The sequence below is a fragment of the Pseudomonas sp. URMO17WK12:I12 genome (assembly GCF_000514395.1).
Lineage (GTDB): Bacteria > Pseudomonadota > Gammaproteobacteria > Pseudomonadales > Pseudomonadaceae > Aquipseudomonas > Aquipseudomonas mucoides.
The window spans coordinates 283,724-374,400 of record NZ_KI911392.1; the positions used below are offsets into that span (position 1 = coordinate 283,724).

Sequence of the window (90,677 nt, forward strand, 5' to 3'; positions counted from 1 at the left end):
GTTGGGCTGATGACACAATGCGCCTACCTGATGAAGCTATAGAAAAGTGCATGAGCACTGCTTTGCCAGATGATTGTCACTTTTTAAAACGTTGTGTTCATCTGGTATCGGCACATGAGCAGCGTGCCAGCTTTCCCTTGGACTCTATTCGGCGTAGACCCAAAAACTCAGCGGGCCAACGGGATGATACACAGGCATCCAGTTATCGAAGTGGAACCGAAGAATTTTTGTACCCCGGTGTGCACTCCGATGTAGGTGGTGGTTACTCACCTGGTAATCAGGGTAAGGCCCTACCGGGTACAGATTATTTGGTATCGCAGATTCCGCTTCATCATCTTTACGCGGAAGCTTTTAAGGCAGGCGCACCTTTGCAAGTGCCCGAATCGGCACATCAACCCGACGTTCATGAAATCTGGCGTGTAATGGCCCCTGATACGGAAATTGAATTCAACGTTTCAGATGAGCTGATCAAGCGCTTCAACGCATGGCAATCTCAAGTCAAAGTCGGCACCCTCGAAGAAATGATCAAACGAGAGCAGGCCCTACTTACAGGCTGGCGCATCGACCGTTATGCCGGCGGTCTGGCGCAGCGTGGTTTCTTTGCGAACGTCGACAAAGACATGCCCGTGGCTCAACAGGATGCATGGAAGGCGATCTATGCACGCCGCTCAGCTGAGTCCGCGGCCGCAGCCCAAGGGCAACCATTGCCGACGTATTCCGAGGCGCAAGAAAAAGAATATCAATTGAATGTTCAGGTTGTCGGAGGTCAGGAAAAGGTCGACAACATTCGTCTGGAAAAAGCCTTCGATCCACCCCTCGACCAAGTACAGCTATTGGGCGCTGCTGCCGAATTTCGCCATGACTACCTCAAGGAATGGGGGATTTTGGATGACTGGAAAACTGGCAGTACGATCATTGATATGTTGGTTGGAGGCACGGTCTACGCAATCAACGAGGAAGATGAGGCCGAGGAGTACAACTACCTGTACGACAATGGCACGGCGCGATACAAGGAGATGTTCAGCGCACCAAACAAAGTACGGCAGGGCCAGGAAGACCTGGTTGCACTGTTCGATGATCAGGTTCACGACTCTCGTGCATGGTTTATGAACACGTCCGGCATTGGTCCCCGCGAACCTTTCACAGATTACTTCCGCATACGTCTGGTGCATTTCGATAACGAGTCCAACAAGCAACTGTCTTTGGTTGCCACAGCAGGGCGTGTCATCGGCATAGGCATTGCGGTGGCCAGTATTGGCTTGAGCATCAAAAAGCGTGATCCGCGAATGTTGTTGGCGCTCCCTCTAATGAACGTGGCGCGTCCTGTTCTTACCGGGAAAGTTGGTTTGCCTGAGATCAGCGCGTTCGATCCGATCACCGGTATTGCAATTCCTATGCTCGATAATCTGGATTCTCTGCGGACCTTCACCAAGGCGCCGGGTGACTTGGTGGCCAAAGTCGCAGCCTTGCCACCGCTGAAGCCATTGACTGCAGCCACCGCTAACACCCCGGCGCTGCAGAAAATTCTGGTAGCCCATCAGGCGCTTGAAGCAGTGGAAGCTGCTCGCAAGAAGGACGCTGGTGCTTTGGCCAGTATGGTGGCCAAAGCGGCTAACGATGAGGACAAGCCCGGTGGCTGGCTCGACTTGGTGGCCGATCAGGCCAGTAACTTGAAATCGTCTGAAAAGAACGTGTAACTGCAAAACGATAAAAAGGGCGACTCTGAAATGAGCCGCCCATTTTTTCGTGCGCTACGGGTGAAAAGGGGACGGATTTATTTATGATGATGCGGTCTCCAATAAATAAATCCGTCCCCTTTTCCTTTTGCTAGTTTGTTATTGTATTTTGCTCAGGTTGCCATGAAATGAAGATTTTAAAGTTCAGTTTAGTTATTTTGTTTGCGTTGCTATCATCCATCGTCAAAGCAGAAGGTACGATGATTGCGAACGTGCTTCAAGCCGATTTTTCAAAAGATCCAGAAATACGACTGCTTGTCAGGGTTTTAGATGTAGGTTTCGGATCAGATTCGCCATCTATGGCAGTTCGTAACCAATGCCTGGAGAGGGTGAAGTCGTCTGATCGTCCCGGCCCGGACCCATGTTTCTCGATAGAGATAACTGAGAACAAGAAACAGCGGGCAATTATCCGACAAGCGCTAATCAATGATCCTCAGCGCGCAACCGATCCTATCTATCTGGAGATTGTTTACCGTTCGGAAATTAGTGCGAACGATCCCACAAATCACCATGGGCGATCTGCGTTGCTGAGAATCGAAGAAAACGGCTTCTACAATTGGAACAATGAGACTAAGCAGGCGTTAGCGGACGTGGTATGGCCATCCTCTCCCGATGGAGTGCTTAATGTGGTGCTTGCCGATGCCGATGCGCTGCTCAACTCCGTGTATCGGGATCGTATGACTCGCTTAAACGAAAGCGCACAGAAAGGGTTGAGAGATACTCAGAGAGCCTGGATGAAATTTCGGGATGCGGAATGCCTAATGGACGCGAAGTCGTATACAACGATATTCGGTGAGTTTCCTGATACATGTTTAATACGCGCAACGATAGAGCGAACCCGCCAACTGGCCATGGCGCCGGACAAGAATAAGCGTTGAGACATGAGTCTAAAAGCTAGTAGGTTTATGGGGTTTGATAAGTATGAAACGGTTATTTTTTACCTTTTTGGTGTTACTCCCTTTCGCCGCCCACAGCGAAGTCACCACCCAGACCGTCTGCTTCGAATTATCACAATCCAGCCCAGTAAAGTTCGAATTCCGTACCTTCTACGACCATTCCAGCAAGTGGTCGGGTGGCTTCGTCAAGTACGCCAAGTCGAACGTCCCCATTTCCCTTGTGTTGACGGATTCTCAGAGTGAAATACTCGACCCAGAGGCGCCTTGGCAGCACACCATGATCTGGTCTGAAGTCGTGGACGGTAAGGTAGCGGGAACCTATGAAGAGGTGACGCAAGGGGCGCAGATCGTCTCGATGCTGTACACGAAGAAGTCCAGTGGCAAGGAGTACAGCTTCATGATTAACACCAGTATCGACTCTTCTTTGGAAACTGGATGTAAGTGGGAATAGGGCGAGCACATGCGATACAAGTATCTAGCCCTATCATTGCTCGGCCTGCTGGGGGCGGCACCAGTGTTTGCTGAAGTAATTACATTCAGCCCAACAAAAAACGTCGCAGCGACGCTCGTGTTGGAAGGTCCTATGCTAACAGTCACCGTTAAAAACGAGGCCCATAACGATTCCCGAACAATCGATTTTCAAGCTGAAAACGACCTGCATATGCAGATCAACGATTTCAATTTCGACGGTGTGAAGGATTTCGCGGTCTCGCAAATCGATGACGGAATGGGCACTTTCGATTACTACAGGATTTTTATTTACCACCAAAAATCCAGCACCTTTGAGGAGTTGCAGCCCGATTGCGGCGATGGTTTCGTCAATCTTCGAATAGAGAGCAAACGTAAAGCGTTGATCAGTACTTACTGGGAAATGAATGTTCCAAAGCAATGCGTGACGCGCTTTTAGAAGCGTAGAGCCGGTACGAATCAAGGATTGAGCACGGGGAGAAATTTCGTTTTGAATAGACTGTTTTTATTACTCGTGAGTTGGATGCCAATGACAGCCATGGCATCGGGTCTTTGCGATCCTGGGAACGACTCCAAATACTTCCTTTCACAATGGTCGGATGGCGGCGAAAGTCTCGAAGACATACTTTCGAGCTCCGATGGGAAAGAGTTCTCTGTTGATCCGGGTCACGTCGTGTATCGCGGCGATCTCAATGGCGATGGCGTCGAAGATTTCATCTTCAACTCCCGTGTAGGTATCGGTTCGTCCATGGACAGCACATTCGCCTTTCTGATTCAGTGCCGAGGCTACCTGAAGCATGCGGGTGGTGATTACTTTGCCGGGGTCAAGGTGTTGGATGACTCTCCCAAGGACGGCGGCGATTTCAAGGAGATCGAGATCTACTCCTACATCAGAAACTCCAGCGACCAGATTCGATACAAGGATGACAAAGCAATGACCCGTCCGCATCGGTGGCGTTTCAATCCTCAGACACAACGCTATGAGGGGCAATCCGAGTAAGCCACTGAAAAGGGGACGGATTTATTTATGATATGCGGTCTCCAATAAATAAATCCGTCCCCTTTTCCTTTTATATATGGTGAGCAATCTGCTAGTTGCTTGATTCGTCTGACCCTAGATCGTGCCAGGCAAATCGCGGTTGCTCCGCCATCAAAGTAGCTGAAATAAACTTAAAAACAGTATGTTCCATAATCAAGGATTGAAGAAAGTGAAACGCATTATTTTAGGGTTAAACAGCGTGCTAATCGCGTTAGTGCTACTGCCGGTTTCAGCCGCATTAGCCCAAGACGACTGCAGTGAAATCAGATCTAGCTCGCAGATTGCCCCCTGTTCCGAGGCTGCAAAGAATTCCGCCGATTCTCAGTTGAATACGAGTTATCACCAACTGATGGCAAGGCTTGAATCTCAATATTCAGTTAACCCGAAATTAGGGGCGGAGTATTCGACGCAGGTAAAGGAATCCCAGCGTGCGTGGATCAAATTACGGGATACGAATTGCACCGTAGAGGCGTTCGAGATTGATTCAGCCAAGCCTGCTCATGTGGCGGTTGTGAACAATTGCATTGCAAAAATGAGTCGGGAGCGTTCGACTTATTTGGACGGGATTGCGCCTGAGACTGTGGGCCGTTCAGGCGGTGGGCGCGGGGGAAGTGCTTCGTGTCCATCCTCGGACTTCGCGCAGTTTCTGCCAGCATTTTCCGCCAATGCCGAGTCCCAGAAGCGCCTAACCGCACTGGCGGTGAAAATATTGGTGTTGAAACGTACCTCAGATCCAGGTCGATTTGAACCGCAAATCACTGCGGAAACAGGCTCCAGTTTGGCGTTTCCGTTGATGGCCGCGATGGAAGGCACAACTGAAGGGGTTGAGATCGAAACAGTCGATGACACTCATATGAACGTTGTGGATAAACGGGCCGGTAACAGCAACATCAAGATTTTTAACTTTGCTAAAAAGTCGTGCTGGTCGCTGGTGGGGATTGAGGATTGGTCGATCAGCGAGAAGGAGCTTGTCGCATCCGGTAGACCCGGAATGAGCCGTGTCGAGAACGTCTGTTATCAACGTGCTGAGGGCTTGGGTGGGTTAGGGTTTCTTGAGCAATACCGCCTCACTAAGGAGTTGATTGAAGCGTCCTTGGAAAACTATGTTTGTGCTGCCGAGTCGGGGGATCCACAGGCGAGTTTGTCGGCGGCAAGATTGAGTCTTTCGCAGATGGCTCCTCAGCTAGAAACCAGCAAGGTTGAGGCGTTGTTTAAAGCGGCAGCGACGACACTGCCAGACGGGGCGCTGGGTTATGCCACTTATTACTGTAACGGTAACTCCACCGACTATGACGGCCCTTGCTTGCATCCCGAGCAGGCGGAGAGGGAAGTTTTTCGTGCGGTTTCCATGGGTTCCACAGATGCGATGAACTATTTGGGTTTTTCTTTTGAGAGTGGCCAGTTGGGAACGAAAGATATGTCCCGGGCGTTGGCCTGTTATCAGCTGTCAGCCGACAAAGGTAGCCCGCAGGGTAGTGACAGCGTGAAGCGTTTGCTTTCGCAAGGCTCAGACGTAACGGCCAGCCACTGCCTGTGAATTTCGCTGCGCAGCTATAAACATTGAAGAAGGGGCGTTCAGCTGGTCGATCGACAACAAAAAGGGAACAGATCTCTTACTTGTCCCCTTGTTTCGAAAGCTAACGCATGTGGCAGGAGAAGATATTGAGGAGAGTTACCAACCTCCAAAAATTGAAGTTGATGGTCAGGAATCGTAATGATGATGAAGCTTTTTTGGTTACTTACTTTTCTTTTGCTCGGCGCATGCGGTGATGCCGGTCGCGAAAGAGGAACCACAAGCACTGTCGTAGAAAACCGTATCGAGAATGGCACTGCGCTTGTCAGCCAGGAGATCCCTGATTTTTCTGATCAGGAACCCATTGTTTCTCTGCGCGCAGGTGGAGACGAATGGGATTTGAGTGACTTCACGCCGCGAGCTCTAATCCTTCCAGGCATCGTTGACCTTGGCCAAATCAATGATCCTTGGGTAATGCTGTTTCCTCGGATTTCGCTCGTTCAAGTCAGGATTCTCGCTGGCCCAGAGTCACCTGTGAAGCACGTAAACATGGCAGTGGTGTTCTCAAATAACCCGGTTCCCGTCTATTTTGAAACGGATACACGAGGATATTCGCCCGCGTATTACGTGCAAACGGGCATTGGTGCAAAGGTCTACTTGGTCTGGGATGAGCTGATCGTTCCCGAGGGTGCGGACGATTATGAAAAAAGCCGAAATAAAGGGTTTCCATAGATGTTACGTGATGGGAATCCCTCCCAGGCCTTGATGCATTGGCTTTCGAAGTTGGCGAATTAGATAAAAGGGGATGAGTTCAATGAATAAACTCATCCCCTCATTTTCCGCTACACCTTCGCCCGATGCTCCGCCGGATTCGGCGTATCAATATGATCCAGCGCTCGCTCCACCAACAACCGAACCCCATCCGACATTCTGCTGATCGCTAGGGCTACGGAGCGCAGCGTACCTTCCACATCGTCGGCCAGGTTGGCGGCGATGGCGCTGATGGACAGCAGGTCTTCCGAGGCGTTGGCCAGGAGGGCTTCGGTGTCGATGTCGGGGGAGACGCTGAAGAGGTTGCCTTTGCGAGGCTTGGGTTTCTCGCTGGGCGGTGGGGCGAAATGGTGGTTGAGGGCGCGTTCGGCGGCTTCGTGGAGTTTCTTCGAATCGAGGGATTCGTAGGGGGATGTGTCTTCGTGTTCTGGTGGATTCGGTGTTGGCTTGATCAAAGGTGTATATCCCGTAATTAAGGAGCCGACACCGTTTCGCTTGCACTTCGAAAGAGGTGGCAGCTGTGCATAGGTGTGCAAGACCGAGCGGGATTCCCGGCAGACCCGAAGGTCTCCCATACACAACTGCCATAACGGTTCGCGAGCATAGGAAAATGCTCGATGAATTGCCATAACCATTGTGTATCCCGCCGGACTTGCACGTCCGTGTCACCGATTTTGCGGCGACCAACAAAGACTATCGGCCGAGCGCAAAGCTGCCTAGTTCACGAACAACCCCACGTGTTGAAGGAAACTTCCGATAGCGTCGAGCGTAGAAACACCAAATCTTCCACGCTTTTAAACACAGGCGTTTCGTCAATGACTTGGTAGTCATCGGCGTCAAAAAGCGCATCATCTTCTTCTAACGCAGTGCGATGCTGTCGTTATCGTCCGAAGCCGCTACACTGCGCCGGCCGTTCACTTTTCTCTTGAGGCTGTGCGCATGAAATTTCGTTTTCTTCTGTGGATGCTGGGTTTGTTGATGGGTAAGGCCTGTCGGACTAATCCTGCGTTTCAGCAGCAGTTGGGTGACAAGGAGCTTGTATTCCAATTACAGACCCAGGACGGGAAGGTGGCGCGGCATTTCTTTGTGAAGGACCAGCGGATTACCAGCAAATCGGGCGTGTATGCCGAGCCGGCGTTTGCGATTGCGTTCAAGGATGCGGCGTATGGCTTTGCCACGATGCAGGCGAAGAACAAGCAGTTGGCGTTTATGACGGGGATTCAGGACAAGTCGATTCAGATCAAAGGGAATCCGGCGTTGGTGATCTGGTTTCAGGGGTTGACCAAGTATTTGAAGCCGCGGAAGAAGCCTGCTGCTGCCCGCTCATTAAAATAGCCTCCGGTTTTTTTTGGCTCCATAAGCCGATATTTAGGCTTGTAAAGACACTAGCGCTGTCATTTTTGACAGGTGCTGGCTGTGATGCGCTCATGTTTCACTGATATCGGTGTCCTTTGGGCAGCTTTGTTCATTGAAAATGGAGTGCAAACATGAGCCAGATACAAAATATTCAAGCCCCGGGAACCCTCGATCCGGGATTCGCGGTGAACGGGAAGGCTAAGCTGCCATTTCTAGATATTACCGGCATCAAACCTGCCGCAGTTCTCGCTCTTGACGATAAGAAGTTACTGGTTGCTATCGGTGCTTTTTCATCACAAGCCATATCAGCCACATTGGTGCGCTTGACTGAGGATGGAGAGTTAGACCAAGCGTTCGGTGTCGTTGAGTTGCCTTCACGAGACGGCGCAGTCTTTCATCCGGAGTTTCTTTTTGGTCTGGAGGTTGGCGGATGGCTAGTGGTCGGGTGGCTGCGGAGTCAATCGGGTGGAGAAAGCATTAGTAAATTGGCCGTCATTCGACAAAACGAAAACGGTGAAACCGACAATACCTACGGCGATGGTGGGATGAGCATCATCAGCGTAGACGAACTATTAAGTCATCCAGGCGAAGACTCAATGGTTAGGTTGCGCAAAGCTGACGAGCAGCAAGGCATCTCCTCTAAACCAATTTTTTTAAACTTATCGGCAGCTGTTCACAAGGGCAAGATCGTCCTGGGTAGCGAAGTTTTTTTCAGTTCAGTCAAGTGGAGAGGCATTGTTTTTCGCCTTGATACGTTCGGCAAGCTGGATTTTAGTTTCAATGGGTCCGGCTTTACCTATGTCGATTTGCCGGATTTGACCGAACATGCAACCGACGTGCACGGTGTAGCGATTCAGGCGGACAGTAAGGTTCTGGTTTGCGGCAATTACCCTGATGGCAACCTACAACATGCGTATGTAATGCGTTATGACCAGTGGGGTGGCTGTGATAAAGAATTTGGACCTGGAAAGAACGGAATAGTCGTTATTCACGGGAGTGCCACTGTGCCAATGGTACTTAATTCGATCACCCCGCAGTCCGACGGAAATGGGATATTGGCAGTGGGAGCCAATTCGGATTACGGAAAAGTGGATGGTGAACCGTTTATTATTGTTCTGAATAACGATGGCAATTTTCGAGCGGACTTCAACAATGGAAACCCATTGTTTTTCAACGATCTGAAACGAGTTGCCTGGAACAAATGCTTATCGCAGCCGGACAATAAAATTGTAGTGTTAGGGGCCGGCCTCTCATCTGATTCGCAGAAAAGAACGGATTACGTTGCCCGCATTTTGCCAAGCGGTCAGAGCGATTTAGGGTTCGCAAATGGCGGTTTGATCACCATTGACGAGAAGAGCTATGGCCGGGGGATTGCCCTACGGACGGACGGAAGAATTATCGTGACCTATTCCGACTCCGACTACGCCAACACAGAGGGTACGGTGGCGTGTTATTTCAGTTAATGGTAACTGCCAGTGGTTGAAATCTTCGCGAGCAAGCCCGCTCCCACATTAGACCGAGTGTGGGAGCGGTTTTTTTTAGGCCTGTGTGAATTGCGAAGCCAGTTCGCGCAGCAGCACTTCAGCCTCTAGAACTTTGCTGACCACGTCGTTGGCTTTGTCGCGGCTCAGGCCGACGCGTTCCAGCAGGGCGTCGGGGATGTCTTCATCCGGCCCGGAGCCAATCCCACGACTACGCAGCAAACGCACCGCCAAACACACGAGGTTCGGGTATTCGGCGTAGTCGCCGTCGTAGTGCGGGTCGTGCTGGAAGCGCAGGGCGGTGGCCAGTTCGTCGGGCATGTCCCAGTAGCGCATCAGCCATGAGCCGATCTGTTCGCGGCTGATGCCGAGCAGGTGTTGCTCGACGTAGCTGTGGCACAGGTGCTGGTTGACTTCCAGGTGGCGGCAGATCAGTGAGAAATGCGGCGGGAAGACGTGGGCCAGCAACAAGTAGCCGAAGTTGTGCAGCAGGCCGGCGAGGTAGGTCAGGCCGGCTTCCGGGCGCTGGGCGCGCGGCATGGCGCGGGTCAGGCCTTCGATGACGGCGGCGGTGTAGATCGATTGCTGCCAGTACGGCGTGGCGTGTTGCGGGTGGTCTTTGGGCAGGCTCAGGGTTTTGCCCAGAGCCAGGCCGAGCGCGAGGTTGATCACCAGGTCGAAACCCAGGACCCGCACAATCGCGTCTTCTACTGAACGAATCTTGCCCGGCGAGGCGTAGTACGGCGACGCGGCCCAGCTGACGACTTGCGCGGCCAGCGCCGGATCGGTTTCGACGACGCCGGTGATGTCGTCGATGGTGGCGTTGGGGTCGACGCGCAGTTTGATGATTTTCTGTGCGGTCTCGGCCAGCGGCGGAATCTCGATGGTCTCTTCCAGGCGTTGCTGGATGCGTCGCGCGGTGAACACTTGAACGGCCTGGGTGATTTCCTTGCGGTCATCGTCGGGACGGTCGAGGTTGGGGCGGATGCTGGTCAGGTTCTCGCCGAAGTTGGCGGCGCTGGCCTTGGTCAGCATGGTCTTGAAATCTTCGCTGGTGATTTCCAGCAGCAGGCCCGGCTCGCCCGAGTTGATCAGCAACTTCGGTTGGCGCAGCAGGCTTTCTTCGTACAGGCACGGCGAACTGGTCAACGCCGGCAGGCCGGGTAACAGGCTCAAGCTGTGTTTGCCGAGCATCTTCACCAAGCGTTCGGTGGGCACGGCAGTGAGGCGGCGGCCGGTCAGTTCAGCGAGGCGATTGAGGTCGAGCAATTGGCTTTGCGCAAACAGCACCATCAGCGCGCCGACGGCGTCGTCCAGCAACACGGCCTGTACTTTGCGCGAGGCGTTCAAGCCGTGGTGGTCCAGCACTTCTTCGTAGGCAATGCCCAGCTTGCCCAGCAGCAACCGAATAACAGACGGAGCGTGCAGGGGTTCCGGGGCGAGGGCAGCTTCAGTCATGGTCTGTATCCGTATTCAAACAATTGCAGGAGTATAACCAGCTTGTTTAAAAGCATCGTCCACAAACTGCGACGGTGCTCACACTTGGCCGTATTGCTGCCCATGGCGCAGCCAGCGGTCGAGCAGCGGGCTGACGTGGTCCGGCCAGCGCTCCAGCAATGCCTGGGCGGCGTCGCGCACGGCGGGCAATAAATCGGCATCACGCATCAGGTCGGCGACCTTGAATTGCAGTAGGCCGGTCTGGCGCGTGCCGAGCATTTCGCCGGGGCCGCGCAGTTCGAGGTCCTTTTCGGCGATGACAAAACCGTCGTTGGTTTCACGCATGATACCGAGGCGTTGACGACCGATTTGCGACAGCGGCGGATGGTAAAGCAGCACGCAATGGCTGGCCGCGCTGCCTCGACCGACACGGCCACGCAACTGGTGCAATTGCGCGAGGCCGAGGCGTTCAGGGTTTTCGATGATCATCAGGCTGGCGTTCGGGACGTCGACGCCGACTTCGATCACGGTGGTCGCAACCAGCAGTTGCAGGTTGCCGGCCTTGAATTCGGCCATCACGGCGGCTTTTTCCACCGGCTTCATGCGGCCGTGGATCAGCCCGACCTTCAACTCGCCGAGGGCGGCGGTGAGGTCTTCGTAAGTGGTTTCGGCGGCCTGGCAGGTCAGCTCTTCTGACTCTTCAATCAGCGTGCACACCCAATAGGCCTGACGCCCTTCGGCACAGGCGCCGCGCACCCGTTCGATGACTTCAACGCGCCGGGTGTCGGTGATCAACACGGTGTTGACCGGGGTCCGGCCGGGCGGCAGTTCGTCGAGGATCGAGGTGTCGAGGTCGGCGTAGGCGCTCATGGCCAGCGTCCGCGGAATCGGTGTGGCGGTCATGATCAGTTGATGCGGACACATGCGCCCGCCGACACCTTTCTGTCGTAACGCCAGACGCTGCTGCACGCCGAAGCGGTGTTGTTCGTCGATGATCACCAGCGCGAGGTTCTTGAACTGCACTTCCTCCTGGAACAACGCGTGAGTGCCGACCACCATGGGTGCGCCATTGGCGATCTGCTCCAGCGCGGCCACGCGGTTTTTGCCCTTGAGCTTGCCGGCCAGCCACGCGACTTCAATGCCCAGCGGTTCGAGCCAGCGCTTGAAGGTGATGAAGTGCTGCTCGGCGAGGATCTCGGTGGGCGCCATCAGCGCGACCTGGTAACCGGCCTCCAACGCCTGAAGCGCGGCGAGGGCGGCGACCACGGTTTTACCGGCGCCAACGTCGCCCTGAATCAGCCGCAGCATCGGTTCGTGCTGGCTCAGGTCGTAGGCGATTTCGTTGCCGACCCGTTGCTGTGCGCCGGTCGGTGCGAAGCCCAGATTGGCCAGGTACTTGGCCGGGAGTTGGGTGGCTTTTGGCATGGCCGGTGCGCGCAGGGAACGCATGCTTTCCCGCAGCCGTTGCTGGGACAGTTGATGGGTCAGCAACTCTTCAAAGGCCAGGCGGTGCTGCGCCCAGTGATGGCCGAGGGCGAGTTCATCGACGTCGGCATCGGCAGGCGGGTGATGCAGGTAGCGGATCGCATCGGCCAGCGGCGCGAGTTGATAGTCACGAGCGAGTTCGGTCGGCAGCCAGTCGGGCAGGCTGGTCGGGCCGAGCATGGTCAGGGTTTGCATGCACAGTTGGCGCAAGCGCTGCTGGGTCAGGCCTTCGGTGAGCGGGTAGACCGGGGTCAGGGTTTCGTCCACCGGCGGTGGCTCGTCGCCGGTAATGGCGCGGTATTCCGGGTGGTAGATTTCCAGACCCGACGCACCGGGCCGCGCTTCGCCGTAGCAGCGAATCCGCGTGCCGCGTTTGAGGCCTTCTTTCTGTGCATTGCTGAAATGGTAGAAGCGCAGGCTGAGCCCGCCGGTGCCGTCTTGCAGGCGCACGACGAGGCTGCGGCGACGGCCCATGACCACATCGGCGCCGCTGACGGTGCCTTCGATCACGGCGTCTTGCCCCGGTCGCAAATGGCCGATCGGGACCACGCGAGTGCGGTCCTGATAGCGCAGCGGCAGGTGAAACAGCACGTCCTGAAGATTCTCCAGGCCGACCTTGGCCAGCTTCTCGGCCATGGCCTCGCCGACACCCTTGAGTGCCGTCACCGACACTTGCGACAACTCGGTCATGACAGCAACTTACGCCGCCACCACCGGCACGGACGGCTTGGCCACCGAGCACAGGCGAATGGAGTCAGCGAGGATTTCAATCGCCTTCGGCCGCGGGAAGCTGGCGCGCCAGGCGATGGCCACGGTGCGGAACGGCACCGGCGGCGTCAATGGGCGCACTTCGATCACGCCGGGGGCGTAGTGATGGCTGTCGACGGCCGACAGCGGCAGGATCGAGATGCCGAGGCCGGAAGCGACCATGTGGCGAATGGTTTCCAGGGAGCTGGATTCCACCGTGGTGTGTTTGGCGCCGTCGTTGCCTTTGGTCAGGGTCGGGCAGGCTTCCAGCACTTGATCGCGGAAGCAGTGGCCTTCGCCGAGCAGCAGCAGGCTCTTGTCGTTGAGCAGGCTGGCGTCAATGGATTCTTTTTGCGTCCACGGGTGCTGGGCCGGCATCAGGACGTAGAACGGCTCGTCGTAGAGCTGCAAGGTCAGGACGTCGGCTTCGTTGAATGGCAGGGCGATGATGATCGCGTCGAGCTCGCCGTTGCGCAGTTTGTCGCGCAGCACGTGGGTGAAGTTTTCTTCGATGTACAACGGCATCTGCGGGGCGACCCGGTGCAGTTGCGGAATCAGGTGCGGGAACAGGTACGGGCCGACGGTGTAGATGGCGCCGACTTTCAGCGGGGCAGTCAGCTGGTTTTTACCGGCCTGGGCCAGTTCGCGGATGCCTTGGGCTTGTTCCAGGACTTTTTGCGCCTGGGCCACGATGCCTTCGCCGACCGGAGTCAGGCGCACGGCGCTCTTGCTGCGCTCGAAAATCAGCACACCGAGTTCGTCTTCAAGCTTTTTCACGCCCACCGACAGGGTCGGTTGACTGACGTGGCAACGCTCGGCCGCATGGCCGAAATGCTGCTCTTGGGCGAGGGTAACGATGTAGCGTAATTCTGTGAGAGTCATAGCAAGCGTCCATGAAGTTGCGCGCCAAGCATAACGGCTGCAATCGATAGACGCACGTTATCAGAGTGAGTGTGTTGAGTGACACTGGGTAATGCGTGTTTGCCGCTGGCAGATACGCGAAAGGCACCTTTCGGTGCCTTATCGCGGACATTCCTGCTGGGGGAGAACCCTGTGGGAGCGAGCTTGGCTCGGTATTGCTTCTAGCGGCGGCGTTTGTCTATGGAATACAGGAACGGGGCCGTGATTTCGATAGTGCCGTTGGTGAGCATGTCAGCCGGTGGCTTGGGCAGCGGCTGGGCGTCACGGATCATTTGCAAGGTGGCGCGGTCCAGATCGGAATTGCCGGAAGGGCTCTCCAGTTGGAATGACAACACATTCCCTTGCGCATCCACGACAAAGCGCAAACGGTTCACGCCTTCCTTGTTCCGCAGCCGTGCAGCGTCCGGGTATTTCTTGTGTTTGGCGAGGTGAGCGAGCAATTCGCTTTGCCAGCTGGCCTTGGCAGCCTGCTGCGCCGGCGATGGACCCGGTGCCGGTTGTGCGGATTGTTTGGTAGGCGCCTGAGTCGGTTGTGCGTCGCTCGGTTTAGCCTCGGACGGCTTTTCCTTCGGCGGCTCCGGCTTCTTTTCCACGGGCTTGGGCGGTTGCGGCTTGGGCTTGGGTTTGACCGGCTTGGGCACGGCAATCTCGGCTTTCGGCGCCTCAGCCAGTTTCGGGATCGGCAGTTCTTCCACCGGGGCCGGTGGCTGCGGCGGCGTGATGACCTTCGGCGGCGCGGGCGGTGGCGGCGCCGGGACCGGTGCCAGCTCAACCATCATGGCCTGCGGCGGCAGCTCAATCGGCGGGCGCGACGTCCAGTTCAGCGCCAGCGCGATGGCCAGTGCATGAACGCCCAGCACCACGGCCAGGCTCGCGCTGTAACGCGTCAGCTTATGGCGCGTCGTGATCATTTCTTGACTGCCGACTCGAGCCCGACCAGACCCACCTTCAGGTAACCGGCGGAGCGCAGGTTATCCATCACGCTCATCAGGTCGCCGTAATCCACGCCTTTGTCAGCCTGGAAGAAGATCGTTGTGTCTTTCTTGCCCTTTGTCTTGGCGTCCAGTGTGGCGCCGAGGGCTTCGGCCTTCACTTCTTCTTCGCCGAGGAACAGGCGCTGGTCAGCCTTGACACTGAGGAACACTGGTTTTTCCGGACGTGGTGCCGGTTTGGCGGTGGAGGCGGGCAGGTCGACCTTGATGTCCACGGTGGCCAGCGGGGCGGCCACCATGAAGATAATCAACAGCACCAGCATCACGTCGATGAACGGCGTGACGTTGATTTCGTGGTTCTCGGCCAGATCGTCGTCTGCGCCTTCTCTCAAATGCAAGCCCATGGCTGATTACCCTACTTTGACCATGTGCGGTTGCGTGGAGCGCTCGGTGGTCGGCAGGTGATCGAGGTCACGGCTGACCAGCAGCAGGACTTCAGCCGAAGCGTCGGACACTTGAGCCTTGTAACCGGCAATGGAGCGGGCGAAGACGTTATAGATCACCACGGCCGGGATCGCTGCCACCAGACCCAGCGCGGTCGCCAGCAGGGCTTCGGCGATACCGGGCGCCACGACAGCGAGGTTGGTGGTCTGGGTTTTGGCGATGCCGATGAAGCTGTTCATGATGCCCCACACGGTGCCGAACAGACCCACGAACGGCGCGGTGGAACCGATGGTGGCGAGGACGCCGGTGCCGCTGCTCATGTTGCGACCGCACGCCGCTACCAGGCGCTCGAGACGGAAGGCAACACGTTCCTTGATGCCTTCTTTTTCGCGGCTGTTGACCGACAGGCGCATCTCTTCCAGGGCGTCATGCACCAACAGGTTGGCGAGGGTGCCTGCCTTGGTAGCGGTCGCGCTGGCTTCTTTAAGGGTGGTGGCTTTTTTCAGGTGGACGATTTCGCTGCGCAGACGACGCTTGGCGCCCATCAGTTCAAGGCCCTTGGCGATCCAGATGGTCCAGGTGATGATCGAAGCAATGGCCAGACCGATCATCACGATTTTCACGATAATATCGGCGTTCTGGTACATGCCCCACGGCGACAGGTCGTGGGCCATGCCCAGGGAGTTGTCGGCTTCGAGCACTTCAGGAACGTCCGCAGCGTCAACCGCCTGAGCCGGATCGGTCGCGGCTGGCGCGGCGACAGGGGGGGCGTGATCGGCGGGTGCAGGAGTCGCGGCGGCAGCCGGCGCGGCAGGTGCTTGTGCGTCAGCGAATGCGGCGGTCGGCGCGAGCATCAGGCTCAGCAGCAGAGCGGCCACTGCGCTCCAGGCGCGAGGTCGTTTGGTTGGCGAAGCGGAGAATTGATTGCGTGTCATGCTGGCCGGACCTGAGAGAAAAAGACGGTTAATGTTCTTCCAGGCCTCGCGAGGCCGAGAACAAAAGTGGCGTGCATTATTGCAATTAATTCTTGTTAACAAAAGTAATAGAGTCTCTTTTTTTCCTGCATTACTAGCCGCTCGTCTTGTGTCGGCGCTAGTCTGCGGCTTTCCGATAGGAGTTTTTCGATGTCCACACCCTCAGTTTTGATCGCCGGTTGCGGTGATGTCGGCAGTCGCCTGGCCGCGCAATTGGTGGCTGGCGGGTGGGAGGTCCATGGCCTGAGACGTGACGTTTCACGCCTGCCCGAGGGCGTCATTGGCGTTGCCGGCGACTTGTTCAAAGAGGACTGTCCCGAGACCTGGCCCATCGGTGCGGTGGATTACCTGGTGTATTGCGCGGCGGCTACCGATCACGATGAAGCCGGTTATCGCGCTGCGTATGTGCAGGGCTTGGAGCATGTGCTGGAGTGGCTGAGCGACTACGGCCAAGTGCCAGAGCGACTGCTGTTTGTGTCCAGCAGCAGTGTGTATGGCCAGCAGGAGGGTGAATGGGTCGATGAGACTTCGCCGACCATTGCCACCGGCTATTCAGGTCGTTTGATGCTGGAGGCTGAGCGGGTGGCACTGCAAAGCGGCATCCCGGCGAGCATTCTGCGCTTGACCGGCATCTACGGGCCGGGCCGCGAATGGCTGCTGACACAGGTTCGTCGCGGTTATCGCGTGGCAGTCGATCCGCCGTTGTACGCCAACCGTATTCACGCCGACGATGCGGCGGGGTTGATGGCGTATTTGCTGGAAGCGGATCGTCGTGGTGTGGCGCTGGATGACATTTATATCGGCGTCGACGATGCGCCTGCACCGTTGGCCGAAGTGGTGGGCTGGTTGCGCGAGTATCTGGGCGTGACGGAGTGGGATGAAGACTCGAGCGTGCGGCGCACGGGCAGCAAGCGTTGCAGTAATGCGCGGGCCAAAGCCTTGGGTTGGACACCGAAGTACCCAAGCTATCGCGAAGGTTATGCCGCCATTCTCGAAGGCCGCAGCTGACTCCCAGTGACCACAAAACTGTGGGAGCGACGGTGCGACCTGTTCGCGAAGGGGCCATAACATTCAACATTTCTGTTGGCTGTTAAACCGCTATCGCGAGCAGGTCGCACCGTCGCTCCCACATTTGATCTTCGTTGTAGCTGAGATCGGGTTACTGCTTTTCCAGCAACCATTTGCGGTCGCCCGGGGTGAACTGCGGCATTTCGTCAGCCTGTGCGGTGTTCACCGCCTGGAAGATTTCCAGCTCCTTGCCCTTGCGCGCAAAGATCCAGGTGTTGCCTTGGCCGTTCAGTTGCAGCCACATGTTGTCGTTGCCGCCGCTCATCGACGCGCAATCGCCCGCCAGGCACAAGGCATAGCGGTCTGCGCCGGGCAGGCCGGCCACCTGGCCATCAGCCTGGAATTGCACGGTATTGCCTTCGCCCTGACCGCTGACAATATTCCAGTTGCCACCCATGTACGCCGTATACAGCGCACGTTCGAAGGTCGCACCCACCGGCGCACCTTCCGGTACCTGGATCTGCGCGCGGTCGAAAACCTGGGCAGGTTCGTTATCGAGTGCAGCCTGGCGCAGTTGCTTGCCGTCGCGTTTCAGCTCACTGCCGGAACTGCCGTAAAACTCGATCTTCCAGGCGCCGGACTCTTCGCCCAGCAGCTTGCCGTCGACATTTTCAAAACCGTTGGTATAGCGGGCCTGACCGGCCTTGGTGTTGACGTCCCATTCCAGATTCGGGCCATAGGCCTGGAGCGCTTCGCGCAGGGGAGCGCCTTTGGCTGCAGTGTCAATCGCCACCTGATTGATCCAGGTGCCGCTGATGTCACGATCGGCAGGGTTGCTGGCACAACCGCCCAAGAGTAGGGCGACCAGCGAGAGGGCTAGCGCATGGCGCATGGTGGAATCCTTTCAAGACAAGATCGGCGCAGCCTTTAAGAGGGCTGCGCCGGACGCATTACTCGATGACCAGAATGGCATCCATCTCAACCTGCGAACCCTTTGGCAGGGCAGCCACGCCGATGGCGGCGCGGGCAGGGTAAGGCTGGTCAAAGTACTTGCCCATGATCTCGTTGACCTTGGCGAAGTGGCTCAGGTCGGTGAGGAAGATGTTCAGTTTGACGATGTCTTTGAACGAGCCACCGGCCGCTTCGGCCACGGCTTTGAGGTTCTCGAACACCTGGACAGTCTGGGCTTCGAAGCCTTCAACCAGTTCCATGGTTTTTGGGTCCAGAGGAATCTGACCCGACATGTAAACAGTGTTGCCAGCCTTGATCGCCTGGGAGTAAGTACCGATGGCAGCCGGGGCCTTGTCGCTGGTGATAACAGTCTTGGTCATGAATGACTCCTTGTAAGAGTGGGCTTTACGCACGCATGCGGGTGATGCGAATCACCCCGGTCAAGGCACGCAGTTTCTTGATCACGCGAGCCAGGTGCACGCGGTCGTGCACGCTGACCACCAGTTGGACCACGCTGATGCGACCATCGCGTTCGTCCATGCTGATTTTTTCGATATTGCCGTCGGCCGCGTTGACGCTGCTGGCCAGCAGGGCGATCAGGCCGCGCTGATGTTCCAGCTCGACGCGCAGCTCGACGTTGAATTCGCCGGTGACATCCTTGGCCCACGAGAGCTGGATGCATTTTTCCGGGTTGTGGCGGATTTCGCTGATATTGCGGCAGTTGTCCAGGTGCACCACCATGCCTTTGCCTGCGGACAGGTGGCCGACAATCGGGTCGCCCGGGATCGGCGTGCAGCACTTGGCGTAACTGAGGACCAGACCTTCGGTGCCGCGAATCGCCAGCGGGCCTTCCGGGCTTGGCAACTGTTCGCCTTCGCCAAGCAGGCGGCGGGCGACCACGTACGCCATGCGATTGCCCAGGCCGATGTCTTCCAGCAGGTCTTCGATCAGTTCGAGGCGGTACTCGGCAAGCATCGCCGTAACACGCTCTGGCTGGATTTTTTCCAGCGAACTGTCGAAGCCGTTCAGCACCTTGTTCAGCAGGCGTTCGCCGAGGCTGATGGATTCGGAGCGGCGTTGCAGTTTCAGTGCATGGCGGATGTGTGTCCGCGCCTTGCCAGTGACCACGAAGTTGAGCCACGCCGGGTTCGGCCGCGCACCGGGAGCGCTGACGATCTCGACCGTGGAGCCGCTTTGCAGCGGTTCGGACAGCGGTGCGAGACGACGATTGATCCGGCAGGCGATGCAGCTGTTGCCCACGTCGGTGTGCACCGCGTAAGCGAAGTCGACCGCCGTGGAGCCTTTGGGCAGCTCCATGATCCGGCCTTTGGGCGTGAACACGTAGACCTCGTCCGGGAACAGGTCGATCTTCACGCTTTCGATGAATTCCAGCGAGTTGCCGGCGCGTTGCTGCATTTCCAGCACGCCTTTGACCCACTGGCGGGCGCGGGCATGCGTGCCTTTTGGCTGCTCGTCGCCGCTGGATTTGTACAGCCAGTGGGCGGCGATGCCGTTGTTGGCCATCTCTTCCATTTCACGGGTGCGGATCTGGATCTCGATCGGAACGCCGTGCATGCCGAACAACGTGGTGTGCAACGACTGATAGCCGTTGGCCTTGGGGATCGCGATGTAGTCCTTGAAGCGACCCGGCAACGGCTTGTACAAATTATGCACAGCACCCAGCACGCGGTAGCAGGTGTCGACCTTGTCGACGATGATCCTGAACGCATAGACGTCCATGATCTCGTTGAAGGCCCGACGCTTGCCGCGCATTTTCTTGTAGATGCCGTAGAGGTGTTTCTGGCGACCGCTGACCTCGCCCTGAATGCCGTCGACGGCCAGGCAGTGGCTGAGGGACTCTTCGATCTTGTTGACGATTTCCTTGCGGTTGCCACGGGCGCGCTTGACGGCCTGGTTGATCCGCGCGGAACGCATCGGGTGCATGGCCTTGAAGCCGAGGTCTTCGAATTCTATGCGGATGGCGTGCATGCCCAGCCGGTTGGCAATGGGCGCATAGATTTCCAGGGTTTCCTTGGCGATCCGCCGGCGCTTTTCACCGGACAGGACTTCCAGCGTGCGCATGTTGTGCAGGCGGTCGGCGAGCTTGACCAGGATCACGCGAATGTCGCGCGCCATGGCCATGGCCATTTTCTGGAAGTTTTCGGCCTGGGCTTCGGCTTTGGTCTCGAAGTTCATCTGGGTCAGTTTGCTGACCCCGTCGACCAGTTCGGCCACGGTTTCACCGAACTGCGCTTGCAGCGCTTCTTTGGCAATACCGGTGTCTTCGATCACGTCATGCAGCATCGCAGCCATCAGGCTCTGATGGTCCATGTGCATGTCGGCAAGAATATTCGCCACGGCAAGAGGGTGCGTGACGTACGCCTCACCGCTACGGCGGCGTTGACCGTCGTGAGCTTGTTCGGCGTAGAAGTACGCTCGGCGAACCAGGTTGACCTGGTCCTTGCCGAGGTAGGTCGATAAGCGATCGGCGAGGGCGTCTATGCTCGGCATGATAACTCCTGCCGTTCGCTGTGACCCCGCGCCGTGCTACGTCGACCAGGCATAGGCTTAGACGGCCTCGTTGGACTCGTCCTCGAACGCTGCGAACAGCGGTTCGTCTTCGACGATTTCAGCGTTGGCGATGAACTCGTAGCTCATCAGGCCTTCAGCGATTTCACGCAGCGCTACAACGGTAGGCTTGTCGTTTTCCCACTGTACCAGTGGCTCTTTGCCGCCGGTGGCCAGTTGACGGGCACGCTTGGTGGACAGCATGACCAGTTCAAAACGGTTTTCCACGTGGTTCAGGCAGTCTTCAACGGTTACGCGGGCCATGGTATTCCTCGGAGCGAATGCAATATGCGCGCTGCCCGGGTGGGCGAGCGGACTGAACAGTTTAAAAAATCACCAGCGATTAGGGAAGCGCTGATTTTTTGACCAAGCCCTTCAACGCGCTGCAAGTACCAATGTAAAGCCCTTGCAGCGGTTTTGGGAAGTGCTGTTTAGCCGAGCAATTCAGCCAGCAACCTGCCGAAACGCACCTGTTGGCGCTTCTGTTGCAATTGATTGGCACGGAAAATCGCCTTCAGGTCATCCAGCGCGTGGGAGAAATCGTCATTGATGATCAGGTAGTCGTACTCGACATAGTGGCTCATTTCGTTGACGGCTTCGCGCATCCGGCCGGCAATGATCTCGTCGCTGTCTTGGCCACGGTTGGTCAGGCGCTGGTGCAAGGCTTGCAGCGATGGCGGCAGAATGAAGATCGAGCGCGCCTGGGGCATCAGCTTGCGCACTTGTTCTGCGCCTTGCCAGTCGATTTCCAGAATCAGGTCATGGCCTTCGTCCAGCGTCTGCTGCAGATGGCTTTGCGAGGTGCCGTAGAAGTTGCCGAATACTTCGGCGCGCTCCAGGAAATCACCGTGCTCGCCCATTTTCACAAAGGCTTCGCGGGTCACGAAGTGATAGTTCACGCCGTCCACTTCACCCGGACGCATGGCGCGGGTGGTGTGGGAAATCGATACGCGAATCTCCGGGTTGGTGTCGGTCAGAGCCTTGACCAGGCTGCTCTTGCCCGCGCCCGAAGGGGCGGAAATGATGTACAGGGTGCCGGTGCTGTGGGTCATGTCGGGTTTGCCTTACTCAATATTCTGCACTTGTTCGCGCATCTGCTCGATCAACACTTTGAGGTTGACCGCCGCTTGGGTGCTGCGCGGGTCGAAGGCTTTGGAGCCCAGTGTGTTGGCTTCGCGGTTGAGCTCCTGCATCAGGAAGTCCAGGCGCCGACCAGCAGCGCCGCCGGATTTGAGCACCCGGCGAACTTCGATGATGTGAGTGCTCAGGCGATCCAGTTCTTCGGCGACGTCGCTCTTTTGCGCGAGCATGACCATTTCCTGCTCCAGACGCTGCGGGTCGAGGTCGGCCTTCATGTCGGCGAAGCGGTCGAGGACTTTCTGGCGCTGGGTGGCGAGCATCTGCGGGACCAGTTCGCGCAGGGTGACGACGTCTTCCTCAATGGAGGTCAGGCGATCGTTGATCAACCGCGCCAACTCCGCGCCTTCGCGCTCGCGACCGGCCTTGAGTTCTTTCAGGCCTTCGTTGAACAGCGCCAATGCTTCGGCATTCAAGGCTTGCGGGTCGGTGGCGTCGCCTACCAGCACGCCAGGCCACGCCAGCACTTCCAGCGGGTTGAGCGCCGCAGGGTTCTTGATCAGGCTGGCAATCGTCTCGGCAGCGGCGACCAATTGCGCGGCGCGCTCGCGGTCCACTTGCAGTGGTTTGTCGGTGTTTTCTTCGGTGAAGCGCAGGGTGCATTCAAGCTTGCCCCGGGAGATGCCTTGACGCAGGGCCTCGCGGACCGCGCCTTCGAGATCCCGAAAGGATTCCGGCAGGCGCAAGTGCGGCTCCAGGTAGCGGCTGTTGACCGAGCGCAGTTCCCAGCTCAGGGTGCCTTGGGTGCCGGCTTTTTCTACGCGGGCGAAGGCGGTCATGCTGTGCACCATGGAGGTACCTCGCAAGTCGGGTTTGCGTTACCAAAGGTTTCGCGGACCCGATATCTGTGAATTAAAGCCGACAGGCAGCAAAGGCGCAGGATTGTAGCGCAGTGGGGCAGATGCGCCCAAACACACGGTGTGACAAAGGGCTGCAGGCCGTCGGTAAAGCGCTGTTCAGGGCCTTCGGTCGTCGAGCGGATTTTTTAGAAGTGCCCACTCGTGGCCTGCCGCTCTATAATGCTCCGCAGTTTTCCGTCCCCCGTACAGGTATTCCCTATGAAACGTCCAAGTGGTCGCGCTGCCGATCAGCTCCGCTCGATCCGCATTACCCGCAACTACACCAAACACGCCGAGGGTTCTGTGCTGGTCGAGTTCGGTGATACCAAAGTCATCTGCACCGTCAGCGTCGAAAACGGCGTGCCGCGTTTCCTCAAAGGCCAGGGCCAGGGCTGGTTGACCGCCGAATACGGCATGCTGCCGCGCGCCACTGGCGAGCGTAACCAGCGTGAAGCGAGCCGTGGCAAGCAAGGCGGCCGTACCCTGGAAATCCAGCGTCTGATCGGTCGTTCCCTGCGCGCTTCGCTGGACATGTCCAAGCTGGGCGATGTGACCCTGTACGTCGACTGCGACGTGATCCAGGCTGACGGTGGCACTCGCACCGCGTCCATCACCGGCGCCATGGTTGCACTGGTCGATGCCTTGAAAGTGATCAAGAAACGCGGCGGCCTGAAAGGCGGCGACCCGTTGAAGCAAATGATCGCGGCCGTTTCCGTGGGCATGTACCAGGGCGAACCTGTGCTCGACCTCGACTATCTGGAAGACTCGGCTGCCGAGACCGACCTGAACGTGGTGATGACCAGCACTGGCGGTTTCATTGAAGTTCAGGGCACTGCCGAAGGCGCACCGTTCCAGCCTGAAGAGCTGAACGCTATGCTGGAACTGGCGAAGAAAGGCATGACTGAAATCTTCGAGCTGCAAAAAGCTGCACTGGCCGACTGATCGGACCCGCTTCAACCAAGGAGGACGTTATGAGTGATGAGCAAGAGCTGCTTCCCATCCCGAGCAAAGAGGCTCGACAGTGGGCGATGTTTTGTCACTTGTCCGCCTTGCTGGGGATCTGGATTCCGTTTGGCACGTTGATCGGCCCGCTGATTCTCTGGCAGATGAAGCGTGAGATGGACCCGTTTGTCGATGCACAGGGCAAGGAGGCGCTGAACTTTCAGATCACCGTCGCCATTGCCTCGGCCATCTGCTTTTTGCTGATGGTGGTGATTATCGGGTTCTTCATGTTCGGTCTGGTGGCGATTGGCGCGTTGGTGCTGACAATCATTGCGGGCGTGAAGGCTAACGAAGGGTTCCCTTACCGTTACCCATTCACCTGGCGGTTGATCAAATAACGACCAGCGCTGATTTTCCCCTGTGGGAGTGAGCCTGCTCGCGATTGCGGTCTGACATCAGAGTTCATGTCGCCTGACACGCCGCTATCGCGAGCAGGCTCACTCCTACAGAAAAAGCCAAAAATCAGCGCGCACAAAAAAGCCGACAGTGATGTCGGCTTTTTTGCATCTGCGAATTCACGCTTAGATAGTCAGCGTCCAGTCGTAGTCCACGATCAGCGGTGCATGCTGCGAGAACCGTGGCTGACGTGGCAGGCGCGCGCTACGAACAAAGCGGCGCAGGCCCGGGGTCAGCAACTGGTAGTCGAAACGCCAGCCCAGGTTGAGCATCTCCGCCTGTTCGTTGTCCGGCCACCAGCTGTACTGGTCGCCTTCACGGCTGACTTCACGCAGGGCATCAACATACCCCATGTTGCCGACAATCTCGTCCATCCAGGCACGTTCAGGTGCCAGGAAGCCCGGGGATTGCTGGCTGTCGCGCCAGTTCTTGATATCCAGCTTCTGTTGCGCCACGTACAGCGAGCCACAGTAAATGTACTCGCGACGTTTGCGTCGCTGTTTATCCAGATAACGGGCGAAGTCGTCCATTAGCTTGAACTTCTGGTTCAAGTCTTCATCGCCATTCTGCCCCGAAGGGAGCAGCAAGGTCGCGATGCTGACCTTGTCGAAATCGGCTTGCAGGTAACGCCCGTAGCGGTCGGCCGTCTCGAAGCCGAGACCGCTGATGACTGCCTTCGGTTGCAACCGCGAATACAAAGCCACGCCACCCTGGGCAGGAACTTCGGCTTCGCAGGCATAAAGGAAGTAGCCATCCAGTTGGAAGGCTGGATCGTCCAGTTCAAAGGCGGAGGCGCGGGTGTCCTGCAGGCAGATGACGTCGGCATTCTGTGCTTGCAGCCAACTGAGCAAACCACGCTCGACTGCAGCCTGAATACCATTGACGTTCACACTGATGATCCGCATAAATGGCCCCAAAAATCGCGTGCGTGTATGATACACGGCGTCAACCTAATTAGCTAAATCCGTGGTATTTGGGGTTTTTTCATGCAAGCGTATCAGCGCGATTTCATTCGTTTTGCCATCGATCGCGGCGTTTTGCGCTTCGGTGAGTTCACCCTGAAGTCCGGGCGCACCAGTCCTTACTTCTTCAACGCTGGCCTGTTCAACACGGGTTCGGCCCTTGCGCAGCTGGGTCGTTTCTACGCGGCAGCCATCGTCGAGAGCGGTATTTCGTTCGACGTACTGTTTGGCCCGGCCTACAAAGGCATCCCGTTGGCGGCAACCACGGCAGTGGCCCTGGCTGAACACCATGACCGTGACCTGCCATGGTGCTTCAACCGCAAAGAGGCCAAGGCCCACGGCGAAGGCGGCAGCCTGGTCGGCGCACCGCTGACCGGCGACGTGCTGATCATCGACGACGTGATCACCGCCGGCACCGCGATTCGTGAAGTGATGCAGATCATCGCTTCCCAGGATGGCGCCAAGGCCAAGGGCGTGCTGATCGCCCTGAACCGTCAGGAGCGTGGCAACGGTGAGTTGTCGGCGATTCAGGAAGTGGAGCGTGATTTCGGGATTCCGGTGATCAGCATCGTTTCGCTGAACCAGGTGCTGGAGTTCCTGGCTGACGATCCGCAGCTCAAGCAGCATTTGCCTGCCGTAGAAGCCTACCGCGCCCAATTCGGCGTGTAACCCCGTCCCTTTGTGGGGGCGAGCCTTTGTGGCGAGGGAGCTTGCTCCCGCCGGGCTGCGTAGCAGACCCAAGAATTTTGTGAGTGCTGCGCACTCAAGCGGGAGCAAGCTCCCTCGCCACAAAAGATGATATGCCGCAGGGATCGCAGGCAAAAAAAGACCCCGCTCAGCCTGGCTGAGCGGGGTCTTTTTGTATGTGCCGCTTAAGGACGCTTGCGATTACTGATCAGCGTACCCACACCGGTATCGGTGAAGATTTCCAGCAGAATCGCATTCGGCACCCGGCCATCAATGATCAACGAGCTGCCGACGCCGCCCTGAACCGCTTCCAGCGCGCAACGGATCTTCGGCAGCATGCCGCCGTAGATCGTGCCGTCAGCGATCAGCTCGTCGACCTGCTGGGTGGTCAGGCCGGTCAGCACGGTGCCCGACTTGTCCATCAGGCCAGCGATGTTGGTCAGCAGCATCAGCTTCTCGGCTTTCAGCGCCTCGGCGACTTTACCGGCCACCAGGTCGGCGTTGATGTTGTACGACTCGCCGTTCTCGCCAACGCCGATTGGCGCGATCACCGGAATGAAGTTGCCTTTCACCAACAGGTTCAGCAGCTCGGTGTTGATCCCGACCACTTCGCCCACCTGACCGATGTCGATGATTTCCGGTTGGGTCATCTCCGGGGTCTGGCGGGTGACGGTCAGTTTCTTCGCGCGAATCAGCCCGGCGTCTTTACCGGTCAGGCCGATGGCGCTGCCGCCGTGACGGTTGATCAGGTTGACGATGCTTTTGTTGACCTGACCGCCGAGAACCATTTCCACCACGTCCATGGTCGCGGCGTCAGTGACGCGCATGCCGTCGACAAAATGGCTCTCGATCGACAAGCGCTTGAGCAGGTCGCCGATTTGCGGGCCGCCGCCGTGAACCACGACCGGGTTGATGCCCACGGCCTTCATCAAGACGATGTCGCGGGCGAAGCCGGTTTTCAGCTCCTCGCTTTCCATCGCGTTGCCGCCGTATTTGATCACCAGCGTCTTGCCGACATAGCGGCGAATGTAAGGCAGCGCTTCGGACAGGACCTTGGCGGTGTTGGCGGCGGCTTCGCGTTCGAGGGTCATTCAGGGCTCCGGGTGCTTCGTTAAATCAAAACGGTAATTGGAGATCAGGTGCAACACGTTTCAGCTGGGTGTGGAACACGTCCTTGATGCGCTGCAATTCAGCCTCATCATCGGCCTCGAAACGCAGCACCAGCACCGGTGTGGTGTTGGAGGCGCGCACCAGGCCCCAGCCTTTGGCGTAGTCGACTCGCACGCCGTCGATGGTGGTCAGGTCAGCGCCTTCGCCCCACTTCGCATCGTGCAGTGCATCAATGATGCTGAATTTGCTCTCTTCGGTCACATGGATATTGATTTCCGGCGTAGAAATATCGTTCGGGAAGGTCGCAAACAGCTCTTCCGCGGTGGATTTTTCTTTGCTGAGGATCTCCAGCAGACGCGCGGCGCTGTAAATGCCGTCGTCGAAGCCGAACCAGCGTTCCTTGAAGAAAATGTGCCCGCTCATTTCGCCGGCCAGCAACGCGCCGGATTGTTTCATTTTCTTTTTGATCAACGAGTGACCGGTCTTCCACATTAGCGGCCGACCGCCATATTCCTTGATCAGCGGAACCAGGCGGCGGGTGCATTTGACGTCGAAGATGATCTCCGCGTCCGGGTTGCGCGCCAACACGTCGCGGGCGAACAGCATCAGCAGGCGGTCTGGGTAGACGATGCTGCCGGTGTTGGTCACGACGCCAACGCGGTCGCCGTCGCCGTCGAAGGCCAGGCCGAGGTCGGCGTTGGTTTCCTTGACCTTGGCGATCAGGTCGACAAGGTTTTCAGGCTTACCCGGGTCCGGGTGGTGGTTCGGGAAGTTGCCGTCGACGTCGCAGAACAGCGGAATGACTTCGCAGTTCAGCGCTTCGATCAACTGTGGGGCGATCACGCCGGCCGCACCGTTGCCGCAGTCGACCACGACTTTCAGGCGACGGGCCAGTTTGATGTCCTGGACGATTTCGGTGTTGTAGCGGTCGAGGATCTCGACCTTGGTCACGCTGCCCTTGCCGCTGCTCAGGTTGTGGGTCTTGAGGCGGTCGTGCAGGGCCTGGATCTGTTCGTTGGCCAAGGTGTCGCCGGCGATGACGATCTTGAAGCCGTTGTAATTCGACGGGTTGTGGCTGCCGGTGAGCATCACGCCCGATTTGCCGGCCAATACGTTGGCGGCGTAGTACAGCGCCGGCGTCGGCACCAGGCCGACGTCGCTGACGTGGCAACCGGCATCGGCCAGGCCTTTGATCAGTTGTTCGACCAGCTCCGGGCCGGACAGGCGGCCGTCGCGACCCACGGAAACGTTCGGTTCGTCCTGAGCCAGGCTTTGGGCGCCGATGGCGCGGCCGAGCCAGTAAGCGGTTTCAGCGTTCAAGAACTCCGGGACGGTGCCGCGAATGTCGTACGCACGGAAGATGCTGTCGGGAAACTTGGGGGCGACTTGGGCGGGGGTGTTCATCTGTAGGAATGCTCCATCTCGAAAGTGGCTGTACCTGCCTGCGACAAATGCATCGGCCGGCTCAAACTGAAGGGTATGACGGCGTTTTCCGCGGAGAGTTCGTGGTGCGAAAAGGCCATGCCACCGGGATTAGCGGAACCTGGGACGGCCAATGCCTTGATTTTCGGCGGTAAACCTTCCAGATGAACGTTGTAATTCAGTGCCAAACCAGTGGGAGCGAGCAAGCTCGCTCCCACTGGTTTTCTATCGGATCAATGGCTGCCGGAATGTCCGAAACCGCCCGTGCCGCGCTGGGTTTCGACGAACTCTTCAACCATCTCGAAATGCGCTTGAACCACGGGCACCAGCACCAATTGAGCGAGGCGCTCGCCAACGACCATGGTGAATTCGGTCTGGCCACGGTTCCAGCAGGACACCATCAACGGGCCCTGGTAATCGGAGTCGATCAAGCCGACCAGGTTGCCCAGCACGATGCCGTGCTTATGGCCCAGGCCAGAACGCGGCAGAATCAGTGCCGCCAGGCCCGGATCGCCGATGTAGACCGACAGGCCGGTCGGAATCAGCACGGTTTCACCCGGCTTGATCACGATGTCTTTTTCCAGCATGGCGCGCAGGTCGAGGCCGGCGGAGCCTGGGGTGGCGTATTGCGGCAGCGGGAATTCGGTTCCGATGCGAGGGTCGAGGATCTTGGCTTGCAAAGCGTGCATGTAAATTAAACCTGGTTCAGACGTTCGGCGATAAAAGTGATCAGCTGGCGAGCAATCTTGCTCTTGCTGGTCTGGGCGAAAAGTGTGGCGTGTAGCTCGCGGTCGATCACGCTGCAGGCGTTTTCTTCGCTGTTGAAGCCAATGCTCGGGTTGGCGACATCGTTGGCAACGATCAAATCGAGGTTCTTGTCTTTCAACTTGCGCGCAGCGTAGTCGAGCAGGTGTTCGGTTTCAGCGGCGAAACCGACACTGAACGGACGGTCAGGGCGTGTGGCGATGGTGGCCAGGATGTCCGGGTTACGCACCATCTGTAGCAACAAGCCGTCGCCGTTCGTAGGGTCTTTCTTGAGTTTCTGTGGGGCGACGACTTCCGGGCGGTAGTCCGCGACCGCTGCCGAGGCGATGAACAGGTCGCAAGGGATCGCAGCTTCGCAGGCGGCGAGCATGTCGCGGGCACTGACCACGTCGATGCGCGTCACGCGATCCGGTGTTGGCAGGTGCACCGGACCGGTGATCAGGGTCACGCGGGCGCCGGCCTCTACCGCGGCTTCGGCCAGGGCAAAGCCCATTTTCCCGGAGCTGTGGTTGGTGATGTAGCGCACCGGATCGATGTTTTCCTGGGTCGGGCCGGCGGTGATCAGCACGTGTTTGCCGGTCAACGCTTTGCGCTGGAAGCAGTCCGCCGCGCATTGGGCGAGTTCGACGGCTTCGAGCATGCGCCCCAGGCCGACGTCGCCACAGGCCTGGCTGCCGGAGGCCGGGCCGAAGGCCTTGATGTCGCGGCTTTCGAGGGTTTGCAGGTTGGCCTGGGTTGCCGGGTCGCGCCACATGGCCTGGTTCATCGCCGGAGCAACGGCCACCACGGCGTCAGTGGCCAGCACCAACGTGGTCAGCAGATCGTCGGCAATGCCTTGGGCCAGGCGGGCGATCAGGTCCGCGGTGGCAGGGGCGATCAGCACCATGTCGGCCCATTTGGCCAGCTCGATGTGGCCCATGGCAGCTTCAGCCGCCGGGTCCAGCAGGTCGAGGTGGACGGGGTGGCCGGACAAGGCCTGCATGGTCAGCGGGGTGATGAACTCGCTGCCGCCACGGGTCATGACCACGCGCACTTCGGCGCCCTGGTCGATCAGGCGGCGAACCAGGTCAGCGCTCTTGTAGGCAGCAATGCCGCCGCCGACGCCCAGAACGATGCGTTTCCGATACAGCCGCTGCATAGGTCTGCCTTTCATTTCGTTGATGACAGCATGGCGAGACCCCCTCCCCAGGGATGAAATCGCCAGCAAAAAAGATGGGCTACGATATCACAGCGACCGCTATGGAACAGCGGCGCCCACATACAGGGAAGGTGCTATGAGTATTCGTGATTGGCCGGCGGCGGAGCGGCCGCGGGAGAAGCTGTTGGAGCATGGCTCGGCGAAACTGTCGGACGCCGAGTTGCTGGCGATTTTTCTACGAACCGGTGTATCCGGTAAAAGCGCAGTGGATCTGGCGCGACACCTGTTGAGTCAATTTGGCAGCCTGCGCAGACTGCTGGAAGCGGATTTGCGCACCTTCAGTGGGGAGCTCGGACTCGGCCCAGCAAAGTACGCGCAGTTGCAGGCCGTGCTGGAAATGGGGCGCAGGCATCTGGCCGAGCGGTTGCGTCACACCTCGGTACTTGAGAATCCGCTGGCCGTGCGTGAGTACCTCAAGTCGATGTTGCGTCATGAGCCACATGAGGTGTTTGGCTGTCTGTTTCTGGATTCCAAACACCGAGTACTGGCGTTCGAAGCGCTGTTTCGCGGCTCAATCGACAATACCAGCGTCTATCCACGGCAAGTGGTCAAACGGGCTCTGGCGCACAATGCCGCGGCTCTGATCCTGTGCCACAACCATCCGTCGGGCAATCCTGATCCGAGTCAGGCTGATCGGTTGCTGACCAAACGCCTGCAAGAGGCGCTGGAGCTGGTTGATGTGCGGGTGCTCGACCATTTCATCATCGGCGACGGCGATCCGCTGTCGATGGCTGAGTATGGGTGGATGTGAGCGAGGGATTCGACGCTAAGTGAGTCCCTGTGGGAGCAGGCTTGCCCGCGATGACGTCGGCACATTCAACATAGTTGTCGCCTGAAAGTCCGCTATCGCGGGCAAGCTCGCTCCCACAGGTTTTGTGTGGGTGCTTATGGCTTGAGGACTACCTTCGAATAGTCCTGACGACCGAACGGGCTGACCGAGTAACCCCCCACCTCTTTGCGCGTCAACGCGAAAGCCGTCGGGTGAGCCAGTGGCAGCCACAACGCCTGCTGCTGGATCTGCGCCTGCGCCTGTTCATAGAGCTTGGTGCGCACACCTTGCTCGCCGGTGGTCTTGCCGGCGCTGATGAGCTTGTCCAGGTCCTGATTGCAATAACGGGCGAAGTTGGTGCCGGACTTGACCGCTGCGCAGGAAAACTGCGGCGTGAGGAAGTTGTCCGGATCACCGTTGTCGCCGGCCCAGCCCATAAACAGAAGGTCATGCTCGCCGGCCTTGGCGCGACGGATCAGTTCGCCCCATTCGATCACCCGGATTTCGGCTTGAATGCCGATTTCCGCGAGGTCGGATTGAAGCAACTGCGCGCCAAGGCTTGGGTTGGGGTTCAGCAAACTGCCGGAAGGACGGGTCCAGATGGTGGTCTGGAAACCGTCTTTCAGCCCGGCCTTGACCATCAAGGCCTTGGCTTTCGCTACGTCGTGCGGGTAGCCCGGCAGGCCTTTGGCGTAACTCCAGGTATTCGGTGGGTACGGGCCATTGGCTGGCTCGGCGGTGTCCTCGAACACCGCTTTGATGTAATTGGCCTTGTCGAACGCAAGGTTGATCGCCTGGCGCACTTCCGGTTTGTCCAGCGGTGGATGCTGGCTGTTGATGCCCACAAATGCGGTCATGAAGGCGTCAGTCTTTTCCACTTTCAATGTCGGCTCTTTCAGCGCGGCCTGTACGTCCAGTGGCTTGGGCGACAGGGCGATCTGGCATTCATTACGACGCAATTTCTGCAGTCGCACGTTGGCATCCGGTGTGATCGCGAAGATCAGCGGGTCCACTGAAGGCTTGCCGCCAAAGTAGTCCGGGTTGGCCTTGTAGCGAATCGAGGCGTCTTTCTGGAAGCGAGTGAACACGAACGGGCCGGTGCCGATGGGCTGGCTGTTGAGCTTCTCTGCAGCGCCGGCCTTCATCAGCTTGTCGGCGTACTCGGCGGAATAGATCGAGGCGAAGCCCATGCTCAGAGTGGCCAGGAACGTCGAGTCCGGGTGATCGAGGGTGAAACGCACGGTCAACGGGTCCAGCGCGTCGATCTTCTTGATCAGCGTGGGCAATTGCATCGATTGCGCGTGCGGGAAACCGCTCTGGGCGACCTTGTGCCACGGGTTGGCCGGATCGAGCATGCGCTCGAAGCTAAAAATCACGTCTTCGGCGGTCAGGTCGCGCGTCGGGCTGAAGTAGTCGGTGCGGTGGAATTTCACCTGCGGATGCAGTTTGAACACGTACGTCAGGCCGTCGGGCGTGACTTCCCAGCTGTCCGCCAGGCTGGCGACCACTTTGCCGCTGGCCGTGTCGAAGTCCACCAGGCGGTTCATCAGCACGTCGGCCGAGGCGTTGGTGGTGGTCAGCGAGTTGTATTGCACCACGTCGAACCCTTCGGGGCTGGCCTCGGTGCAGACGCTAAGCGCCGCGGCATGGGCCAGTGGGCTCAGCAGGAGAGGGGCGAGCAACAGGGGTAGGGCAGCGAGGCGCATGGTCGGATTCCTTTACAGATCGAAGGCCCATCTGCAAGTGCAGTCTGGAAAAGGCTTACCCTAGTGGGCTCTTTTGCAAATGACTATCCCCTTTTTCATTTTAAGGGGAGTATGTGCGATTGTTTTCAGTGCGCACCGGCTGAGAAGAACCCTGGGTTGGCCGGTTGGCCGATTCTCTGCGACGAGCGGTCTTTCGCAACGATAGCCTTTATCCAAGGCGCTTGTGGCCCGAAAAACCGGGTTTTTATTTAGTCTGTGCACACGGAATGTTGTTGCTCTTCAGTCTTTCTGGTATAAAGCAGCGCTCTTTTCTAGGGGCCCGGTTCCTTCACTGTAGGTGTAGCCGGTAAGACCTCTAAAGAAACGCGGCGCCTGGCGCCAAATGACTGAGAGATTAAGCGGCCAACCCATGCCGGGTTGGGCATGTGGTTTTAGAGGGCTGAGGCATGTCGAGAGTATGTCAAGTTACCGGTAAGGGTCCGGTGACTGGGAATAACATTTCCCACGCAAACAACAAAACCCGTCGTCGTTTCCTGCCGAACCTGCAGCATCACCGCTTCTGGGTTGAAGAAGAGAAACGTTTCGTGCGTCTGCGCGTATCTGCCAAAGGCATGCGTATTATCGACAAGCGTGGCATCACTGTCGTGCTGGCCGAAATCCGCAAAGCCGGCAAGATCTAAGGGAGCTAATCATGCGTGAATTGATTCGTTTGATTTCGAGCGCCGGTACTGGTCACTTCTACACTACCGACAAGAACAAGCGTACTACCCCGGACAAAATCGAGATCAAGAAATTTGATCCGGTTGTTCGCAAGCACGTGATCTACAAAGAAGGCAAAATCAAGTAATTGATTTTTCTCTCTTGCGAAAAAGGCCCGTATCGCGAGATGCGGGCCTTTTTTGTTGCCTCAGGAAAGCCTCAAGCCTTCTGCTCAAATGCCACATAAATCTTGCGGCACGGCTCCAGTACTTCCCAGGTGCCACGGAAGCCGGCAGGAATCACGAAGCGGTCACCCGCGCGCAGGGTTTTGCTGTTGCCATCGTTGTCGCGCAGCACCGAAACCCCTTGAACGATTTCGCAGTACTCGTGTTCGGTGAAGTTCACCGTCCATTGCCCGACTTCGCCTTCCCAAACACCAGCATTCAACTGCCCGCACGGGCTGTTGTAATGGTTGTACACCGCTTGCTCGGGATCGCCCTTGAGGACTTTCGCCGGGTCCGGCCGATAGCGCTCGGGCGCGGTCGTGGCCTGGCTGAAGTCGACGACATCCTGGATATTCATTGTTGTAATTTCCCGTGATTGCCTGAAAAGTCCAAAGTCTATGTTTATTAAAATGAACATCGCAAGGCCGTTTGCCGGCCTTATGTCAAATATATTGAAACATGAGGGGTGGCTGGTTTAGGGTGGCAGTTGCCTTGGGCCGAAAAAGCAGGCTGGCCGGGCAGAATTCCTGACAGCGCCCGCGAAGACCGCGCAGCGTTCGTATTCAATAAGAGGAGGACACTCGAATGACCACCCTGACTCGTGCCGACTGGGAACAACGCGCTCGCGATCTGAAGATCGAAGGCCGCGCCTACATCAATGGCGAATACACCGACGCTGTCTCCGCCGAGACCTTCGAGTGCATCAGCCCGGTCGATGGCCGTCTGCTGGGCAAGATCGCCAGCTGTGACGCCGCCGACGCCCAGCGCGCTGTTGAAAACGCTCGCGCCATCTTCAATTCCGGCGTCTGGTCGCGCCTGGCGCCCGCCAAACGCAAAGCCACCATGATCCGTTTCGCCGGCCTGTTGAAGCAGAATGCTGAAGAGCTGGCGCTGCTTGAAACCCTGGACATGGGCAAGCCAATCAGCGATTCCCTATACATCGACGTTCCCGGCGCGGCGCAAGCCCTGAGCTGGAGCGGCGAAGCCATCGACAAGATCTACGACGAAGTCGCAGCCACCCCGCACGATCAGCTGGGTCTGGTGACGCGCGAGCCGGTCGGTGTCGTGGGGGCCATCGTGCCGTGGAACTTCCCGCTGATGATGGCCTGCTGGAAACTCGGCCCGGCACTGTCCACCGGTAACTCGGTGATCCTCAAGCCGTCGGAAAAATCGCCGCTGACCGCCATTCGCATCGCGGCACTGGCCGTTGAAGCCGGTATCCCTAAAGGCGTGTTGAACGTGCTGCCGGGTTACGGTCACACCGTCGGCAAGGCCCTGGCCCTGCACAACGATGTCGACACGCTGGTGTTCACCGGTTCGACCAAAATCGCCAAGCAACTGCTGATCTACTCGGGCGAGTCGAACATGAAACGCGTCTGGCTCGAAGCCGGCGGCAAGAGCCCGAACATCGTATTTGCCGATGCACCGAACCTGCAGGAAGCGGCCGAAGCCGCTGCCGGCGCCATCGCCTTCAACCAGGGCGAAGTCTGCACCGCCGGTTCGCGCCTGCTGGTGGAGCGTTCGATCAAGGATGCATTCCTGCCGCTGGTGATCGAGGCCCTGAAAACCTGGAAGCCAGGCAACCCGCTGGACCCGGCGACCAACGTCGGCGCGCTGGTCGATACCCAGCAGATGAACACCGTACTGTCCTACATTGAGTCCGGTCATGCCGACGGCGCCAAACTGGTGGCCGGGGGCAAGCGCACGCTTCAGGAGACGGGTGGCACTTACGTTGAGCCAACGATTTTCGACGGTGTGAGCAACGCGATGAAAATCGCTCAGGAAGAAATCTTTGGCCCCGTCTTGTCGGTCATCGCTTTCGACACCGCCGAAGAAGCCGTTGCGATTGCCAACGACACGCCATACGGCCTCGCCGCTGCGGTGTGGACCAAGGACATCTCCAAGGCTCACCTGACCGCCCGTGCGCTGCGTGCCGGTAGCGTCTGGGTCAACCAGTACGACGGTGGCGACATGACTGCACCGTTCGGTGGCTTCAAGCAGTCGGGTAATGGCCGCGACAAGTCGCTGCACGCGTTCGACAAGTACACCGAGCTGAAGGCGACCTGGATCAAGTTGTAATCAGTAACGGGCCCCGATACCGGGGCCCGGCACAACGAAGATCCCCTGTGGGAGCGAGCTTGCTCGCGATAGCGGTCTGACAGTCGACGTCATTGTTGAATGTGAAACCGCTATCGCGAGCAAGCTCGCTCCCACAGTGTTTTGTGTTGTACATAAAAATATCCACAGGAGCGTGGAACATGCGTTGGGCGACTTATTTCGCCGTGTTGGCGTCTGTCTTGAGTGTCGGCCTGGCCTTGGGCGTCAGCATGCCGCTGGTGTCGTTTCGCCTGGAAAGCTGGGGCTATGGCTCGTTCGCCATCGGTGTGATGGCGGCAATGCCGGCCATTGGCGTGTTGCTGGGGGCGAAGATCTCCAGCCACCTGGCCGCGCGTCTGGGCACGGCGAATCTGATGCGTCTGTGCCTGTGGGCCGGGGCGTTGTCCATCGGCTTGCTGGCCCTGATGCCGAGCTACCCGATCTGGCTGCTGTTGCGCCTGATGATCGGGGTGATCCTGACGCTGGTGTTTATCCTCGGTGAAAGCTGGATCAACCAGCTCGTGGTCGAACAGTGGCGCGGGCGGCTGGTGGCGCTGTATGGCTGCAGCTATGCCCTGAGCCAACTTGCTGGCCCGGTGCTATTGGGCGTTCTGGGCACCGAACATGATTACGGTTTTTGGGTCGGTGTCGGCTTGCTGACGACAGCACCGTTCCTGTTGTTGGGTCGCAGCGGCGCGCCCAGCAGTGAAGCGAGCAGCGTGACCTTCAGCGACTTGCTGGCTTTCTGCCGTGGCCTGCCGGCGATTGCCTGGGCGGTGTCGCTGTTCGCCGCCTTCGAAGCGATGATCCTGACCTTGTTGCCGGTGTATTGCCTGCGCCAGGGTTTCACCACGGAAATCGCCCTGGCGATGGTCAGTACCGTGGTGGTCGGTGATGCGTTGCTGCAATTGCCGATTGGTGCGCTGGCGGATCGTCTGTCGCGGCGCACGCTGTTTACGGGCTGCGCGGTGGTGTTGCTGCTGTCGAGCCTGGCGATTCCGCTGCTGATCGACACGCTGCTGATCTGGCCGTTGTGGGTGCTGTTTGGTGCCAGTGCAGGCGGTTTGTTTACCTTGTCACTGATCCTGATCGGCGAGCGTTATCGCGACGATGCGCTGGTGCGCGCCAATGCGCATATCGCGCAGCTGTGGGGGATTGGTTGCCTGGTCGGGCCGTTGGCCGCTGGGGCGGGTAGCCAGTGGATCAGCGGGCATGCGTTGCCGTTGCTGATGGCAGCCGGTGCGTTTGGGTTGGTGATTCTGCTGATGCGCCAGGGTGCGTTTGGCACGGTGGCCGAACCCGCCTGACACCGTCCCCTGTAGGAGTGAGCCTGCTCGCGATAGCGATGTGTCATTAGGCATCTGTGTTGGCTGGCGTGACGCCATCGCGAGCAGGCTCACTCCTACAGATTTTTATCGCTTGTCAGAGCATCCGTTCGAGGCCGACCGTGGTACTCATCCACGCATTGAACCGTCGCCACCAGCTCCCCGGTTCCTTGGTCAGGGTGTGCAGTTTGCCGTCGTCTTCAGTGACCCAAACCACCTTGCCATCCTGCAGTTTCGCCTCATAGCTCAATGGTGGCTCCATACCCTGCATTGCCAGGTCGCGCACATGCGCGGCCAGTTCGGGGCTGTCCACCAGCACCCCGACTTCGGTGTTCCACAGCACCGAGCGCGGATCGAAATTGAACGAGCCGACGAAGGATTTCTGCTGATCGAAGATCATCGCCTTGCTGTGCAGGCTGGAGTCGGAGCCTTGGTAAGCGGGGCGTCCAAAGAAGTGTGGTCCACTGCCGCCGCTTCCTCCTTCACCCGGTTGACGCCGTAGTTCGAATAACTTCACGCCGTGTTCCAGCAACGCCTTGCGATAGGGCGCATAGCCGCCATGCACGGCCGGCACGTCCGTGGCTTCCAGCGAATTGGTCAGCAAACTCACCGAGACCCCGGCATCGGCGCGACCGGTCAGGTACACCAGTCCAGGCTGGCCGGGCACGAAGTAAGCCGAGATCATGATCAGCTCTTTGCTGACGCCGTTCAGTTCGGGCGCCAATTGTGTCGTCAGCAACAAATGCGGGTCCGGCTCTCCGTCGGCCAGCACCTTGCTCGGGGCATCCCACAGCGCCTGGTTCCAGGCCCAGATCAGCTCACGACGCCAGATGTCCAGGCGCGGATGCGTCTTGAACGTCATCAGTTGTTGGTACAGCGCATGGTTCTCTTTGCGCGTGTCATCCAGCGATTCCTCGAGGCGGGTCCGGGTGTTTTTCAGGTCCTTGGCCGTGGGTTTGCTGGACAGGAATTGTTCGATCGGCTTGCTCAGCGCGCTGTTCCAGTACTGATCAAAACTGTGCCCCAGTTGTTCGGCCACCGGGCCGACGCCGAGCATGTCGATGTCAGTGAAATTCAGGTTGGGCTCGGCATCGAAATACTCGTCGCCCAGATTGCGCCCACCCACGATGGCCATGCTGTTGTCCGCCAGCCACAACTTGTTGTGCATGCGCCGGTGTTGCTGCGACAGGTTGAACAAGCGGCCCATGGTTCGTGTCACGCCGGTGCTGCGACCCAGGTGCAACGGGTTGAAGACGCGGATCTGAATGTTCGGGTGCGCGGCGAGGGTGGCGATGATCTGGTCCAGGCCGTCGCTGGTGGTGTCGTCTAGCAGCACCCTGACGCGTACGCCGCGATCTGCCGCTTTGAGCAACTCCTCGACGAGCATCCGCGTGCTGATGCCGTCATGCACGATGTAGTACTGCAAATCGAGGCTGCTTTGCGCGTTGCGGATCAGCTCGGCGCGAGCGGTGAAGGCTTCGGTACTGTCGGACAGCAGGCGAAAGCCCGACTGGCCCTGATGCGGCGCAGCCTGCGCCTGGACCGAACGGCCGAACGCCGAGTCTCTGGCGGGCAGCGCCTGACTGGCCTGACGCTGAACGTCAACGCTGGCGCAGCCGCTGAGGAACGAGGCGAAGAGCAGAACAGCGAGCAGGTTTTGTCTGACTCTCACGTAGGATCGTTCCGATTGGCGGCAGGTGTCGGCATATGGACGCTGGTTTCCCGAGAAAAGTCAGTCAGTGATGCTGTCAGTTTCGGCTAACAGTTTGATAGCCAGGGCACCGACCTTGCGCACCGCCTCTTCAATCTGCGGTGTTGGCTTGGCAGCGTAGTTCATGCGCAGGCAGTTGCGGTACTTGCCTGACGCAGAAAAGATGCTGCCCACGGCAATCTGTACGCCTTGATCGTGCAACGCACGATTCAGTTTCAGGGTGTCGAAGCTTTCCGGCAGCTCGACCCACAGCATGAAGCTGCCTTGCGGGCGACTGGCGCGGGTGCCGACCGGGAAGTAGCGCGTGACCCAATCGATCATCACGTCGCGATTGCGTTGATACTGCGTGCGCATCCGCCGCAAATGCGGCTCGAAGTGCCCGGCCTTGAGAAACTCGGCGATCGCAATCTGCGGTTGTGGCGCGGTGGAGCCGGTGCTGATGTATTTCATGTGCAGCACCCGCTCCAGATACCGGCCGGGCGCGACCCAGCCGATGCGTAATCCGGGTGCCAACGTCTTGGAAAACGAACTGCACAGCAGCACGCGACCGTCCTCGTCGAAGGATTTGATCGTGCGCGGTCGCGGGTAGGTGTAGGCCAGTTCGCCATACACATCGTCCTCGATAATCGCCACGTCAAAACGCTGTGCGAGCGTCAACAACGCGCGCTTTCGCGACTCGGGCATGATGTAGCCCAGCGGGTTGTTGCAGTTGGGGGTCAACTGTATGACTTTGATCGGCCACTGTTCCAAGGCCAGTTCCAGCGCGTCGAGGCTGATGCCGGTGATCGGGTCGGTGGGAATTTCCAGCGCTTTCATGCCCAGCCCCTTGAGGGTTTGCATGGCGCCGTGAAAGCTCGGCGAGTCCACGGCCACAATGTCCCCCGGCTCGCAGATCGCCCGGATGCTGGTGGACAGCGCTTCGTGGCACCCGGTCGTGACCACCAGATCGCTGGCGCTCAACTGGCACCCGGAGTCGAGCATCAGGCGTGCGATCTGTTCGCGCAGTTCGAGGGTGCCGTGGATGTTGTCGTAATACAGGCCGGGCATGTCCTGCCGACGGCTGATACGCGCGAGGTTGCGCAGCAGCGGTTTCATGGTCGGCGTGGTGATGTCCGGCATGCCGCGACCCAGTTGCACCACGTCCTTGCGCGGCACCGCGCGAATCAGCTCCAGCACCTGATCCCACTGCGAAATATCCACCGGCCGCTGGGCCGGACGCCCGATGGCCGGCAGCTCCGGCAGTTCGCGACCCACGGGTACGAAATAGCCCGACTTGGGTTTTGGCGTCGCCAGGCCACTGTCTTCCAACACGCGATAGGCCTGCTGCACCGTGCTCAGGCTGACCCCGTGTTCAACACTCAGCGCCCGCACCGAGGGCAGCCGGTCACCGGGGCGATAGAAGCCCTGTTCGATACGCGTGCCGAGCAACTCGGCGAGGTTGACGTAAAGGGTCATGGTGCAGTCTCGGTGTGGGTGATTCGGTAAACCAATACAGATCTGGCAAGAAAAGAGGATTCAGACGCTGGGACGCCAAATCTGTATGGAATTAATACTTATCTGTTGAATCTGTAATGCTTTTCGTCGCCCACGCATCATGAAAGCTCTGGCTACCCAAGTAAACAGGAGCAATCAAAATGAACGGCTTGAGCGATGTGCGGCTGACGTTACACAGTCAGGAACTGGTGAGAGGGCAGGAACACGGTACACGTGAGGCGCTGATGCGCAACGCACCGTCCGGCCTGGGTCGCTGGGGTCTGTTCTGGCATCGTCTGCACACGCGCAAGGCGTTGCTGGCGCTGACGCCGGAGCAGCTCAGGGATGTGGGGCTGACGCGGGAACAGGCGCGGGAGGAGGGGCTCAAGCCTTTCTGGCGGATCTGATTTTTGTGGTTTTCTCCCGGCCCAATCGCGAGCAGGCTCACTCCTACAGTTGATCTGTGTTGTTCACAAATCCCCTGTAGGAGTGAGCCTGCTCGCGATGGCGCCGGAACAGACACCAAAAACCTGTCAGGCCAACTCTTTAAGCCGATGCCACAACATCCCCAACGCCAACAACGGCGAGCGCAAATGTTTCCCGCCCGGAAAGGTGATATGCGGCACCTTGGCAAACAGATCAAACCCACCACTGTGCTGCCCGCTGATCGCTTCAGCCAACAACTTGCCGGCCAAATGCGTGGCATTCACTCCATGACCGGAATAGGCCTGGGCGTAATACACATTCGGCTGGTCTTTAAGCCGGCCAATCTGCGGCAGGCGGTTGGCGCCGATGCCGATCATTCCGCCCCATTGATAGTCGATCTTCACCGTGCCCAGTTGCGGGAAGACTTCCAGCATCTTCGGTCGCATGTACGTGGCGATGTCTTTCGGATCGCGGCCTGAATAATGGCAGGCACCCCCAAACAGCAAGCGCCGGTCGGCAGAGAGCCGGTAGTAATCCAGTGCCACGCGCTGATCACAGACCGCCATGTTCTGCGGCAGCAGTGAATGGGCCAGTTCTTCGCTCAACGGCTCGGTGGCGATGATGTAGCTGCCGGCGGGCAGCACCTTGCCGCTGAGTTCGGGGTTGAGCTGATTGAGGTAGGCGTTGCAGCCCAGCACCAGCGTCTTGGCGCGGACCGAGCCGTGGGCTGTGTGGACCTTGATCTCGGGACCATAATCGATGCAAGTGACCGCCGATTGTTCAAACAGTACCGCCCCCATTTCCTCGGCCGCCGCCGCTTCGCCCAGTGCCAGGTTCAGCGGATGCAGGTGCCCCGAGCCCATGTCGATCAAACCGCCGACGTAACGATCGGAGCCCACCACCGAGTGCATTTCATTGGCCTGCAGCAGGCGGGTTTCGTAGCGATAACCGAGGCTGCGCAGCTCTTCGGCATCCTCGGCGAAGCCTTCGAGGTCGCGGGGTTTGTTGGCCAGGTCGCAGTAACCCCACGTCAGGTCGCAGGGGATCTGAAAACGCGCGACGCGCTGGCGGACGATTTCCACCGCCTCCAGGCCCATGAGCTTCATCTGGCGTACGCCGTCGGTGCCGATCACGTTGGCGAATTGATCAAGGCCATGACCGACGCCGCGAATCAATTGTCCGCCGTTGCGCCCGCTGGCGCCCCAGCCGATTTTGTGGGCCTCGAGCAGGATGACGCTCAAGCCTCGTTCCGCCAGTTCCAGAGCAGTGTTCAGCCCGGAAAACCCGCCACCGACCACGCACACATCCGCCACCAGATCCCCCCTGAGCGCCGGATAATCGGGTCGCGGCAGGCTGCTGGCGGCGTAATAAGAGGCAATGTGCTGGTGACCTGGAGCGGATGGCTGAGCACCGGCATTCATGGGCGTGTTCCCGATTCTGGCGTCTGGAAAAGTTGACGGAGCATAAGCCGGACCTTCTGGCACGGGCAACATTGGTCGGCTGCTGCTGTATGGATCGGCGCCTTTGCTGCAGAATCGCGCTCTATTCCGCTTTTGGTCACCGCTTCAATGAGCTGCAACAGTCAGAAAATCCGAACGCTTCGCCAACAGATTCCCTCGTTCGAGTGCGTGCCCGGCTGCCATGACTGCTGTGGGCCGGTGACCACCTCGCCGGAAGAAATGTCCCGCCTGCCGCGCAAGACCCGCGCCGAGCAGGACGCGGCGATGGATGAGCTCAATTGCGTGCACCTGGGGCCGAACGGTTGCACGGTGTATGACGAGCGTCCGCTGATTTGCCGGTTGTTTGGCACCACCAAGACCTTGCCATGCCCGAATGGGCGGGGGCCGGTGGAGCTGATTCATCCTCGGGTGGAGAAGCAGATTCATGAGTACATGGCGTCTACCCGGCAAGTGCTTGTTTGAATCCATTCAGGTAGACCGAGTTGCCTCAATCGCGGGTTGGCCACCGAATATCTCAATCCGGAATCGGCAAACTCAAGCTCTCCTTCACCTCTTCCATCACGATATAGCTCTTGGACTCGCGCACATGCGGCAGCTTGAGCAGGATGTCCCCCAGCAGCTTGCGGTACGAGGCCATCTCGGAGATCCGTGCCTTCACCAGGTAGTCGAAATCCCCTGACACCAAGTGGCATTCCAGCACATGGGGCAGTTTCAGCACCGCGCGTCGGAACTCTTCGAAGGTATCCCCGGATTTGTAGTCCAGGCTGATCTCGACGAACACCAGCAGACTACCCTTCAAATGCTGCGGATTGAGCCGGGCGTTGTAGCCCATGATGATCCCTTCGCGCTCCAGGCGCCGCACCCGCTCAGTGCACGGCGTGGTAGAGAGCCCGACCTTTTCCCCCAGCTCCGTGAACGAGATGCGTCCGTCCGCTTGCAGGATCCGCAGAATGTTGCGGTCGATCTTGTCCAGCTCTCGTTTGGTCTGAGTGTTGGTACGCATAGGGGATGCGCCTCCGTGAAAAGGGTTTTTGCCGAGAATTGTCGCCAAATATAGCTGCTTATATAGTGAAAAACACTGGCAAATCTTTTTTACACTGCGCACATCACTGCTTGAATACAACACACGTCAGCGGTCAGCCGCGATGAGGGATATGAAAATGCGCGTTATGGTCTTGGGTAGCGGCGTCATCGGTACCGCCAGTGCTTACTATCTGGCTCGTGCCGGGTTTGAAGTGGTGGTGGTGGACCGTCAGCCGGCCGCTGCCATGGAGACCAGTTTCGCCAACGCAGGTCAGGTCTCGCCGGGCTATGCCTCGCCGTGGGCCGCGCCGGGCGTGCCGCTCAAAGCCATCAAGTGGCTGTTGCAGCGCCACGCACCGCTGGCGATCAAGGCCACGGCCGATATCGACCAATACTTGTGGATGGCGCAGATGCTGCGCAACTGCACCGCCAGCCGTTACGCGGTGAACAAGGAGCGCATGGTCCGCCTGTCCGAGTACAGCCGTGACTGCCTCGACGAATTGCGCGCCGAAACCGGCATCGCGTACGAAGGCCGCAGCCTCGGTACGACCCAACTGTTCCGCACCCAGGCTCAACTCGACGGCGCCGCGAAAGACATCGCCGTGCTGAAAGAGTCCGGCGTTCCGTTCGAACTGCTCGACCGCGCCGGCATTGCCCGCGTCGAGCCAGCGCTGGCCAGCGTCACCAACATCCTCGCCGGTGCCCTGCGCCTGCCGAACGACCAGACGGGCGACTGCCAGATTTTCACCACCCGCCTGGCCGAAATGGCCGTGAAATTGGGGGTGGAATTCCGTTTCGGCCAGGACATTCAGAAACTCGACTACGCCGGTGATCGCATCAACGGCGTGTGGATCGACGGCAAGCTGGAAACCGCTGACCGCTACGTGCTGGCACTCGGCAGCTACTCGCCGCAATTGCTCAAGCCGCTGGGGATCAAGGCGCCGGTATACCCGCTCAAGGGTTACTCGCTGACCGTACCGATCACCAACCCGGCAATGGCCCCGACCTCGACCATTCTCGACGAGACCTACAAGGTTGCGATCACCCGTTTCGACAACCGCATCCGCGTCGGCGGCATGGCGGAGATCGCCGGTTTTGACCTGTCGCTGAACCCGCGTCGGCGCGAAACCCTGGAGATGATCGTCAACGACCTTTATCCTCAGGGCGGCGATCTGGCCCAGGCGAGTTTCTGGACCGGTCTGCGTCCGACTACTCCGGACGGCACGCCGATCGTGGGCGCGACCCCATTCAAGAACCTGTTCCTGAACACCGGTCACGGCACACTCGGCTGGACCATGGCCTGTGGCTCCGGCCGCTTGCTGGCTGACCTGATGGCCAAGAAGACGCCGCAGATCAGCGCCGAAGGCCTCGATATTTCCCGTTATGGCAGCAAACCCCAGGAGTCCGCAAAGCATGGCAATCCAGCGCCAGCTCACCAATGAACGCATGAGTCAGATCGTCAGCCACAATGGCACCGTGTATCTGGCGGGGCAGGTCGGCGATGACTTCAACGCCGGGATTGAACAGCAGACCCGCGATGTCCTCGGCAATATCGAGCGTTTGCTGGATCTGGCCGGGACTGACAAGCAGCATCTGCTGTCGGCGACGATCTACCTGAACGACATCGAGGCGCACTTTGCCGGGATGAACTCGGTGTGGGACCAGTGGCTGCCCAAAGGCGCCGCACCGGCCCGTGCCACCGTCGAAGCGAAGATGGCCAAGCCGAGCATCCTGGTTGAGATCTCCATCGTCGCCGCGTTGCCCTAACCGTTTCAAAAATCCCTCTGCCGGTGCTGTTGGCGGTTTACGCCGCCAGCCAGCGCCGGTTTTTTTATTCCCATGACCGCCTAGAAGTCTGCCGCCATGCGTCCAGCCCGTGCCCTGATCGACCTTCAAGCCCTGCGTCACAACTTCCGAATCGCCCGCGAAATTACCGGGGCCAAAGCCCTCGCGGTGATCAAGGCCGATGCCTATGGCCATGGCGCGGTGCGTTGTGCCCAGGCGCTGGAAGCCGAGGCTGACGGTTTTGCTGTGGCCTGCATCGAAGAAGCGTTGGAGTTGCGCGCGGCGGGTATTCGGGCGCCGGTGTTGCTGCTGGAAGGGTTCTTCGAAGCCGATGAGTTGGCGCTGATCGTCGAGCATGATTTCTGGTGCGTGGTGCATTCGTTGTGGCAACTCGAAGCCATCGAGAAAGCCACGCTGAGCAAACCGATCACTGTCTGGCTCAAGCTCGATTCGGGCATGCACCGCGTGGGTCTGCATCCAAAGGATTATCAGGCGGCCTATCAACGGCTGCTGGCCAGCGGCAAGGTCGCGAAAGTGGTGCTGATGAGCCACTTCGCCCGGGCCGATGAGCTGCACGAACAGGCCAGCGCCGAGCAGGTCGCGGTATTTGAAGCCGCGCGCAAAGGTTTGTCGGCGGAAGTCAGCTTGCGCAACTCGCCGGCCGTGTTGGGCTGGCCGCAGATCCCAAGCGATTGGGTTCGCCCCGGTATCATGATGTACGGCGCGACGCCGTTCGAAGAAGCCAACACCGTGGCGGCCCGCCTGCAACCGGTGATGACCCTCGAATCCAAAGTGATTTGCGTGCGTGAACTGCCGGCTGGCGAGCCGATCGGTTACGGCGCCAAATTCATTACACCCAAGCCGATGCGTGTAGGCGTGGTCGCCATGGGCTATGCCGACGGTTACCCGCGTCATGCACCGACCGGCACGCCGGTCATGGTGGCCGGGCAACGCAGCCAGTTGATCGGCCGGGTGTCGATGGACATGCTCTGCATCGACCTGACCGATGTGCCGCAAGCCGGCCTCGGTTCGACCGTCGAGTTGTGGGGCAAAAACATCCTCGCCAGCGATGTGGCAGCGGCGGCGGACACGATTCCTTATCAGATCTTCTGCAACCTGCGTCGGGTGCCACTGCTCTATTCCGAGGGCTGACACCTCGCGGGCCGCACCGAAAATCGCCTCGCCCCACAGGATTCAGGTCCAAGTGTTGTAAATACTGAACGCTGTCGCCATGATAACGCTCAATATTCCAACAACCTGAATCCCTGGAGGCGCAAGCATTGGACGTCGGTGAACGACTGCAATCCATCCGTAAGCTCAAAGGCCTTTCGCAGCGTGAGCTCGCCAAGCGCGCGGGTGTCACCAACAGCACGATTTCGATGATCGAGAAGAACAGCGTCAGTCCCTCGATCAGTTCGCTGCGCAAAGTACTGGGCGGGATTCCCATGTCCATGGTCGAGTTCTTTTCTGAAGAAATCCTGCAGGAAAAACCGACGCAGATCGTCTACAAAGCCAACGAGCTGATCGATATTTCCGATGGCGCCGTGACCATGAAACTGGTCGGTCGGGCACACCCGAGCCGGGCTATCGCGTTTCTCAATGAAATCTACCCGCCAGGCGCCGACACCGGTGACGAGATGCTCACCCATGAGGGCGAGGAAACCGGCATTTTGGTGGAGGGTCGACTGGAACTGGTGGTCGGGCTGGAAACTTTTGTGCTCGAGGCCGGCGATAGCTACTACTTTGAAAGTACCAAGCCGCACCGTTTCCGAAATCCGTTCGATGCGCCGGCGCGACTAATCAGCGCAGCGACACCGGCGAATTTCTGAGTAAAGAAGGCGCCCTGCCAGTCAGGCCGAGGCACCCGGGCGGTTTTTCCGCTGCAGCATAAGACCCCTTCGACTTTGGGGTTGTTTCAGTGTGGCGGGCTTACCGCTATACTTGCGCCCGCCTGCGAACCGTGGCCGTAGGCGTGACTAGCCACCATTGAGGGTGAACGCGTGAACCTAATTATGAAAATGCTGGCTGCACCAGCAACCGTATTGGCCCTATGGGCTGTCAGCGCTCAAGCTGCGACGAACGACGATATTGCCAAACGCCTTGAACCGGTCGGTCAGGTCTGTGTACAGGGCAAAGAGTGCAAGGGGATGGAAGTTGCTGCTTCTGCGGGCGGTGGCGGCGGTGCCAAGACCCCGGACGAAGTGATTGCCAAACATTGCAACGCTTGCCACGGTACTGGCCTGTTGGGCGCACCGAAAATCGGTGACGCTGCTGCCTGGAAAGAACGTGCCGATCACCAGGGTGGCCTCGACGGTATCCTGGCCAAGGCCATTACCGGTATCAACTCGATGCCGCCTAAAGGCACCTGTGCCGACTGCTCGGATGCCGAGCTCAAAGGCGCGATCCAGAAGATGTCCGGCCTGAAATAAGCCCGGGTCTTCAGCGAAAAAACCGGCCTCGGCCGGTTTAATGAGATGGTCACCCCACACCCTGCGAGGGCTACGCTTTCGCAGGGTGTTTTGTTTTCGCAGGCCATCATCATGAGCGAGTCAGCGCTGATCGGTATCGATCTCGGTAAACACAGTTTCCACCTTCACGGCCAGGATAAGTCGGGTCGTGAGGTGTTTCGCAAAAAATGCTCACGACCGCAGGTGATGCATTTTTTCGGCAACCTGCCGAGCTGGGTAGTCGTTTGCTGAGCTTGCCGTGTGTCGGGCCGATCACCTGGAGATGGGCGATGGTCAGCGGTACCGATGCAGTCGCGATTTTGCTGCGTCCGTTGGCTTGGTGCCCAGGCAGTACAGCACGGGTGGCAAGGCCAACCTGCCGGGGATCAGCAAGCGCGGTGACAAGCACCTGCACTCAGTATGAAGCAGGGCCAGACGCGCTGAACGCCTGACCCTGCGGTTGTTGCAGTACCACGAATCACCCTTCAGGTTTTGCGATAGCTGAACAACGGATGACGTGAACGGCCTACCGGCCTGGCGAAGATCCTGACACAAAAATCGGCTCCAGAAGCCGACGGTTTTTTAAGGATCGTCAGGCGCGACTCTCATCGTGGCGCTGGGGCATGCCCCAAACAGACGCCGGATAGATTTAAGCAAGCCAACCACTTCAGCCACTAATCAGTATTGCAAAAATGGGGGTGACCATAGATTTTTGTGCCTGCGATTTGTGCGGGAGGCTATCCATTGCAGCAAAGACCCGGCAAGCTCGGTCCAACCCCGATTCACGGAATGTAAGGGAGGATCACATGGTGCAGCTGTGTTCTATCGAGCAAGCGGTCGATGACGTACTGGCGCGGTTGCCGGCGCACATTCACATGGGCTTGCCCCTCGGCCTGGGCAAACCCAACCACTTCGTCAACGCGCTGTACCGGCGCATCGCGCAACTGCCGCAGCGGCAGCTGACGATCTACACCGCGCTGTGCCTGGGTCGTCCGTCACTGGGTGACGGTTTGCAGAAGCGCTTTCTCGAACCCTTTATCGAGCGCGTATTTGGCGACTACCCGGAACTGGATTTCCTCGCCGAACTGCGACGCGACAACCTGCCGGCGAACATCCATATCCAGCAGTTCTTCATGCAGCCGGGCAGCCTGCTGCATAGCGCATCGGCCCAGCAGGATTACGTCAGCAGCAACTACAGCCATGCCGCGCGGGACATCAACGCCGCCGGTTTGAACCTGATCGCGCAACTGGTGGCCAGCCATTCCGAGCACCCCGATCGCCTGAGCCTGAGTTGCAACCCGGACATTACCCTCGACCTGTTCCCGATGATCGCCAAACGGCGGGCGGCGGGGGAGACGATCCTGCTGGTGGGCCAGGTGCATAACGATTTGCCCTACATGCCTGGCGACGCGGAAATCGGCATCGACACCTTCGATCTGCTGGTCGACGAAAAGGACGACAGCACGTTGTTCTCGACGCCGAACATGCCCGTGGGTTTCCAGGATCACTTCATCGGCCTGCACGCCAGCACATTGGTACGCGACGGCGGCACGTTGCAGATCGGCATCGGTTCCATGGGTGATGCACTGACGGCGGCGTTGCTGGCACGGCAAGCCGACAATGGCGGTTACAAGGACTTGCTGGCGGACGTGAATCTGAGCCAGTGGGCGCAGTTGATCGACCGTGAAGGTGGTCTCGAACCGTTCGCCAAAGGCCTGTACGGTTGCAGCGAAATGTTCGTCAACGGCTTGCTGGTACTGGCCGATGCCGGGATCGTGCGGCGCAAGGTGTATCCCGATGTGCCGACTCAGCAACAGGCCAACGCCGGCACCCTCGATGAAGCCGCGCAAACCGACGGCATCTCGGTGCACGGCGGTTTCTTCCTCGGGCCGCGCAGTTTCTACGAGCGCCTGCGCGAGCTGCCGCAAAGCAAACGTCTTGAATTCAACATGACCCGCATCAGCTACATCAACGAACTGTACGGGCAAGAAGAGCTCAAGCGTTTGCAGCGCCTGGATGCGCGGTTCATCAACACCGTGTTCACCATGACTCTTCTGGGTGCTGGTGTGGCCGATCAGCTTGAAGACGGACGCGTGCTGAGCGGCGTGGGCGGGCAATACAACTTCGTTGCCCAAGGCCATGCGCTGGAGGGCGCGCGTTCGGTGTTGCTGCTGCGCAGCTGGCGCGAGGCGGGCGGGGACGTCAGCTCGAACATCGTCTGGCAGTACGGCCACTGCACGATCCCAAGGCACCTGCGCGACATCGTGGTCACCGAATACGGCATCGCTGACTTGCGCGGCAAGACCGATGCGGCGGTCATCGAGGCGTTGCTGAACATCAGCGATTCGCGGTTCCAGTCGGGGCTGATCCAGCAAGCCCAAAGCGTGGGCAAGCTGCCGAAAGACTTTCGCCTCGACCCACGCTTCGCCGACAACAGCCCGGAGCGTTTACAAGCGATTCAGGCACGGCATCCGAACCTGTTTCCGGAATATCCGCTGGGCTGCGATTTCACTGAGGTGGAGCGCGACGTGTTGCGGGCGCTGAACTGGCTGAAGAGCAAGTTCAAACTGACGGAGATTCTGGAACTGGGCAAAGCGGCACTGGATGCGCCAGAGGCATCGATGTTTCCCGAGCATCTGGAGCGGATGCAACTGACCAACCCTGACGGGTTGAAAGAGGACTTGTTCCAGCGCCTGCTACTCACCGGCCTGAAAGCCACCCCACAATAACAACCATCCCCAAACAACTGTGGGAGCCGGGCTCGCCCGCGATGAGGCAATAACATTCAACATCGATGTTGTCTGTTCAGCCGCCATCGCGGGCAAGCCCGGCTCCCACAGGTTCGGTGCTGTACTGGTTTATTCGATGAAGGTCACGACACCGCCGGCCAGCGATTGCACGCGAGCCAGGGATTCCACGCGATAACCCTGAGCATCCAGTTCGGCACGACCGCCCTGGAACGACTTCTCGATCACGATACCCAGGCCCGCCACGGTCGCGCCGGCCTGTTTGATGATCGAGATCAGCGCTTGCGATGCCTTACCGTTGGCCAGGAAGTCATCGATGATCAGCACGCGATCGCTGCTGGTCAGGTGGCGCGGGGAGATCGCCACGGTGCTTTCAGTCTTCTTGGTGAACGAGTAAACGGTCGCCGACAGCAGGTTTTCAGTCAGGGTCAGGGACTGTTGCTTGCGGGCGAAGATCACCGGCACGCCGAGGTTCAGGCCGGTCATGATCGCCGGAGCGATGCCCGAGGCTTCGATGGTGACAATCTTGGTGATGCCCGAGTCCTTGAACAGTGCGGCGAATTCGTCGCCGATCAGCTTCATCAGGGCCGGGTCGATCTGGTGGTTCAAAAAGGCGTCTACCTTCAGGACCTGATCGGAAAGCACGATGCCTTGTTCGCGGATTTTCTGGTGCAGTGCTTCCATGAAGCGTTCCTCTACTGGCGCCAAATGCGCCTAGTTTGTAAAAAGTGTTCGGTTAAAAATGCTTTGATTAAAAAGTGCTCAATTCTAGCGCTTTAACATCGCGCGTATATCCGCCAATGCGGTATTTCCGCGAACGGCTTTGACTTCAACCGGCGTGTCGTCGTTGCCTTCCCACGCCAGATCGTCCGGCGGCAGCTCATCGAGGAAGCGGCTCGGCGCGCAATCGATGATCTCGCCGTACTGCTTGCGCTTGGCGGCGAAAGTGAAGGCCAGGGTCTGACGCGCGCGGGTAATCCCGACGTAGGCCAGGCGGCGTTCTTCTTCGATGGTGTCGGCTTCGATGCTGGAACGGTGCGGGAGGATTTCCTCTTCCATGCCCATGATGAACACGTACGGGAATTCCAGGCCTTTGGAGGCGTGCAGCGTCATCATCTGCACACCTTCGGCGCCGTCTTCCTCTTCCTGCTGACGCTCCAGCATGTCGCGCAGCACGAGTTTGCCGATGGCATCCTCGACGGTCATCTCGCCTTCTTCGTCCTTCTCCAGGGTGTTTTTCAACGCCTCGATCAGAAACCAGACGTTGCCCATGCGGTAATCGGCGGCCTTGTCACTGGAGCTGTTGGTGCGCAGCCAGTTCTCGTAGTCGATGTCCATGACCATGCTGCGCAGCGCCGAGATCGGGTCTTCGCCAGAGCACTGCTCGCGCACCTTGTCCATGAAGCGCTTGAAACGCGACAGGCGATCGGTGAAGCGCGTGTCCAGATGCTCGCCCAGGCCGATTTCGTCGGTGGCGGCGTACATCGAGATTTTGCGTTCGGTGGCGTAGTTGCCGAGCTTTTCCAGGGTGGTCGAACCGATCTCCCGGCGTGGGACGTTGATCACCCGCAGGAAGGCGTTGTCGTCATCCGGGTTCACGATCAGGCGGAAGTAGGCCATCAGGTCCTTCACTTCCTGACGTCCGAAAAAGCTGTTACCGCCGGACAGGCGATACGGAATCTGGTGGTGTTGCAGCTTCAGCTCGATCAGCTTGGCCTGGTAGTTGCCGCGATACAGGATCGCAAAATCGCTGTAGGGGCGGTCCGTGCGCAAGTGCAGGGTCAGCAGTTCCACGGCCACGCGCTCGGCTTCGGCGTCTTCGTTGCGGCAGCGGATCACGCGGATCTCGTCGCCGTGGCCCATCTCGCTCCACAGCTGTTTTTCGAATTCGTGCGGGTTGTTCGAGATCAGTACGTTGGCGCAACGCAGGATGCGGCTGGTGGAGCGGTAGTTCTGCTCCAGCATCACCACTTTCAAGGACGGGTAGTCATCCTTGAGCAACATCAGGTTTTCCGGACGCGCGCCGCGCCAGGCGTAGATCGACTGGTCATCGTCGCCGACCACGGTGAACTGGTTGCGCGTGCCGATCAGCAGTTTCACCAGCAAATACTGGCTGGCGTTGGTGTCCTGGTATTCGTCCACCAGCAGGTAGCGGACTTTGTTCTGCCACTTTTCGAGGATGTCGGCGTGTTCCTGGAACAGCTTCACCGGCAGCAGGATCAGGTCGTCGAAGTCCACCGCGTTAAACGCCTTGAGCGTGCGCTGGTAGTGGGTGTAGACGATGGCGGCGGTCTGTTCCTTGGGGTTGCGCGCGTTTTCCAGGGCTTCGGCAGGCAGGATCAGGTCGTTTTTCCACGAGCCGATCATGTTCTTGATCTCGTCGACGCCGTCGTCGCCCGCGTATTCCTTCTGCATGATGTCGGTCATCAAGGCTTTGACGTCAGTCTCGTCAAAGATCGAGAAGCCCGGTTTGTAGCCCAGCCGCACGTGTTCCTTGCGGATGATGTTCAGCCCCAGGTTGTGGAAGGTGCACACCGTCAGGCCACGGCCTTCGCCGCCCTTGAGCAGGGTGCCGACCCGTTCCTTCATCTCGCGCGCGGCCTTGTTGGTAAAGGTCATGGCGACGATGTACTGGGCGCGGATGCCGCAATTCTGGATCAGGTGCGCGATCTTTCGCGTGATCACACTGGTCTTGCCGGAGCCTGCGCCGGCGAGCACCAAAAGAGGGCCGCCGACGTAGCTCACGGCTTCTTGCTGCCGGGGATTGAGTCGGGACATACGGAATTCAGGGGGTCATTTATGAAATGGGCCGGCATTTTAACAGGCTCAGCGAATTCTGCTGCTCTGTCCGACTTGTGACGCAACACGCTTTCTCTAATTGCCGGTTTTGTTACTTTCAAGCAGGATGCGCGGTGAATCTGCGGCTAATGTTCGTATTCCTGACACAAAGTCACGTTTGACAACTGATGTCATTTGGTCATTGGTTAGCGGCGCGGCATAATGCCTGCCGCCTACATCTTTGCAGAGTCTAGGGAGCTAGCTTGTCTACGCCTGTCGAACCCTTGCGTTTGCTGCTACTGGCCGAAGAGCCAGCGTGGGCAGCGTTGTTGCGCGAGTGTCTGGCTCCGATGGGGAGCTCGGCCGTGCTCATCAGCGCGCCGAGCTGGGAGTCGGTCAGCAGTCTGTTCGATGACAATCGCCATGCGGTGTTGTTGACTGTTCCTGCACTTCAGCCGCTACCAGGCCGTTGCAGCTTGCCGACGGTGTTGTTGCTCGAACACGAGCCACTGATGCCGCCCGATGGTGTGAGTGACTGGCTGGTGCGCGACCTGCTCGATGCCGGGATGCTGCGTCGTTGCCTGCGGCATGTGCGCGAGCGCGGCCTGCTGGAAAACACCCTGCAACGCCTGGCTGAGCAAGATCCGCTGACCGGCATCGCCAACCGCCAGGGCTTCCAGACCCTGCTGGCCGCACGCCTGGCGGAAAACGAAGGCCGTGGCCTGGCCCTCGGTCACCTAGACCTCGACAACTTCCGTCACGCCAACGATGCCCTTGGCCACCAGGCCGGCGACCGCTTGATCCTGCAAGTGGTCGCGCGGCTGAAAAGCCAGCTTGAGGCCGGCGATCAACTCGCGCGCCTGGGCAGCGATGAGTTCGCCTTGCTGATCGACACCCGCCGCGCACCTCAACGTGCCGAATGGATGGCCGAACGCATCACCGAAGCGCTGGCCGAACCCTACTGGGTCGACGGTGAAAGCCTGTTGATCGGTTCCAGCCTGGGCATCGCCCACGCCCGGGCCCAGGCCGGCGCCGACCCGCTGATGTGGCACGCGCACATCGCCATGCAGCAGGCCAAGAGCACGCAAGGCTGCACCTTTCACATTTTCAACGAACGCATCAACCGCAACGCCCGCAGCATGGCCGACCTTGAAAGCGAGCTGCGCCGGGCCTTGCGCCGTGACGAGCTGGAACTGCATTACCAGCCGCGCCTGAACATGGCTGACGGCCAGATCGTCGGCCTCGAAGCCTTGGTGCGCTGGCGGCATGCCGAGCGCGGCTTGCTGGCGCCCAGCGAATTCGTGCCGCTGGCCGAGCAAAGCGGTTTGATCGTGCCGCTCGGTTACTGGGTGATTTCCCGGGCGCTGCGGGACATGCAGGCCTTGCGCGAACAGGGCCTGCCGGCGCTGCACATGGCGATCAACCTGTCATTCCGGCAGTTCCAGGACAGCCAATTGCTCTCCACGCTGAGCCGGCTGATTGCCGAACGCGGCGTCGAAGCACAGTGGCTGGAGTTCGAACTGACCGAAACCGCCGTGATGCGCCGCAGCGATCTGGTCAAGCAAACCATGGACGCCCTCGGACGCCTGGGCGTGCGCTTCTCCCTGGATGACTTCGGCACCGGGTTCTCCTCCTTCGTGCACCTCAACAGCCTGCCGATCGCCTTGCTCAAGGTCGACAAGAGCTTTGTCGGCGGCATGGAAGAGCGTGAAGAGAACCGCAAACTGGTCCACGCGATGATCAACCTGGCGCACAACCTCAATCTTGAGGTCGTCGCAGAAGGGGTGGAAACAGTGGAGCAGCTCGATTTGTTGCGCGGGTTTGGTTGTGATCAGGTGCAGGGTTATCTGATCAGCAAGCCGCTGCCGTTGGCGGATCTGGTTGAGTACCTGACCTTCGGCAGCGATCAGTTGCCAGTGCTGGAAGTCGTGAGCTAACCCAAATCCCTTATAGAAGTGAGCCTGCTCGCGATAGCGGTGTATCAGTCAGCATCGTTGTTCACTGACAGACCGCTATCGCGAGCAGGCTCACTCCTACAGGGGGATTTCATTCGGCCTGAGCGATCTTGAATCCTTGAGATTGAGGCTCCTGCCGAATCATCCGTTTCATCTTCCATTCAAACGCCAGCGTCAAACTCACCGCTGCGCACGCCAGCCCCAGCGCCAACCCCCACCAGACCCCCGTCGGCCCCCAGTGCAAATGGAAGGCCATCCACCACGCGGCCGGTGCGCCTATCAGCCAGTAACAGCCCAACCCGACCAGGAACGTGGTCTTGGCGTCCTTGAGCCCGCGTATGCAGCCCATGGCGATGGTTTGCGTACCGTCGAACAGCTCGAACCACGCTGCCACCGCCAGCAGGCTTACAGCCAGTTCAATCACGGGGCGGAACGCCGGGTCGTTGTGGTCCAGGAACAGGCCGATCAACTGATTCGGCAGGAACCAGAAGACCATCGCAAAGCCCAGCATCGCCGCCGCGCCGAAGGCAATGCCGACCCGTCCGGCCAACCGTGCATCCAGTAACTGCCCGGCGCCATAGTGCTGACCGATGCGCATGGTGATCGCGTAGGAAAGCCCCGCCGGAATCATGAACGCCACCGAAACAATCTGCAGGGCGATCTGGTGCGCCGCCAATTGCGTGCTGCCCATGGTGCCCATGCACAGCGCGGCGAACGCAAACAGTCCGACTTCCACTGCGTACGTGCCGCCAATCGGCAGGCCGAGGCGCCACAGTTCTTTCAGGTACTGACGGTTCGGCCGTGACAGGCCCTGGCGCAACGGATAGGCGTCATATGCCGGATGCCGGCGGATGTGCAGGGCCAGTGCCACCGCCATCAGGTTAGCGACAATCGCTGTCACCAGCCCAATGCCCATCAAACCCATTTTCGGCAGGCCGAACATGCCGGTGATCAACGCATAGTTGAGCAGGAAGTTGGCCACGGTACCGCCGAGGCTGATGACCATCACCGGCGTCGCCCGGCCGATGGCGCTGGTAAAACCGCGCAACGCCATGAAACTCAGGTAACCGGGCAGGGCGAACGGCAGGATCAGCAGAAACTGCCCGGCGGCGTGGACGTTGGTTTCGGTTTGGCCGAACAGCAGCAACACCGGTTTGAGGTTCCACAGCAGCAGTCCGGCCACCAGCGCCATCAACCACGCCAGCCACAATCCGGCCTGGGTCAGTCGTGCGGCGCCAACAATGTCACCCGCGCCCTGACGAATCGCCACTAAGGTGCCGACCGCCGCAATCACGCCGATGCAGAAAATCGACACGAACGAGTAGGTCGCCGCACCCAGACCGCCGCCGGCCAACGCTTCGGGGCTCAGGCGCGCCATCATCAAGGTGTCGGTGAGGACCATCAGCATGTGCGCCAACTGCGAGGCAATCAGCGGCCCCGCCAGCCGCAGGATGGCCCAGAGTTCAATACGCGCTGGATGCTTCATGGTCATCACGCTCGATTATCAAAGAGGTCTGGAAAGCGTCGATTCTCGGCGCTTCACGGGGTTAACACAAAGGGATAAAAAGGATGGGTAGCATGAGTCAGACTCATGCTGAACAGATTCTGCTACGGTAGCCGGATTGCGCTATAGGAGCTTTCCTCATGTCCCGTCGTCTTCCTCCCTTGTATGCCTTGCGCGCATTTGAAGCGGCGGCGCGGCACAGTTCATTCACCCGCGCGGCTGAAGAACTGTCGATCACCCAGAGTGCGGTGAGCCGGCATATCCGTACGCTCGAAGAGCATTTCGCCTGTCGGTTGTTTCACCGCAGTGGGCGAAATTTGCAACTGACCGAGTCGGCGCGGTTGATCCTGCCGGGCATTCGTGACGGTTTCACCGCCCTGGAGCGCGCCTGCAATACCTTGCGCGCCGAAGACGACATCCTGCGCATGAAAGCCCCCTCGACCCTGACCATGCGCTGGTTACTGGCGCGGCTCAGCCGTTTCCGGCACCTGCAACCGGGCAATGAAGTGCAACTGACCAGCGCCTGGATGGACATCGATTCGGTGGACTTCAATCAGGAGCCGTTCGATTGCGCCGTGATCCTCAGCAACGGGCATTTCCCGCCGGACTGGGAGGCCACGCTGCTGTTCCCCGAGGAGCTGATCCCCGTCGGCGCGCCGAATCTGCTGAACGACCAGCCGTGGGACGTCGCGCGTTTGGCCAGCACTGAGTTGCTGCACCCGACACCGGATCGGCGTGACTGGCGCAGTTGGCTCGACCGCATGGGCCTGACCGATGAGGTCTCGCTCAAGGGCGGCCAGGTGTTCGACACCCTGGAGCTGGGCATGATCGCCGCCGCGCGGGGCTATGGCGTGTCCATGGGGGATTTGCTGATGGTGGCGGAGGATGTCGCACAGGGGCGCTTGAGTCTGCCGTGGCCGACGGCGGTCGCCAGCGGTGAGAATTACTACCTGGTCTGGCCGAAAACCCGCCCCGGAGGTGAACGTTTGCGCAGGCTCAGCGATTTTCTGCTGGGAGAGGTCCGGGCCATGGATTTACCGGTTGTGCAGCGTTTGAGCTGAATCGATAGAGCCCACGCAGTAGAGGCCTTGAGCCATATCCGGGCTATTTACTCAAGTATTCGGTTTTGCCGCCGAAAATCTGCAAGTGGAACCTTCGTGCTGGTTCGACGCTTTTCCCCATTATCTGGAAAATTTTGCTGAGTGCTCAGCCCGATCAAGCAGGATCAGGTCGCTCGGCCAGGAGCTGTCATGTCTCAACCCCGTGCCCGGATCGCCTCACAGCTTGGTCTTGCGCTTGCCGTGATACTGGCGATTGTCATCACTGGCAGTACCGTGTTCGCCCTGCGTTCGCTGGACACTGCCAACCTCGCCACCCGCGAAGAGCACCTGGCCAGTGAGGCCCGGTTGCTGGCCGATCAGTTGAGCACCTTTCACGGCACCTTGCGTGAAAGCACCCAGCGTCTGGCCGGTCTGTTCGAGAAGCGCTTCAGCGTCGGTCTGAGCGTGCACCCGGAGGAGCCGGTGGCGGTGGCGGGCACGCAGACTCCGGGCTTGCACCTGGGTAGCGAAGTGTTGAACAACAATTTCAAGGAAGTCGACGAGTTCAAGCAAATGACCGCGGGCGTGGCGACGTTGTTCGTGCGCAGCGGCGAAGACTTTATCCGGGTCAGCACCTCCCTGACCAAACAGGACGGCAACCGCGCCATCGGCACGCTGCTCGATCACGCTCATCCGGCGTATGCACGCTTGATGGCGGGGCAGAGCTATGTCGGTCGCGCCTTGCTGTTTGATCGCTCCTACATGACGCAATACACCCCCGTGCGCGACAGCAGCGGCAAGGTGATTGCCGTGCTCTTCGTAGGGTTCGATTACACCGACGCGCAGAACGCGCAGTTCGAGAATCTCAAGCGTTTCCGCATCGGCCAGACCGGCTCCCTGGCGTTGCTCGATGAGCAAAGCAAATGGCTGGTGCCGATTTCGGGTGTGCAGGCACTGGATCAAGCTGTCCCGGCCATCGTCGGACTGGCGAAGACACCGGGAAAAGGCCAGTTCTGGAGTGATAAATCCGAAGATTTCTACAGCGTGTCCGTGCCGTTCGATGGTGGCCCATGGTCGGTGGTGGCGAGCATGCCAAAAGCTGAAATCAGTGCGGTGACCTGGAGTGTCGGCATTCAATTGGCCATTGGCAGTCTGCTGGCGATGTTGATCGCGGTCGGTTCGGCTGTCTGGTTGCTGCGCAGCAAACTCGCGCCGCTGGGTGATCTGGTGCGTCAGGCCGAAGCCTTGGGCGCCGGTGATTTGAGCGTGCGCCTGAACGTGGCGAGCAACGACGAGATCGGTCAACTGGCCCGCGCGTTCAACCAGATGAGTCAGGCCCTGTCGACCATGGTCGAGCACATTCGCAAGGCCTCGGCCGAGGTCAACAGCCGTGCGCAGGCATTGTCCGGTCTGTCCGGTGGCGCCTACGAAGGGATGGAGCAGCAGTCCGGCGAGATCACCAGCATGGCCGGCGCCGTGGAGGAATTCAGCGCCACGTCCCTGAACATTGCCGACAACATGGGCAACACTCAGCGGCTCGCCCAGGAAAACGCCCAGCAAACCCAGATCGGTCGTACCTCGATGGACGAAGCCTCAGCATCGCTGGAACAAATTGCCGGAGCGTTGAACAGCACCGCGACGGTGATCAACACCCTGGGCCAGCGTTCCCAGGAAATCGGCGGTATCGTCGGTGTGATTACTGCGATTGCCGAACAGACCAACCTGCTGGCGCTGAACGCCGCCATCGAAGCGGCTCGCGCCGGTGAGCAGGGCCGTGGCTTTGCGGTGGTGGCCGATGAGGTGCGTAACCTGGCATCGCGCACTCGTCAGGCCACTGACGAAATATCCGGGATGATCAGCAGCATCCAGCAAGAAACCGGCAACGCCATCAGCACCATGGAACAGGGCAATGTGTTGATGCAGGAAGGTCTGTCGCGGAACGCCAATGTGGCTTCAGCCCTGGCGCGGATCGATGAGCAGAGCCGTTCGGCCGGTCAGCAGTTTGCGGCGATTACCACCGCGACTCAGGAGCAAAGCAGCACGGCGACGTTGCTGAGCAGCAACCTGCAGAGTATTGCGTTGGCGAACAGTGAACAGCGGGAAGTGGTGTCGAACCTGGCGGTGACGGCCAAGGAGCTGGAAAGCCTGGCGGCGGACTTGCGCCAAGAGGTTGACCGGTTTCGTTGAGGCGCCTTTGAAATCGCTTTCGCGAGCAGGCTCCGCTCCCACAGGGTTATAGGTTGTTCCGCTCTCTTGTGAGCGACACAAATCCTGTGGGAGCGTGGCTTGCCCGCGATGGGCCCACCTTAGTATTCAAGCCAAGTGACTAGTCGCACTTGGCATTGCTCGACACTTCCTTGGTCGCCTGTTTCAGCTGACTACCCAGCTCAGCCGCATTGGTGCTGCTGTAAACCCGGCCACCGGTGTTTTCAGCGATGCAGCGTGACGGGCCACCGGCGCCGATTTTCACCACGTTGACCCGCAAGCGCGGTTGTTCCCTGGCGATTCGGCGGGACACCGCGCAAGCGTCTTTCTGGCAACCGTCCTCACCGTCGACAAACATCACGATCACCGCATCGTTATTGCGCCCGTCGACCGTGCTCGCTGCGTAGGCCAGGCTGTCGGCCAGCGGCGTACCGTCGTTGGGCACCAGTCCGCGGATCCCGTTGATCAACCGCTGACGGTCGCCGAACCGGAACACGCCCTGGTCCGGTGTTCTTTCGCAACCGGCGAAGGTGATCAGGCGTGTGTCGATCTTTGGATCGAGCCCGTTGATCATGCCGGCCAGCGAGTCCTTGGCGACGTCCATGCGGCTGGGCTTGGCGAAAATTTGCCGGGTGCGGTTCACGTCCAGGTACTTGTTCATCTCATTGCCGAAGAACCAGTCCTCATCGGATTTCACCGACTTGATGTTCAAGTCCATCGAGCCCGAGGTGTCGAGTACCACCACAAATTGCGGAGGCACGGCATCCGGCGCTTTTTTACGGCACGCGTAGTTATCCAGCGTCGGGGCTGGAGGTGGCGGCGGTGGTGGCGGTGGCGGTGGCGGCGCGGCCGGTTTTGGTGGTGGGACCGGCTTGGGTGGCGGCACTGGTTTTGGTTCGGGCACCGGTTCTGGTTCCGGAACAGGTTCCGGTTCCACGACAGGCTCGGGAACTGGCTCTGGAACAGGCTCAACCGGTTTCTCGACGGGCGTCACCACGGGCGCGACCGGCGCAACCGGTGGCACCACGACAACGGGTTCACGGTGCAGGAACCACCAGAGCCACAGCGCCAGCAGCAGCAACAGCAATGCGAGCAAGGCCGCCGCGATCCACCAGCCACGACGCGACGGCGGTACGACCGGCACCACCGGGACCACCGGCGGCACGATGGGCTTGGGCGGACGCTGGTGCCAGCGCACCACCAACGGCTCACCGTTGAGGCTGTAGAGTTTGTCCAGCTCTGGCGTACCGAGCAGGCTGCGCAGGTCTTCCGCGTCCTTCGGTTGACCGCGTCGTTGCAGTTCGTCCGCCAGCTGTCCGAGGGACGTCTGACGCACTTCATAGGTTTGCAGCAAACGTCGTTGCGCGTCCTCGTTGAGGTCGGCGTAGGGCGTGGGTTGGCCACCCAGTTCGGTCCACCATTCCAGCACGTCGCCGCTGCCCATCCGCGGGATGGCAAACAGGCTGGCGACGGTCGGCGGAAAGTGTTTCTGGATGAGGGCGACTTTGGCTTGCAGCGCACTCATCCCCTCCGGTGTGGCTTGCGCATCCCTGATGACCCGCTGCATGACGACGATTCCTGAAAAAGTGCGGGCCTCCGTCGGGAGGCCTGCGGGGTGAAAAGTTACTCTTCGTAGCCGAGGCTGAATTGCAGTTGATTGACCTTCTTCTGCAACGCCTTCAGCTCTTCCTGCTTGGCCGCCAGGGTTGCGGGCGTTGATTTGGTCACGGGCGCCGCTTGCGAAGCCTTGAGCTGCTGCTCGAGGCCGGCAATCTGCTTCTGCACCGAGCTTTCATTGGCATGCCGGGCCTTGAGCGAGCTCAGCAGTTGCCCCAGCGACTGATTCAGCGTTGCCTGGGCTTTCTGCTGGCTGGCCAGGTCGGTCTTGGTGCTGAGCTGCTGGGCCTGGATGTTCTCGTACACCTGACGGAACATCGCGTTTTGTTGACGGGACTCGCTCAGGGCCAGTTCCTTCTGCTTGACCTGATCGCTGTAACCACCGGAGTAGTCGCAGTTCATCTTGGTCAGCATGCTGCTGTCGCGATTGGTCGCATCGCATTCGCCCGGCTTGGTCGCGCAACCGCTCAAGGCCAGGACGGCGGTGAGGACCGCCAGTTGTCGTAACGTCATGTGCTTAGCCCAGGGTGATCGCGGAGCGTTGGCTGTACAGACCGTCGACTTCCTTCTGCAGGGCGGCGACTTTCTGGTTCAGTTTCATGATGTTCATGTCCACCTGCTTGATCTCCGCACCGGTGGCGCCTTGTGCACGCTCGGCGTCTGCCACTTTGGTGTACTCGGTGACTTTGGTGCGCATGTTGCCGAGGTCTTTGCGCAGGCGCGCGATGTTCGAATCAATCTCGGCGATTTGCACCTGGGCCTTGGCCTTGTCGACTTTCTTGTTGGCGATGTCCTTTTTGATCTGGGCGATCTGCGCCTGATCGTCATTGATCACTTGCTGAGCGGTCGCGGTACGGGCGATCACGTTCTGCGTGTCTTGTTCGACGTCGCTGTTCATTTTAGCCAGGCGGGTGGTGGTGTCGGCGTATTCGCTGCGACGCTGATCCAGATAGTAGTTCGCGCCCATGGCCACACCACACGCGGTAATACCGGCGGCGACGGCACACACCGCTTTGTTGTTGCTGTTGGACAGTGCGCACGCGAGGATGCCGACACCGGCGCCCATGGCACAGGCCTGGTAGCCGGACTTGCTGAAGAACTCTGCGTCCTGGCCCTGGGTCAGGCGCGGGTCGGCCCCGCCGCTTTCGCCGAGCATGGAGCTACCGGTGTTGGCGCAACCGGTCAGCAGCAGGCTGCCGGCAACAACGAAAGCGATCTGTAGCTTGAAGCGAGTCCAAAGGCTGCGCGACATGGTGAAACTCCTAGGTGACGGTGTTGACGCGTTTTTATTGAGGTGAGTTATTGAGTGACGGCTTTGCAGCTGCTCAGCCAGGCTTCAGTGTCGATCTTCTGCTTTTGCAGGAACGCTTTCTGATTGGCCCAGTGGGTGCGCAAGTAAGGTTTCAGGTCTTGCAGCTGTTTGTTGCGGGTGATGATTTCTTCCATCACCGGCACCTGAGTTTCAAGCAGTGGCTGGCCGTACAAGGTTGCCGATTCCACCAGGCTGCTGGCGTAGTAACGGCTGAGTTTGTGCAGGCGATCCTTTTGCTCGTCGAGCTTGGTTTTACGCATGTCGCAGCTCGCGTCCTTGTCCGCGCTTTCGCAGTTGAGCTTGTAGTTCTTTTGCAGGAAGTCCACGTACTGGCCGTCGTCGAGCATCTTGGTGCACAAGAATGCGCCCAGATTGAGGCTGGCGCGAATCGCCTGGTCGCGGGTTTCTTCCTGCTGCTGGTTGCTGGCGCGCAACTGGTTCTCCAGGGCCTGGAGTTTTTCCTTGAGCGCTTTGTCTTCGACGCCCGAAGCGAGGCTGTTCAGGGATTGCACCGTGCCTTTATCGGCGGATTCGGTTTCCTTGCTGCCGGTGCCGAGTTTCTTCCAGCTGGATTCGATGCTGGCGACCCGTTCGCGAGAGGTCAGGGTCGGTGAGACCATGACCAGGCGCAGGCCCGTGGTTTTGTTCTTCACCTGGCCGTCGGCGTTGTAATACGGCGCTTCCTTGCGCAATGCCGTGCGCAGGTCGGCCTGAGCGGTCAGGTAGTTGCCGCCGCGCACCACATAGCCGCCGGCCTGACCGTGCTGGCGGTCGAGCTTGTTCAGGCGAAACGGCTCGAACATCATTTCGTCGACGTTGCCGAGCATGTCATGCAGGCCCAGCGGATTGGGCTTTTGCAGACCGGACAACTGCACTTTGCCGTTGGAGGATTGCGCCCCGGCGAACCACTCGTAGGCATTGATGCCGTCCGGCATCGGGTAATGCGTATCGCGGAATTCAGCGGCGCTGACTTCCAGCCCTCCGCGTGCGGCGAACTCCCACTCGACTTCAGTCGGCAAGCGCAGGAAGCCCTGCGCGCCGTCTTCCTTGGGCAACTTGTCGGCCGCGTTTTTGCGCAGCCACAGGTTGTACTTGTCGGCGGCTTCGATGGCTTGCACCCAGCTCACGGCCGTTTGCGGCACGCGCAGTTTGGTGGCAGCGGTGGGGCAGGTGGCTTCGGTCAGCGCGGCGTATTGCAGCTGACTCATCTCGTACTTGGCCATCAGGTAATAGCGGGATTTGTCGTTCTTGCCGCCCGTGAAGCTACCGGCGATGAACGTCGGCCGGGTCTGCTCGACGTAGCCGTATTCCGCGCCGTCCTGACCGATGTTGATCGGATAGTCGTCGAGCGGCCCGGCCACCGGGATGAACACCTTGCGAAACACCATCGAGCCTTCGCAGGGCATCGGCAGCACCACGTCTGCGGCGTCCGGCATCGGGTTGTAATACTTCTCTTCCCAGCCCGCCGCCGAGGCGTCGAGCAAATAGCCGAGGCTCAGGGGCAACAGCAAGCCAAAACGTTTATAGCTCACGCAGACTCTCCGCAGGTTGGATGTTGATGGCTCGCAGGGCGCCGACCACGGCCACCAATGCGGCGACCAGAAAGGTCAGGAGCAGGGCGGCAACGCCATGCCAGACGGTGATGTGGCAAACGAAGGTGCCGGTGGCCTGGCTGCTGCCCAGCAAGTAGTCGAACAAATGGCTGCCGACAGCATAAAACCCCAGCCCGCCGATGTAACCGGCCAGGCTCAGTATCAGCGCTTGCAAGACCACAAAACCACCGACGGCCCGACGCTTGAATCCCAGCAGGCGCAGGACCGCCAGGCTTTTACGCTTGCGGTCGATGTTGGCCAGGAACGCGCCGACCATCGACGCCACGCAACCGATCAGCGCCGCCACGGCAATCACGCCGAAGATCAGTCCCAGCACATGGTTGATGGCTTTGACGTTGTCGATGTCGGCCAGCCGGCTCGACGTTTCGATGTGTTGTTCGTTGAGCCAGTGCTCCAGCGGTGCGACCTGATCGATGTTGCGTGCATACACGCGGGCGCGGGCGTACAGCGGTTGCAGATTGCCCAGCGGCTTGCCGGTGGCGACGCCGAACGCACTGACCTGATAACCGTCGCGAAAGTGCTCCAGGTCCAGCAGCAGCGGCGGGGCGACAAACCCGGCCGCACGCCCGAACCGGGCGCCGTCGAGCACCGCCAGCACGGTCAGCGTCATCTCGCCGCGTTCATTGACCCCTTCCAGGCGCCGCAACGCCCGCAGTTGCACGCTGTCGCCAACCTTGGCCTGCAAACGTTGCGCGGCGCTGGCGCTGAGGATCACTTGATTGCCGACGGGGGTAAGCGACGGCAGGTTCAGCTGTGGATCGCCAGGTTCCGTGGCGATGATTTCCGCACCTTCGACAAACCGTTGCATGCCGATCAGCAGGTCTGCCTGGGTATTGAGCGAGCGGGTCTGGCCGAGGGCAAAACCGGTTTCGGGGCGCAGGCGCAAACGCTCGATCCAGGCCGTGTCGTAGTTGCCGTTGCTGAGCATCTTCACTTCAAGGTTGCGCGGGTCACGCAGCAGTTCGTCCTGCAACTGGCTGACCACCCCGTGCTTGAGCCCGAACAGCAGCAACAGCGGCGCTATCACCGCCACCAGGGACGCGGCGATGCACAGCGAGACCTTGCGGTCGTGCCAGAGGTCTTGCAGCGCCAGTGAGCCCAGCAGGCGCAAGCGATCAATCCATCGGTTCAAACAGTGTTTCTCCCTGATGGCTGATAGCGCCGAGTCGCGGCAAGCCGAAATCCTTCAGCAAGGCCCAGTCATGGGACACCACGAGCGCACTTAACCCCATGCTCGACACCAGGCTCAGCAGCAACTCGAACAAACGCCGGGCGCTGTGCGGATCGAGCGCGGCGGTCGGTTCGTCGGCCAACAGCAGCAGCGGTTCATGGGCAATCGCCCGAACGCAGGCCACGCGCTGGCGCTCGCCGATCGACAAGGCCTGCGGTTGTTTATCCAGCAACCCTTGCAGGCGCAACACGTCGACGGCGTGGTCGATGTGTTCGCTGTTCGCCGACATCCCGAGCAAACGGCGCGGCAGGCTGATGTTGTCGCGCACGCTCAGGAACGGCAGCAAGCCGCCGCTCTGCAAAATGAAGCCCAAGTGCCGTGAACGCACCGCTGCGAGCGCCGGCTGGTCGTCGGTCGCCAGCAGGTGGGCGATATCCTGAGCGTGCGTCGGGCCCAACCGAAAGCGCTCGAGCTCCACCGGCGCGAGCAACAGGCCGATGGCTTCGAGCAAGGTGCTTTTGCCGCTACCGCTCTCGCCGGTGATGGCGAGGATTTCCCCGGCACCGATCTGCAAATGCGGCAGGCGTACATGATGAGCCAGCGCGCCCTCACCACGGCGCACCAGCAGGTTCTTGATATCGAGCATCAGCGTCTCGTTAAGGCATCATTTCCAGTGGCACGGGGTAAACGTTGTCCCGCGCATCGCTGTCTTTGGCTAAAGCAACCCAGCGGTCGACGTCAGCGTTGTAACGCTGGTAATGCCGCAGTTTGGTGTTCAGCGTGCGGATGAATTTCTCTTGCGCCAGACCGTCCCAGCTCTTCCAGGTCTCTTCATCCAGGTTCAGCACTTCGCTCTGGTAGGGCAGGTCTTCGAGGTACTCGCCGAGCACGCCCATGTCCGCCAGTTTGGCGTTGCTGTTCTGCTTGAGCTGATTGGGATCGGCGCCCATGGTCGCCGCCACGGAACGCAGGCGATCGAACATTTCCGTTGGCGAAATCAAACCTTCGTTGGCGGCATCGAGGATCTGCTTCATCACGTCGCTCAAGTCGCTGAGCTGCGACTTCGTCAGCAGTACCCGCACATCGGTCGTCGGGATGTTCTGCTTGATCAGGTCGCGGTCGGTGATCCACGCCTTGAACACCGGCGGGGCCTTGCTGTTGGTCTTCTCGCCGAGATAGGCCAGTTGCATGGCGTGGCCGATCAGCGCCGCGTCCTCGAGCATTTTCTTCTCGGCCGGGTCCTGCTTGGCGTTCGCCGCACTGCCGATGGCGTCTTCACCCATGTAGGCGGCTTTCACCTGGGTGGTGATCGCGGCGGCCAGTGCGTCGACCTTGCGCCCGAACTCATGCACATCGCCCGCGTCCACCGGGTAGTACAACGAGGTGTTGGTGCCCGGGTAAGTCGACAGGTTCTTGTATTGCGCCTCAGCCTTGGCGTGGTCCTTGGCCCCGGCCGGGGTTTTCAAGTGCAGGGTGTAAATCGCCACGCCGGGGTTGGCGGCCTCGATACGCACCTGTGCAGCGCTCAACCCGGTCTTCGACAGCTTGTCGTCGCCTTCGATGGCGCCGGCATCGGTGATCAGCACCACATAGCGCGCGCCGAACTGGCTCCAGTCGACCTTGTCGATACTCTCCATGACACCGGCAAACGAGTCTTCGTCGAAGCTACTGCTCGACACGGTGGCCTGTTTGAGGTCGGCGATCTTGGCAAAAAAGTCGGCGCTGTCTTTCACCTTGGTCGGGTCGGCGTACATCTTGGTGGTGTATTCCAGCCCCGGTACCGCCTGGGTGTTGGAGCGGAAAGCGACCATGCCGAACTTGACCTGCTTGCCGAGGTTCTGCGCTTCGATCTGCTGATAAACCTTGCGGATCGCCTCGCGGGTGCGGTCGATGTACGGGTCCATCGAAATCGTCGAGTCGATGACAAACACCACGGCCGCACTGAACTCCTTCAGTTGGTTGGTGTTTTTGTCCTCGGCTTCCTTGCCGCCGGCAGCGCTGTTGGCAGCACCGGGCTTGGCGTTCTTGTCATCCGGTTTGCTGACCGACGCGACGTTCAGCAGGCGCGTGCGGAAACCGCTTTCGGTCATCACTTCTTCGCCGCTGAGCACCGGCAGCAGGTAGAACTGCTTTTGCAGGTCGACGAAGAATTCAGGCTCTTCCGCCAGCACGCCTGGCGCCTGCTGACCCTTTTTCAGCTTGGCCCGCAGCGGTGCAACTTTGCTCACCGGGTCCGGCGCATCGAGGATGGCTTCGACGGTGGCGCGGTCCTTGAAAAACAGCAGCCGGTCGCGATTGGCCGGGTTGGTGAAGGCCAGTGTCAGCTGCATCTTCCAGTCGGTGGTGCAGCCGGCCGGCAACCAGCCAATGGTTTTGCCATAACTGTCGGGGCCGACTTTCAGCCACTCGGCGTTGTTCGCTTGGGCGCGCTCGTACACGTAAAAGCGGCTGAACACCGGCTGTTCGTCACCGGCGGCACCGCCTGCCGTCGGGCTGATCTTGCAGCCGGGTGTGGTCAGCACGCGCTGGAACAGGGTCTTTTTACCGGCCTGGATCAGTGGTTTGTCATCGGCCTGGGACAGCGGGCTGATGCACAGCGCCAACAGGGCGGCGCCGCTCAACAGGAATCGACTCAGGGGAGAGCGCATCACTTCTGCAACTCCTCGAAACGCTGCTTGGCTTCGGCGTTGTTCGGGTCCTGGGTCAGGATCGTTTCATACCAGTAGGCGGCGGTGGCGTTGTCCGCGGTCGGGAAACACTCGCTGGCCTTCAGGTATTTAGGGTCGTATTCACGGGCATAAGCGTTGGCGATCAGCGCGTCACCGGCCTGGGCACGGTTGGCGTACAGCCGTTGGGCGACACCGCAGTGTTTGCCGGCCTTGGCCTGGTTGATGATCTCCAGCAACTTGGCACTGTCGGGCGCCGCCTTGATGCAGGTCTGGACGAAGGTCAATTCAGGCAGGCTGTTCATGCTCTCCACGGTACAGGCTTGAGCATCAGCGCCGGCCGGTGCGGCGGCAGGGTTGGCGGCCACCGGGGCAGGCGCCGGGGTGCGTTTGTAGAACCAGAATCCGCCACCCGCGGCCAGCAGCAACAGCACGACAACCAACAGGCCGATCAGGCCTTTGTTGCTTTTCTTCACCGGCGGGGGAGGTGGTGCGTAGTCGGGCTCGTGGGGCACTGACTCCAGCTCCACTTCGGGCTCGGCGGTGGACAGGACCAGTTCCGGCAGCTCCGGGATTTCCAGGATTTCCGGTGCTGGTGCCGGTGCACTCGGCGCCGTCAGTTCGGCGCCGCCATACGTCGAGCGCGTCTGGCCGCCGGCCGTGGACGGCAACACGCCAACGCCTGGACGAACCACGCCTTTGTCGGTGTGGCCGTGGCTCTGCTCGCGCAGTTCGATCTGGAATTGCGAGTTGGCGCCACCTTCCAGCAGCGGGTCGACCACGTCCGGGCCGACCTGCGCTTCCAGGCCATCGCCGCTGTCCGTGACGTTGAAGCGCGAGACCTTGAACCAGAATGGATTGTTGCTCCAGGCCTTGTGGTCCTGGAGGTAAAAACCGTCCTGGTTACGCTGAATGGAAAACTCCAGCTGTTCCTCGCCACCCTGCCATTTCTTCACAGTCAGGCGGGCCTTGCCAGGCACATTGGGCTCTAACGCGAGCAGGTCGACACGAATTGGCATTACTTATCTCGCTGCGAAGGCTGTGAGCACTTTGCCCAGCCGTTCGTTCTGTTCAGGGGTGATTTCACGTCCGGCACCATGGCCGGCATTGTCCTGCGTGATGTAGGCCAGGCCCGAGAGCCAGTCGCCGAGGTAGCGCTGCGCCTGGTTCGCCGGTTGTGCCGGCAGCACGGGCACTTGTCCCGGGCCAACGTCGGTGTAGAACGAGAACAGCGGCGCCTTGGCCCCGGCGCGGCTGTTCGGACGCTCGCTCACCGGCTTCTGCAGGTAGCCGAACCAGGACACGAAATCGCGCAGCACACGTTGCACTTCGAATACCTGGCGTTCGACCAGTTGATCGCGTCGCGCGCCACTTTGTGCACGCTTGAGGACGGCGCGACTCAGTTGCCCCGGCAAGTCCTGGCGATAGCCGGCGGTGATCAGTTCGTCGACCACCGCTTCGAGCAAGGCCTTTTCCAGGCCGAGCAGATTGAGCAGGCTTTGGCGGGTGGTCAGCTCGCGCAGGTGCGCGATCCAGGCCTTGAACGCCGCTTTGGCGAATCGGTGCTCGTTGCTTTGCAGCTCGGGCGCGGGGGTACCGTTTTTGCTGCTGACCGGTGCGTCAAGGCTCGTGTCGTCACCGAAATCGAAATCGAAACCGGCGTCGTTGCCGTACAGGCTCTGGCTCGGCGTCGGGGCGGCCGGCTCGTCGTTCGCGGCTGGCTCGTCATCGGTTTCATACACGCCGCTGAGGTACAGGTCGCGCACTTCTTCGCTCGGCATGTCGAGTTGATCGATCAGCTCGCCGAGCACGGCCGGGCGCCGACCCAGACCAGTCAGAATCATCTGCGCCTGGGCTTTCTTCGCGGCGGCGGCACCATCGCCATCGGCGTGGTACCAGGTGCTCAAGCCGTGAGTGGTCAGGCCTTCGAGGCATTCGCTCAATTGTTCGCGGATGCGCTGCAATTTGAATTCGATGTTGGCCACGCCGGTGAAGCTGCTGCTGAAGTGACTGATACCACCGTCATCGTTGCGCAGCATTTCCGCCCAGGCATTGACCGGATTTTTGATGTGTTTGCACACCAGGGCGTTGCTGGCGAAGCTGCTGCCCAGTGCGTCAACACGCTCCTGATAGATGGCATTGAGGCCGGTTTCCGCACCGCTCGCGTCTTGCTCGATGAACGCCGCGTCCATGCGCGGTTTGCGCACCAGGAAGGTGTTCTGGAACGGCGTGCCGGCCCAGTCGCTCATCCAGCTCAGGCTGCCGAAGCGCTCCAGCATGGTCAGCTTGACCATGCCGTTCCAGCTCTCGTCGTACTGATCTGGCGTCAGGCTCAGGGAGTTGGTGATGCGCAGGTCGAGCATGGTCAGCGCCCAGATCAGACCGGTGTCGCGTTTGCTGCGAGCGGCGGAGTCGGCGCCCTGGGTTTTTTCGATCCAGCGGGTCAGCACCGGGCCCACGTCGTTGACGTCGCTCTGCTTGGTCGAACCGGTGCAGACCACTAGCGCGTTCATTTCCTGGTTGTCGGTGTAGCGCTCGAACAGGTAGGCGACCTTGCCCCGCAGGATCAGCTGCGAAACGGAGTTGTCCTTGGTGGCGGATTGCGGATCGTTGGAGTCGGCGATCTCGTGCAGTTTCTTGCGCCCGCGATAACCGGGGAAATCCAGCAGGTCGACTTGATTGACGATGTCATCCAGCGGCGCTTCGATCAGGCGGAAGGTCATTTCGGCCGTCAGTGCCGCCAGTTGCGCGACCGGGATGCCCTGACTGTTTTGCAGGCGACCGCCAATCAGGGGGCGAACCTCGATCGGCAAGTCCCGTGGGCTCCCGAAGCGTTCGAGGATGTCGACGTTCATGATGCTGTCGCGCTGGCTGTAGGTGTCGTTTTCGAAACTCACCAACGCTTTCAGCGGTGCGAACACGGTTTCGGGCAGGCCCAGCGCGTGCAGCGCACCGGCCAGTTGCTGGTACACCCGCGTCAGCTCGCTTTGCTCACCCCACAGAATCGAAAACAGCTCGGCCCGTTCCTGGAAATTCAGGCGTGGCGCCAACTGCAACGCTTTGGGCCAGTACAGGTGCTCAAGTTTTTTCACCGAGTTGCGGAAGTTGTCGCGCAGGTAATCCCACAGCGACACCAGATCGTCGGCGTTGACGCCCGTTTGCAGCGGCCCGGTTTCGCGGCCTTCGAACGGTTTGAGCACGCGCTGGATGCGCTCTTCGTCGATCTCGTAGGAAATGCGCTCAAGGTCGAAATCCTTGAACCAGGAGTTGGCGAGAATCTTCGCCAGCTCGATTTCCTTGAACAGCGTGAGCTGTACCGGAAAGTCATTGTCCTGGCTTTCCGTCGCCCGACGGCTGAAGCGTGTCACCAGACCGGTGGCTTCCTTGCCGCCACCGACCGGGTTGATGTGCTTGATGAAGTCCAGGCGCTGGCCACCGAAATCGGTTTCCAGTTTGCCATTCTGACCTGCCGCGAGAGCCGAAATCAGGTAGGACTTGCCGGCCTGGGACAAGCCGAAAAAGCCAATGGTCATCGGCGTGCAGGCCACGCGGCCGAGGCTGTGAGCCAGGTTGCGGGCACGGTGCAGGCGGATGTTCAGGTTATCGGCTTCGCTGTCCAGGCGCGGCGCGTTGCCGCGCGTCTGGGCAATCCAGTCCAGCGCCTGACCGGCGCCTTCATAAACAGCGGCCCAACTGGCAGAGAGCTGAGTTTGATCGGGGGTCAGGTCATTCATTTGCGTTTCACACTTCCACTGTCGAGCCAGTACTTGGTCTCGCTCAGGCCGGCGTCGAGCATGGTGTTGAGTTCCAGCTCGAGGTCGCTGCGCGGGTTGAAGTTGACGTTGTTACAGTTGGATTCGATGTTGCGAACCGAGAGGCGGTCGCTGACCAGATCCTGCTTGCGGGTGTACTTGTCCGCTGGCTTGACCTCGAACCGTACCTTGAGCAACGGCGCACTGCCGTTTTCACCGATCGCCCGGGAAAACTTCTCCCGACCGGCCTTGGTGAACCGCAAGGTGTACAGCGGCGAGGCGGCCCAGCGGTCAGCGGCCAGTTGGCGGAAACCGAGGCGCAGATCGCCGCGCATTTCCAGTTGTGGCGTGTCGGCGGCTTCGCCTGTGCCGATTTCCGGCAGCTTGATTTTGTAGTCTTCGGACTGGATGTCGCGGTACAGCACGTCGGCATCCTTGATCACGTTGTTCAGGTCGATGACGCCGATGTGCTTGACCGTCGAATACGGTTTGAGCGCCGAAGAGCGGAAGTAGAAGTTCGGCACGCTGTGGTTGGCGCACAACAGGCACAACATCGCGCCCACCGAAGCGGTGCTTTTCGGGTCGTCAATGCGGCCGTTCTTGTGGAACGGGTACCAGCCGCCGGTGCGATAGTTTTGCAGCGCCAGAATGCGCCCGGGTGGCAGCGGCAGCACCTTGCGAATGAACGCCTGGATGCCGGGCAGACGCGAAGGGCGGCCAGTCAGCAGCAGAACATCGCACGGATAGTGCGCGACCACTTCACAGAGTGCGCCGAGGATCTTGGTGATGTTGATCTGATCGTTGAGAAACGCGGCGTGGAGCTTTTGCAGGTCGAAGCCGATCAGCGATTCGTACAGGTCGAAACCGCTCTGGCCCCCGACATCGCGGCGCACGGCGGCGTTGACGTAGTCGAGCACGGTCTGGCTGATCGCGTTGTCACCGAGCAATTGGCGATAGCTTTGCGGGGTGACTTCTTGAGGGACCTGCGGATCGTAGTGCTCGTACGCCTTGAGCAGCGCCAGGCCCAGTGGGACGAACACCTGCAGGTTCAATTGCTGGCGCAGGATCATGTCCTGAGCGCTGACCGACTCGTCGCCACACAGACGCGACATCAGTGAATCCGGGGCTTTCACGCCCGCGTTCTGCAAGGCTTTTTCGAAGCTCGGCAGAATGAAGTCTTGAATCACGTCCAGCAGGATGTCGTCACCGGCCACTTTGAAGCCATCGCGAAAACGCTGCTCGGGCACGATGTGCACGTTGCTGCCGCTGCCGGTGTTGCCGGCGCGGTCGAGGCGGTAGTCGGTGATCACCAGGTCGGTGGTGCCGCCGCCGATGTCGATGGTCGCCAGGGTGATGCGTTCGCGGTCGGTTTTGTCGGGCCGGGCGATGGTGTCGAAAAACTCTTCCGGGTGACCGGCGAAGTTTTCGTTGACCTCGGTGTACAGGTACACCAACTGTCCGCAGGAGGCTTCGTCCCATTCCACGCGAATGCTCGGGATCGGCGTGCGCGGGCTGACAGCCTGATCCAGATGCGGGTCTTCCTCGCCGGCATGCCAGCCGAGGCTTTTCCACACCAGGCCGATGGCTTGCAGCATGCGTTCGTTGAGGATGCTGCGCTCGGCCTGGGGCATGCCCGGCGGCACGGTCAGGGTGATGCTGTTGAGCTGGCGCGGCACGCGGGTGTGACCCTGGCGCGAGCGCTGGGCCGGGCTGTTGATTTGCGACAGCGCCTGGGCCAGCACTTCGGCGAGCATGAAGGTCATCAGCGAGCTGCGCGAATAACGCGGCATGAACACTGGCAGACGATCATCTTCTTCAAGGCTGTACAGCGCCTCGCCGGTTTCGTTGATCAAGTGCGAGAACGGCGCGGCGGTGGCGTACGGCTCGCTGTCGGTCTTGATGTACGAGCAGTTGAAACGCCAGCCGTGGCCGTAGGCATTTTCGTCCCACAGGTAGCGTTTCGGGCTGGACAGGCCGGTAGAGCCTTCGGTGCCGCGACGACGGCTGGCCAGACGGCTGGCCTCATTGCCGACGCGGGCAATCGTCGCCCACTGGAACGCATCGTGCCGGCCGCTCTTGACCGAGCAGTGGTCCTTGCCGAAGTACGCCTGAGCGAATTCCACGCGGCTTTCGAACGGTAGGTTGTAGGTGTGTTCCGGGGTGATCAGGTCGCGCAGTTCCAGCACGTAGTTCTGCTTCAGCCCGGAGCCGGCCTGACCGTGGTTCTCGATCAGGATGCCGCAGGTGCGCGAGTTGCCGACGTCCAGCACCAGGTCCACCGGAATCGGTTTGACCAGGCCATTGCTGTCGTTGGCGACCACTTTCAGCTCGGGGATTTCAACTTTCGCACGGGCCGTCGATTGCTGGGCGGCGGACGGTGCGCCCAACAGGCTGAGCAAATTGAGGTAGTGCGCCAGGTGATAGTTGGCGCGGATATCGGTGTCCAGCTCCGCGCGCGAACGGTGGGCATTGCCTTCGTTGAAGACTTCCAGCAGCCACTCGTTGACCCACGGCTGCGCCAGGAACCAGCGGGTTTCGCTGGCCTTGGTTGCCAGTTTGAAGGACACACCGGAGCTGATGTCCTCTTCATTTGGCGCCAGGTAAGCGGTGCCGTCACGCTTGGGCATGACGCGGCTGTCGAACGCCATCGTCAGACGGTGGGTGTTGCCGTCAATGTCGGGTGTCGCCAGTTTCACCAGGCGCATGCGCGACCAGTTGGTCGGACCTTCATCGAAGCGATGAGGCGGCATGAAACGGAAAAACGGAGTCGGCAGCCAGACACCGTCGAGCAATTCGAGGCTGCTTTTCATGTCGACGCTGAACGCAGGCTTGGCTTTCTCGATCTTTTCCGGTTCGGGCTCGTAGAAAAAGAAGTCTTTCTCTTCGTTGTACGCCAGGCGGCAGATCAACCCGCTGATCATCGGCGCGAATTCGCCCGCCGGTTCCTTGCGGGGATCCAGGCGCAGGGCGAAATCCATGAACTGGATGCCGGTGTCGCTGACCAGCGTGACGGTGTCTTCGAATTGGGTGACTTCAGGCAACATGTCGGGTTATTCCGTTTTTATTCGGCCACGTGCCGCATGGACATGGGGAATTGATCTTTTCCGTAACCGCCGGTGCAGTCCGCGACCGTGGTCGCCCCTTTGCGGCAGTTGACCTTGGGCATGTCGTACGTGCTGCCGTCAGCGCACACGGCCTGACCCTGGCTGTCGATGGCCAGGCTGCCTCCCTTCATGGTAGCGCTCACTGGCCCGCTGCACTTGGTGCCGTCGGCCTGATGCACGGTGACTTCGCCCTTGCCGTCCTTGAGCTGGTACTCCAGACGCAGCGGTTTGCCGGTCCGGCGATCCTGAATACCCGCCCCGGCACGGTACTGACCGTCGAGGAACTTGGCGGCACCGTCAGCGGCGTCTGGCGGAATGCTCAGGGGAGGGCCGGGTTTTGCGGCAGCGGCGGGTTTTTCGCCCTCGGGGGATGTGATATCCGGCGGCGCGGTTTTGTTTTCGGGTGGTGTGGTTGGCGATTCGGCGGCCGGGTCTGCTGCCGGGTCTTTGGCGGGGTCTTGGGTCACGCCGGCGGGCGCTGTGTCAGCCTCGCTACCTTCGACCGCGGGCGCTTCTACTCCATGAGTGCCGGTCACGGCGGTGCCAGTTCCTGTGGTGGAGCCCACGACAGTGCCATTCACCGGAACGCCATTCAGCGTCGTGACATTGCCAGTCACTTGCGGCTCTTCCAGTTGTTTTTCCACCGGCACGATGCCCTCAGGCAACAGATCTACCGCCACCGACGGAATCGGCACGCAACCGCGCAGGCCGAGCAGCAACCACAAAAGCAGCAGCAGGAGCGGCAGCAGCAACAGCCACCACCAGCGACGCCACCATGGACGAGCAACCACCGGTACGACGGGCGCAACAACAGGCGCGGGTTCGACCTCAGGTGGCAGCGTGAACGCGGGCGGAACCTGATAGAGGCAGTGCAGGGGATCGCGAGTGCCGTTACCGGCATGCTCGAAACCCCAAAAGGTCAGCACCGGTTTGCCTTGCACCAGGTAGACGAAATTCTCATCGGGGAAATGAATGACGCGCTTGAGCAGCTTGCCGAACACGGCTTTGTCGCCTTGCTGCGGTTCGCCGGAATCAGTCACCAGGAAACGCTGGCTCAGTTCCTCGAGCGCGGTTTTCAGCGCTTCAAGTTGGCGGCGGGCAGGGGCGCGTTCTTCTTCGGTCGCACTGCTCCACGGGATCACATCACCGTCGAGGCCGCTGTACCAGTCGATCTGGTTACCGAGCTCATCGCTTTGGGGGATGGCCAGATGATCGACCAACTCAGGATTTTTGCGGCGAATGGCTTCGCGCAATTGCAAGGCAGCCCGGTAGACCGGCTGACCTGTTTCACCCAGGGCAATGAATGACCCGCTCTTACCGCTGCGTAATAATGCCCCGCGCATTCAAACTCCCTATGTTCCGTTGCGCAAAAATGACAGACAAAAGCGTCTGCGCTTGCTCCTGCAATTAGCTGGCGACCTTAATGTCATAATGATGTCGCCGTCAATTAGCGGAGGTCCAAAACCGTATGAGACTAGCGTAAGTGCGCAGAGGTTGCATGAGGTCAATTTGAATTGACGTGGGAAGGTTTGGTGGTGTGCTTTTTTAAGCTTGCTGAAACGATTCATCAGCGCTATAAAAAACCCACAACTCCAAGAAAGGCTTTCCCCATGACCCCGCTCAAATTCGCTGTCGCACTCGGCGCGCTCACCGCTGCCTCTCACGCCCTGGCCTGGGATTACGTATTGCTCGACAGCGACAAGGCTCCCCAGAATTGGCAGATCACCAGCCAACAACTCGGACTGAAAACCGACCGACCTTTTTCCGTGACCCTTCGCACCTTGCACGGCGGTCGGCAAGAGGGCGTCAGCATCGTCGACATCGATAACGGCACGATGAAACTCTCGGTGGTACCGACCCGCGGGATGAACGTCTTGCAGGCGTCGGTTGGTACTGTGCGCATGGGCTGGGATTCGCCGGTCAAGGATGTGGTCAATCCGTCCTTCATCGAACTCAACGGCCGCGGCGGCCTGGGCTGGCTCGAAGGCTTCAACGAACTGGTTGCCCGCTGCGGCTACGAATGGGTCGGCCATCCCGGCATGGACAACGGCGAACTGCTGACCCTCCATGGCCGCGCCGCCAACATCCCGGCCAGCAAAGTCACCCTGCACATCGATGAGAAACCGCCTTACGCCATCAGCCTGCGTGGCGAGCTTAAAGAACAGGCGTTCAAGAAAGTCGACTTCTCGGTGATGACCGAACTGGTCACAGAGCCCGGTAGCGTCACGTTTGCCCTCAACGACACCCTGACCAACAACGGGGATTATCCGAAGGAATACCAGGCGCTGTACCACAGCAACTTCAGCACGCCGTTCCTGGAACAGGGCGCGCGGTTTGTGGCACCGGTGAAACAGGTGTCGCCATTCAACGACAAGGCCAAAGGGGATTTGCCGGATTGGCAGACTTACCGTGCGCCGACCAAGGACTACGACGAGACGGTTTACAACGTCGTGCCCTACGGCGACGCCAAGGGCGATACGCTGACCGTGCTGCATAACAAGGCCGGGAGCCTTGGGGTGTCGGTTGGGTTTAATACTCAGCAGTTGCCAGTGTTTTCGCTGTGGAAAAACACCGATACGCAAGGGCAGGGGTATGTCACCGGATTGGAGCCAGGGACGAGTTTTTCCTACAACCGTCGGTACCAGCGGCCGCTTGGTTTGGTGCCGATGATTGGGGTTAAAGAGCAGAAGCAGTTTCAGATTCATTACAGCCTGTTGGCAGATAAAGGGGCTGTGGATAAGGCGCTGAAGCGGGTGAGCGAGATTCAGGGTGGGCGGGAGACTGAGGTGCGGCAGGTGCCATTGGTTGATCTGACCAAGGAATGACTTTCGTCAGTTTGTGCTTGGCCGATACTGCAATGCCTCCGCCAGATGTTCGCGGGTGATGCCATCGACCTGTTCAAGGTCTGCCAAAGTGCGTGCGACTTTGAGCAGTCGATGGGCTGACCTGAGTGACAAGGTCAAACGCTCGCAAGCAGTTTCCAGCCACGCCTCGTCGGTTGTGGATAACTTGCAGTGTCGACGCAGCCCTGGCAAATCAAGGAATGCGTTGGCACAGCCTTGGCGTTTGTTTTGAAGCTCCCGGGCGTCGGCGACCAGTACCGCAGCAGTGGCGGTGTCGTCACCGGGTTTGAGCGCAGGATTCAGAGCCGTGGCTTCTCGGGCGACAGTCAGGTGCAGGTCGATCCGATCCAGCAGAGGCCCCGACAATTTGTTGCGATAACGCTGGACCATGTCCGGTGTACAACTGCATTTGCCGCTGGGTTCGCCAAGATATCCACAGGGACACGGGTTCATCGCGGCCACCAGTTGAAAGCGCGCCGGAAACCTCACGCGATCCTTGGCGCGGGAAATCACGATGTGCCCGGACTCCAGCGGTTCCCTTAAAACCTCCAACACCTTGCGATCGAATTCCGGAAGTTCGTCGAGGAACAGCACGCCATGATGGGCGAGGGTGATCTCGCCGGGTTGCGGCTTCGAACCACCGCCAACCAATGCCGGGCCCGAGGCGGAGTGATGGGGCTGGCGGAATGGTCTTTGCGGCCAGTGGCTCAAGGGCACGCAACTGGTGACGGATTGAATGGCTGCGACTTCCAGCGCCTCGTTTTCGGCTAACGGGGGAAGCAGCCCCGGTAACCGACTCGCCAACAACGTTTTCCCGGTCCCCGGCGGTCCGCTAAAGAGCAGGTTATGAGCCCCGGCCGCCGCAATCAGCAATGCGCGCTTGGCCGAGATTTGCCCCTGCACTTCATTCAAGTCCGGATAGGGTTTGCTGGCGTAGAGCAAGCCATTGGAAACGTAGGGCTCGACCGGCGTATGTCCGTTGAAGTGAGCAACGGCTTCCAGCAGATGGTCCACGGCAAACACCTTTAACCCCGAGGCCAGGCACGCTTCCTCGGCGTTCGCCCGTGGCACCATCAACGAGCGTCCGGCCTTGCGTGCAGCCAGTGCAGCCGGCAACACGCCTCTCACGGCACGTACCGCGCCGGACAACGCCAGCTCTCCCAGGCATTCAATGTCATCCAGCGTCACCGTCGGCACCTGCACGCTGGCGGACAGAATCCCCAAGGCAATCGCCAGATCGAATCGGCCGCCGTCCTTTGGTAAGTCCGCAGGCGCGAGATTCAGCGTGATGCGCCGCGCCGGGAATTGCAGACCGGAGTTGATGATCGCGCTGCGTACCCGATCCTTGCTTTCCTTTACCGCCGCTTCGGGTAAACCAACCATCGTCAATGACGGCAGACCGTTGGCCAGATGAACTTCTACGGTAACGGCGGGCGCATCGACACCAATCTGGGCGCGACTGTGAACGATGGAGAGGGACATGGTCGTTCCTTGAGCTTTACGGGAACCGCTTCCTGCGGTTTTTTGAAGGGTAGTCGGGGGCGCGTGATGGCGCAGGTGCCAAATCTTCGCAGGATGTTGCGAGTGTCTTTCTGATGGGGGAAGCGTAAGGGAGTGGGGATTTACGACGTAATCAGTCGCGGGATGAGGTTGTTGTAGGACGTTGCCTGGATTGATGAAGGACGGCGGCGAAAGGGTGTGAGCGATCTTGTCTGGCTGGCAGGGCTGCTTATGATCGTCAATTGATCGCTGCCTTCGGAGAGGAAAAATGAACAGTAATGGAATGCGGCCGATTCATCCCGGTGAAATCCTCAAAGAGGAGTTTCTTGAGCCGTTAGGCATTTCAGAATCAGCGTTCGCCCATTCGTTGGACGAATGTTTGGAAACGGTAAACGAAATCGTCATGTACCAGCGTTGTGTCAGTGCCGATCTAGCGGGCAAGGTATCTCATTGCCTGAACACCACGCCCGAGTTCTGGCTGAACCTGCAAGCGACTTACGATTTGCGGGAAGCCGAAATCGAACGTGGTAGGGCTTCAAATACTTAAAGCGATTGCAACATCCGCGAAGCACGCTTCCACCACGATGCATTGATCGAGCGCTGCGGCCGTTCATGGCCCGGCAACATCTGCGGAACATCCTGCAACCGAATCCACGGCTGGTTATTCCAGTGCAGCAAACTCAACGACATCTCGGGCCAGTTCAGCAGGCTCAGGATCGGGCGTTCGGTTGCGGTGGGGTGTTGCGCGTCTCTGAGAGCTGGCACTACGTCGTGGGTCAGCCATTCGCGCAGGCCTCGGTATTCGGGGCAATAGTGGTAGACGAGCAGGGCGTAGACGCCAGATTCGCTGATTAGCAGGGTGTTTTCGAGGGTGCCGTGGATGAGAACTCGCGCAGATTGATGTTGATCAGGATCGAGTTTGCGGACGGCGTGTTCGTCGAGGAAGAGGCGCAAGAGACGGCCTAGATCACGGGCGCTAAACCAGGCTTGGTTTTCCAACAGCAGGGCGTGGAGATAGAGTTTGTGGCGGATGAAGATGTGTGGGGACAGATAAGCGTCATCGCTATTCATTGATACAGCTCCTTTTGCTAATGGGGCTGCCGGCAATCGTCGCCAAACGATTGGGGTGGCAGCTGTACGCGGGTTGGCGAACCGGAGCAAAAGGAACCCGGCAGACCCGAAGGTCTCCCACGCACAGCCGCCATGACTCGAGAGATGGTCGTCGTGCACCTTAAGCTTCCAGGTCGCCAAACCCAGTGCTGAATATTCAGCTGGGGATGAGCTTAGGAACCTGGGCTTCGCGGCGCTATCGGACGGCGGTGGTGATCTTTGTAGGACGTTGCCGAGATTGTGGCGGGGCGGAAGATCAAAAGATCGCAGCCTACGGCAGCTCCTACAGGGGGCGGTCTATCCAGTGTGGGAGGGCTGGTAGACCGAGGTGACGCTATTCGCGGGCGAGCCCGCTCCCACAGGGATTTGCAGTGTTACACGGCAGGTGGATTCAGCTTCGCTTCCAGCTCCGCCACCTTGGCTTCAAGACTCTCCAGCCGTGCCCGGGTGCGTGCGAGCACGACCATCTGGCTATCGAACTCTTCCCGGCTCACCAGATCCAGCTTGCTGAAGCCACTCTGCAACAAAGCCTTGAACTGGCTTTCGATTTCGCTTTTCGGCAATGGGGTTTCGCCGCTGAAGAGGCGTGAGGCGGTGCCGGTCAGGGCGTCGAGGAAGTCTTTGGGTGCGAGCATGGCAAATGTCCTGTCAACAATGGCGGGCAGTGTATCACGCAGTGTCTATAGTCAATTTCGGCGGGTCGTCGACGCACGCTTTTCGCGCATGCGGACGGACGGCAGCGCACTGTTGTTGTGCGTTAGTTCGCGGGTAATGGAGGGCGCCGGCTCGTGGTATTGGCCAAGGGATTGAATTCAGTGGGTTTTGGCGAGATGGCAAGCTTTCTGCTTAGTGACTATCAACCCATGCACTGATGCAGTCGCTGTGACGAATGCAGTGCGCCAGGCGAAACGGGGGAAGTGTTTCGTACGGGGTGGTTAGCTGGGGTCGGACGGGCATTCAAGGCCGACGATGCGTTACAAAGCCAGGCACTGCGCTTAGACTTGAGTCGGGTTTGTTTTCCTGGGGCAAGTCCACCAATTCGGGAGAGAGTTTTCATGAAGCTAGTCACTGCCATCATCAAGCCGTTCAAACTGGACGACGTGCGCGAGTCGCTGTCCGAGATCGGCGTGCAGGGCATTACCGTTACTGAAGTCAAAGGCTTCGGTCGGCAGAAGGGTCACACCGAGCTATATCGCGGCGCGGAATACGTGGTCGATTTTCTGCCCAAGGTGAAGATCGATGTCGCCATTGACGACAAGGATCTGGACCGGGTTATCGAGGCGATAACCAAGGCAGCCAACACCGGCAAGATCGGTGACGGCAAGATCTTCGTGGTCAATCTGGAACAGGCGATTCGCATCCGTACCGGCGAAACCGATACCGACGCGATTTAAACGCCGCCACAAACCCAACGCCCCAGGAGAAAACAATATGACTCTGCGTAAATTCGCAGGGCTAGGAGCCCTGTTGTCCCTCGTAATGCCCGGCCTGGCCTTGGCGGCAGACGAAGTGGCGGCCCCAGTCCTCAACTCTGGCGACACCGCCTGGATGATGACCTCGACAGCCCTCGTGCTGTTCATGACCATTCCCGGCCTCGCGCTGTTCTACGGCGGCATGGTTCGGTCCAAAAACATTCTTTCCGTGATGATGCAGTGCTTCGCCATTACCGGCCTGATCAGCGTCCTGTGGGTCATTTATGGCTACAGCATCGCGTTCGACACCACCGGCATGGAACAGGGCGTCATCAATTTCAACTCGTTCTTCGGTAGCCTGAACAAGGCCTTCCTCGCCGGCATCACGCCAGCCAGCCTGACGGGTCCTGCGGCGCTGTTCCCTGAGGCGGTGTTCGTTACCTTCCAGATGACCTTCGCCATCATCACTCCTGCGCTGATCGTCGGTGCCTTCGCCGAGCGGATGAAGTTCTCCGCCATGCTGATCTTCATGGGCGTGTGGTTCACCCTGGTTTACGCACCGATTGCGCACATGGTCTGGTCCGGTAACGGCGGCCTGTTGTGGGACTGGGGCGTACTCGACTTCGCCGGCGGCACCGTGGTGCACATCAACGCCGGTGTGGCCGGTCTGATTGCCTGCCTGGTACTGGGCAAGCGCAAAGGCTTCCCGACCACTCCGATGGCCCCGCACAACCTCGGTTACACCCTGATGGGCGCCGCGATGTTGTGGGTCGGCTGGTTCGGCTTCAACGCCGGTTCCGCTGCGGCGGCCAACGGTACCGCCGGCATGGCGATGCTGGTAACGCAGATCGCAACCGCCGCGGCCGCACTGGGCTGGATGTTCGCCGAGTGGATGACTCACGGCAAACCGAGTGCACTGGGTATTGCTTCGGGTGTGGTCGCCGGTCTGGTCGCCATTACGCCAGCCGCTGGCACGGTGGGCCCGATGGGCGCGCTGGTGATCGGCCTGGCAGCGGGCGTGGTGTGCTTCTTCTGCGCCACCACCCTGAAACGCAAACTCGGTTATGACGATTCCCTGGACGCCTTCGGTGTGCACGGTATCGGCGGTATCCTCGGCGCGATCCTGACCGGTGTGTTCGCTGCACCGTCGCTGGGTGGCTTCGGCACCGTCACCGACATCGCCGCACAAGTCTGGATCCAGTGCAAAGGCGTGGGCTTCACGGTGATCTACACCGCGATCGTCACCTTCATCATTCTCAAGGTCCTGGACGCTGTCATGGGCCTGCGTATCACGGAAGAAGAAGAGGCTGTCGGCATCGACCTGGCACTCCATAACGAACGCGGCTACAACTTGTAAGACGCGCATAAAAAACTTGCCCGGCTTGCCGGGCATTTTTTTGTCTGGCGTTTGTCAGTGAAGGACCTGCTGAAAGGTTTTTTCGTACACGTTCAGGGGCGTTTGCGACGGGCGTTTTTCTGCAGGCAATGGCTTACATGATTGAAGGAATATTAGGGCCTTTGTTTTTTCCCAGAGCGCGCTAGAATGCGCCCCGAACGTGCGGAGAACTGTATGTGGCAACAGACTCTGATTACCCTGCGGGCACGGCCCCGGGGCTTTCATCTGGTAACGGACGAGTTACTCGCCGGCTTGCCTGAACTCAAGGCGTGTCGGGTCGGTCTGTTGCATTTGTGGCTACAGCATACCTCGGCGTCGTTGACCATCAACGAGAACGCCGATCCGGCGGTACGTCGCGACTTCGAACGATTTTTCAATCGTCTGATCCCACAAGGAACAGACGGCTATGAGCATAACGACGAAGGCCTGGACGACCTCCCGGCGCACTTCAAGGCCAGCGTGCTTGGCTGTCAGCTCAGTTTGCCGATCTCGGCAGGCCGACTGGCGCTGGGGACCTGGCAAGGTGTTTATCTGGGCGAGCACCGTGATTTTGGCGGTGCCCGTAAAGTCCTCGCCACCGTGCACGGTGAAGAGGCATGAACCGCTGGTCACCAGCGGTTATTGAATTTTTCCGGCAACTGTCGACAGACGGTAAAGCTGGGCTATAACTAATCTGCTTTTCGCAAGAGTCATGAGGTAGAACATGAGCGACGATGATCTGGAAAACGACGACCTCGAAGTAGGCGACGACGACGAAACCGAAGAAGGTCTGGAAGCAGCGGCCGAAGACGTCGCTGAAGACGACGGTGGCGACGCGCCCGTTCCGACCGCCAAAGGCAAAGCCAAGGCAGCGGTATCGGTCGATGAGCTGCCGAGTGTCGAAGCCAAGAACAAGGAACGCGATGCTCTCGCGCGGGCCATGGAAGAGTTTTTGGCCAAGGGCGGCAAGGTGCAGGAAGTGGAGGCCAACGTGGTCGCCGATCCTCCCAAGAAGCCTGATAACAAGTACGGCAGCCGGCCTATCTAAGCGTCTGCCCTTGCTTGCTGAAAAAGCCCGCCGTCGCTGCGGGCTTTTTCGTTCTGTAGGCCGCTAAATACGAGGCTCTAATATAAACAAGGCCTCCAGCCCCACGCCTAGCCCCACACATATTGCCCGCGTGCACCTACGCCACCATCAGCGGATTTTACCAGCAGGCTTTGTACCCATGACCGGCAGAGAACGGCCAATTGCCGCCCTCTGGTCACTCATTTTGAGTAACGCTATGTGGCAACAATCGTTAAACAGTGGACCTAAATTCCGCCATCTCCATTCACTTGAAATAGGGCTTGGCGATCCTCAAGCGCGGCCTCTATCACCCCGTCAGCTAAGGGCAAACGCAATGCCAAGGTGATAGAATTACGCAATAATTTCAACGGCACTGTGCCTTCAAAAGACGTACTTATAATGCCTAAAAACAATTCAAGCCAAGCCGAAAACCTTTCAGCATCCGGGAACATTGGTCTATCGAACGCAAAGAAAGCCAAGCAGGATGAGTTTTACACACAGCTTGGCGACATCGAAAACGAGCTCAAGCACTATAAGTCGCAGCTACGTGGAAAAACGATACTCTGCAATTGTGACGATCCGTTTGAGAGCAATTTTTTCAGGTATTTCGCGCTCAACTTCAATACTCTCGGTCTCAAAAAACTCATCGCCACAAGCTATGTGAAGTCGCCCATCGTTGGTGGGCAATTGCCGCTTCTTGAAATTGAGGGATTGAAGCCCGAAGGCGCCGCACCTTACGCAATCGAAATAAATGAAGTTCCAGACCGCAATCAGCGGGGCGCAACGGACCTTGCCGACGTCGAGTATCTGCTCAAGCACGATGCCAATACTTCGCACGCGCTCCGTGGTGACAGCATCTACGGCGCAGGTGACTTCCGCAGCAGCGAGTGCGTTGACCTGTTAAAACAGGCAGACATTGTTGTTACCAATCCGCCCTTTTCCCTGTTTCGTGATTTTGTGGCGCTGATCGTTGCACACAACAAGCAATTTTTGATTCTCGGCAATCAAAACGCTATTCATTACAAAGAGATTTTTAATCTAATCAAAGATAACAAAGTTTGGCTCGGTGTTGATAACGGAGGAACGAAATGGTTTCGTGTCCCTGATGGTTACGATATTCAGACTGAATCGCGCAAGAAAATTGAGAATGGCATCAAGTATTTCAGCATGGGGAGCATCATGTGGTTTACCAACATGGACAACCCAAAGCGCCATGAAGAAATCCCTCTTTACAAGCGGTATAACCCTGCTGAATACCCAAAGTATGACAACTATGGCGCCATTGAGGTCAGCAAGTTTTTAGAAATACCCTGCGACTATGACGGCTTAATGGGTGTTCCTGACACGTTTTTGAATAGATTTAATCCTGCACAATTTGAGCTTATCGGCATACCGTTTGGCAACTTGGGCAAAGAAATTGGTGTCACAAAAAATCACCGGGGACGCACGGACATCGCGATCACAAAGGATGGTAAGTCACGTTGCCCATATTCAAGAATAATCATCAAACGGAAATTGTGATATGAAAATCGCCTTGCATAGCATCAAGGTAGCCGAGCTTATCGCTGGCTTTGAAGACAAAGCCGAAGAAGGAGTGCGAGGATACGGTGGCCGATTGAACATACGCCCACCATACCAACGTGAGTTCATCTACGGCGAAAAGCAGCGCAACGAAGTTATTAATACTGTCCGCAAAAACTTCCCACTTAATACGATGTATTGGGTGAAGTTGGGTGATGATTCCTTCGAGTTGATGGACGGTCAGCAGCGAACCATTAGCATCTGCCAATATGTACAGAATGATTTCTCGATTGAGATTGACGGAACGCCGAAGAACTTTGGCAACCTGACAGAAAATAAGCGTCAGGAGATTCTGAACTACGAGCTTTCGGTATACATGTGCGAAGGCACGGAAGACGAAAAGTTGGACTGGTTCAAAATCATTAATATCGCGGGCAAGCCACTGACCGACCAAGAACTCAGAAACGCAATTTTCACCGGCCCTTGGCTGGCTAATGCGAAACGATGGTTTTCCAAAACCGGCGCTCCTGCTGTTCAAGAGGGACGGGACAAGCTGGTGAACGGTTCGCCGATTCGGCAAGAGGTTCTGGAAACGGCACTCGACTGGATTTCCGGTGGAAAAATTGAAAACTACATGAGCGCCCACCAGCACGATAAGGATGCGCAGGAGCTATGGCAATACTGGCAATCGGTATTTGATTGGGTTAAGCGTGTATTCCCGAAACAAGACAGCGCGAGAGCAAAGCTTATGAAAGGAATGCCGTGGGGATCGTTCTACAACAAACACAAAGACGGTAAGTTCAACGCTGCTGATTTAGAGAATCGCATCATCGAACTCATCGACGACGATGAGGTGGATAGCAAGAAAGGAATTTACGAATACCTTTTGACCGGAAACACACGAACCCTAAGTCTTCGTGTGTTTGACGAAAAAATGAAACAGAAAGTCTACGCAAAACAGAAGGGCAACTGCCCAATTTGCACAAAGCACTACGATCTTCACGAAATGGAAGCTGACCATATTGTTCCGTGGAGTGCTGGAGGCAAAACCACGGAAGAAAATTGCCAGTTGCTTTGCAAGCTGGATAACAGGACAAAGAGCGGAAAATAAACAGTTAGCAACCAGTATCCGACTGCAAGTGATGTTCGTGGATGTATGCTTCTGGGGATACCGCGAAGGGCGTTTGTTCGTATTTTGGAATACGGCCCCGATGTCCGGAATGGGCAAATACCAGACAGCTAGCTTGCAGGTGTCATCAGTCAGCAACGGGTCGATTTCTGCCCTTCGCGACGGGCAGAAAACGGCCAAAATCGGACGTATGATCAGGTCCGCTTTCGATCAAAAGCGTATGCTGTTAGCACATAGCTGTAACAGAACAACTCTCATGGCAATTTCGAGCATAAAACCCGACCCAAAATAGCCTTTTATGAGTCAATTGAAATTATTGGCAGCCCCTCTAACTCCAAGATCTTGTTCAATAAAGCAACTGACTCAAATCGAAGTTCATTGAGTTTTTTTGTAACTTCTTGATCTGAAATCTCAATAACTGTAGAGTGCTCAATAATTCGCCCCGCAGCTAAAGCTTTTGTTGAAATTTCTCGTGCGCTTTGCAACTTTCTAGCTGCACTATTCAGCTCCTTTGGCTTCTCGCTCGGCACTCTTGCCTGATCAATTACTCTGCCATCCCGATCTTTTAAACACCCAGTCGTAATTGCACTTTGAGTTGCAGATAGCGCCTCAATAAAATCAGTGGCCCTATTCTCTAGGTGAAATGGTGTTCTAATGGCTGGGCGATCAAAAGCCATGGATAGAAGTCGATAGTAGTGTTCATCAGGACTATAGGTGCTGCGGTACTTCAGTACATTCTCATAGTACCTATACATAAACCCTGGATTGTCATTTAAGAAGTCAACATAATCTTCCCAAAAAATTAAGGATACAGAAAAGCCCTTTTTGTTTTCATTGATTTTTCGAACGTGCTCCTGAAGATCGGAGTCTCGTGGGGCAGTAGTGCTGATAATAAATCGTTCTAATGTTGGGATGAAACTTTTGGCTAATTTTATCTCTTTATCAATTTCATCTGTACTTAATGTATTCGAAGGGGTGTCGGCTCCCGGCTTCGTCTTCCATGCGCGCTTTTTACACTGAATACCGGTATGTTCTTTTTGTTTATAGTTATACCCGTAAACATCCACGCCTGCCTGCTCTTGACCCTGGCGTCCATTTCTCTCTGCGTAGTCATCCTGCCAATTGTGTTTGGCAAAATCTAAAGTCAAACGTTCGAAGTCCTGCCAGTACGCAGGAGGCATGATATCAACTACAAGATTGCCCATTAAATATTCCTTGAGCTTTATAAGTTAGGATGATTCGTGAGATACCATCCAATTGATATAGAAAAGAATTTTTATAGACGCGTTCCACGTGCGCGATGGTCAGGGGGCGGCATTTTTAGCTACTAAATTTTTTGTAAATATTCCTCAGCATTGGGAACAGAAATTACCTTAATTTGAGATGTTCCAAATCCAAGTGGAAATATAGGGTTACAAGGGTCAAGTTTTATAAAAAACTCTAAGAGCTCAACGCCCGAGGCAATGTATCTAGTTACAACTTCCGAAAATAACTCAGTGAGTATGTCCGCGCTATTACTAGATTTGCTGTGTATCAATTCATTTCGTATCCGCTCGAGATTTTTGAAGTCCCCCCAAAATTTTTGCTCTGTTGGAGAGCTACAAACTAATATCTCCGGTAGTATTAAAGATACTTTCTCTGACGTAGAAATCCATCGTTCTATTTGCTCTTTGCCATAGTACTCAACAACCCCTTTGCTTGTGGTTTTTTTATAAGTGTACGAATCTGGAATACTTGCGTTGCAAAATGACTCTACCGCTTTGTATGCGAACACAACAGATTTTTGAACTTCCTCAAGAAAATCATATGCAATTTTTACGTCTGATTCAAAGAGTGTCTTACGCTCAGCGGCGTGTTTATTTAGCTCCTCTCTTTTTTTATTCGCTGCAATCATGGCTTTCTTTGATATACTTAGAGAAAGTGATATCTCATTTGGGATTGCAATAGAAATCTCTTTTCCGTAAAAATTCGCTGTTACAAGCTTTTGAAAAAAAGCTGTGCTGTTGTCCTCTTGATCATGAAATCCGATAGGCTTATTGGATCTAATGTCTGGAGTTGGAATGGAGTCACTATTTTCTTTTGAGTTATCAGTGGTGTGGACGCAAACCATCATTGTATTTATTTCTAGCTCCATGCTTCCTCCAATATCTGTTAATAACATTTACTATAATAACACGCGTCTTGGTGATATCTGTTAAGCGATGCAGGTACTTTGATTTTCATTTATGATTACTTTTTTACGTCTCTTTTTCAAGACCCACGAATTTGCTAAGAAAAAGATTTTGGCTGGTGTTTGGGGGGCGATTCTGTTTGAGGGCAATCAACATCTCTCAAACAGACAGTGTGTCACCGTTAGATATGCTCCCGAAACTTCCGTCATTGGCGGTTTTCTGCCTCATGCGATGGGCAGCTTTGGGTCGGAAGTTGTCCATCACCGCAAGCATTCCTTCATCGTCGCTAATGGGCGTCCGCCAGCACCGCGCCCGCCTATCGCGGTACCGGCAGCAGCCACAAACACACCGGGTGCAAAGCCCCGTCTCAATTGGTCAACAACACCCGGCAAGCACTTCAGCATAGTCGCGCAATCCAGCTCAGGGTAATTGCCGACCCTGTGCCATCCGTCCCAGTGCAACACGTCCCAGGCCCCCCGCTTGCGGTCTTTCAAATACCGCAAACGCAGGGTTGGATATTGGTCGGAGCGCAAATAGCCAACGCTCTTATTCCGAGCAAAGCGGCGCGCAATTTCGTCAATGAACCGCGCATATTTCGTATCGCCGTGGGCGTGCAGATCGTCTTCAAGCCTCATCAGGATTACCCCGCGTCTTGATTCATAACCAAACGGCATGGAAAGACAGATGTTTAGAACTTTGGCCCGGTGCATTGGCCGTTGAGCATTTGCCCATAGCAGCGGACAGGCGGTTACGGCGACGGCAGTGCCGAACCGTGGCACTCACCGTTGACGACGGCGCCGATATACACCGAACACGGATAGCGGTTTCGCCCTGGAGCAAATCGACGGCGCCGGTCGGTTCCGGTGGCAACAGCGTCACCAGGGCCACCACCGGCGAATCCAGCGGATCATCAAGACCCGGAACCGCCCGGGCAGCTCCACCGACCAGCACCAGGAGCAACAGCAGGCAACTCAGAAGGTTTTGCATGGAATCCCCTCGGTTATCGAACAACGGCGCCGATCACCCCGGACCGGCAGCTGGCGAGCCGTCAGCCGAAAAACGTATCAGTTTGGTTCGCAGTCCTTTGATTTTCCGAGCAAATCAGGAGCTGTAAAATTTCGCAGACACACCGGAAATGTCGCACGGCGTCACAGTGCCAAACGAGCTGGCCGACCTCATCGCCCAGGCGGTGGCAGGCTCAAATAATGTGCAACCAACTGGTTAATAATGGATTTTCGATCTGTCAATTGTTGTTAACACCACTGTTGCCAATCACATGACCGGCAGCGGACGAGCCGTCAGCCGAAAAACGCAACAATTTGCTTCGCAGGCCTTTGATTTTTCGACCAAAACGGGAGCTGGGTAATTTTGCAGACCGGGCAGTCAGGGGTTGGCGGGATGAAAACTCCGAAACGAACGGATGCGCCGAAAACCGTTCCGGTCGGTAACGCCCGGGCTAGACGCGGTGCCCGGCCATCCTGTTTATCAACATAGGTGACACAACATCAATTTACCGCCCGCACCACTCAATACCTGACCAACCCACCTAAACCGCACATCTCAGCCAACACCCACCCCGCCAAAATATTTAAACAGCTCACACGCGCCACCCCGCGACATCGACATCGACATCGATCACCGACACCGATCAGCCAGCGACGAAGACGCCGTCCACGGCACCGACATCCACCGGGAT

The 90,677-nt window shown here is 58.7% G+C and carries 81 protein-coding genes and 2 pseudogenes (1 of these 83 cut by a window edge); 38 read left to right on the top strand and 45 right to left on the bottom strand.

Annotated features, from left to right (window positions below; genetic code table 11):
- The 7 genes from D882_RS1000000131705 to D882_RS0128275 all read left to right on the top strand — a co-directional run.
- A protein-coding gene (locus tag D882_RS1000000131705) for a DUF2235 domain-containing protein (protein WP_050590256.1) crosses the window boundary here: on the top strand, positions 1 to 1,697 show its 3' portion. It extends 919 nt beyond the left edge of the window; 1,697 of the gene's 2,616 nt are visible here — the last part of the coding sequence; the start codon falls outside the window, past its left edge; the stop codon is at positions 1,695 to 1,697.
- A 167-nt stretch (positions 1,698 to 1,864) separates the two neighbouring features.
- Positions 1,865 to 2,614 carry a lysozyme inhibitor LprI family protein gene (locus D882_RS0128250; protein WP_027926331.1) on the top strand — a complete coding sequence of 250 codons (750 nt, stop codon included), beginning with the start codon at positions 1,865 to 1,867 and terminating at the stop codon, positions 2,612 to 2,614.
- 43 nt (positions 2,615 to 2,657) lie between these two features.
- On the top strand, positions 2,658 to 3,083 hold the full coding sequence (locus D882_RS0128255) for a hypothetical protein (protein ID WP_027926332.1): 426 nt from the start codon (positions 2,658 to 2,660) through the stop codon (positions 3,081 to 3,083).
- A gap of 9 nt (positions 3,084 to 3,092) precedes the next feature.
- Positions 3,093 to 3,539: a hypothetical protein gene (locus tag D882_RS0128260; RefSeq protein ID WP_027926333.1), complete on the top strand. Its 447-nt coding sequence runs from the start codon at positions 3,093 to 3,095 to the stop codon at positions 3,537 to 3,539.
- Between the two features lie 90 nt (positions 3,540 to 3,629).
- On the top strand, positions 3,630 to 4,100 hold the full coding sequence (locus D882_RS0128265; RefSeq protein ID WP_256218504.1) for a hypothetical protein: 471 nt from the start codon (positions 3,630 to 3,632) through the stop codon (positions 4,098 to 4,100).
- A 208-nt stretch (positions 4,101 to 4,308) separates the two neighbouring features.
- The gene (locus D882_RS0128270) at positions 4,309 to 5,676 is read left to right on the top strand and encodes a lysozyme inhibitor LprI family protein (RefSeq protein ID WP_371258965.1); all 1,368 of its coding nucleotides are present in this window, start codon (positions 4,309 to 4,311) and stop codon (positions 5,674 to 5,676) included.
- Positions 5,677 to 5,853: 177 nt separating this feature from the next.
- Positions 5,854 to 6,384, top strand: a complete 531-nt coding sequence (locus tag D882_RS0128275; RefSeq protein WP_027926336.1) for a hypothetical protein — start codon at positions 5,854 to 5,856, stop codon at positions 6,382 to 6,384.
- Between the two features lie 110 nt (positions 6,385 to 6,494).
- Here the strand turns inward: D882_RS0128275 and D882_RS0128280 are convergent, their stop codons facing one another.
- Positions 6,495 to 6,878 (bottom strand): DUF6124 family protein, encoded by a 384-nt coding sequence (locus D882_RS0128280; protein ID WP_027926337.1) that lies wholly within the window; start codon positions 6,876 to 6,878, stop codon positions 6,495 to 6,497.
- Positions 6,879 to 7,362: 484 nt separating this feature from the next.
- Between D882_RS0128280 and D882_RS0128285 the strand changes: the two genes are divergently transcribed.
- Together D882_RS0128285 and D882_RS1000000131710 are read left to right on the top strand one after the other, a co-directional pair.
- A complete protein-coding gene (locus D882_RS0128285; protein WP_027926338.1) occupies positions 7,363 to 7,758 on the top strand; it encodes a helicase in 396 nt (131 codons plus the stop codon).
- A gap of 152 nt (positions 7,759 to 7,910) precedes the next feature.
- Positions 7,911 to 9,242 carry a delta-60 repeat domain-containing protein gene (locus D882_RS1000000131710; protein WP_050590257.1) on the top strand — a complete coding sequence of 444 codons (1,332 nt, stop codon included), beginning with the start codon at positions 7,911 to 7,913 and terminating at the stop codon, positions 9,240 to 9,242.
- 75 nt (positions 9,243 to 9,317) lie between these two features.
- Here D882_RS1000000131710 and D882_RS0128295 read toward each other — a convergent pair whose 3' ends face one another.
- From D882_RS0128295 to exbB, 6 genes are all read right to left on the bottom strand, one after another.
- Positions 9,318 to 10,718: an aminoacyl-tRNA deacylase and HDOD domain-containing protein gene (locus D882_RS0128295; protein ID WP_027926339.1), complete on the bottom strand. Its 1,401-nt coding sequence runs from the start codon at positions 10,716 to 10,718 to the stop codon at positions 9,318 to 9,320.
- A 78-nt stretch (positions 10,719 to 10,796) separates the two neighbouring features.
- Positions 10,797 to 12,872, bottom strand: coding sequence for an ATP-dependent DNA helicase RecG (gene recG, locus D882_RS0128300; RefSeq protein ID WP_027926340.1), 2,076 nt, complete (start codon positions 12,870 to 12,872; stop codon positions 10,797 to 10,799).
- Between the two features lie 9 nt (positions 12,873 to 12,881).
- Positions 12,882 to 13,811, bottom strand: coding sequence for a hydrogen peroxide-inducible genes activator (locus D882_RS0128305; protein ID WP_027926341.1), 930 nt, complete (start codon positions 13,809 to 13,811; stop codon positions 12,882 to 12,884).
- 200 nt (positions 13,812 to 14,011) lie between these two features.
- Positions 14,012 to 14,761 (bottom strand): energy transducer TonB, encoded by a 750-nt coding sequence (locus D882_RS0128310; RefSeq protein WP_027926342.1) that lies wholly within the window; start codon positions 14,759 to 14,761, stop codon positions 14,012 to 14,014.
- Positions 14,758 to 15,186 carry a TonB system transport protein ExbD gene (gene exbD / locus D882_RS0128315; protein ID WP_027926343.1) on the bottom strand — a complete coding sequence of 143 codons (429 nt, stop codon included), beginning with the start codon at positions 15,184 to 15,186 and terminating at the stop codon, positions 14,758 to 14,760. Before exbD ends, D882_RS0128310 begins: the two co-directional genes overlap by 4 nt.
- A gap of 6 nt (positions 15,187 to 15,192) precedes the next feature.
- Positions 15,193 to 16,161: a tonB-system energizer ExbB gene (gene exbB / locus D882_RS0128320; protein WP_027926344.1), complete on the bottom strand. Its 969-nt coding sequence runs from the start codon at positions 16,159 to 16,161 to the stop codon at positions 15,193 to 15,195.
- A 189-nt stretch (positions 16,162 to 16,350) separates the two neighbouring features.
- Here exbB and D882_RS0128325 point away from each other — a divergent pair, with 189 nt between their 5' ends.
- Positions 16,351 to 17,208: an SDR family oxidoreductase gene (locus D882_RS0128325; RefSeq protein WP_027926345.1), complete on the top strand. Its 858-nt coding sequence runs from the start codon at positions 16,351 to 16,353 to the stop codon at positions 17,206 to 17,208.
- Between the two features lie 151 nt (positions 17,209 to 17,359).
- Here the strand turns inward: D882_RS0128325 and D882_RS0128330 are convergent, their stop codons facing one another.
- The 6 genes from D882_RS0128330 to D882_RS0128355 all read right to left on the bottom strand — a co-directional run bounded on the left by D882_RS0128330 (position 17,360) and on the right by D882_RS0128355 (position 22,655).
- Positions 17,360 to 18,100, bottom strand: a complete 741-nt coding sequence (locus D882_RS0128330; RefSeq protein ID WP_027926346.1) for a hypothetical protein — start codon at positions 18,098 to 18,100, stop codon at positions 17,360 to 17,362.
- A 58-nt stretch (positions 18,101 to 18,158) separates the two neighbouring features.
- Positions 18,159 to 18,539, bottom strand: coding sequence for a RidA family protein (locus D882_RS0128335; RefSeq protein WP_003229509.1), 381 nt, complete (start codon positions 18,537 to 18,539; stop codon positions 18,159 to 18,161).
- 25 nt (positions 18,540 to 18,564) lie between these two features.
- Positions 18,565 to 20,670 carry a bifunctional GTP diphosphokinase/guanosine-3',5'-bis pyrophosphate 3'-pyrophosphohydrolase gene (gene spoT, locus D882_RS0128340; RefSeq protein WP_027926347.1) on the bottom strand — a complete coding sequence of 702 codons (2,106 nt, stop codon included), beginning with the start codon at positions 20,668 to 20,670 and terminating at the stop codon, positions 18,565 to 18,567.
- 57 nt (positions 20,671 to 20,727) lie between these two features.
- The gene (gene rpoZ, locus D882_RS0128345; RefSeq protein WP_007894670.1) at positions 20,728 to 20,991 is read right to left on the bottom strand and encodes a DNA-directed RNA polymerase subunit omega; all 264 of its coding nucleotides are present in this window, start codon (positions 20,989 to 20,991) and stop codon (positions 20,728 to 20,730) included.
- Positions 20,992 to 21,158: 167 nt separating this feature from the next.
- Positions 21,159 to 21,779, bottom strand: a complete 621-nt coding sequence (gmk, locus tag D882_RS0128350) for a guanylate kinase (RefSeq protein ID WP_027926348.1) — start codon at positions 21,777 to 21,779, stop codon at positions 21,159 to 21,161.
- A 12-nt stretch (positions 21,780 to 21,791) separates the two neighbouring features.
- The gene (locus tag D882_RS0128355; protein WP_027926349.1) at positions 21,792 to 22,655 is read right to left on the bottom strand and encodes a YicC/YloC family endoribonuclease; all 864 of its coding nucleotides are present in this window, start codon (positions 22,653 to 22,655) and stop codon (positions 21,792 to 21,794) included.
- Positions 22,656 to 22,922: 267 nt separating this feature from the next.
- Between D882_RS0128355 and rph the strand changes: the two genes are divergently transcribed.
- Both rph and D882_RS0128365 read left to right on the top strand, forming a co-directional pair.
- A complete protein-coding gene (gene rph, locus D882_RS0128360) occupies positions 22,923 to 23,645 on the top strand; it encodes a ribonuclease PH (protein WP_010465211.1) in 723 nt (240 codons plus the stop codon).
- A gap of 29 nt (positions 23,646 to 23,674) precedes the next feature.
- Positions 23,675 to 24,043, top strand: a complete 369-nt coding sequence (locus tag D882_RS0128365; protein WP_027926350.1) for a DUF4870 domain-containing protein — start codon at positions 23,675 to 23,677, stop codon at positions 24,041 to 24,043.
- Between the two features lie 183 nt (positions 24,044 to 24,226).
- Here D882_RS0128365 and D882_RS0128370 read toward each other — a convergent pair whose 3' ends face one another.
- Positions 24,227 to 25,006, bottom strand: a complete 780-nt coding sequence (locus D882_RS0128370; protein WP_007934608.1) for an exodeoxyribonuclease III — start codon at positions 25,004 to 25,006, stop codon at positions 24,227 to 24,229.
- Positions 25,007 to 25,087: 81 nt separating this feature from the next.
- Here D882_RS0128370 and pyrE point away from each other — a divergent pair, with 81 nt between their 5' ends.
- A complete protein-coding gene (gene pyrE / locus D882_RS0128375; protein ID WP_027926351.1) occupies positions 25,088 to 25,732 on the top strand; it encodes an orotate phosphoribosyltransferase in 645 nt (214 codons plus the stop codon).
- A gap of 203 nt (positions 25,733 to 25,935) precedes the next feature.
- Here the strand turns inward: pyrE and argB are convergent, their stop codons facing one another.
- The 4 genes and pseudogenes from argB to coaBC all read right to left on the bottom strand — a co-directional run bounded on the left by argB (position 25,936) and on the right by coaBC (position 30,185).
- Complete coding sequence (argB, locus tag D882_RS0128380) at positions 25,936 to 26,841, bottom strand: acetylglutamate kinase (RefSeq protein WP_027926352.1); 906 nt, start codon at positions 26,839 to 26,841, stop codon at positions 25,936 to 25,938.
- A gap of 25 nt (positions 26,842 to 26,866) precedes the next feature.
- Positions 26,867 to 28,243: pseudogene (locus tag D882_RS0128385) on the bottom strand (phosphomannomutase/phosphoglucomutase); the annotation flags it as partial.
- A gap of 272 nt (positions 28,244 to 28,515) precedes the next feature.
- Positions 28,516 to 28,971 carry a dUTP diphosphatase gene (gene dut, locus D882_RS0128390; protein ID WP_027926354.1) on the bottom strand — a complete coding sequence of 152 codons (456 nt, stop codon included), beginning with the start codon at positions 28,969 to 28,971 and terminating at the stop codon, positions 28,516 to 28,518.
- Between the two features lie 5 nt (positions 28,972 to 28,976).
- A complete protein-coding gene (gene coaBC, locus D882_RS0128395; RefSeq protein ID WP_027926355.1) occupies positions 28,977 to 30,185 on the bottom strand; it encodes a bifunctional phosphopantothenoylcysteine decarboxylase/phosphopantothenate--cysteine ligase CoaBC in 1,209 nt (402 codons plus the stop codon).
- Between the two features lie 136 nt (positions 30,186 to 30,321).
- Between coaBC and radC the strand changes: the two genes are divergently transcribed.
- Entirely contained in the window at positions 30,322 to 30,996 is a 675-nt protein-coding gene (gene radC, locus D882_RS0128400; protein WP_027926356.1) for a DNA repair protein RadC, read from the top strand.
- A gap of 134 nt (positions 30,997 to 31,130) precedes the next feature.
- On the opposite strand, the gene D882_RS0128405 is transcribed toward radC, so the two are convergent.
- The gene (locus D882_RS0128405) at positions 31,131 to 32,720 is read right to left on the bottom strand and encodes an ABC transporter substrate-binding protein (protein WP_027926357.1); all 1,590 of its coding nucleotides are present in this window, start codon (positions 32,718 to 32,720) and stop codon (positions 31,131 to 31,133) included.
- A 446-nt stretch (positions 32,721 to 33,166) separates the two neighbouring features.
- Between D882_RS0128405 and rpmB the strand changes: the two genes are divergently transcribed.
- Both rpmB and rpmG read left to right on the top strand, forming a co-directional pair.
- Positions 33,167 to 33,400 (top strand): 50S ribosomal protein L28, encoded by a 234-nt coding sequence (rpmB, locus tag D882_RS0128410; RefSeq protein ID WP_007894701.1) that lies wholly within the window; start codon positions 33,167 to 33,169, stop codon positions 33,398 to 33,400.
- A gap of 11 nt (positions 33,401 to 33,411) precedes the next feature.
- Positions 33,412 to 33,567, top strand: a complete 156-nt coding sequence (rpmG, locus tag D882_RS0128415; protein WP_007894709.1) for a 50S ribosomal protein L33 — start codon at positions 33,412 to 33,414, stop codon at positions 33,565 to 33,567.
- A gap of 71 nt (positions 33,568 to 33,638) precedes the next feature.
- On the opposite strand, the gene D882_RS0128420 is transcribed toward rpmG, so the two are convergent.
- Entirely contained in the window at positions 33,639 to 34,001 is a 363-nt protein-coding gene (locus D882_RS0128420; protein WP_027926358.1) for a cupin domain-containing protein, read from the bottom strand.
- Between the two features lie 227 nt (positions 34,002 to 34,228).
- Between D882_RS0128420 and D882_RS0128425 the strand changes: the two genes are divergently transcribed.
- Positions 34,229 to 35,722, top strand: a complete 1,494-nt coding sequence (locus D882_RS0128425) for an aldehyde dehydrogenase (protein ID WP_027926359.1) — start codon at positions 34,229 to 34,231, stop codon at positions 35,720 to 35,722.
- 179 nt (positions 35,723 to 35,901) lie between these two features.
- Entirely contained in the window at positions 35,902 to 37,047 is a 1,146-nt protein-coding gene (locus D882_RS0128430; RefSeq protein ID WP_027926360.1) for an MFS transporter, read from the top strand.
- A gap of 115 nt (positions 37,048 to 37,162) precedes the next feature.
- Here D882_RS0128430 and D882_RS0128435 read toward each other — a convergent pair whose 3' ends face one another.
- Entirely contained in the window at positions 37,163 to 38,737 is a 1,575-nt protein-coding gene (locus D882_RS0128435) for a phospholipase D family protein (protein ID WP_027926361.1), read from the bottom strand.
- Between the two features lie 60 nt (positions 38,738 to 38,797).
- Complete coding sequence (locus tag D882_RS0128440) at positions 38,798 to 40,231, bottom strand: PLP-dependent aminotransferase family protein (protein ID WP_027926362.1); 1,434 nt, start codon at positions 40,229 to 40,231, stop codon at positions 38,798 to 38,800.
- A gap of 179 nt (positions 40,232 to 40,410) precedes the next feature.
- Here D882_RS0128440 and D882_RS0128445 point away from each other — a divergent pair, with 179 nt between their 5' ends.
- The gene (locus D882_RS0128445; protein ID WP_027926363.1) at positions 40,411 to 40,656 is read left to right on the top strand and encodes a DUF1127 domain-containing protein; all 246 of its coding nucleotides are present in this window, start codon (positions 40,411 to 40,413) and stop codon (positions 40,654 to 40,656) included.
- A gap of 126 nt (positions 40,657 to 40,782) precedes the next feature.
- Here the strand turns inward: D882_RS0128445 and D882_RS0128450 are convergent, their stop codons facing one another.
- Positions 40,783 to 42,096 (bottom strand): FAD-binding oxidoreductase, encoded by a 1,314-nt coding sequence (locus D882_RS0128450; protein ID WP_027926364.1) that lies wholly within the window; start codon positions 42,094 to 42,096, stop codon positions 40,783 to 40,785.
- 147 nt (positions 42,097 to 42,243) lie between these two features.
- Here D882_RS0128450 and D882_RS0128455 point away from each other — a divergent pair, with 147 nt between their 5' ends.
- Complete coding sequence (locus tag D882_RS0128455) at positions 42,244 to 42,597, top strand: YkgJ family cysteine cluster protein (RefSeq protein ID WP_007947437.1); 354 nt, start codon at positions 42,244 to 42,246, stop codon at positions 42,595 to 42,597.
- Between the two features lie 52 nt (positions 42,598 to 42,649).
- On the opposite strand, the gene D882_RS0128460 is transcribed toward D882_RS0128455, so the two are convergent.
- Positions 42,650 to 43,138: an Lrp/AsnC ligand binding domain-containing protein gene (locus D882_RS0128460; RefSeq protein ID WP_003177284.1), complete on the bottom strand. Its 489-nt coding sequence runs from the start codon at positions 43,136 to 43,138 to the stop codon at positions 42,650 to 42,652.
- Positions 43,139 to 43,295: 157 nt separating this feature from the next.
- Here D882_RS0128460 and dadA point away from each other — a divergent pair, with 157 nt between their 5' ends.
- The 7 genes and pseudogenes from dadA to D882_RS0128500 all read left to right on the top strand — a co-directional run bounded on the left by dadA (position 43,296) and on the right by D882_RS0128500 (position 50,119).
- Complete coding sequence (dadA, locus tag D882_RS0128465; RefSeq protein ID WP_027926365.1) at positions 43,296 to 44,600, top strand: D-amino acid dehydrogenase; 1,305 nt, start codon at positions 43,296 to 43,298, stop codon at positions 44,598 to 44,600.
- Positions 44,572 to 44,925 carry a RidA family protein gene (locus tag D882_RS0128470; RefSeq protein WP_027926366.1) on the top strand — a complete coding sequence of 118 codons (354 nt, stop codon included), beginning with the start codon at positions 44,572 to 44,574 and terminating at the stop codon, positions 44,923 to 44,925. Before dadA ends, D882_RS0128470 begins: the two co-directional genes overlap by 29 nt.
- 96 nt (positions 44,926 to 45,021) lie before the next feature.
- On the top strand, positions 45,022 to 46,095 hold the full coding sequence (alr, locus tag D882_RS0128475; protein ID WP_027926367.1) for an alanine racemase: 1,074 nt from the start codon (positions 45,022 to 45,024) through the stop codon (positions 46,093 to 46,095).
- A 128-nt stretch (positions 46,096 to 46,223) separates the two neighbouring features.
- Positions 46,224 to 46,772 (top strand): cupin domain-containing protein, encoded by a 549-nt coding sequence (locus D882_RS0128480; RefSeq protein ID WP_007947433.1) that lies wholly within the window; start codon positions 46,224 to 46,226, stop codon positions 46,770 to 46,772.
- A gap of 183 nt (positions 46,773 to 46,955) precedes the next feature.
- Positions 46,956 to 47,372, top strand: a complete 417-nt coding sequence (locus D882_RS0128485; protein ID WP_027926368.1) for a cytochrome c5 family protein — start codon at positions 46,956 to 46,958, stop codon at positions 47,370 to 47,372.
- Between the two features lie 248 nt (positions 47,373 to 47,620).
- Positions 47,621 to 47,802, top strand: a pseudogene (locus D882_RS1000000133655) (transposase); the annotation flags it as partial.
- 394 nt (positions 47,803 to 48,196) lie between these two features.
- Positions 48,197 to 50,119 carry an acetyl-CoA hydrolase/transferase C-terminal domain-containing protein gene (locus tag D882_RS0128500; RefSeq protein WP_027926369.1) on the top strand — a complete coding sequence of 641 codons (1,923 nt, stop codon included), beginning with the start codon at positions 48,197 to 48,199 and terminating at the stop codon, positions 50,117 to 50,119.
- Positions 50,120 to 50,248: 129 nt separating this feature from the next.
- Here D882_RS0128500 and D882_RS0128505 read toward each other — a convergent pair whose 3' ends face one another.
- Positions 50,249 to 50,821, bottom strand: coding sequence for a xanthine phosphoribosyltransferase (locus D882_RS0128505; protein WP_027926370.1), 573 nt, complete (start codon positions 50,819 to 50,821; stop codon positions 50,249 to 50,251).
- Positions 50,822 to 50,905: 84 nt separating this feature from the next.
- Entirely contained in the window at positions 50,906 to 52,915 is a 2,010-nt protein-coding gene (rep, locus tag D882_RS0128510; RefSeq protein WP_027926371.1) for a DNA helicase Rep, read from the bottom strand.
- 263 nt (positions 52,916 to 53,178) lie between these two features.
- Here rep and D882_RS0128515 point away from each other — a divergent pair, with 263 nt between their 5' ends.
- Positions 53,179 to 54,852: a bifunctional diguanylate cyclase/phosphodiesterase gene (locus D882_RS0128515; protein ID WP_027926372.1), complete on the top strand. Its 1,674-nt coding sequence runs from the start codon at positions 53,179 to 53,181 to the stop codon at positions 54,850 to 54,852.
- A 109-nt stretch (positions 54,853 to 54,961) separates the two neighbouring features.
- Here the strand turns inward: D882_RS0128515 and D882_RS0128520 are convergent, their stop codons facing one another.
- Positions 54,962 to 56,356 (bottom strand): NorM family multidrug efflux MATE transporter, encoded by a 1,395-nt coding sequence (locus D882_RS0128520; protein WP_027926373.1) that lies wholly within the window; start codon positions 56,354 to 56,356, stop codon positions 54,962 to 54,964.
- 158 nt (positions 56,357 to 56,514) lie between these two features.
- On the opposite strand from D882_RS0128520, the gene D882_RS0128525 reads away from it, so the two are divergent.
- Together D882_RS0128525 and D882_RS0128530 are read left to right on the top strand one after the other, a co-directional pair.
- A complete protein-coding gene (locus D882_RS0128525) occupies positions 56,515 to 57,435 on the top strand; it encodes a LysR substrate-binding domain-containing protein (protein ID WP_027926374.1) in 921 nt (306 codons plus the stop codon).
- 189 nt (positions 57,436 to 57,624) lie between these two features.
- Positions 57,625 to 59,601: a methyl-accepting chemotaxis protein gene (locus tag D882_RS0128530; protein WP_027926375.1), complete on the top strand. Its 1,977-nt coding sequence runs from the start codon at positions 57,625 to 57,627 to the stop codon at positions 59,599 to 59,601.
- A 139-nt stretch (positions 59,602 to 59,740) separates the two neighbouring features.
- Here D882_RS0128530 and D882_RS0128535 read toward each other — a convergent pair whose 3' ends face one another.
- From D882_RS0128535 to D882_RS0128585, 11 genes are read right to left on the bottom strand one after another with little or no spacing between them, the layout of a single operon-like run.
- Positions 59,741 to 61,186 carry a VWA domain-containing protein gene (locus D882_RS0128535; protein WP_027926376.1) on the bottom strand — a complete coding sequence of 482 codons (1,446 nt, stop codon included), beginning with the start codon at positions 61,184 to 61,186 and terminating at the stop codon, positions 59,741 to 59,743.
- Between the two features lie 56 nt (positions 61,187 to 61,242).
- Complete coding sequence (locus D882_RS0128540) at positions 61,243 to 61,749, bottom strand: hypothetical protein (protein WP_027926377.1); 507 nt, start codon at positions 61,747 to 61,749, stop codon at positions 61,243 to 61,245.
- Positions 61,750 to 61,753: 4 nt separating this feature from the next.
- Positions 61,754 to 62,488 (bottom strand): hypothetical protein, encoded by a 735-nt coding sequence (locus D882_RS0128545; protein ID WP_027926378.1) that lies wholly within the window; start codon positions 62,486 to 62,488, stop codon positions 61,754 to 61,756.
- A gap of 47 nt (positions 62,489 to 62,535) precedes the next feature.
- Positions 62,536 to 64,080 carry an SUMF1/EgtB/PvdO family nonheme iron enzyme gene (locus D882_RS0128550; RefSeq protein WP_027926379.1) on the bottom strand — a complete coding sequence of 515 codons (1,545 nt, stop codon included), beginning with the start codon at positions 64,078 to 64,080 and terminating at the stop codon, positions 62,536 to 62,538.
- Positions 64,070 to 65,293: an ABC transporter permease gene (locus D882_RS0128555; RefSeq protein ID WP_027926380.1), complete on the bottom strand. Its 1,224-nt coding sequence runs from the start codon at positions 65,291 to 65,293 to the stop codon at positions 64,070 to 64,072. The genes D882_RS0128550 and D882_RS0128555 overlap by 11 nt, the downstream gene beginning before the upstream one ends.
- Positions 65,277 to 65,978, bottom strand: coding sequence for an ABC transporter ATP-binding protein (locus D882_RS0128560; RefSeq protein ID WP_027926381.1), 702 nt, complete (start codon positions 65,976 to 65,978; stop codon positions 65,277 to 65,279). Before D882_RS0128560 ends, D882_RS0128555 begins: the two co-directional genes overlap by 17 nt.
- 10 nt (positions 65,979 to 65,988) lie before the next feature.
- Positions 65,989 to 67,980 carry a vWA domain-containing protein gene (locus tag D882_RS0128565; RefSeq protein ID WP_027926382.1) on the bottom strand — a complete coding sequence of 664 codons (1,992 nt, stop codon included), beginning with the start codon at positions 67,978 to 67,980 and terminating at the stop codon, positions 65,989 to 65,991.
- Entirely contained in the window at positions 67,980 to 69,017 is a 1,038-nt protein-coding gene (locus tag D882_RS0128570) for a hypothetical protein (RefSeq protein ID WP_027926383.1), read from the bottom strand. The genes D882_RS0128565 and D882_RS0128570 overlap by 1 nt, the downstream gene beginning before the upstream one ends.
- A 3-nt stretch (positions 69,018 to 69,020) precedes the next feature.
- A complete protein-coding gene (locus D882_RS0128575; RefSeq protein WP_027926384.1) occupies positions 69,021 to 71,732 on the bottom strand; it encodes a putative virulence factor in 2,712 nt (903 codons plus the stop codon).
- On the bottom strand, positions 71,729 to 74,794 hold the full coding sequence (locus tag D882_RS0128580; RefSeq protein ID WP_027926385.1) for a virulence factor SrfB: 3,066 nt from the start codon (positions 74,792 to 74,794) through the stop codon (positions 71,729 to 71,731). The genes D882_RS0128575 and D882_RS0128580 overlap by 4 nt, the downstream gene beginning before the upstream one ends.
- 17 nt (positions 74,795 to 74,811) lie before the next feature.
- Positions 74,812 to 76,197, bottom strand: coding sequence for an SrfA family protein (locus tag D882_RS0128585; protein ID WP_027926386.1), 1,386 nt, complete (start codon positions 76,195 to 76,197; stop codon positions 74,812 to 74,814).
- 267 nt (positions 76,198 to 76,464) lie between these two features.
- Between D882_RS0128585 and D882_RS0128590 the strand changes: the two genes are divergently transcribed.
- Positions 76,465 to 77,679 (top strand): aldose 1-epimerase family protein, encoded by a 1,215-nt coding sequence (locus D882_RS0128590; protein ID WP_027926387.1) that lies wholly within the window; start codon positions 76,465 to 76,467, stop codon positions 77,677 to 77,679.
- Positions 77,680 to 77,685: 6 nt separating this feature from the next.
- Here D882_RS0128590 and D882_RS0128595 read toward each other — a convergent pair whose 3' ends face one another.
- Positions 77,686 to 79,179 carry a YifB family Mg chelatase-like AAA ATPase gene (locus D882_RS0128595; RefSeq protein WP_027926388.1) on the bottom strand — a complete coding sequence of 498 codons (1,494 nt, stop codon included), beginning with the start codon at positions 79,177 to 79,179 and terminating at the stop codon, positions 77,686 to 77,688.
- Between the two features lie 286 nt (positions 79,180 to 79,465).
- On the opposite strand from D882_RS0128595, the gene D882_RS0128600 reads away from it, so the two are divergent.
- Entirely contained in the window at positions 79,466 to 79,744 is a 279-nt protein-coding gene (locus D882_RS0128600; RefSeq protein WP_032833699.1) for a HigA family addiction module antitoxin, read from the top strand.
- Here the strand turns inward: D882_RS0128600 and D882_RS0128605 are convergent.
- Together D882_RS0128605 and D882_RS0128610 are read right to left on the bottom strand one after the other, a co-directional pair.
- Positions 79,741 to 80,268: a Bro-N domain-containing protein gene (locus D882_RS0128605; protein ID WP_027926390.1), complete on the bottom strand. Its 528-nt coding sequence runs from the start codon at positions 80,266 to 80,268 to the stop codon at positions 79,741 to 79,743. The genes D882_RS0128600 and D882_RS0128605 overlap by 4 nt on opposite strands.
- Positions 80,269 to 80,681: 413 nt before the next feature.
- Complete coding sequence (locus D882_RS0128610) at positions 80,682 to 80,942, bottom strand: accessory factor UbiK family protein (RefSeq protein ID WP_027926391.1); 261 nt, start codon at positions 80,940 to 80,942, stop codon at positions 80,682 to 80,684.
- A 420-nt stretch (positions 80,943 to 81,362) separates the two neighbouring features.
- On the opposite strand from D882_RS0128610, the gene glnK reads away from it, so the two are divergent.
- From glnK to D882_RS0128640, 6 genes are all read left to right on the top strand, one after another.
- A complete protein-coding gene (gene glnK, locus D882_RS0128615) occupies positions 81,363 to 81,701 on the top strand; it encodes a P-II family nitrogen regulator (RefSeq protein WP_002555808.1) in 339 nt (112 codons plus the stop codon).
- Positions 81,702 to 81,738: 37 nt separating this feature from the next.
- Positions 81,739 to 83,076, top strand: a complete 1,338-nt coding sequence (locus D882_RS0128620; protein WP_027926392.1) for an ammonium transporter — start codon at positions 81,739 to 81,741, stop codon at positions 83,074 to 83,076.
- Positions 83,077 to 83,289: 213 nt separating this feature from the next.
- Positions 83,290 to 83,715, top strand: a complete 426-nt coding sequence (locus D882_RS0128625; RefSeq protein WP_008030499.1) for a secondary thiamine-phosphate synthase enzyme YjbQ — start codon at positions 83,290 to 83,292, stop codon at positions 83,713 to 83,715.
- A gap of 103 nt (positions 83,716 to 83,818) precedes the next feature.
- A complete protein-coding gene (sutA, locus tag D882_RS0128630) occupies positions 83,819 to 84,142 on the top strand; it encodes a transcriptional regulator SutA (protein WP_008050867.1) in 324 nt (107 codons plus the stop codon).
- Between the two features lie 417 nt (positions 84,143 to 84,559).
- Positions 84,560 to 85,681, top strand: coding sequence for an adenine-specific methyltransferase EcoRI family protein (locus D882_RS0128635; protein WP_050590259.1), 1,122 nt, complete (start codon positions 84,560 to 84,562; stop codon positions 85,679 to 85,681).
- Between the two features lies 1 nt (position 85,682).
- Positions 85,683 to 86,792 (top strand): DUF262 domain-containing protein, encoded by a 1,110-nt coding sequence (locus tag D882_RS0128640; RefSeq protein ID WP_027926394.1) that lies wholly within the window; start codon positions 85,683 to 85,685, stop codon positions 86,790 to 86,792.
- A 314-nt stretch (positions 86,793 to 87,106) separates the two neighbouring features.
- Here the strand turns inward: D882_RS0128640 and D882_RS1000000131715 are convergent, their stop codons facing one another.
- From D882_RS1000000131715 to D882_RS0128660, 4 genes are all read right to left on the bottom strand, one after another.
- Positions 87,107 to 88,015, bottom strand: coding sequence for a hypothetical protein (locus D882_RS1000000131715; RefSeq protein WP_027926395.1), 909 nt, complete (start codon positions 88,013 to 88,015; stop codon positions 87,107 to 87,109).
- 122 nt (positions 88,016 to 88,137) lie between these two features.
- Positions 88,138 to 88,944, bottom strand: coding sequence for a hypothetical protein (locus D882_RS0128650; protein ID WP_027926396.1), 807 nt, complete (start codon positions 88,942 to 88,944; stop codon positions 88,138 to 88,140).
- A gap of 297 nt (positions 88,945 to 89,241) precedes the next feature.
- Complete coding sequence (locus D882_RS0128655; protein ID WP_027926397.1) at positions 89,242 to 89,616, bottom strand: hypothetical protein; 375 nt, start codon at positions 89,614 to 89,616, stop codon at positions 89,242 to 89,244.
- A gap of 22 nt (positions 89,617 to 89,638) precedes the next feature.
- Positions 89,639 to 89,968 (bottom strand): hypothetical protein, encoded by a 330-nt coding sequence (locus D882_RS0128660; RefSeq protein WP_027926398.1) that lies wholly within the window; start codon positions 89,966 to 89,968, stop codon positions 89,639 to 89,641.
- Between the last annotated feature and the right edge of the window lie 709 nt (positions 89,969 to 90,677).

What these genes read in the sequence shown, in the direction of transcription:
- D882_RS0128250 (WP_027926331.1), top strand. Translation starts at nt 1,865, where the DNA reads ATGAAGATTTTAAAGTTCAGTTTAGTTATTTTGTTTGCGTTGCTATCA.
- D882_RS0128255 (WP_027926332.1), top strand. Translation starts at nt 2,658, where the DNA reads ATGAAACGGTTATTTTTTACCTTTTTGGTGTTACTCCCTTTCGCCGCC.
- D882_RS0128260 (WP_027926333.1), top strand. Translation starts at nt 3,093, where the DNA reads ATGCGATACAAGTATCTAGCCCTATCATTGCTCGGCCTGCTGGGGGCG.
- D882_RS0128265 (WP_256218504.1), top strand. Translation starts at nt 3,630, where the DNA reads ATGACAGCCATGGCATCGGGTCTTTGCGATCCTGGGAACGACTCCAAA.
- D882_RS0128275 (WP_027926336.1), top strand. Translation starts at nt 5,854, where the DNA reads ATGATGATGAAGCTTTTTTGGTTACTTACTTTTCTTTTGCTCGGCGCA.
- D882_RS0128285 (WP_027926338.1), top strand. Translation starts at nt 7,363, where the DNA reads ATGAAATTTCGTTTTCTTCTGTGGATGCTGGGTTTGTTGATGGGTAAG.
- D882_RS1000000131710 (WP_050590257.1), top strand. Translation starts at nt 7,911, where the DNA reads ATGAGCCAGATACAAAATATTCAAGCCCCGGGAACCCTCGATCCGGGA.
- D882_RS0128295 (WP_027926339.1), bottom strand. Translation starts at nt 10,718, where the DNA reads ATGACTGAAGCTGCCCTCGCCCCGGAACCCCTGCACGCTCCGTCTGTT.
- recG (WP_027926340.1), bottom strand. Translation starts at nt 12,872, where the DNA reads ATGACCGAGTTGTCGCAAGTGTCGGTGACGGCACTCAAGGGTGTCGGC.
- D882_RS0128305 (WP_027926341.1), bottom strand. Translation starts at nt 13,811, where the DNA reads ATGACTCTCACAGAATTACGCTACATCGTTACCCTCGCCCAAGAGCAG.
- D882_RS0128310 (WP_027926342.1), bottom strand. Translation starts at nt 14,761, where the DNA reads ATGATCACGACGCGCCATAAGCTGACGCGTTACAGCGCGAGCCTGGCC.
- exbD (WP_027926343.1), bottom strand. Translation starts at nt 15,186, where the DNA reads ATGGGCTTGCATTTGAGAGAAGGCGCAGACGACGATCTGGCCGAGAAC.
- exbB (WP_027926344.1), bottom strand. Translation starts at nt 16,161, where the DNA reads ATGACACGCAATCAATTCTCCGCTTCGCCAACCAAACGACCTCGCGCC.
- D882_RS0128325 (WP_027926345.1), top strand. Translation starts at nt 16,351, where the DNA reads ATGTCCACACCCTCAGTTTTGATCGCCGGTTGCGGTGATGTCGGCAGT.
- D882_RS0128330 (WP_027926346.1), bottom strand. Translation starts at nt 18,100, where the DNA reads ATGCGCCATGCGCTAGCCCTCTCGCTGGTCGCCCTACTCTTGGGCGGT.
- D882_RS0128335 (WP_003229509.1), bottom strand. Translation starts at nt 18,539, where the DNA reads ATGACCAAGACTGTTATCACCAGCGACAAGGCCCCGGCTGCCATCGGT.
- spoT (WP_027926347.1), bottom strand. Translation starts at nt 20,670, where the DNA reads ATGCCGAGCATAGACGCCCTCGCCGATCGCTTATCGACCTACCTCGGC.
- rpoZ (WP_007894670.1), bottom strand. Translation starts at nt 20,991, where the DNA reads ATGGCCCGCGTAACCGTTGAAGACTGCCTGAACCACGTGGAAAACCGT.
- gmk (WP_027926348.1), bottom strand. Translation starts at nt 21,779, where the DNA reads ATGACCCACAGCACCGGCACCCTGTACATCATTTCCGCCCCTTCGGGC.
- D882_RS0128355 (WP_027926349.1), bottom strand. Translation starts at nt 22,655, where the DNA reads ATGGTGCACAGCATGACCGCCTTCGCCCGCGTAGAAAAAGCCGGCACC.
- rph (WP_010465211.1), top strand. Translation starts at nt 22,923, where the DNA reads ATGAAACGTCCAAGTGGTCGCGCTGCCGATCAGCTCCGCTCGATCCGC.
- D882_RS0128365 (WP_027926350.1), top strand. Translation starts at nt 23,675, where the DNA reads ATGAGTGATGAGCAAGAGCTGCTTCCCATCCCGAGCAAAGAGGCTCGA.
- D882_RS0128370 (WP_007934608.1), bottom strand. Translation starts at nt 25,006, where the DNA reads ATGCGGATCATCAGTGTGAACGTCAATGGTATTCAGGCTGCAGTCGAG.
- pyrE (WP_027926351.1), top strand. Translation starts at nt 25,088, where the DNA reads ATGCAAGCGTATCAGCGCGATTTCATTCGTTTTGCCATCGATCGCGGC.
- argB (WP_027926352.1), bottom strand. Translation starts at nt 26,841, where the DNA reads ATGACCCTCGAACGCGAAGCCGCCGCCAACACCGCCAAGGTCCTGTCC.
- dut (WP_027926354.1), bottom strand. Translation starts at nt 28,971, where the DNA reads ATGCACGCTTTGCAAGCCAAGATCCTCGACCCTCGCATCGGAACCGAA.
- coaBC (WP_027926355.1), bottom strand. Translation starts at nt 30,185, where the DNA reads ATGCAGCGGCTGTATCGGAAACGCATCGTTCTGGGCGTCGGCGGCGGC.
- radC (WP_027926356.1), top strand. Translation starts at nt 30,322, where the DNA reads ATGAGTATTCGTGATTGGCCGGCGGCGGAGCGGCCGCGGGAGAAGCTG.
- D882_RS0128405 (WP_027926357.1), bottom strand. Translation starts at nt 32,720, where the DNA reads ATGCGCCTCGCTGCCCTACCCCTGTTGCTCGCCCCTCTCCTGCTGAGC.
- rpmB (WP_007894701.1), top strand. Translation starts at nt 33,167, where the DNA reads ATGTCGAGAGTATGTCAAGTTACCGGTAAGGGTCCGGTGACTGGGAAT.
- rpmG (WP_007894709.1), top strand. Translation starts at nt 33,412, where the DNA reads ATGCGTGAATTGATTCGTTTGATTTCGAGCGCCGGTACTGGTCACTTC.
- D882_RS0128420 (WP_027926358.1), bottom strand. Translation starts at nt 34,001, where the DNA reads ATGAATATCCAGGATGTCGTCGACTTCAGCCAGGCCACGACCGCGCCC.
- D882_RS0128425 (WP_027926359.1), top strand. Translation starts at nt 34,229, where the DNA reads ATGACCACCCTGACTCGTGCCGACTGGGAACAACGCGCTCGCGATCTG.
- D882_RS0128430 (WP_027926360.1), top strand. Translation starts at nt 35,902, where the DNA reads ATGCGTTGGGCGACTTATTTCGCCGTGTTGGCGTCTGTCTTGAGTGTC.
- D882_RS0128440 (WP_027926362.1), bottom strand. Translation starts at nt 40,231, where the DNA reads ATGACCCTTTACGTCAACCTCGCCGAGTTGCTCGGCACGCGTATCGAA.
- D882_RS0128445 (WP_027926363.1), top strand. Translation starts at nt 40,411, where the DNA reads ATGAACGGCTTGAGCGATGTGCGGCTGACGTTACACAGTCAGGAACTG.
- D882_RS0128450 (WP_027926364.1), bottom strand. Translation starts at nt 42,096, where the DNA reads ATGAATGCCGGTGCTCAGCCATCCGCTCCAGGTCACCAGCACATTGCC.
- D882_RS0128455 (WP_007947437.1), top strand. Translation starts at nt 42,244, where the DNA reads ATGAGCTGCAACAGTCAGAAAATCCGAACGCTTCGCCAACAGATTCCC.
- D882_RS0128460 (WP_003177284.1), bottom strand. Translation starts at nt 43,138, where the DNA reads ATGCGTACCAACACTCAGACCAAACGAGAGCTGGACAAGATCGACCGC.
- dadA (WP_027926365.1), top strand. Translation starts at nt 43,296, where the DNA reads ATGCGCGTTATGGTCTTGGGTAGCGGCGTCATCGGTACCGCCAGTGCT.
- D882_RS0128470 (WP_027926366.1), top strand. Translation starts at nt 44,572, where the DNA reads ATGGCAATCCAGCGCCAGCTCACCAATGAACGCATGAGTCAGATCGTC.
- alr (WP_027926367.1), top strand. Translation starts at nt 45,022, where the DNA reads ATGCGTCCAGCCCGTGCCCTGATCGACCTTCAAGCCCTGCGTCACAAC.
- D882_RS0128485 (WP_027926368.1), top strand. Translation starts at nt 46,956, where the DNA reads ATGAAAATGCTGGCTGCACCAGCAACCGTATTGGCCCTATGGGCTGTC.
- D882_RS0128500 (WP_027926369.1), top strand. Translation starts at nt 48,197, where the DNA reads ATGGTGCAGCTGTGTTCTATCGAGCAAGCGGTCGATGACGTACTGGCG.
- D882_RS0128505 (WP_027926370.1), bottom strand. Translation starts at nt 50,821, where the DNA reads ATGGAAGCACTGCACCAGAAAATCCGCGAACAAGGCATCGTGCTTTCC.
- rep (WP_027926371.1), bottom strand. Translation starts at nt 52,915, where the DNA reads ATGTCCCGACTCAATCCCCGGCAGCAAGAAGCCGTGAGCTACGTCGGC.
- D882_RS0128520 (WP_027926373.1), bottom strand. Translation starts at nt 56,356, where the DNA reads ATGAAGCATCCAGCGCGTATTGAACTCTGGGCCATCCTGCGGCTGGCG.
- D882_RS0128525 (WP_027926374.1), top strand. Translation starts at nt 56,515, where the DNA reads ATGTCCCGTCGTCTTCCTCCCTTGTATGCCTTGCGCGCATTTGAAGCG.
- D882_RS0128530 (WP_027926375.1), top strand. Translation starts at nt 57,625, where the DNA reads ATGTCTCAACCCCGTGCCCGGATCGCCTCACAGCTTGGTCTTGCGCTT.
- D882_RS0128535 (WP_027926376.1), bottom strand. Translation starts at nt 61,186, where the DNA reads ATGCAGCGGGTCATCAGGGATGCGCAAGCCACACCGGAGGGGATGAGT.
- D882_RS0128540 (WP_027926377.1), bottom strand. Translation starts at nt 61,749, where the DNA reads ATGACGTTACGACAACTGGCGGTCCTCACCGCCGTCCTGGCCTTGAGC.
- D882_RS0128545 (WP_027926378.1), bottom strand. Translation starts at nt 62,488, where the DNA reads ATGTCGCGCAGCCTTTGGACTCGCTTCAAGCTACAGATCGCTTTCGTT.
- D882_RS0128560 (WP_027926381.1), bottom strand. Translation starts at nt 65,978, where the DNA reads ATGCTCGATATCAAGAACCTGCTGGTGCGCCGTGGTGAGGGCGCGCTG.
- D882_RS0128565 (WP_027926382.1), bottom strand. Translation starts at nt 67,980, where the DNA reads ATGCGCTCTCCCCTGAGTCGATTCCTGTTGAGCGGCGCCGCCCTGTTG.
- D882_RS0128570 (WP_027926383.1), bottom strand. Translation starts at nt 69,017, where the DNA reads ATGCCAATTCGTGTCGACCTGCTCGCGTTAGAGCCCAATGTGCCTGGC.
- D882_RS0128575 (WP_027926384.1), bottom strand. Translation starts at nt 71,732, where the DNA reads ATGAATGACCTGACCCCCGATCAAACTCAGCTCTCTGCCAGTTGGGCC.
- D882_RS0128580 (WP_027926385.1), bottom strand. Translation starts at nt 74,794, where the DNA reads ATGTTGCCTGAAGTCACCCAATTCGAAGACACCGTCACGCTGGTCAGC.
- D882_RS0128585 (WP_027926386.1), bottom strand. Translation starts at nt 76,197, where the DNA reads ATGCGCGGGGCATTATTACGCAGCGGTAAGAGCGGGTCATTCATTGCC.
- D882_RS0128590 (WP_027926387.1), top strand. Translation starts at nt 76,465, where the DNA reads ATGACCCCGCTCAAATTCGCTGTCGCACTCGGCGCGCTCACCGCTGCC.
- D882_RS0128595 (WP_027926388.1), bottom strand. Translation starts at nt 79,179, where the DNA reads ATGTCCCTCTCCATCGTTCACAGTCGCGCCCAGATTGGTGTCGATGCG.
- D882_RS0128600 (WP_032833699.1), top strand. Translation starts at nt 79,466, where the DNA reads ATGAACAGTAATGGAATGCGGCCGATTCATCCCGGTGAAATCCTCAAA.
- D882_RS0128605 (WP_027926390.1), bottom strand. Translation starts at nt 80,268, where the DNA reads ATGAATAGCGATGACGCTTATCTGTCCCCACACATCTTCATCCGCCAC.
- D882_RS0128610 (WP_027926391.1), bottom strand. Translation starts at nt 80,942, where the DNA reads ATGCTCGCACCCAAAGACTTCCTCGACGCCCTGACCGGCACCGCCTCA.
- glnK (WP_002555808.1), top strand. Translation starts at nt 81,363, where the DNA reads ATGAAGCTAGTCACTGCCATCATCAAGCCGTTCAAACTGGACGACGTG.
- D882_RS0128620 (WP_027926392.1), top strand. Translation starts at nt 81,739, where the DNA reads ATGACTCTGCGTAAATTCGCAGGGCTAGGAGCCCTGTTGTCCCTCGTA.
- D882_RS0128625 (WP_008030499.1), top strand. Translation starts at nt 83,290, where the DNA reads ATGTGGCAACAGACTCTGATTACCCTGCGGGCACGGCCCCGGGGCTTT.
- sutA (WP_008050867.1), top strand. Translation starts at nt 83,819, where the DNA reads ATGAGCGACGATGATCTGGAAAACGACGACCTCGAAGTAGGCGACGAC.
- D882_RS0128635 (WP_050590259.1), top strand. Translation starts at nt 84,560, where the DNA reads ATGCCTAAAAACAATTCAAGCCAAGCCGAAAACCTTTCAGCATCCGGG.
- D882_RS0128640 (WP_027926394.1), top strand. Translation starts at nt 85,683, where the DNA reads ATGAAAATCGCCTTGCATAGCATCAAGGTAGCCGAGCTTATCGCTGGC.
- D882_RS1000000131715 (WP_027926395.1), bottom strand. Translation starts at nt 88,015, where the DNA reads ATGGGCAATCTTGTAGTTGATATCATGCCTCCTGCGTACTGGCAGGAC.
- D882_RS0128650 (WP_027926396.1), bottom strand. Translation starts at nt 88,944, where the DNA reads ATGGAGCTAGAAATAAATACAATGATGGTTTGCGTCCACACCACTGAT.
- D882_RS0128655 (WP_027926397.1), bottom strand. Translation starts at nt 89,616, where the DNA reads ATGAGGCTTGAAGACGATCTGCACGCCCACGGCGATACGAAATATGCG.
- D882_RS0128660 (WP_027926398.1), bottom strand. Translation starts at nt 89,968, where the DNA reads ATGCAAAACCTTCTGAGTTGCCTGCTGTTGCTCCTGGTGCTGGTCGGT.